Here is an 80,818-nt window from a genome sequence, read left to right on the forward strand (position 1 = left end):
ATGGTGGAGGATGACGGGATCGAACCGCCGACCCCCTGCTTGTAAGGCAGGTGCTCTCCCAGCTGAGCTAATCCTCCGAAGTGGTGACCCGTACGGGATTCGAACCCGTGTTACCGCCGTGAAAGGGCGGTGTCTTAACCACTTGACCAACGGGCCAATATGTATGGCAGAGAAGAAGGGATTCGAACCCTCGCACCGCGTTAGCGATCTACTCCCTTAGCAGGGGAGCCCCTTGAGCCACTTGGGTACTTCTCTGTATGGCTCCGCAGGTAGGACTCGAACCTACGACCGATCGGTTAACAGCCGATAGCTCTACCACTGAGCTACTGCGGAATAATGAAGACAATTTGTATCTTATAAAATTTCTCTCTGTAAGTCAAGAAGTTTTTAACAACATCTTGTTCAAACGTGACATGTTTATAATATACTGGATTGCGTTTTTACTGTCAAGATGTTTTCGATATCGGTTTGAGTTTCCCTTTACATTTTCCACAGACATATCTTTTTGTATTTATTTGACGCCTTCTTACATATTGAAATGAACACTCCATACATTCATACGTATAAACCTTTCTTTCCTGCTCTTCATTACTCATTCGTTTACAAAAACGTGGCGCACCGACTTCTTTTAACAGTTCACGAAAATCCCTATCCCGGTGCTTATACCCTCTTCCTGTAATATGTAAGTGATAATGACACAGTTCATGTTTGATGATTCCGATTAACTCCTCCTTACCATACATTTCGTAATATCGATAATTCAGCTCAACATTGTGACTCTTCAACAGATAACGCCCACCAGTTGTACGCAGCCTACTATTGAACGTTGCTTTATGTAAAAACGGCATTCCGAAGTATTGTAGCGATACCTCTTCCACTAGCCGCTGAATTTCTTTCTCGTCCATTCTCATTCCTCCTAAACAAAAAAATATTTTTACACTTTTCTCCCTTCTTATACATATATTAAATAGTACATATACCCATCCTCATTCAAGACGCGTGGTTTCTAAAAACACAACATGAATAGAAATCCACTCACCAACCTCTCATCAATAGCACTTTAGATTTTTGAGAGTAGGATTAAACAAGGAGGGATTCCTATGCCTACGTGGCTAAAAAAACAGATGCAACGTGCATATTTCGAAAAAAACCGGTATCAAATTAAATTGCTAAATGAATGCTGGTTTTATTATAGCAAAATACATCAAAACTCATAATCCATTACACTTTTTATTCCATAAAAAAAGAGCAGTTTCATCTGCTCTCTTCTCTTACTATTCAATTGGCAACATAGATAGTGCAACGCGCCCCTTTTTTGTATCAATATCATCTACCCATACTTTTACAATTTGCCCTACTGATACAACATCTAACGGATGCTTTACAAACTGTTTGCTAAGCTTAGAAATATGAACTAAACCATCTTGCTTTACACCAACATCCACAAAAGCACCAAAATCAACTACGTTACGAACTGTTCCTTCTAGTTCCATACCACGTTTTAAATCTTCTAATTTCAAAATCCCTTTTTTCAGAAGCGGTTTAGGCAACTCATCCCTCATATCGCGCTCTGGACTAATGAGTGCATCTATAATATCAACTAATGTTGGCTCCCCAACTCCTGTTTCTTGAGACAACTTAGAAATCTCTACTTCTTCTAAGCTCTTTTGTAATTGAGGTTGCCCTACATCACTTATTGATAATCCTAGACTCTTCAATAACAATTCAACATTTTTATATTGTTCTGGATGAATACCTGTTCGATCTAACGGATTCGCCCCTTCTAATATGCGTAAGAAACCAATACATTGCTCATATGTTTTTGCACCTAGGCGTGGGATTTTTTTTAATTCTGTTCGTTTTGTAAATTTCCCTTCTTCTTCACGCTTTGCCACAATATTTTTTGCAACGGTTTTCGATAAACCTGAAACATATTGTAACAATGCAACTGAAGCCGTATTTACATTAACCCCAACTTGGTTAACAGCTGTCTCTACTACAAATGTTAATGACTCATTCAATCTCTTTTGAGATACATCATGTTGGTATTGTCCAACCCCAACTGATTTAGGATCAATTTTCACAAGTTCAGCAAGTGGATCTTGCAGTCGTCTCCCAATCGAAACTGCACTTCTTTCTTCAACTTGTAAATTTGGAAATTCCTCACGCGCTAAATCAGAAGCTGAATACACACTAGCACCTGCTTCATTCACAATAATATAAAAGACATCTCGTTTCACGCTTTGTAATACATCTACTATAAATTCTTCCGTTTCTCTAGATGCTGTCCCATTACCAATTGCAATCATTTCAACTTGATATTTATCTATAATAGAAAGAACTTTCGTTTTTGCATCATCATATTTGCGTACAGGTGGATGCGGATAAATAACATCAATATGTAGTACTTTCCCCGTATCATCTACTACAGACAATTTACAACCAGTTCTATATGCCGGATCTACCGCTAGCACGACTTTCCCTTTCATCGGGGGTTGTAATAATAAGTTACGTAAGTTCTCAGAGAAAATATGTATCGCTTGTTCTTCAGCTGTTTCTGTTAATTCTTTACGAATTTCTCTTTCGATTGAAGATTGAATTAATCGTTTATAACCATCTTCAATCGCTAATTGTACATAATGCGCACTTTTAGAATCGTTATTACGAATTACTTTCTTATATAAGAAAGTTACTATCTCATCTACTGGCGGGACAACAGAAACTCTCAATATATCTTCTTTCTCACCGCGATTCATCGCTAATACACGATGCGGCACTACTTTTTGCAAAGGTTCTTCATAGCTGTAATACATTTCATATATATTCTTTTCATCTTTTTCTTCATCTTTTACGGACGAAGACATAACACCTTTTCTAAACGTAACATTCCGAATCCAACTACGATAAGCAGCTTCATCTGAAATCATTTCTGCAATTATGTCTTGAGCACCTTGTAATGCTTCTTCTGCAGACTGCACTTCTTTCTCTGCATTAATAAATTCCACTGCCTTTTCATTTGGATCTTCCTTCTTATATAACAATAACCATTCAGCTAATGGTTCTAATCCTTTTTCTTTAGCAATTGTCGCTTTCGTTCTTCTTTTTTCTTTATATGGACGATATAAATCTTCTACTTCTTGCAACTTTGTAGCTTTAACAATTTGCTGTCTCAGCTCTTCTGTCAGTTTTCCCTTCTCATCAATAAGACGAGTAACTTCTTCCTTCCTATCTTCAAGTTGCATCATATATTGCCATCTCTCTAAAATCGCACGAATTTGCACCTCATCTAAAGAGCCTGTCCATTCTTTTCGGTAACGAGCAATAAATGGAACTGTGTTACCTTCTTCTGTTAATTGAATAACATGACGAACTTGCTTTTCGGTAAAGCCTAATTCTTTCACTAACATTTTCATTAACGCTTGTCGATTATCTACCATTTCCATATACAACCGTAACCTCCTCTATAATAAAAAAAAGTTGCCCTTCAAAGAGAGCAACTTAAACTGCCGATTTAAAAATCTATTAGTCCTAAACTAATTTGTAACGCTTCATCTACACGACTCATCATCACTTCATCCAAATGAGTGATTTTGTCCGTTAAGCGTTGCTTATCGATTGTTCGAATCTGCTCAAGTAAAATAACAGAATCTCTCTCAAAACCATACTTTTTCGCATCAATTTCCACATGAGTGGGTAATTTCGCTTTTTGAATCTGTGCAGTAATAGCCGCTACAATCACCGTTGGACTAAAACGATTTCCGATGTCATTTTGAATGACAAGAACCGGACGAACGCCTCCTTGCTCAGAACCAACAACTGGGGAAAGGTCTGCAAAATACACGTCGCCGCGTTTTACAATCAAAATATTACCCCCCGCTAACTAAGCGTTCTACTGTATGAGCTGCTTCATACTCTGCTAAGAAAGCTTCAGATGCAATACCAAGATTAATTTTTCCCATTTCAATATACCCACGTCGCATTGATTCATGTTGGTAGCGTTTCTTCGTCTTATGTTGACGCAATAACAGTTGTGTTGCCTGGCAAATTAGTTCATGGCGATTCTTATTCTCTTGTTTTCCAATTCCGTCCAATTCCGTTACCATTTGCTTTGGCAACCGAACCACGATTTCAGTAGTTACACTTGATTCGGACACAAAAATACACCTCCACCGTCAACTACACACCCAAATATATATATGACACCTATTGTAATAATACCATTGTATGGAGCCTGTTGCAAAGACTTCCTTATTCCTTGCTTATGTTTTCCAATTCACAAACAAAACATTCATCTTCTTCAATTTTTTATCTCATAAATAACCAAAAACAATAGAATTCCTCTTCAAAACTTACGCTCAACTTATATAAAAAATGATTATAAGTAAAGAGCTTCTCATCAAAAAGAGCTTATTCTCCAGCAATGACAAGAAGCAATCATACTACCTTCTATATATTATTCAAGTAATTAATTACCTCTACAACCTTACCGTTCCGTATAAATATTCTCGGCACACGGAAACTGATCGTTGCAATAATTTCATAATTAATAGTCCCTGAATATTCCGCAACCTCTGTAGCGCTAATATACTCATCTCCTTGCCTTCCAATAAGCGTAACTTTCGTACCAAGTGGCACTTCACAAGGAAGATGAATCATGAACTGATCCATTGTTACTCGCCCTACAATCGGTACCCTTTTACCATTTATAAGCACTTCAAATCCTTGCAATCTTCTAAGCCAACCATCTGCATAGCCAATCGCAACAGTCGCAATCCATTCTTCAGTTTTCGTTCGGTAAGTGACGTTATAACTAATCCCATCACCTTTAATCACCTGTTTAATATGGGCTACTTTCGTATGCAGTGATAGCGCCGGTTCTAATTCAAATGGTAAAAAAGGACGTATTTCTACAGAAGGAGATAATCCATACATTGCAATCCCTATTCGCACTGCATTAAATGTAATCCCTTGAAAACGTAACGTCGCAGCACTATTAGCTGTATGGACAAACTTAGGATCTACTCCGAACTCGTTCAACCAACTTAACTGCTCTAAGAACGTATTATATTGCTTATCAAAATACGAGGTCTCAACCTCATCTGCCGTTGCAAAATGCGTGTATACTCCTTCTAACTCTAAAAACGGTGCACCTTCTAAACTCTTTAAAAATCCCTTTAACTCTTTTCGTTCACGTATTCCAATTCTCCCCATACCACTATCAAAGTTAATATGGAATTTCATTATAGATGAACCGTCCCAAAGTTTAATTGCTTCGTCCACCCACTCTTGTTGAAAAACAGTTAGTGCTACATCATTTTCAGCAGCTACATTTACATCACGAGGCGGCGAGGGGCCTAGCACTAAAATCGGCACAGTAATACCAGCCCTCCGAAGCACTAACGCTTCATCTAAAAAAGCAACAGCTAACCTTGTTGCACCCGCTTCTAATGCCGTTTTAGCCACCGGTACATAATCGTGCCCATATGCGTTTGCTTTAACTACAGCAAAAATCTCTACATCACTTGGGATGAATTCTTTAATATGTGTAATGTTGTTATAGATGGCATCTAAATCCACTTCCACCCAAGTGTCACGGTAAAATGGTGCTTCTTCCATAAATACACTTCCTTATACACGATATGCGAAGCTTATTCTTTTATATGCTTCTTTTATGAAATCCACCTTCAAACTAAGAAAAGACGTGGTGCACATATATCACCACGCCTAAGAAGTTTACTTCACCTGCTTCGCTGTAACTGAACGAGCAACCATTAACAGCTCCTTCGGCTCTAAACCTTTAGACACGAGCATATATTCTACTCCGTTATGCGACCACGTTACAGAGTCTTTCGTCAATGCACCAATCGTAAACCCAAGATCAACTGGTTCTCCACTTACACCTACCGCTGATGAAGCCTCTGCAACTTTTGCCTTTTCTTGTATTAAAGTAAAGGATTTCTTATTTCCAGTGTATGTGAGTATCGCACGCTTGCCACTGTCTGTCTTCAACTCTTTTTCATCTTGTAGAGTCATACCTTGCGGTGTATCAAGTGGATACAAAATAGCAAACGGTTTGTCTTCTTTCGCTGTTGTCTGAACATCTACTTGCGCTCTAGACATATTTTGCTTCGTATCAAATGCACCTTTATCAAATTTTGCATCGAATTTCACTTTAGAGAAATCTACTTTTACAAGAACATTTTGATCATTATCCATTAATTTCACTGAAACTGGAGTCAAATCACTCTTATTCAATGTAATCTCTTGTCTCGGCAACATATTTTGATGTTGATAGTTTGTTTTTGTTTTAAAAATATAATACTTATCTGTTTTCTCGAAAGTAAGGTTTTTCTTATCCTGCAAAATATCTCTTACAAGTGATTCATATAAATAAGCCTGGCTACTATTTTGCGGCCAATCACTTTGAAAACGGAAACTCTTATTAAGTGCTGGCGTTAATACAAATACACCTTCTTCATTCCTTAAAATAATTTGGCTTTGATCTTTTTTTGCATTCTTTAAATTCACACGATAAAAAGACGGTTCCTTATGCCAAATCTCTACGTTATACTCCTGAGGCTCATTGCCTGTTTTAATAGATAATTTTGCTTCAGCTTGATAACTTTTCATCCCTTTTACTTTTGCTTCTAAATCTCTCACGACATCATCTTGCTTCTTTTCCATACAACCCGCCAACATAAAAACGGTCAACAAACCGACAAGAACTAAAAACAGACGCCTTTTCATCACTTCAGCCCCTTTGCCCCTATAAATGAATGGAAGATGTACCTTCCTTATCGCTACCTCAAATATATGAGACAAAGATATAAAATATGCAGACTAGCGTGACGAGCTTTCTAAAACAACTTGAGCAACAGCGAATTCCTTACTATGACTAATTGATAAGTGAACAATATGCTCTGTACTTGTAATCAGAATTGGCTTACCTCTTTCATCATTTTTCACTTCAATATCTAAAAAACTCACTTCTTTCCCGATACCAGTACCTACAGCTTTTGAATACGCCTCTTTCGCTGCAAATCTTCCAGCTACAAATTCTGTAAGACGACTTCCCTTCAACTCCATAGCAACATTACGTTCATTTTCCGTTAAAATACGTTCCATAAATTTAAGCTTTCCATCTAGCATTTTTTCAATACGATTTAATTCAATAATATCGATTCCAATCCCTATAATCATTTCGAAATCCCCTTCTTCTATTTAACTTTCTTCTTTCATATTGATAAGAATAACAGAGAATCTTTCTGATGCAAAAGGGGTGATAGTAACCGTATGCTAATAAAATCCACTCAGATTTCTTTACAACCGACTATTCTCACCTTACTTCTTATTCACTTAGTCATGATAATGCTAGGCGACTTTTTTCTCTTCCCACTCGCAGCCTCTAATGAATATATCGCTAAAGGAGAATGGTGGCGTGTCATAACTTCCCTTCTTGTACACGTAGACTTGCAACATTTTCTTTCTAATAGCATTTGTTTGTTTGCTCTTGGTTCATCTATCGAAAAGCAACTCGGACACTTTTCTTTTTTCATTCTATTTTTTCTTTCTGGAATTTCCGGAAATATTTCTTCTTACATTATTATGCCGCCTGAATATATTCACGCAGGTGCATCAGGTGGCATTTTCGGACTATTAGGCGCACAATTATTTTTATTGTACAATCGATATCGCTCTTCAAAACCAAAAGAAATTGCCATTTTCTCAATTATGATACTTCTATTACTGCTATTTACTTTCTTTAATCCTTCCGCCAATCCGATTAGTCATTTAACAGGTTTAATAACCGGCGGCATTTTAACTCCTTTTTTGACAAAAAAAAACGATGGTGCAAAGCTTATTTAATATAAAAGCTTGCACCATCGATAATTTCTACATCTACTTGTTCACTTAAATCCCTCATTAATTGAAATAAAGACTCATCCTTCATCTTCGCCTCAATCATACAATCAATTTGCGGAACACTTCCCTTTATCCTTCTTAAAAAAGATAAAAATTCGTCTACATTAATATAATCTGCATGGGCCCTTGGATCTTTTCCCTCTCTAGGGCTAGAGATATGCATTTTAACCGGCAACAAAGATGTTTCCCACGTATGAACAACACGTGCCCAATCTTCATACCAATCTTCTTGCTCATTATTCATCATATGGTGATGTAAATCAAACACGACGGGAATATCTAATTTTTCTCCTAAATATAATGTTTCCTCTAACGAAAAGGTTGTATCGTCATTTTCTAATATGATCATTTCTTGAATACCCCTTGGAACGTTAGACCAATTCTCTATAAAACGCTCTAATGCAAGTTCTTTATCTTTATACCCTCCTCCAACATGTAGTACACATCGTTGCTTATGTTCAATCCCCATGCCTTTTAATAATTTTTTGTGCATCCGCAATGTCCTTACAGATTGTTTAAAAATACTCTCCTCAGGTGAATTTAGTACAACAAAATGATCGGGATGGAAATCAATTCGCATATTCATATGAATTGCATATTCACCTAATTCTTTCAATTTTTCTTTTAAGGGACGAATATAGTTCCACTCTAGCAATTCCTCATGATTCGCTAAAGGAATGAGCTTGGAACTGAGCCGAAAGAAAGATATGTCATGTCCTTTATTATGCTTTAATAAACGTAAACAATTTTCCAAATTGGAATTAGCAATTCTTTCAAGTTTACGAATTGCAGCATCACGATCATCTATTTTCTGAAACTGTGCGTACGTCATCGTTTGAGATGGGGATGCATTCTTCAAATGTACACTCATCGCAACGTAACCAAGCCTTACAAGCATATAACAGCCCCTTTTCTATCCTAACTATTATGTAGTATGCACAATTACAGAAATAAAAAAAGAGAGTGCCGGCAAAGGGCATTCTCTTTTTTTATTAAGCTTGTGGACGGCTATGATGTTTTCTTTCGCCGCGTCCATTTGAAGATCCTGGACGACCTTGACCTTCACCTCTACGACCACGACTACCACCATCACGATTACGATCACGGTTTCCATCACGATTGCGATCACGGTTTCCGTCACGATTACGTCCATCACGGTTACGACCATCGCCACCGCCGCGTCCATCACGACTACGATTACGGTTACCATCACGGTATCCGCCTCCATTACCGCCGCGTTTTTTAGAACCGCCACCTCTTGAAACAACTGGTGGTTCTGATGTTAAAGCGATCGGAGTTGTATCCGGCTCTTTAGTCATCATTTTTAAAGCAGCAGCTACTACTGTTACAGAGTCATTCTCTTCTAACATTTCTTCTGCAATACGCTTGTAGTATGATAAGTTCTCATTTTGGATTGTGCTTTGAAGTTTTTCAGCGATTAAACGTTGTTGACCTTCTAATGCCTCATCAAGTGTCGGTGCTTCCATACGATCAACTTTACGTTTTGTTGTACGCTCGATATTTTTTAATTGTCCTGATTCACGTGGCGTTACAAATAACATTGCAATACCTTTTTTACCTGCACGGCCAGTACGACCGATACGGTGAACGTATGATTCTGGATCTTGTGGGATATCGAAGTTGTATACGTGTGTTACGCCTGAAATATCAAGACCACGTGCAGCAACGTCTGTTGCAACAAGAACTTCAATAGCACCTTCTTTAAATTTACGTAATACAGACATACGTTTCGCCTGTGTTAAGTCACCATGAATACCTTCTGCTGCATAACCACGTAAGTTTAATGCTTCTGATAATTCATCAACACGACGCTTTGTACGACCGAATACGATCGCAAGCTCTGGAGATTGAATATCTAGTAAGCGTGTTAACACGTCAAACTTTTTCTTTTCTTGCACTTCTAAATAGAACTGCTGAATGTTTGGCATTGTTACTTCTTTTGCTTTTACTTTAATGTGTTGAGGCTCAGTCATGAAACGCTCAGCAATACGACGGATTGGATCTGGCATTGTCGCTGAGAATAATAATGTTTGATGTGTTTCTGGCACATCTGTTAAAATCGCTTCAATATCTTCAATGAAGCCCATGTTTAACATTTCATCCGCTTCATCAAGAACAACAGTCTCTACGTTTTGTAAGCGAAGTGTTTTACGGTTAATATGATCTAAAATACGACCCGGCGTACCAACAATAATGTGTGGGTGTTTTTTTAGAGCACGAATTTGGCGGTTAATATCTTGACCACCATAAATTGGTAAAATACGAACACGTTTATGTTTACCAATTTTGTATAGCTCTTCTCCAACTTGAATTGCTAATTCACGCGTTGGCGCGATAACAATACCTTGAACTGCTTCTTTATTTGTATCCACTTTATCTAATAGTGGTAATCCGAATGCTGCTGTTTTCCCTGTACCTGTTTGCGCTTGCCCAATAATATCCTTACCTTGCAATGCATGTGGAATTGTTTCAGCTTGAATCGGCGTCGCCTCTTCAAAGCCCATACTTTCAACCGATTGCAGTAAAGACTCACTTAATCCTAATTCTCGAAATGTTGTCAATGTTACTTCTCCTTTTCTATCCTATACTTATCATTTAAAAAAAGGCGTTTTCCGAATTTGCGGAAAAGCCCTTTTCCTGAATGCTCACGTATATAACCGGGCGTATATTCTTCACGAAAATACTTCTAAACGTTATTACACTTTATCAATTATAAGTTTTGTATGTGTAAAAAGCAAACCCAACTGTTACCTTATTTTATATTCAGGGCCTTTTTCTTTACTTTTATTTTTTTATCATTTACTGTAAGCGCTTATTATAAGTTTCTTCTATTTTCGTGACTATCATCCCTATTTATATACACCAATTATTTCAACATCGTAATTACTTCTTCTAATTTCATACCGCGAGATGCTTTTATTAATACAACATCTTTCGCATCGACTACTGCTTGTAACTCTTTTACTAACTCTTCTTTATCATCATACGCCTTTACACGTTCATTAGGGAAATTAATTTTCGCTCCTTCAGCAATTTGAGCCCCTAATCTACCGTATGTGAATACATGTGAGATTTTTGCTGGATCAATTAATTTACCTACCTCATAATGGAACTGCACTTCTTGATTTCCAAGTTCTAACATATCACCGAGCACAACGATTTTTTTAGCAAATCCATCTAAACCGTTCATTAAATGGAATGCTGCCTCCATAGCCGTCGGACTTGCATTATAAGCATCGTTAATAATTGTTAATCCACTATCCGTTTTTACAATCTCCATACGCATGCCCGTCATTTGAAGTGTTACTAAACCTTGTTTCATTTCTTCCCACGTCACACCAAAATGCGTCGCAATTGCCATTGAAGCAAGTGTATTATACACATTATGTTTCCCTAACACCGGTAGGTAGAATGAAATATTTTCATCTCTATTCATTTTAAAATGTGTCCCAGTTGCCTGTAATGTTACAGTCGTTGGATAGTAATCGTTTGCTCTTGCGTCACCAAACGTAATTGTTTCCGCTGCTAAATTCATTTCAGGAACACGATTCGTTAATAAAGGCTCATCTCCATTATATACGAACACGCCACCTTCTTGTAACCCTGTAACAATTTCTAATTTCGCTTCAGCAATTGCCTCACGAGATCCTAAATCCATTAAATGTGCCTCACCAATATTCGTAATGATAGCTGCATTAGGACGAGCTAACTTAGATAAAAATTCAATCTCTCCTCGGCTTGACATGCCCATTTCTAATACAGCTACTTCTGTATTTTCTTCTAAGTTTAAAATAGTAAGAGGTAACCCAATATGGTTATTGAAATTCCCTTCTGTTTTTTGAACTTTGAACTTAGTCGCAAGAATACTTGTCACAATATCTTTCGTGGATGTTTTACCGTTACTACCTGTCACACCAACAACTTTAACATCCAATTGATCGCGATAGTTTTTCGCTAACATTTGCAGTGCAGATAGCGTATCTTCTACAAAAATAACCGGAAGATTCTCGGGTGGATTTGCTACATCTTTCATCCATAATGTAGCTACAGCTCCATTTTCAACTGCTTTATCTACAAAAGCATGTCCATCGAAACGCTCCCCTTGAATCGGAACATATAAGTTTCCTTTTTCAATTTTTCTCGTATCAATAGACACACCTTGAATAATAGTTCCCTCATATTGCTCTGCTAATCCAGTACCATTTACCATCTGTTCTACTTGCTTTAACATTCGCTTTATCATATAGAAACGCTCCTTACATAGAGGAAGCACTATTCCTGCGAATAGTGCCTCCTCCTTTTTTGTTAGATTGTATATTTAATTTTTTGTTTTTCTTCGTGACGTTCAATCGCTAAACGAATTAGCTCTTCGATTAACTCTGGATACGGTAATCCAGTATGTTGCCATAATAGAGGGAACATACTAAACGGTGTAAATCCTGGCATTGTGTTTACTTCGTTAATATACACTTCTCCGTCTTTCGTTAAGAAGAAATCAGCTCGCGTTAAGCCTGCACCATCTAATGATTGGAACGCAATAATCGCATCACGCTTAATTACATCAGATTCTTCTTCTGTCATTTCAGCTGGAATAATTAACGCCGTATCACCATCGATATATTTCGACTTATAATCATAGAAGTCCTTTTTCGGAACGATTTCACCTACAACTGAACATTTCGGTTCATCATTACCTAGTACACCAACTTCTACTTCACGACCTACAATGTTTTCTTCTACAATAATTTTGCGGTCAAATTGGAATGCCTCTACAAATGCATCCTCAAGTTCTTCACGATTTTTACACTTATTAATACCAACACTTGAACCAAGGTTTGCTGGTTTTACAAAGCAAGGATATCCTAGCTTCTCTTCTACTTTAGAATAAGCTTCCTCACGATTTTTTTCCCATGCACTACGAATGAAAGACGCATATTTTGCTTGTTTTAAACCAGCCTCTGCAAAGATGTTTTTCATAACAACTTTATCCATACCAGCAGATGATGCTAGAACACCATTTCCTACATAAGGAATATTCATCAATTCTAATAATCCTTGAACCGTTCCATCTTCACCGTTTGGTCCATGTAGTAATGGGAAAATAACGTCAATAGCGTTTTCCTCAGAAGCTGCAGATGGAATAATTTCTGTACTTAATGATAACGGAGAAATCGCATTTTCTGCACCGTTCATTTTTAAAGCTTCAACATCTGTTACTTCGCCTTCAATACGCTCACCGCGTACCCATTGACCTTGTTCTGTAATATAAATTGGATGAATCTCGAATTTATCTTGATTTAACGCTTTAATAGCAGCAAGAGCCGTCTGTAACGAAACTTGATGCTCAGCTGATTTTCCACCATATAATAAACCTAATTTAATTTTTGTCACTGAAATCACCCTAACCAATTGTTTTCATTTTTCTATTTTAGCACTTTTTATAAAAATAGGTAGTTCCTATTTGAAATAAAATGTAACTTCCATAAATAATTAAATGACATCACTTATTGGTTTTTTAATTCATTTTCTTTATGACTACACAAAATAAAATGGCAATCTAATCTAGTTATGTACCTAAAATATGTAGAAATCCCCTTTTTTGTGTATGTCACCTATTCACTAAGAAGATTGTTTGGTCAGTGTGTCTTTTTGCCTTTGCTCAACGAGGCGATCTAAAGAAACATATACAATACCAGCAACTACACATCCTACAGCTAAAATTGTAAATAGAAAGTGGCCAAGTAATCTATCTAATAAAAAACCTCCCAAAAGTGGACCAAATGCACTTCCTGTAATCCACTGCAAACTTGCAGCTCCCATATAAGTCCCTCTCAAATGCTCAGGAGCCAAATTGGCTACAAATGTCATCTGTACAGGCGACATAATCATCTCACCTAACGTATATATAGCATAAACGAACAGTAGTGTTATTAAAATAATCGTAGCATTTGTATCAAATTCTCCAAACCACTTCGGTAACCACCCTATAAAAAACAATCCAATCCCGAACAAACATGCACCATATAACATTGTCTTCCCGACTGGTTTATCCGTAGCCCATTTTGAAATTTGAAATTGGAATAAAACAACTAACAGTCCGTTTAACGCCATTAAATATGGATATGGGTTATTAGCTCCAAAAATACGTTTCATTTCGTTATCAAAATGCAGTGGCAACATGCCTTCGGTTTGAGAAAATCCCATCGAAATAATAATACCCGCTAATAAGTAAATCATTAATGCCTTATCTCGCATTACAATTTTCCAAACTGACCCAGATTCCTTTTCTTTATGTTCTTCCTTATCTGTCACCTTTGGCATCGTCTCTTGAATTAGAAGTAATACAAGTAACGCATAAAATAGCATTGTAGACGACGCAATAATAAACACAAGATTTTTTGACAACACCACTATTGATGCCCCCATTATCGGACCAATTGCAGCACCTATATTGTGTCCCATCCGCAATAAACCATATGCCTCTGTTCTTTTTTCTGGCGCCGTTACATCTGCGACCATAGCTGATGCAGCTGGATGAAATAAAGAATTACTCAATCCTAAAAAAATAGATAAAATTGCATATGGAATAAATCCTTCTATAAATAGAAAACCGAGCATTAACAATGCATTACTTGCCATAGAAAATATCATAATTGGCTTTCTTCCATATATATCAGCAATTCTCCCTCCTATAAGTGATCCAAAGCTTGCAGCAATTGGAGAAAGCGCCATAATAACCCCAACCTCCAACAACGAATCTACCTTATCTTTTAAATATAATGCAAAAAAAGGCATTAACATCATCATTGCAATTCCATTTAACGTCTCTCCAATAAATCGAATCCATACGTTACGATCCATCTCCCTTAACTCACGCCACGTATTTTTCATCATTTCACCCCTTTAGTTAGCCAACAATTATCTTATAATAAGTTCAGAAAAATGTAAATTTTCAAATAAAAAAATCCATTCTAACAGAATTAGAATGGATTTTTCCGCTTATAAATTCGCTACATCATCTTCTTTTTTGCTACTATTTAAAGCGCTATGCTTTCGACTATATAAGAAGTAAACTGCCATACCAATAACCATCCATATCCCAAAACTAATCCAAGCCGTTCCGGATAATTGAAGCATTAAGTATAAACAAAAAATTACTGTTAACGCTGGTAAAAATGGTACAAGCGGTGCCTTAAATGCCCTTGGTAAGTCCGGATGAGTTCTTCTCATTACAATTACCGCAACAGCTACGAGTGCGAACGCTGACAATGTCCCCATATTTACAAGGTGCGCTAATACATTTAAATCTATTAATCCCGAAATCAGTGCAGCAATAATACCAGTCGTCCAAGTATTTAAAAACGGCGTTTTAAATTTCGGGTGAACTTTAGCAAGACGCTTCGGCAATAAACCATCTCGGCTCATCGCATAAGAAACGCGAACTTGCCCATACATCATAACTAGCATTACTGTTGTAATTCCTGTGATTGCTCCTACTGAAATTACCCCTGCTAAACCATCTTGTCCAATAAATTGAAGTGCAAAAGCAACTGGATCTGATATATTTAGCTGTCCGTATGGAACAATTCCTGTCAAAATAAGCGAAACAACGATATAAAGAACTGTACAAATTAATAACGATGCAATAATACCAATTGGCAAATCACGTTGCGGACGTTTCACTTCTTCCGCAGCCGTTGAAACTGCATCAAATCCTATAAATGCGAAGAATACTGTAGCAGCCCCAGCCATTACACCATCTAACCCAAATGGCATGAAAGGCGTCCAGTTTTCAGGCTTCACATAATTAAAACCAGCAAAGATAAAAATAAGAACAACTGCTATTTTAATAAATACCATAATGTTATTTACTCGTGCGCTTTCACGAACACCTCTAGATAAAAGAACTGTCATCACTAAAATAATTAGAACTGCAGGTAGATCAATTATTCCACCCTTCCCTGTACCAGGAGCCGAGGAGAGAATAGTCGGAATGTGAATTCCAAATCCCTTTAATAAAGATTGAAAATATGCGGACCAACCGTTTGCTACAGCAGAGGTAGCAAGTAAATATTCAAGCATTAAGTCCCAGCCAATTAAAAATGCGAATACTTCCCCCATCGTCGCGTACGTATACGTATACACACTGCCCGATACAGGAACTGAAGAAGCAAATTCAGCATAACAAAATGCAGCAAAGGCACAAGCTAGCGCGGCAATCGCAAATGATAATATAATAGCTGGCCCAGAATGCTTCGCTGCCACAACACCCGTTAGAACAAAAATACCAGTTCCAACAATTGCTCCAATTCCAAGCATAGTTAAATCTAGCGCGCCCAATGTTCTTGCTAACGTCTTTTGCTTACTTTCTTGCATTAACTTTGCAATAGGCTTCTTTTGAAAAATTTGCTTCATCTTTCACTCCTCCAAGTTTTAAATTTTCTGAAAATTTTTAATTTGCTTTTTTATTTTACTCATAACACTTTTTCCAGTCAATACTTTTGTCGAAACAAGTAGAAATTCTTCTGAATATGCACGATTCTTATCATTCTTTCTATATATCTTTCGACAACTCTTTTTGGTATTATTATACATGTCGATTCCACAAAAGAGGCATGCTCCCTTATTGAGAGCATGCCTCTTTTTACTTATTTCACAGTATATGAACCCTCTTCAATCCAGCTATACATATATTTTTCATCTTCTGTTTCATGTGCTTGTTTTACAATACGAAGCGGACGGAATGTGTCTATCATAACAGCTAATTCAAGTGTTTCCTTCTTCCCTATACTTGCCTCTGTTTTTCCAGGATGTGGACCATGAGGAATCCCGCTCGGATGAAGTGTAATAGAACCTTCCTCCACACCTTTGCGACTCATAAAGTTACCTTCTACATAGTAAAGTACTTCATCACTATTAACATTACTATGATAATATGGTGCTGGAATCGACTCTGGATGATAATCGTATAAACGTGGTACGAAAGAGCAAATAACAAAATTATGCCCTTCAAATGTTTGATGTACTGGTGGTGGCTGATGAATGCGCCCTGTAATTGGTTCAAAATCTTCTACATTAAATACCCACGGATATAAATAGCCATCCCATCCAACAACATCTAACGGATGGTGTCCTAAAACATGCTTATGCATATAGCCTCTTGATTTTGTCATTACGACAAAATCGCCTTTTTCATCATATGTCTCTAATTTTTCCGGGCCACGAATATCTCTTTCACAAAACGGACTATGCTCTAACAATTGTCCATATTCATTACGGTAGCGACGCGGTGTTGTAATTTGGCTATTCGCCTCTACAACAAGAAACTTAGTCTCCCCTTCATCTGGAATAACACGATAAATCGTTCCAATTGGGATTGTTACATAGTCGCCTTTTCTATAATGAATCGTTCCAAACATCGTTTCAATTTTCCCTGTTCCATAATGAACAAATAACATTTCATCGCCATCACCATTACGGTAGAAATAATCCATTTTTTCTGTTGGACTCACTACTCCAATTAACAAATCTTCATTTCCAAGTATGAAATTCCGTCCACTTATTGCATCACCATTTTTTTTATTTTCTTTCGTTCGGAAGTGGCGATGAGAAAGAGCAACATCCTCTTCATACTGTAACTGACAAGAATGTGATAATGCAGAATGACCTACTTCTGTTGGCATATAATGATGGTACAAAATAGACTGCGTACCAGAAAAACCTTTTGTTCCCATTACCTGTTCACGATAAAGTGATCCATCTTTTTTACGAAATTGTACATGTCGTTTATGAGGTAGTTCTCCCATGTGACGATAAAACATGCCCATCACCCGCTTCCTTTTCTTTTTTGATCGTATTACGTAGTGTACCTAAACCAGTAATCGACAGCTCTACAACATCTCCATCTTGTAGCCACTCTTCTGTACCCAGTTCTAAAATACATCCTGTTCCTACTGTCCCAGAACCAATCACATCTCCTGGGTATAACGTAACGTCCTCTGAAGCACGTTCAATCATTTCAGCAAATGTATAGTAAATATCTTGGAAGTTTCCTTTTGATAATAGTTTCCCGTTTACATGAGCAGTCATTTCTAAATCATATCGATCACCATTACGATAAACATCTAATTCCTCTTTCGTAACGAGATGTGCTCCTAATGAAGTTGCAAAGTCTTTTCCTTTCGCTGGACCAAGACCTACTTTCATTTCTGTTGCTTGTAAGTCTCTCGCACTCCAGTCGTTCATAATACAATAACCAAAAATATATTCCTCTGCTTGCTCACGAGAAATATTTCGCCCTTCTTTTCCTATTACGCAAGCAATCTCCAACTCATAATCAAGCTTTTTAGACTTTTTCGGACCAATTACAAAATCACCGGAACCGATTACAGCACGATGATTAGTAAAATAAAAAACCGGAATATCATACCATTCAGGCACAACATCTAGCCCTCTTCGTCCGCGAGCTGTTTTTACATGTTGTTCAAATGCATAAAAATCTCGAATACTACTCGGATTAGGAAGAGCAGCTGTCAATTGTACTTCTTCTAAAGCATATATACCCTTATTTGAACTCTTAATATTCCGCACTACTTCTACATACTCATCCGCTTTCTCTAAAAAAGCCAACATAGAGGAAGGGATTTTCCCTTCACTAGCAAGATTCATATCGATTACTTTGCCACCTTCAAGCCATCCAGCCCGTATTTCTTTTGAAGGAAGACGAAATGTAACAAATTTCACCCTGATTCCTCCTTATAAAAATGAAATTTCCACCAGCAAAGGGACTTTTGCTGGTGGATACAAATCTTATAAGTTTCCGCGACGCTCTTGTTCTCTTTCAATTGATTCGAATAACGCTTTAAAGTTTCCTTCACCAAATCCACGAGAACCTTTACGTTGAATAATTTCAATAAATAGAGTCGGACGATCTACAATTGGTTTCGTAAAGATTTGTAGTAAGTAACCTTCATCATCACGATCTACTAAAATCTTCAATTCTTTTAACTTATCAATTTCTTCATCAATTTTTCCAACTCGCGCAGTTAACTCATCGTAATAAGTATCAGGTGTATCTAAAAACTCCACCCCATTTGCACGAAGCGCTTCAACTGTTTTAACAATATCACTTGTTAATAAAGCAAGATGTTGTACACCAGCTCCATTATAGAATTCTAGATACTCTTGAATTTGTGACTTTCTCTTTCCATCTGCCGGTTCGTTAATAGGAAACTTAATACGACTTCCATTCGTCATAACTTTCGACATTAACGCCGAGTACTCTGTACTAATATCGTCATCATCAAAATGAATCATTTGTTTAAAGCCCATGACATTCTCGTAATAACTAACCCACTCTTCCATTTTTTCAACATTACCAACTACATGGTCTACAGCAATTAAACCAGACTCTTCAAATGGAATATTAAACTCTACCTTTTGGAACCCTGGCATAAATGCCCCTTTATAATTTTTACGCTCTACAAGCGTATGAATTGTATCACCATACGTACCAATAACTGCTTTTTTCAATGTACCGTCCTCATCTGTTAATTCCTCTGGTGGAGCAATTGCGACGGCACCACGTTTCACTGCTTCTGAGTATGCTTTATCAACATCATCAACAAGTAGTGCCACATCCTTCACGCCATCACCATGAGTCTTTACAAACTCTGCAATACGATTTTCACTACTTAAAGCTCCAGACACAACGAAACGCATATTTTTTTGCACAAGAACATAAGATACCTTTTCACGGTTTCCAGTTTCTAATCCAGAGTAAGCCACAATTTTGAATCCGAACGCTCTCGCAAGATAATAACTCGATTGCTTTGCATTCCCTACGTAAAATTCCAAATGATCTACATCACGTACTGGAAAAAAGTCCTCCATTTGTGCAGCTAGCGTATCCATAGATTTTTGTTTCATAATATCTTCATCCCCCTGTAAATAGATTAAATGGCCCCTACTTAAAACCAATCGAAAACGCTTCCAACATAAATAAATAGAAATTAGTTAGCAAGCTAACAAATTCTGACCTTTAAAATTTTCTATCTTTTCTGTCAAATCCCTCTTTTTTTTTACATATAAAATTCGACTTTTTTCTCTTTGAAATAAAGCGGGATTTTATTCAGTGGATTTTTGATTATTTGTTGAACCAATCGAGCTTTTACATGCAGTTGACCTAACTCCTTTGTTTCAACCGTAGCATATAAATGCTGGATAATGAGGTGACTTTAATACTTGAGGGTATATAAGAAGAAAACAAAAAAGACTCCAACATATTAACTACTTATTAATACGTTAGAGTCTTTATTTTTTTTGAATGATTGTATTTATATATATCATACTAATACACTTGCAAGGAATAGAATAAATGATGTTAATATTACCGCTCCACCTAAGGATCCTAATAAATCTGTTTTTGTTACTTGAAACACTTGTTCACTGTTCATATCCCTCATTCTCCTTCCTTTTTTGTTTGATTTAAAACTTCTATTATACTAATACACTTGATAGAAATACGATTAATGCTGTTAATACTAATGCTCCACTTGCTGATCCTACGAAGTCACCTTTTGTTACTTGTAATACTTGCTCTTTCATATCTTTCATTCTCCCTTCTTTTTCTTTTGTTACAAAACTTCTATTATACTAATACGCTTGATAGAAATACGATTAACGCTGTTAATACTACTGCCCCACTTGCTGATCCTACGAAGTCACCTTTTGTTACTTGTAATACTTGCTCTTTCATATCATTTATCCTCCCTTCTTTTCTTTTGTTACAAAACCTCTATTATACTAATACGCTTGATAGAAATACGATTAATGCTGTTAATACTACCGCTCCACTTGCTGATCCTACGAAGTCACCTTTTGTTACTTGTAATACTTGCTCTTTCATATCTTTCATTCTCCCTTCTCTTTTTTATTACAAAACTTCTATTATACTAATACGCTTGATAGAAATACGATTAATGCTGTTAATACTAATGCTCCACTTGCTGATCCTACGAAGTCACCTTTTGTTACTTGTAATACTTGCTCTTTCATATCATTTATCCTCCCTTTTCATAAGTTATCTATATGTAATTTCTAAGAAATGTTTATTTCATAGTTTTTATGTTAACGTTACATTGAATTTAATAACGTAACGTTTGTAACATTAATGTAACATAACTATTACTACGTTGCAATATAATTACGTAAATTTTATTACATTTTTTTTACGTTTTTTTATAATAACCCTCAAAAACCCTTATTTAATGCATTTTCTACTAAGTTCACGTTTGTAACATTCATGTAATATTACAGTCATAAAGTGAAATATAGTCATATTCCTCTCTATTTTTGTTACAAATCGTTTATTTAGTGATGCTGAACCTATCTAATCTTTACTTACTTTTAATATGAGATAAATTACCGTCTTTCCAAGATAAGTTTATATGTTTCCTCTATATAACTATGTATAATAAAAACAAAGAGGTGGTCATTTTGAAATTAATCGCATTAGATATGGATGGTACACTACTATCATCTAATCTTGAAATCTCCAAAGAGAACTTACAAGCAATCCAAACTGCACAAGAAGCTGGCCATATTGTAATGATTTGTTCTGGCCGCGCGAAAGAGGATGCTTTAAAGCTATTGGAAGAATATCAATTATCGCTTCCAGTCGGAGCAAGCAATGGGGCTATTGTTTATGTGGATGGAAAAGTAATTAACTCGCGTTGTATACAAAACGACAAAGTGTACAAGCTTGCAAAATTACTAGAATCTGAAGGTTTCCCATATAAGCTATATACGAATAAAGGAGTTTATTCTCCATATACATGGCAAGATCAAGTGATGCAAGCGTTCGAAGAAAATAAGCATGCACTAGATGTTACATTAGAAGAACTTGAACGAATTACAGAAAAGCAAAAGAAATCGAACCTAATTACTGATTTCCAAAAAATAGAAGACGTTGTAAGTAACCAAGAACTAGAAATATCTAAATTCTTCATTTTAACATTTAATGCAGCGCATCGCGCACAGCTATTAAGCATGTTACAAGAAGACGCCAATATTATGGTTACAGCATCGGCTCCTACTAACTTAGAAATTATGGATAAGGATGGACATAAAGGAAACGGGCTACAGCAGATGGCAGCTCATTTTAATATCCCTATTGAAGATACAGTTGCTATTGGTGATAATTTTAATGATGTACCGATGTTAGAAGTAGCAGGCTTATCTGTTGCAATGGGCAACGCTGAAGAAGATGTAAAAAAACTATGTGATGTTGTAACATTAACAAACAATGAACATGGTGTTGCTCACGCAATCGAGCAATTTGTATTGAAACAAACTTCATCTAGTAAATAAAAAAAAGACTCTTTCAATTTGAAAGAGTCTTTTTTTATACATGATGACAAGCAACAAAATGCTCTGCACCAACATTACGGAATTCCGGTACTGTTTTTTTACAAACATCCGTTGCAAACGGGCAACGTGTATGAAAACGACAACCCGAAGGTGGATTTGCTGGACTTGGAATATCCCCTTCTAGTATAATTCGCTCTCGCTTCACTGTTGGATCTGGTATTGGAACAGCTGATAACAATGCTTTTGTATAAGGATGTAGCGGATTGGTAAATAACTCATCACGCGGCGCCGTCTCCACAATCGTACCTAAATACATAATTCCGATTTTCGTACATAAATGTTCTACTACACTTAAATCATGTGAAATGAATAAATAAGATAATCCCTTTTTCTCCTGTAACTCACTAAATAAATTAATAATTTGTGCTTGGATAGATACGTCTAGTGCCGCCACCGGTTCATCAGCTACAATGAATTCTGGATTTAATACCATAGCCCTTGCGATTACGATACGCTGACGTTGTCCACCAGAAAACTCATGGGGATACCGGTCAATATGATAAGGAGCTAATCCGCACAACTCCAATACTTCAATTACCTTTTCACGAACATTTTCTTTCGTCGCTAATCCGTGGGCCAGCATCGGCTCTCCAAGCGCTTCTCCAATTCTCATTCTCGGATTTAATGAGCTAAATGGATCTTGGAAAACGAGCTGCATATTAGGGCGATGTTTTCTCAATTCATCCTTGGATAAAGAGTGAACATCTTTCCCTTTAAACTTCACTTCCCCCTCCGTTTTTTGAACGAGACGTAAAATTGTTTTTCCTATCGTTGTTTTTCCGCTCCCTGATTCGCCAACGAGGCCAAACACCTCGCCTTTATTAATAGTAAAACTTACTCCATCAACTGCTTTTACATGCCCAATCGTTCTACTAAATATGCCACCCTTAATTGGAAAATAAGTCTTTAGGTTTTTTACCTCTAATAATGGTTCACTCATTGTTCCGCACGCTCCTCATATAACCAGCAAGCTACTTTATGATTTTCATCATTTACATTTAGATTTGGGGCTTCTTTTTTACATATTTCCATACAATGCTCACAACGCCCGCTAAAGTAGCAAAACTCACCTAAACCAACTAAATTCGGAACTTGCCCTGGAATAGAATATAGTTTATCTATTCGTTTTCCCATTACTGGTTTTGATTTCAATAATCCTTTTGTATAAGGATGTTTTGGATTTTGGAATATCTCTAGTACTGGGGCTTCTTCAATAACTTTCCCGCCATACATAACAACAACATAATCAGCCATTTCTGCTACGACACCTAAATCATGTGTAATTAATAAGATCGACGTTTTAAATTCTTCTTTCACTTGTCTTAGTAGATCCAATATTTGAGCTTGAATGGTAACATCAAGGGCTGTTGTTGGTTCATCTGCAATTAATAACTTAGGATTACAACTAAGCGCAACAGCAATCATAATACGTTGTAACATCCCGCCGCTAAGTTCATGCGGATAAGAATGGACAATTTCATCAGCGCGGGCTATGCCAACTTTACGAATTAACTCAATCGCTTTCTTATAGGCTTCATTTTTACTAAGTAATTCATGCTCCCTTAGCGTTTCCACAATTTGCTCCCCTACAGTGAAGACGGGATTTAGCGATGTCATCGGTTCTTGGAAAATCATCGCAATATCATTGCCTCGTAAACTACGAAGTTCTTTCTCTTTCATTCCTAAAAGACTTTTTCCTTCATATAAAATGTCTCCACCTACTACACTGCCGGATTCAGCAATAAGCCCCATAATAGATAAAGCCGTTACACTCTTCCCGCAACCTGATTCTCCTACTACACAAACTGTTTCACCTTCTCGAACTGTAAAACTAACATGATTTACAGCCTTTACTGTTCCTTCTTCTGTCTGAAAATGTGTTTGTAAGTCTTTCAGCTCTACTACCGCTTTACTCATATCTTCTCACCTACCGTCTCATCTTTGGATCTAACGCATCACGAAGTGCATCACCAAGTAAATTAATTGATACAACTGTTATAAAGATTGCGAAACCAGGCGGAATCCATAACCACGGCCGCTTTTGGAAATCAATTAACGAGTTAGCTGCGCTAATCATATTCCCCCATGATGGTGTAGGTGGGACGACTCCGAGACCTAAGTAACTTAGTGCGGACTCACTTAAAATAGATCCAGCCACACCCAAAGTTGCTACAACAATAAGTAACGGAAAGACGTTAGGAATTAGATGATGAATGATTTTCCGAGAATCTTTTAATCCTAATACATCTGCCGCTTGCATAAAGGCTTGCTCCCGCAATGTTAAAATTTGTCCCCTCACAAGACGAGCAAGTCCTGGCCATCCTACTAAACTTAAAATAATCATTACAACATATAAACGGTACTCCGATGGTAATTTCCATTCTGATAAAATTGCTCCCATTATAATAAGTAGCGGTAATCCTGGAATGGACATTAACACATCTGCAACACGCATAATTAAATGATCTACAACTCCTCGATAAAAACCAGCAATTGCTCCTAATAGAGCACCTAGTATAACGGATAGTAGCATCGACGCTAAACCAATTGTTAATGAAATACGCCCTGCTTGCATAAGTCTAGTTAAAATATCCCGTCCCAACTGGTCTGTTCCGAGCCAATGTGACAGGCTGGGTGGTTTATTAATTTGTGTTACTTGTACTTTCCCATCAGCATACGGTGAAAGGATTGGACCGATAAAACTAAATAAAAACATAAATATTAAAACGTATAAGCCACACAGTGCCATCTTATTTTTCTTGATTTTTTTATACGCTTGGCGCCATGGTGATGATTCATTTCTCTTTTTCCGTTCTTTCTTTTTCTCTATTATGGGTGTAATAGTCTCCATATCTTTCCCCCCTTACTTCAATCGAATTCTTGGATCAACAAACGCATATACAATATCAGCTAAGAAATTAGCCATAATTGTTAAACAAGAAAGAAACATTGTAAAGGCCATTAATACCGTATAATCACGGAAGTTTAATGCTTCTAATTGAATACTCCCAATCCCTGGCCAATTAAAAATCTGTTCAATAATGATAGCTCCTGAAAATAAACCCGGTAATTCAAAAGCGAGTAATGTAATTGCTGGCAAAATTGCATTTTTCAATGCATGTTTATAAATAACGGTTCTTTCTTTTAAACCTTTTGCACGAGCAGTACGAATATAATCTTGCCTAATAACATCCAACATGCCGGTTCTAAAATAGCGTGTTAACGATCCTACACCAAGAAGCGTTAAAATAAATACAGGTAGAATCATATGACGTAATACTTCTAATATGTATGCTACCCCTGTTGAGTTACTCCCAATATCAATCATGCCACCAATAGGTAATAACTTTAAATCAACTGCTAATAATTTAATTAAAAATAGTCCGATAAAGAATGATGGAAATGACATTGCTGCAAAGACACCGATTGTTACCAATCTATCAAACCAAGAATGCTGCTTTGTTGCAGAAATAACCCCAATAATAAGAGCAATAATCCAAGTGAAAAATAAAGCTGCAACAGCAACAATAAATGTATTCCAAATGAATTTATTAAGTAATGAAGTTACCGGTTCTTGGTACTGTAAAGAAAATCCAAAATCACCATGCAAAGCATTTACTAACCAATGAAAATATCTTTCAATAATTGGTTTGTTTAAGCCGTATAATTCCCTTAATTCTTGGGCTCTTTCTGGTGTTAACTTTGGATTTGAATCAATATAATCTCCCGGCAAAAGTGCAAATAAGAAAAAAATAATAATAGATGTACCAAACAATGTAGGGATCATTTGAAGGAACCTACGAATGATATATGTTTTCACCTTTTGTCTCCCCAATCCTATTTACTTAAAAATAGAAGAACATTTTTTCAAAACAGCTACCATTCCATTGCTGTGTGAAAAAACGTCTTCTATTATTTAGGTCAACCCTTATTGTTCAATAGATAACACTGGTAAATTGGAACTAATGCCATCGTACTTTTCTGGATCAATTCCTTTTATACGTGCATTATGAGCATAAAGTAGTTTACGATAGTTTAATAAAATAACTGGTGGATCATCACTTAACTCTTTATACAGCTCTTTATAAATCGCTTTACGTTTTTCAATATCTGTCGTTCCTATACCTTTTACAATCAAATCATCTACTTTCGGATTATTATAACCCGTATCACTTTTTGGATTAGTTGATAAGTACTCACTTACAACTTCACTTGGATCACTAATTCCTGGTGTTGAAACTGCTGCTAAATCGTAGTCACCTTTTCCTACTTTTGAAAGCATCGTATTAAAGTCCATCAACTCTGGATTTAATTCAACACCAATTTCTTTGTAACTTTCTTTTGCAATCGGAATAAAGATATCATTTGTTTTACCTGTATTTGATGCGTAATATGTTAATTTTAATTTTTGACCATCTTTTTCACGAACCCCGTCAGAACCTACTTTCCAACCAGCCTCATCCAATAATTTTTTAGCCTTTTCTACGTCGTGTGGATATTTATTAATACCTTCTTCTGTATATGCCCATGAAACTGGCGCAATTGGTACGTTAGCAACAGAGCCATATCCTTGTAAAGCTGTATCCACATACTTCTTACGGTCTAATCCATAAGTAAGTGCTTGACGTACCTTCTTATCTTTCAAATACGCCTTCTTATTATTTACATAGATATAAGCAATATCACTTGATGATTCAAGATTAATATTTGCAAACTCTAATCCTTTTAATTGGTCTATATTCTCAGGATTTGCTCTAAATCCACTATAGTCCAGTTCACCTGTTTGGAATAATTGGAATCCAGTATCACCTGATGTGATTTTGTAAATAAAGTTTTTGATTTTTGGTTTACCTGCATAATAATTTTCGTTAGCAACAAAGCGGACTTCTTGACCTGGAACATATTTTTCAAATTTATATGGACCCGCTGCAATTGGTTGCCCATATAATGCTTTTAAATAGTCTAAACTTGTATTTTGTTTATAATCTTTTCCATAATAAGCTTTTGATAGCACTGGGCCACCTAAATTTGTTAGCGCCTGTGAATTAACTTTTTCAGTTGTAATTTTAATTGTCTGTGGATCAACAACTTGAATTCCTTCAATAGAAGTTGCTTTTCCTTCTTTATATTCTTTCCCGCCTTTAACAGCATACTGAGCAATATCCAATCCACCTTCATACGCTTTATCATGAAGTAGTGTTAATGTAAATGCTACGTCATCCGCTGTTAAAGGCGAACCATCACTAAACTTTAAATTTTTACGTAAATGGAATGTATATGTTAACTGATCAGCAGAAATATCCCATTTTTCTGCAAGGTCCGGAATAGGTTTACTTTGTTTGTCTGTTGTTACTAATGACGCAAAAATAACAGACGTTACATTTCCATCCCAACCATTCTCTTGGAAATACGGAAGGAAAACTCCCCCCGGCTTAGAAATAGCCGTAATAAAAGTATCCTTTCGCTGATTTGCTTTCTCTGGACTTTTCTTTTTATCTGTAGCTGGAATTGTTTCAATCTTAGAATCCTTTAAATCCTGCTTTTTAACCGGCTCTGTAGAAGCTGCATCCTCCTGTCCCCCACAAGCAGACAATACAAGCGAACTACTCATTAATACCGAAAATAAACCAGCCCATTTTTTTGTCTTTTTCTTCATTGTCCCCACCCTAACTTTTTATGATTATACCCTCTGAACGAATTACCTTATGTATGCCTCCCACAGCAACATTTATAGCTAATCGGAAAAGTCGGTTTTAATCGTAAAAAAATAGATGTTTTTGAGGGGTAACAATTATATTCCGACCTTTCCGGTAGACTTTATGGTTATTAGCTTATATCGTTCATTATATTTTGTCAATTCTTTCTAAATAAATATTTTGACAATTTTTTAAAAATTGTTGTGCTACCTTTATACTTTAAGAAAACTCAGCTACATTTCGTATTAAAAACTTAAAAATCTACTTCTATTCCTTCAGCATGAAACATAGAATACTAATAACACATTACCAAAAAGGGGGCGAAAATATGGACAACCTATTCCAATACGTCCTGCACTACATATTATTAACCATTATGATAGTCGGGGCGCTATTACTATTCCCGTTCTTCCCAAAGTTCGTCCTCTTTTTAGCTTTTTTTATTATGCTCGGGATCGCTATTATAATTTCAACGAGAGAAGATGCCACAAAAAAAGAGAGCAGAGTTCAGCGCGTAAAGCTGTAACTTTGCTCTCTTTTTTCAATCGTAACGTATTCTAGTTAAAGCAATTACGAAAAATATTCCCGCGAATAAGGTGAGTATACCAACATATCCCCCTATATCTGCTAACGTGCCTCCTCTCACAATTAATTCCGTAAAGCCACGCATCGCCCAAGTTTGTGGAACAAAGTTTGCTACTGTTTGCATCCATGCCGGTTCAATTTCGACCGGCCAATAAAGACCACTGATCATACATGTTGAAATCACAACGATATTACCTAGTGCTGACTGCTGTTCTGTTGTTTTTACGATGCTTGCTAATAATAAGGCTAAACCAATGACAGCTAATAATAATACCGAAACGAGTGCAATAACCCCTAATAGATTTCCCCACTGCACATCAAATAAGGAATGCGTTAATATTATTAAAACGCCAAATTGAATCCACCCTATTAAAAAGAAGGAAAGGATATATCCTGCCAGTAGTTGAACCTTTGAAACTGGCGCTCCTAATAAGCGGGACCAAACACCGATTTGTCTAGCTTTCAAAATGGTTCCAGTCGCACTTAACATGACAATCATAACGAATAGAATTGAAAAACCGGCCGCCCGTCCTGTAACGTTATTTAACTTTTGTTCATCATGTAAAATTGATTCTTTTTGAATCGAAACAGGTTCTACTTTTGTATAAATTTCTTTATACATCGTTTCCCACGAAGTGTTACTTTTCTTCTCAAAATCTCGTGCTGCACTAACTTCTATCTCCATTTTTTTTAACGCACTTGTCAATACTTGCTCTACAGAAGTTCCACCAGTAAAATCAGCACTGGCTTGAAACCGGATATTTTCTATCTTTCTATCTAGCATACCCTTTTGAAAATCTTTCGGAATGATAACTATACCAGATGATTTTTTGTTTTCAATCTTCCGTTTCCCTTCCCCATACGTTGCCTTCTCTATAGAAATTAAGTCACTTTTCTTTATTTCCTCATAATATTTGTTGGATAACACAGAACCATCTTCATCTACTAAGCTAATATTTACTTTCTCATTCCCACTTCCACCTAAAAGTCCGCCGAAAATGAGTGTGAAAATAATAGGCATTCCAAACATGAGTATATAACTCTGTGGCTTTATTAAAATTTGCTTTAACTCTAGCCAACAAAGTGCCCAAACCTTCTTCATCATTTCCCCCTCCTATCTCGTACGTAAACGTAATGTTCCAATCATAACGGAAACAATTCCTGCACTACATAAACTATAAATAACAGGGAGTAGCACATCCCAAGATGTTCCCGACATAATATTTAAGAAGCTTGTAAGTGCCCATTTATTCGGAGCAACATTCGCAATGGTTTGAAGTGTATCAGGAAATACGTAAATCGGTAACATTGATCCCCCTAATATAGCTAGTATTTGAATACCGATTCCTCCCATTACATCTGCTGTTTTTTCCTCGCGAATAAAAGCGGCAATTAACATAGATAAACCAGCAACACAAATTGCATAAGAAATTCCCAACACTACTATTTGAGACACGTCTTCGCCCCATTCCACATGAAACATAAAGCGTGTAGCAACTATAAATATTCCAAATTGTATACAGGCAAATAGTAATGTACCTAAAAACTTCCCAAATAAAATTGAAAATGAACTCGTCGGTGTACTGAACAAACGCGCCAACGTTTCGGTTCGTTGCTCTGTTACAACTGACTTTGCACCTACTGTTATGTTATATAGTAAAAACATGACTAACATCGCTGCTGCATAATATTGCATCGCCGCAACTGTTTTTTTACCTATTGTTCCTCGTTCGATGTTATCCGTACTTGCGGTTGCTATCTCCTGTAGACTTCCACTTACCTCTTTTGCAACTTGTGCTACATCACCCTGCTGAGATTTTGCTAATTCTGTTACAACACTTTTCGTAGATACTGCGACTGTTTGAACACGTTCTGAAAAGGATTGAATCATTGATTCAGCAATTTTCGTTTGTATATCTTTTGATGGGTCTATAAGCACCTTTGGCTCTTTTAATTTCCCATCTTGCACTTGTTCGCTCCATTTATCTGGAATGACGATTCCCACATCGATTTTCTTTTCATGTAACATATCTTCAAGCTCTTCCTGAGAGTTAACTATCTTTACCTTCACATCATCTTTTATTTCTTTAGATTGCAATACGTCTTTTTGAAAAACATCTGCGAACTCATCCGTGCCCACTTGATAATAGCCAATTACTGTTTTCGGTAGTCCACCACTATCAAATACATTACTTAGCGCTGAACCTAAAATCGCCGTTAATAAAAGCGGCATAAGTAACATCATTATAAATCCGCGCCGATCAATTAAACGTATTTTTAAATCTTTCCATGCAATAATGAAACTTTTCATCTCACACTAACCTCCTTAATCACGAAGTGAACGTCCTGTTAATTGTAAAAAGAGTGCCTCTAAATTCGGCTCTTGCACTTCAAGCTTTAAAATTTGAGCATTGTTCTCAACAACTAATGACACAACTGTGCCAATGGCCTCACCACCATTTAATCCAATATCAATTGTGTTATTATCTTCGTCAAAAATAATCCGTTCAACAACAGATAGTGCTTTCAACTTTTGTAGCAGTTCCTTACTATAGCGATTTAATTGCAATTTCACCATAAATCCATCTGTCAGGCGATTACATAACTCTCTTTTCGTTCCTAATGCAATTACCTTTCCGTGATCAACAATTGCAATTCTTTCACATAAATACTCTACTTCTTCCATGTAATGACTCGTATAAATAACTGTCATACCTTTTTCATTTAATTTCTTAACAGTCTCTAAAATATGATTTCTCGATTGTGGATCAATCCCGACTGTCGGCTCATCCATAATTAATAACTCTGGTTCGTGCATAAGTGCTGCACCAATATTAATACGCCTCTTCATCCCACCTGAAAATGTTTCAATTTTATCTTTTCCACGATCCTGTAAACCGACGTAAGCTAATACTTCCTCTGCTCGCTCTTTTGCAACTTTCCCATTTAAACCGTACATCTTTCCCCAAAAAACCAAATTTTCCTTTGCTGAAAGTGTCGGATACAGCGCAATGTCTTGCGGAACAATACCAATTTTCTTTTTCGCTTCTAATGGATACTCTTTTACAGATTTTCCACCAACTTTTATATCACCACTATCGTATGGAATTAACCCGCAAATCATTGATATCGTCGTTGATTTTCCCGCTCCATTTGGACCAAGCAATCCAAATGTTTCACCTTTCTTCACTTCAAAAGAAACATTCTTTACGATTTCCTTCTTCCCAAATGATTTCGTAATATGATCTATGACTAACATACTGATTCAGCCCCTTTGTATTCATCTACACTTTCATTGTAGAAAAATTTCTTTTCTTCTCCATCACCCTTAAGATAGAAATGCAAAATAAAAAAGCAGCAAATTCTGCTGCTTTTCCACACTTATATATGCCAAAAGTCATGTGTACATTGTGACGCCATACCTTACTGCGTATATCGCTGCTTGCGTTCGATCTCTCAGTTCTAACTTACTAATTAAATTAGAAACATGATTCTTAACAGTTCCCTCTGTAATAAATAACTTTTCAGCAATCTCTTTATTATTTAAACCAAGCCCAATTTCTCTTAAAACATCTAATTCTCGCTCAGTTAATTGTTCTAGCTGTTTTGGCGGGGGGCACTCTACTGCTACTTTTGTCTTTTTTAATTCCTTTACGATTTGTGCTGTTATATCTTGAGGAAGCACAGCCCCTCCACCGTGTACCGTTAAAATAGCTTGAACGATTGCATCCGTCTCCATGTCCTTTAATAAATATCCGCTCGCTCCTTGCTCCAATGCTTCAAAAATAAGCTCACTATCACTAAAAGTTGTCAACATAAGTACCTTTATATGAGGGAACTGTTCTCTAACTAAACGTGTTCCTTCAACACCATTCATACGAGGCATCCGAATATCCATCAAAATAATTTCAGGATGTAGCTCTTTCACCTTTTGTATCACTTCGTCTCCATCAGTAGCTGTTCCCACTACTTCAAGTTCCGGACGTAAATTTAATAACATCGCTAAACCATCACGAATGAGTGATTGATCATCAACAATCATAATGCGAATCATACTGTTCCCCCTATTGTCCACGTTTTCTCCTGAAGTGGAAATTCAATCTGTAACTGGAAGCCCTTTTCTATCTCACTCTCAAATTGAATAGTTCCACCATGTTCCTCTACACGTTCTTTCATATTAAGTAAACCAAAACCTGGACTTACCTCATTGACCCCCAAACCATTATCCAGAATACATAGTCTAACTTGTTTCATTGAACAAGTTAGACTCACTTCACATAAACTCGCTTTCCCATGACGTTTTGCATTTGTTAAAGACTCTTGCATAATCCGGAGCAATGTAGGTTGTAGTGACAACGGAATCACAACCGGATCTCCTTGTAATTGAAAAGATACTTGTACTTTTGTCGCTTTAGAATATTCATGCAACATCTCACGCATATTTTCTATTATATTCCCTAATTTACTTTCTTCTTTTAAAGCATGCACAGAAGCTCTCACCTCTTGAAGTGATTTTCTGGCTAGCCCATGACATGTATGTAAAACCTCTTCTGTAGCGTCCGATTTTTGTTTCCACAAAGCCTCTGCCAATTGTAACTGAACAAGTAAGGCCGTCATATTATGACCAACTGTATCATGAATTTCTCGGGCAATATCATTCCGCTCCCGAACAGCAGTCAATTCTTCTACCTCTTTAGCATATAGACGTAATTGTTCATGCGCTTCTTTTAAAGCTGTATGAGATAATGCTAATTCCCCATATTGCTCATCTACCATTTGCCGAGCTGCTGTAAGTTTTTTTATTAGGTTTCCAGCTAAAGCACTGAAAACGATGAACATAAAGTTAATTGCATTACTCTCTAATTCCAGACTTCCTGTATGTTGATATGTATGCATTATATTTATAAACCAACAAAGAAAGAAAAAAGCGATAAAAAAATAAGTCACCCTTTTACCCCAATCATGGATAAATAATCCTACCGCATCAATTCCAAATATAATTAAATATAAACATGTCTCGGGAAATAAAAAACCTAATAACGCTGTGACAATACCATTTGCTAACAGGGTATAAAAAACGAGTTTTCTACTCTCTTTTACTTTTACAAGCAAAATATGATTCACAATATAAATAAAAAGTGCAATACCGACAAAAATTTGTAAGTTTGCTGTTTCACGTGAAACATGATTTGCGTAAACGAAACAAATTATGACGATTGTGGCAATCCGCGCATATCCTAACATAAAATTCTCCTCACATTTTAATAACCTAAAACTTATCTCACTATCGTATTAACAAGAAAATTATACCAATTATTTCTCTTTTCTTATATAAAAAAAGAACAAGCCCTCCCTCAAAATACGAGAAAACAACTTGCTCTTTCATTCTATTTTTATTACTCCACAATATTCTCTAATTCATTATATAAATCTGCTCGTAACAACTCTTTCTTCGTTTTTTCCTCATATAATTTTTTAAGTCTTTCAACATCAGCTACATGTTCCATTTCACATTCTATTGCATATATATCTTCTTCTACATGCATTAACTCGTTTTCAATCTCTTCAAGATTCCTAGCTTCTTTCTCTTTTACAGGAACCGTTTCAACGCTCTTTCTCTCTTGGCGTTTCTGCTTTATTACTTGCTTCTCAAGCTTTTCTTCCCATTTTTGACGAGCCCATGCATAGTTTCCTGCAAACTCAAATAATTTACATTCATCAATCCAGTACGTCTTTTCAAATAACTTATTTAAAAAATAACGATCATGCGAAACAGCTAGGATTGTTCCATTATATTGCTCAAGGGCTTCCTCTAAAACTTCTCTTGATTCAATATCAAGATGGTTTGTCGGCTCATCTAAAATTAGAAAATTGATGTCTTGATACATAAGTTGCGCAAGTCTTAACCTCATTTTTTCTCCACCGCTCAGTTGCGTTACTTTCTTAAATACTGCTGGACCATAAAATAAAAACTTAGCCAATATATGTCTTGCTTCTCCTTCGGTTACAGCTACATACTCTCTAAACGCTTCCAATACATTACTCTTCACATTTCCATACGTATGCTGTGATAAATAACCAATTTTGACACTACTACCAATTCGAATTTCACCAGCGTCTGGATTTATTTCTTCTAATAGTAGCTTTAATAATGTAGTCTTTCCTGTACCATTACGACCAACGATAGCCGCTCGCTCTTGAAAACGAACATGTAAATTCGCTTGTTCAAATAAAGGTCGGTCAGCAAAACCTTTACTCACTTCTTTCATTACAACAACATCTTTCCCGCTTCTCTCTTGCCCTTCAAACTGAAGCCCCATCTGTTTTCGTTCTAAAATCGGCCTCTTTAACTTCTCTATACGTTCTAACGCACGTTCCATATTTCTCGCTCTTTTATGCAATCCTTCATTCGGAGGATTCGCTTGATTTGCCCATTCACGTAGACGCTTAATTGCTTCTTTCATTTTCTTTATTTTCTTTTGCTGCTCCTGATAAGCTTGAAACTCTTGAAGTAATCTTTCTTCCTTCTCCTCAACGAACTGAGAATAATTCGTATGGTACACGTGAATCTCTCCATCTTCCAAATCAAAAATTTTTGTTACAACTTCATCAAGGAAATAGCGATCATGTGAAATAACCATAACTGTTCCAGTGTATTCTTTTAAAAATTGCTCTAACCATTCAACTGCAAATAAATCTAAATGATTTGTTGGTTCATCTAATAGAAGTAAATCTGGTTTCTGCAATAGCATATATGCAAGACTTACTTTCGTCTGTTCTCCTCCACTTAATTCCGTAAATACTCTTGAAAATAAGTCTGTCACTTGTAAGCCATTTGCTACCTTCATTATATTTGCCTCGATTTCATAACCACCGAAAAACGCAAATTTTTCTTGAATGACTCCGTACCTCTCCATTAACTTTTCCAAAGCAGATTGTTCCTGTTCCACCGCCATATTTTTTTCTAAATCATGCATTTCTTTTTCTACTTCCTTTTCTACTTTAAAAGCGGAACTCAATACATCATATACAGTCATGGCCTCATCAAACTTCGGAATTTGTGCGACATGACCAATACGTGTACCTTTCTTCATATGAATGGCTCCTGCATCCAAACTCTCCATTCCCGTTAGAAGCCCAAAGATTGTTGTCTTCCCACTACCGTTACGACCAACTAACCCAACACGTTCACCATTCTTTATCTCAAGCGATATATTTTCAAATATGATGTTTCCACCAAAAGATTTCGTTACATTATTTACACTACAAATAGTCATTTTCCGTACTCCTTTCAATATAAAAAACCATGAGAAAGAAACATTCCCCATGGTTTTCGGCATAGAAAAAGGAAGCCAAATAGCTCCCTTTTCACACGTTTATTAAAAATGGGTGAAGAGATTTCTATCGTTCAATAGCCACTATGCAATTGTTAAAAAAGGGCATACGTATCCCGTTAACAACCACATCATGAAAAATCGCACGACAAAAATAGATAAAATCTAAAAATTTGGCACGCGCAGCTAAAGAACGTTTCATCTCATTCACCTCTTTCGTACGGAATTTAATACTTACTTCTTTATTATACTTCCCTATTTCATGTTTGAATAGTCATTTTTCTGAAAATAATGAAGATAGACTAAACATTTCAATCAGTGACATCAAATCTTACAAAACTGTTATGTTCACGTAATGGAAAGCGATAGTACGAAAAGATACCTCCCTATACAATAAAGATGTAAACAAGAGAGACAAACAAAAGGAGGAAACAAACATGATGAAAGAAATCGTAAAAGCAATCTTTGAGGTATTAGTGAACGGACAAGCAGTTGTAAAAGAACTAAATGAACTATAAAAAGGAGTGAAGAAATATGATGAACATGGTGAAAATGATTTTACACGCTTTAGTCGATGCAAAAGCAGTTAGCCAAGAATTAAACCAACAATAAAAAGGGGTATATGAATATGAAGAAAGCCATTATTATAATTGCAAGCACAGCAATTACCTTATACACAATAAAAAATAGAAAAAAGAAAAATACTGAAAATGTTCTATATTATCCATACACACTATTAGAGAAAAAATAAAAGACAAGGTACCCTATCGTAATGAGGATATCTTGTCTTTTATTTTTTCCCTATTCCTTTAGAGGATTTCCCTCTCCTTTTCCCGAATGTATTAAGCGGGATTTTTACACATATTTTAAAGGGGCATATATACAAATGGATACACAACAACTATATTTTTTAAACGATATCGGTAAACAAAAACCAGAAAGCATTCGGAATAGAAGCGCTGCATGTCCATTTTGCGATAGAGAACATTTAACGGATATTTTAGCAACTGATGGTTCTATTATTTGGTTAAAAAATAAATTCCCTACATTACAAGATACATTTCAAACGGTGCTAATCGAAACGGATAATTGCGAAGATCATATCGCAACATATACAGAAGAACATATGAGAAAATTAATGCAATTTTCTATTCAACATTGGTTACACTTACAGAACAACGAAGAGTTTGCATCTGTGATTTTATACAAAAATCATGGTCCATTTTCAGGCGGAAGTTTGTATCATGCACACATGCAAATTATCGGAATGAAACATGTAGATTATCTTGAAAATATTGAAGAAGAAAATTTCCAAGGGGTAATTGTTCAAAAAAATGAACACATTGAGCTTAATATTTCAGAGCGTCCCATTATTGGCTTCACTGAATTCAATATAACCATTGAAAATATTTCATATATAGATGAAATGGCAAATTACATTCAGCAAACTGTACGTTACATACTGACAGATTTCCATAAAGGATGCAGTAGTTATAACTTATTCTTCTATTACTCAAATGGAAAAATCATTTGTAAAGTTGTTCCTAGGTTTGTCGTTTCACCGCTGTATGTAGGATATAAAATACCTCAAGTTTCTACAAAACTAGAAGAGGTGAAAATACAACTCACACAGTATTTTACGAAAGAAAAGGATGAAATTATTCATAAAAAAACAGAGTAGGTATCAAAACCTACTCTTTAATTACACCTTTATTTCGGTAGTACACATCTTCTAATCCGATGTTATACTTCATGTTATTATCCGTCCACTCTGGCCCTAAATTCCCTGGCCATCCAGATGTATTCGCTATATATTTCAGTAATGCAAAATCAGTCAAACCTTTTTGCACCCCACGCTTATATCCTTTCATTAAATGCGGCATTGCAATTTGCGCATTTGTACGTGGATCTTTCAGCTCATCATCAGTTAAATGTTCTGGTGCAAGCCCGCCGCCGCGGTGTAGTTGAAACAATCCGAATGAAGTTCCATTATCTCCAACACTCCTTGGATTTAATCGACTTTCATGCTCAGCAATTGCAAGAGGTATCCATTCTGGAAGATTTACTTTCTTCGCTTCCTCTATAATGATTTGTTTCACCTGTTTTGCTTCTTCTGAATCAACATAGCTTGTTCCATTCACTAGCTTATCCATTCCTTCAGACTTTCCTTGGAAATATAAATACACTCCAAGAACAACTAAAAATCCTACAAAGAATTTCTTCACTACCTCTACCTCTTTCTCCGCTGAAATTTGTCCCCTTTCAGCCTTCCCTTTACAATTACCTACATTCTATTACTCTTTTATCATAGCAAATAACTATATATATTTTCATCATGCTTTAGACCGATTTTGTGAAAAAACAGCTGGTAAATACGTGCAAAAATGTAACTTTCATAGACTGCAACTTATTTCTTGTATATAATTGTAAACTGAACTCTACATATAGAATAGGAGCACACAAAATGAAAAGATGCCTAACACTCTTGTTCAGCATTTTACTACTTATCCCTACCTACACCTCTGCACAAACACCATCAAAACCAAAGGTACTTGTTTTGTATAGTACACAAGACGATAAAGTTTCAAATAATATCCAAATCCTTGATACTCAATTAGGACATTTTACAAATGATATAACCGTAAAAAACTTAAAAGAAGTAACTTCAATTAATAACGTATCCTCCTATACACATATTGTTTATATCGGTGAAAAAAAAGAAGCGTTTTCTGATGAAACGAAACAATTTCTAGAAAACTTCTCCGGCCCTGTATTAGTGTTAGGACAAAATGTTGAACAATTATCTAACCGTTTTTCTTTCATTACATTGAAGAGCGACGATATACGCGTTAACAAAATTGAATATCCAGACAAGAAGCTAAAAAATAGCTTAGAAGAGGAACGATTAATTCAATCATTTGATACAAATGGAACTGTGCTTGCTAACGCTTTAAGCTCAAATAACACTAATCCACTAATCGTTCAGCATGAAACATCTTATTATGTTGCAACACCTAATATCTTTGACTGGATGTCTCATTACGTCGGTGAAATGTTATTTTCTTATTTCGACCAAAAACTAACGACAAATAAAGTTGAAGCTTATTTACGTCTTGAGGATGTTCACCCAGCAGCGGATATAAATCAATTGAAAGAAATTGCCCAGTTACTAAAAGAGAAAAAGATTCCTTATATGATTACTGTTATCCCGGTATATAAAGATCCAGATACAGGAAAGGTAATACACTTAGAAGATAAACCAGAACTAGTTAATCTTTTACGCTCTATGCAAGATGATGGTGCGGCAATTATTATGCATGGTTATACTCACCAATTTTATGACAGTGAAACAGGTGAGGGCTTTGAATTTTGGGATGTAAAAACAGATCAACCAATTCGCCAACCGAAGCATGAAAAACCGAAGACAAAAGATGACTTTCCAAATGTAGAGGCATATAACCAATATGTAAAAAAAGGGGAAGAGTTTGAAGAAAAATATACGACGGATCATATCGAAAAAGGCATTAAGGAACTTGTAGATGCCCAACTATACCCTGTTGCCTTTGAAGCACCTCATTACACGATGTCTCAAAAAGGATATGAAATATTATCAAGGTACTTTTCAACTTATGTAGGACAACTACAGTTAAATGATACAACTTGGAAGTCCATGCACTCACCATATTATACAAGTACTCCGTCATTTTTACATGGAATGAAACTATTGCCTGAGACAGTCGGATTTATTGAAGAAGATAAGCCACAGTCTATTGCTAAAATGAAAGAACGTGCTGTATCTGTTTCTAAATTATCCGATGGAGTTATCGGTGCATTCTATCATCCTTACTTAGGTGTAAAACCATTAAAAGAAGTGTTAAAGAATCTAGAAAGCATTCCAAACATAGAATGGATTGATTTACAAAAGGAAACGAACGAAGTAAAAATGAAAGATATTCATATTACTACGAATAAAGACGGCATTCACGTAAAAAAACCAACAAGTACAAATGACGTAATCGATTACATAAAACAATATGGATTTTTCCTTGTACTTGGGTTCATTATCATTGTCTTTCTATTATTATTAAGACGTGCGAAAAAATTAGAATCCTAATACAAAACCACCAAGCAGAATGCTTGGTGGTTTTTTTATCCTATATCAAAACGTGGCATATTATTAACAACCCATTGATCATTTTCATAAATAAATTCAACTTCTACTTTTTCCGTTACATTACTAAAACTATAATTCCCCTATCCTTTTAAATAAAATCGACTTGTATTTTCATATATTGTTTCTGCGACCTTTTCAATGGATATATTTTTTATAGAACTAATTTCCTTTAATACCTCTCGGATCATTCTTGGGTGCGTCATAACACCCTCTTGAAATTCCCATGGTCCATCTGTTTCTACCATCATATATTCAAGCGGATAATACGAAACGATTTTTCTAATCTTCTCCTTATGTAACACATCCGGTGTAATCGAAATATAATAACCATTCCTCACCATCCGTTTCATTGTGTCTTCGCTTCCTTTAAACCAATGGAAGTGTGCACGTGAAACTTTATATTCCTCTAGCAAATCACATACAATGTCAGCATCTTCATAAACTGCGTGTAATACAATCGGGAAATTATACTTACTAGCTAATTCTATAAATTTTTTCAATACAGATACGTATGGATCTAGAGCAATATTTTCATATTCTTTCCTTAAATAATATGGCAAACCTACTTCACCAATCGCAACAATTTCTTCTGCGTGTTGTTCAATAAGTTGATAAATCTGATCACACTCTTCTTTATGAATCTCTTGCTCTGGATGAAACCCTATTGCTGGATGTATAAAGGGATACTTCTTCGCTAAAGATAAAGTTTCCTTACATGATTGATAATTCATAGATACTGCAATAAGTCCCTTTATCTCGCTACCAGTTTCCACCTCGTTCAGTAATCTGCTCTTCTCTTCATCCTTATATTGATCAACATGTATATGGCTATCAATCCATTTCATCTTTATGCCCCCATAAAAAAAACAAGAAAGGACTTCCCTTCTTGTTTTATCATCTATATTATTTAACAATTAAGTTTGTTATGATATCAAATAATCCAATACATACTACGGCAACAGTAAAGTAGCTACAGAAATCTTTAATTGGTAACTTCACTACTTCTTCTTTACTCATCCCATTCTTCTCCCTTCTTACTAGATCCCTAATTATTTTTCTATTTGTATCTATTATGCAAAAAATATGACAAATTTACTATCGAATTAACTTACGTAAACCTTACAATGTTGTAAGGTTTAAAAAAGATCCTCATCTTTATGTAGATGAGGATTATTAAAAGTTAGTTGGTTTTTCATTTTTCATTCTTCATTACAAACAGAAAGTAATACATTGAGACTTTCTAGTTACACTATATGAAATTTACTATCTTTTAACTATCGAATTACATTACAGAAGGCTTACATGTTTGTAAGTTATATGTAATGTAATTCGATAGTTCCCCTAACTTATATTTCGTACAATAAAGCTAGAAAGTAAGCTAAATAAGAAGAACACTCGCATAACCAAATTACATTGCTAGTAGCTACTCTTCTTATACCTTTCACTCATGCTACTACAATGTACCCCCTTCCCCTTTATATAATAAAAAAGCCTTAGTCCATATGGACTAAGGCTTTTTTACGCACCTATAATACCCCTACCTAGTATTCTCTTTTTCGACAAAAAATAGCTAGGGGTATATTTCGCTATCTCATCGTTAAAAGTTTACTCTTCGCATTTATAGGAATATTTGCAGCCTCAATTTCTTCAATCGATTCACCGTAACGCCCTTTTGCAAACACCTTTAACGCTTCATCTCTCTTTAGCATATGCTTAACAGTTTTCTTTATTTTTTGTTCTTTTCCACGTTCGTCAAATGCAATAAATTCATATTCATACCACTCATCACCAATATGCTGACCAATTGTATTCACAACCGTATAGTATTCTTTCGTCTTATAGAGTGGATTATATTTATCGATAACTGGTCCAAGTTTCGTAGGCAGTAACATTACTACTATCACTATCATCGCTATTATAGTAGTGATCATTTTTTTCTTCATAATAAACATTCCTCCTCTGCAGGATATATATACATCCATTTTAAAAAGAAGGAATAAAATCTACTATTGAATCTCCTTACATTACACTTACATTTTTGTAAGAATAAAAAAGGTGAACGAATTTACTCGTTCACCTTTTAGCTCGCTTTAAAGCCACCACCCAGTACATCACGTACATCGTGAATAACAACGAAGGCATCTTCGTCTACTCGGCTAATAACTTGTTTTAACTTAACAAGCTCTTGTTTATTAATAACAACATATAATACTTCTTTATTCCTACCAGTATATCCACCGCGTCCTTCTAATACAGTAACACCGCGCGTCATATTTTTCGTAATAGCCTCTCGAATTAAGTCTGGTTGATTTGAAATAATTGTAACAGCCGTTTTTGTATCCATTCCTTCTACAATGAAATCAATCACCTTCGCTCCGATGAATACAGCTACAAGCGTATACATTGCTTTTTCTTGCCCTATTATAAATACAGAACCAGCAATTACAACGATATCAATAATCAGTACGCCTTTCCCGACGCTCCAACCTAAATATTGATTTGCTAATCGAGCTAAGATTGCTGACCCTCCCGATGTACCTCCGGCTTTGAACATACAGCCTAATCCAATACCTACAAATAAACCAGCAAATAAAGCTGCTAATAATGTATCGCTATTTACATGATACTCAATATGTTCTGTAACATATAAAAACAAAGACGTTTCTACAATCCCTAAAATTGTATAGACCATCGTTTTCTTATCAAAAAATTTATAACCAACGGCTAGTAAAATTGCATTTATAGCAAAGTTCACAATCCCTGGTGACCAATCAAATAAATAGTACGTAACAACCGTTAAACCAATAATTCCACCCTCCGATAAACGGTTTGGAATTGCAAAGTAATTAATACCAATTGCGAATAATAATGAACCAATTGTAATTAGTGTTATTTCCTTTATACGTTGATTAACCATAGTTCATACCCTCCCCCCATTTGACATTGTATCACTATCTCCTAGAGGTTTAGAAGTTGTTTTTATTCAGCATTTTCCCTCTTAAAGATCGAGATATTATGTTTAAACAGAGGGGTGATTAATTATTCACATTCGCTCTAACTGTACGGACAAAGTGCTCCACATTCCCTTTCTGAATATACTTAGCGCGAATGGTTTTATGATTACAAGTAAATTCAAAATATGGATGGAAATCTATGCTATCTATATGCAAATATGAATACTCTTGAAATGTTGCAGGATAGTATAGAAATTTCCCGTAAAACAGGAGACGTCTAGTAGTAGCAGCAAAAATCCCACGTTGATACGATAGCGTAAAATCATCCTTCTCAAATATCCCTACTACAAAAGCCACAATTTTTTCATCATTCTCTATATACTTTTTCATACTCAATAAAAGTTCATTCATGCATATCCCTCCAAATACTATTTTTGAAAAGAATCCATGGATTATTACAGACCGGTTTAACTCCTTTATAAAGTATGAAACGCGTTTCCTGTCAAAGATATTTCAAAAAAATAATCCGTTATGCGATTTACACATAACGGATTAAAACTAAACAGTAGAGCGTTCCACAAGTTCGTATGGAATTTCCACCTTTTCTTGTTTAGAACTTTCATCACTTATTTGCCTGTAAAACATTTCAAAGGCCTTTTTACCTATTTCCTTTAAATTTTGATCAATGGTTGTAAGTTGTAACACTTGCGAAATAGGTTGATTATCAAAGCCAATAATCGCTAAATCTTTAGGAACTTGAATACCTAATTTTTCAGCTTCTGTCATCACCCCAATCGCAACTTCATCTCCTGCTACTATTAACGCTTCAGGAAGATGCTGCATCCCCTTTAATTTATGAGCCACTCTCACACCATCTTCTAATGTAAAACATTCTGTGAAAATCCATTCTTCATTCACTTCTTCATCTATAGATTGTAATTGCTGTTTATAAACATCAAAACGCTTTTGACTACTAGGTCCTAATTTTCTTCCCGTGCAATAACCAATTTTTTTATAACTTTTCTCAATTAAATAATCCATTCCTAATTGAAAAGCTGCCGAATGATTCGTATATACACTTGAGATATTTGAAATATCATTATCTTCACAAGCAATAATTGTCCCATAGGACGCATACGGTTCTATCGTATCCCAATCATTCGCACGAGAACAAATAATAAGACCATCCAATTGTTTTGTTTTCAACATATGTAAACTTTTCATTTCTTCTTTTTTATTATAATTCGTTTGGCAAAGTAGCACTCTGTAATTATGAGCTAACGCCACCTCCATCATCCCACCCACCATCGCATCAAAACATGGATGGTTAATATACGGTAAAATCACACCAACAATATTCGTCTTCCCTTTTGATAAATGAACAGCATTTGCATTTTGTGAGTAATTCAACTTCTCAACTATCTCTATAACCGCTTTCCTTTTTTCTTCACTTACATACGGATGATCATTTAGCACTCTCGAAACAGTCGTAACGGAAACTCCCGCCATCTTTGCAATATCTTTAATATTAGCCATACACTCACCTCTACTTTTAAATTAATGAATCTCATGCACATATGTCAAATCTACTCATCATTACACCTTCATTCGTTTTTCTTACAAAAGTGTAATTCTCCTGTAAGCTAATTCGATAGTTACTTCTTTCTATATTTCATACAATTAAGTCAGAAACAGGGCAACAACTATTCGAAAAGGAGCGGATTCATATGATGAACCAAATGAAATCAAACAATTTTTTACATACAATGGGCATGGTATTTTCCGCTCTAATCGATGCTAAAGCTGTTGCTTCTACATTAAACAAGTAAGGAGAATTCATTATGAACAATATCACTTTTAACAAATTAGATTTTTTAGGACTAGCTAGCGGATCAGTTCTTCTTACTGCTTTTATTTACGCCGCTACGCTTGCATAAATTTCGTGTCCCCTTTCCCCTTTATTATAAATAGTAATAGAAAAGACGACCGTCTATGCTCGGTCGTCTTTTCTTACTTTGAATTTGATTGCAAAGCTACCTTTAGCTCCTCAAACTTCTCATTTAATTGATCCGTCATCATTTTCATAGCGGTTTTTCGATCTATTTGTTCTCCTGCATCAATTTGAATTGGGTCTCCAAAAATCAATTGCGCCTTTTTTCCTTTTATTAATTCTTTTACACTTGATGGACCAACATAAGCTGCCGGTACTAACGGAACATTAGAACGCATTGCAATTGTCACAGCACCCGCTTTTAATGAAACATCTTCTGCCGATCTCGTTCCACTCGGAAAAATCCCTACTACCTTGCCTTCTTTTAATAAACGTGATGGAATTTTAAGTGTACTCGGTCCTGGATTCGCACGATCGACAGGGAATGCATTTACATTTTTAAAGAACCAATTTTTGAATTTCCCTTCAAATAATTCTTTTTTTGCCATGTAATGAATTTGGGTCGGATACATCCCTGTTGCTAGCATTAACACGTCCATAAAACTTGTATGCGTACACGCAACAACATACGGGCCACCTTCTGGTAGCTTTTCTCTTCCTTGCACTTCTACTTTCCCAGCTGTTTTAAATATATATTTCAACAAAAATGTAATTGGTTTATACATTTGTTTCGTTCCTTTCTGAACATCCGAAGTATAATCATATTCTTACAATAATTATAACACTAAGTTTTAGGAGTTGGTAATAAAAATAAGTATTAATTGTTAAATTTCCATTCTTACAAAAGTGTAATTTTCTTGTAAGCTAATTCGATAGTTACTTCTTTCTATATTTCATACAATTAAGTCAGAAACAAGGCAACAACTATTCGAAAAGGAGTGGATTCATATGATGAACCAAATGAAATCAAACAATTTTTTACATACAATGGGCATGATATTTTCCGCTCTTATCGATGCAAAAGCTGTTGCTTCTACATTAAATAAGTAAGGAGAATTCATTATGCAAAACATCACGTTTAATAAATTAGATTTTCTAGAATTAGCTAGCGGCTCCCTTCTTCTTACTGCTTTTATTTACGCTGCTACGCTTGTATAACTTTGTGTCCCCTTTCCCCTTTATATAGAAAAAGACGACCATCTATGCCCGGTCGTCTTTTTAAATTTTTCTTTCTTTCAACTCTTTTAAAAGCTGTATCAGCTCAGCTTGTTGTTTTATCTTTTTACGACCATTTCGATTAATTGCTGCAAGCTCGCAGGCAACTCCGACGCCGAAGAAAAACAATAAACTTTCTAACATACGAAATCCTCCAATTGCCTATTAAACAGCTTGACGTAATTGTTCTTTTTGTAAAACTCTCTGATTTATATTTTCTTCTTTCCTCTGACAAATGTTATTGCGAATAAGTGCTGCAATAACAAGTAAAGTCCCTATAATATCAAACATTGTTATTTGATATCCTTGCATCATCATAATAACTAAAGTCGTAATTGGTACGAAATTAATGAATAAAATACCATTAATGGATGATAAAATTTTCACACCGTAGTTCCAAGCCAGTAGCGCTACGATACCTGGCAATGTCATCATAAATAACAAATCATATTTTACAATAGAAATCGTTCCCATACTCGGAACTGAAACATATCCAAGTGCTGTAATAATTACCGTTATAATTCCTGTAACAGTCGTACCAAATACACACGTCAACGTAGAATAACGTAATGTTGACCAATCACTACACGTTTGACCACCCATCGTATAAATAACCCATCCTATAACGCCAATAAATATAAATGCTAGTGAGAACATGTTATCTTTCAACGTTACAAAGAAACTCATGTCACCTTTTGTAATAACAAACACAGCTCCTACAAAAGCGATAATCATGCTCGTTATCATATACTTTTTCGGTTTTATATTCTTATATCCCCATAAAATACAAATAGAAATCATCGGCATAAGTGCTTCCATAATAGAAGCTACCATTACACCTGGCTTACCCATTAACATTTGACCTAAAAATATGAGGACATTATATACAGTAAACGCCATCGTTCCGAAAAAGACGAGTAACTTTCCTCTTCCCTCTAAACGAAATGCCTGTTTTCCTTCTTTTATTAACAATAATACAATCAATACTATCGCCACCGCTCCATAGCGAATAAGCGAAAAATAAAATGGATCTATGTATTCTAGTGCATGATCAGCAACCGGAAACATCGCCCCCCATGACATACTCGCAATTAAACACGCCAAGGCTCCTATTATCATTTGACCTCTTCTCACTGCAATCCCCCGCTTCTTTCTATTTGCACAAAGAGAATTGTAAAAGAAAAAATATATCACGTAAAACGATTCAAAATGATGTTAACTATCATTTATAATGATAGTTAACATCAAGGGAGATGACAAAATGGAATTACGAGACTTACAAATCTTTAAAAACGTTGCCGACCAGGGTAGTGTAAGCGGCGCAGCAAAGGAATTAAATTACGTACAATCAAATGTAACTGCACGTATTAAACAACTAGAAAACGAACTTAAAACATCGCTCTTTTATCGACATAAACGAGGGATGACTTTAACAGCTGAAGGAAGAAAAATGCTCGTTTATGTTAATAAAATTTTGCAAGATGTCGACGAACTAAAACAAGTATTTTTAGATAGTGAAACACCCTCTGGTATATTAAAAATCGGTACAGTCGAAACAGTAAGTACATTACCTACCATTTTATCGTCTTACTATAAAAGCTATCCGAATGTCGATTTATCATTACAAGCGGGTCTAACAGAAGAATTGATTAGAGAAGTTCTCGATCATCAATTAGATGGTGCTTTTATATCAGGGCCAATTAAGCATCCACTTATTGAACAGTACGATGTCAGTACAGAAGCACTTGTACTCGTTACACATAACAAAGCTTTTCATATAGAAGAGTTCACTACAACCCCTCTTCTTGTTTTTAATCAAGGATGTGGGTATCGTTCTAAACTTGAGCGTTGGCTAAAAGATGAAGGATTACTTCCAAAAAGAATTATGGAATTTAATATATTAGAAACTATATTAAATAGTGTTGCACTTGGCCTTGGAATTACACTCGTACCGCAGTCTGCCGTCCAGCATCTTTCCACGGCAGGTAAAGTACATTGCCATACAATTCCCGAAAAGTACGGTAGTATTTCAACAGTTTTCATACGCCGTAAAGATAGCTATATGACCAATTCAATGCGGAGTTTTTTAAAAACAATTGAAGAGCATCATCATATCAATATGCTTTAAAAGACATTCTTACACGAATGTCTTTTTTTCTTACAAAAGTGTAAGTCTCTCGTAAGCTAATTCGATAGTTGCAAGTGGCCATATTCCCTATAATTAAGACATAAGCAGGGCAACAACAATTCGAAAAGGAGCGGATACGCATGATGAACAATATGAAATCAAATAAATTTTTAAACACAATGGGCATGGTGCTATCCGCACTTGTCGATGCAAAAGCTGTTGCAACTACATTAAACAAATAAGGAGAGATTATAATGATCAATATTACTTTCAACAAATCAGACTTTATCGGACTTGCAAGTGGAGCGACTCTTCTTACAGCTTTCATTTACACACTTGCTCAAGGTCTTGTTTAACACTTTCACTTTGTTTCCCCAAACCCCTTTATATAAAAAAGCTGCTTGTCTTATAGACAAGCAGCTTTTAGTTTGTCCCGCTTTAATGGGCAGTAAGACCCCCACCTCAAAATTCAGCGAAAGCAAAGAAGTTAGGTGGGGGATCAACTGCCCATAAAAGTCCGATTGGTTCAACTAATAATCAGTGGGGGATGAAGACCCCCCACTGATTAAAGTTTCACTTTATTTCATATATAATTTGACCTGTTTTCGTTATATCATATCCGCCAATCGCTTTTAATTCATTATGAAATCCTTCCGATTGCAGCGTTTCTTTTATAACCTTAATAAGTTCCTCATTTTCTTTATTCTTCAAAATTACTAAATCATACTGTTCTTTCATGATTGGAATAAAATCTACATTTACAATTTGCGAAAACTTTTCTGACCCTACTCCAACATCAGCTTTCCTGTTCGCGACTTGCGTAGCAACACCAAGATGATTCGATTCTTCCCATTCATATCCACTAATATCATCTTTATTTAATTTTTGGATTCGTAATTGCTCATCCACTAACACTCTAATACCAGAACCCTTTTCTCGATTTACAAACTTTATAGAGGACCCGGCTATGTCAGCCCATGTCTTTATTTTCTTCGGATTTCCTTTTTGGACATAAAACCCTACATTTCTGGACAATAAATTAATCATAATACATGGCTGTCCTACTAAAATGCGTTTTACGTAAGGAACATTATATGTACCTGTTTCACCGTCAAACAAATGCAAACTAACGATACTTCCTTCTCCTTGATACATTTTCACTAAACTTGTTAAGCTACCTTGATACGCTCTTAAAACATTAGAACTTGGCAAACTGCTTTCTATACGTTTAGCTAACATATCTAGCGTTAGTTCTTGACCACTAATAATACACGTGTTCAAGATACTACTACCATCATTTTTTACAGGAGTAACTTGTACCTTTCCTGTTTTCATTTGTTTTATATATTGATCTAAATCTGCTGCATCAATGCGCATCTGTCTACCAACTCTATAAGAAGGAAGTTCTCCTTTTTTAATTAAGTCGTATACAGTTAATTTCGATACTTTTAATCGCTTTGCTACTTCTTCCGTTGTGTAGGAATGATGATCCATAGACGATTCCTCACTTTCTCCTTTCATTGTAACAAAGAAAAGAATATTTCTCCTATTTTTTAAAAATAGATATATGTTCAAATTATATTCAATTATAACTAGTTATATTTAGTTATAATTAGTTATAATTGAATATGTCAAAATGAAAGGGGACTTTTTTATGAACAAATTTACATTACGATCCATTGGGGTACTTATACTTTCGTTTCTCCTTATATTTAGTGCTGCTTGTACAAGCGGAGAAAAGAATACAAAGTCAGCTGCTAAAGAAGATAAAACAGTCGAACTCACTATCTCAGCTGCTGCAAGCTTACAAGATGCATTAAAAGAAATTGAAAAACAATATAAAGAAAAAGAACCTAATATTAAACTTTCTTTTAACTTCGGTGCTTCTGGTGCACTTCAACAACAAATTGAACAAGGTGCACCTGCTGATTTATTCTTCTCTGCAGCAGAGGATAAATTCCAAACCCTTGTAAAAAAAGGATTTATTAATGAAAAAGAAGGAAAAAATCTTCTTGGAAATGAACTAGTTCTAGTCATCCCTAAAGATGGTTCTCTTACAAAATTCCAAGATTTAAAAGATGAGAAAATCAAAAAAATCGCACTTGGTACACCTGAATCTGTACCTGCTGGAAAATACGCAAAGGCTTCTCTAACACATGAAAACCTTTGGAATGATGTTCAAAATAAAGTCGTATTTACAAAAGATGTTCGCCAGGTGTTAACATATGTAGAAACAGGGAATGTCGATGCTGGTATCGTCTACAAAACGGATGCTCTCATTTCAGACAAAGTAAAGATTGGTGAGACAGCAGCTGCTTCTTCTCACGAGCCAATCCACTATCCTTTAGGTGTTATAAAGGAATCTAAGCATAAGAAAGAGGCGACTTCATTTTATGAGTATTTGCAGTCAAAAGATGCACAATCTATCTTTAAGAAATATGGATTTACAGTCCTGTCGTAATTGTTATGAACTTTGATGCTATTATATCGCCTGTCTTTTTATCTTTACGAGTAGCTGCATGCGCCACCATTCTCGTTACTATTTTAGGAACGATTATTGGACGGGCGCTAGCTCGCTCCTCATGGCGATATAAAGTACTATTAGAAACCATATTTTTATTACCAATGGTACTTCCCCCAACTGTTATCGGCTTCTTTCTCATTATCATTTTTGGAAACAACAGCCCGATCGGAAAGTGGGTTGAATCATTATTTCAGCAGTCTATTATGTTCACATCTACTGCTGCGATCATCGCTTCTACAGTTGTTGCATTTCCGCTTATGTACCAATCAGCAAAAACAGGATTTTCTATCGCAAATGTACAAATTGAAGAAAGTGCTCGTGACCTTGGCGCAAGTGAATATCAAGTTTTTCTGCACGTTACACTTCCGCTTGCGTTTCCCGCCTTACTAAGCGGGATGATTTTGAGCTTTGTCCGTGCGCTCGGTGAATTTGGTGCTACACTCATGTTTGCTGGGAACATTCCTGGTAAAACACAGACAATCCCAACTGCAATTTACATGGCCATTGATGCAAGTAATATGCAACTCGCCTGGACACTGGTAGTTATCACTATCAGTATGTCGCTCGTATTTCTGCTATGTATTCAGCTTATTAATAAAAGAATTACTAACTCTTAAAGCAGCTTTTGTCGAAAGCTGCTTTTTTATTTCTCAGGAAATAAAATATACCGTATGAAATAACTGAATTTTACCTTTTATTAAAATATACATTCTATTTGAATTTACTTTCTAAAATAGGCAATTTCCTGTTATTATATGGAGGTGTTTGAAAAAATGAAGAAATGAAAACGCATTTATATCGTGAATTCTTCATTCTGTTTTAGCGATCGGTAATCTTCTACTCTATTAGTGGGGCATTACCGATCGTTAGAACGATATGTAATTATATTGGTATAGCAAAACGAAGGGAGTCTTGTAATGGACATTTTATTAGCGCTTCTTCCTGCAATTGCATGGGGAAACATCTTATTAGTAAGCGTAAAAATGGGCGGTGGTGCATATAGCCAAACGGTAGGTATGACAATCGGTGCTCTATTCTTCGCAACAATTATGTATGTATTTACTCAACCAGCTTTAACAATGACAATCTTGATGGTTGGTTTTATTTCAGGTTTATTCTGGGCTTTAGGACAAGTAAACCAATTAAAAACAGTAGAAAAGTTAGGTGTTTCTACTACTGTAACGATTTCTACTGGTATGCAACTTGTTGCAACTTCTATCTTTGGGGTTATCGCTTTCCGTGAGTGGACTACTACTACAACGATCATTCTGGGAACGATTGCAATCCTATTAATCGTAGTTGGTGTTGTATTCACATCATTAGATGATAAAGAAAATGCTCAGCCACCTGGACAATTGAAAAAAGGACTTCTTACTTTAATTGTTTCTACTTTCGGCTATCTTGTATATGTAATTATTATTCGTTGGTATAATATCGATGGTTGGTCTGCTATTTTACCACAAGCAGTTGGTATGTTTGTTGGTGCGGTTGTATTGACATCTAAACATAAGCCATTTAACAAATATGCAATCCGTAATGCTTTATCTGGTTTGCTATGGGGAACAGGAAACTTATTCTTACTTCTTTCATTACCACGTGTTGGAGTAGCAACAAGCTTCCCATTATCTCAAACTGGAATCGTTATCTCAACATTCGGTGCGATTGTATTCTTAGGCGAAAAGAAAACAAAACGCCAATTGATCTTTATTGCACTAGGTAGTGTTTTAATTATCGGTGGCGCTGTATTACTTGGTCTAACAAAAGCATAAACTAATATTCTATTAATAACCCCCTGAAGCATATACGCTTCAGGGGGTTTTCGATTCCAACTGTTTTCTAAATATAATTATTTACATGTTCTTGTCCCTTATAATTGTTCTTCCACTCTAGCAAACCAGCTACACATATAAAGAGATTAATAACAGCTAATATTAGCATGACGTATAAACCAGTAGAAATATAAATTACAATGCTAACTACGTTATACAAAATCCATAAATGCCAGTTTTCTAATATTTTTCGACTTAACATAAATTGAGCCACTAGTCCCAATACAGCATTTAAAGCGTCTAAATATGGACTTGTTGACTCTAAATAACGGACTTGATAATAACCCCAACCAATCCAAGCAACTAAAATAAAAATGATATAAAAAGTCCACCCTTTCAAATCTAAACGAACTGTCGCTTTCACCTCTCCCGCCCCACTTCGTGCAATCCAATAATACCAACCATATACATTAAAGATAAATTGAAAAGCGGCTAATACTGCCATTGCATATAAACCTTGTGTAATAAAAATATATAGAAATACCGCAACAGTCATCATGCCAAATAAAAAGTTGGATACTTTTTCTCTCGCTAATAACCAAACATTAATGATCCCCATAATCGATGCAAAAATTTCAATATAACTCGATTGAATATACAATCCAACCAATACACAAATAATGCTAGAAACAAGTAAAAAAAGTGGACTCCTAACCATATTTATCTCTCCCCCAGATGTGTAATAAATTCCCTATCATCAGTATAAGGAACAGCTCTCATATTTACCATTAATTTCCTTACTCCCAAAAAAACATTATCTATTCCACCTACGATAAGTCTTTTCTTTTTACAAAATTCTCTTAAAAATGATATCGTTTTTATAACATATCTCTACTAGAAAGGAATAAAGGATATGGCAACTAAACATCGAATTTTATTTATTGGCGCCGGTCGTATGGCAGAAGCTATATTTTCCGGATTACTCAAAACAAGCAAAGAATACATCGAAGAAATTATCGTCTCTAACCGAAGTAACGTAGAAAAGCTCAAACAGTTACAACATCGATATAATGTGTCTACTGCAACCGATTGGAAGCAGCATATTACATCTGTTGATACGGTTGTTTTAGCAATGCCACCTTCTGCTCATGAAGAGTTATTAACTGAGCTATCTCCGTTAATATCAAATCAACTTGTCGTAACAGTAGCAGCTGGCATTGGACCATCTTATTTAGAAGCTAGGCTCCCAAAAGGCACGCCTGTTGCTTGGATTATGCCTAATACAGCTGCTGAAATCGGAAAGTCTATCTCCTTATATACAATGGGACAATCAGTAAATAAGTTGCATCAAGAAACCCTGCAACTGCTTTTAAGAGGCATTGGTACTTCACAGCTTTGCACCGAAGAAGAAGTTCATCAGCTTACTGCAGTTACTGGAAGTGCGCCAGCCTTCCTTTATTACTTTGCTGAAAGCTTAATTGAAGCAACAAAAAGTTATGGAGTCGATGAAGAAACCGCAAAACATCTTGTCATTCAAATGATTTCTGGCTCTGCTTCTATGCTTGAACAAACGCAAAATCCAGCTAACCTCCGAGAACAAGTAACAACACCAGGTGGTTCCACAGCTGAAGGTCTCAAAACTTTATATGAATATAATTTTTCAGAGGCAATTCAAAAAGCAGTAGAAGCAACAAATAAAAAAGCTAGGGGGAAATAATATGAATTTAACAAATTTAAAAGACTATACAACATTACATAATGGTGTGAAAATGCCTTGGTTCGGTTTAGGTGTTTTTAAAGTAGAAGATGGTTCAGAAGTAATTGATTCTGTAAAAGCAGCAATTAAAAATGGCTACCGTAGCATCGATACTGCAGCAATCTATCAAAATGAAGATGGCGTTGGACAAGCGATTCGTGAATCCGGTGTTTCACGTGAAAAATTATTTATTACATCAAAAGTATGGAATAGCGATCAAGGCTATGAATCAACACTTCAAGCATATGAAACTACATTAGAAAAATTAGGTCTAGAATATTTAGATTTATATTTAGTACATTGGCCTGTAAAAGGGAAATATACTGAATCATGGAAAGCGCTAGAAAAACTTTATAAAGATGGCCGTGTTCGTGCTATCGGTGTGAGTAATTTCCACATTCACCACTTACAAGACGTACTTGAAATTGCTGAAATTAAGCCAATGGTCAATCAAGTGGAATATCACCCACGCTTAGCACAAGAAGAATTACATACTTTCTGTAAAGAACATAACATCCAACTTGAAGCTTGGTCACCATTAATGCAGGGCCAACTACTGGATAACCCAACATTACAAGAAATTGCGACAAAATATAATAAATCGACCGCACAAGTTATTTTACGCTGGGATTTACAAAACGAAGTTGTAACGATTCCTAAATCAATTAAAGAACATCGCATTATTGAAAATGCAAATATCTTTGATTTTGAATTAAATGCTGATGATATGAAAGCCATCCAAGCTTTAAATGAAGATCGTCGCGTTGGTCCAGATCCAGATAACTTTAACTTCTAGTAGAAAAACCACTGCCATATGCAGTGGTTTTTTTACTTTTAAAAAACTGAAAATTTAAACTATATTTTATTCGATTGACACTTTATTATCTAAGGTGTAAGATTTTGAATTATCAAAGAAACAAAAAAATTAATAAAATTTATTCGTTTACTCATTGTATCAAGAGAGGTGGAGGGACTGGCCCTTTGAAACCTCGGCAGCAGGTTCATTTTGAATACTGTGCCACTTCCTGCAAGCTTTATGCTTGAAAGATAGAATGAGGGACTTCGTTTATATACGGGTGCATAACTTGTACGTAAAAATCCCTCTTTCTCAATACGAAAAGAGGGATTTTTTATTTTTCATTTCCCTCATCATCATCCAAACTTAATTATTTAGGAGGAAAATCAAATGAAAAAGAAGTTTGTACCCGGTATTGCATCAGTTGTAGGAGTAGGTATTTTATTAACTGGTTGCGGTAGTTATAAAAACGAAGCAAGCGGAGCAAATGCAAAAGACGAGGCACCTAGTAAACAGGTTTTAAATTTATCTTCACCTACTGAAATACGAACAATGGATACGGCTCGTGCTACAGATACTGATTCTGGTCAAGTAATGAGAAACGTATTTGAAGGTTTGTATAATCTTGGTGAAGGTAACAAACCTGTTCCTGGTGTTGCAAAATCTCATGAAGTAAGTGGCGATAAAACGAAATACACATTCCATTTACGAGATTCAAAATGGTCAAACGGTACTCCTGTTACAGCGAAAGATTTTGTCTTCGCTTGGCAAAGAGCCGTAGATCCAGCAACAGCCTCTGAATATGCATTTCTATTCTTTGATATTAAAAACGCAACAAAAATTAACAACAAAGAACTTCCAGCCGACCAACTTGGTGTAAAAGCAGTTGATAACCATACGTTTGAGGTAGAATTAGAGCGTCCGGTTCCATACTTTATTAGCTTAACAGCGTTCCCAACATTTCTACCAATTAACGAAGAATTTTTTAAAACACAAGGTGATAAGTACGCTTTAGAAGACAATACAATCTTGTATAACGGCGCTTTTACACTAAGCGATTGGAAGCACGAACAAAGCTTTAAATTTAAGAAGAACCCTACCTATTGGGATAAAGATAATGTCAAACTGGAAGAAATCAATTTTAACGTCGTAAAAGAAAAATCAACAGAAGTAAATTTATTCGAGTCAAAACAATTAGACCGTATAAAACTAACATCTGACTTCGTTGATAAATATAAAAAAGATGCTAACTTTAAAGAACGTCCAAACGTAGGCGTACAATTTTTACGTATGAATCAACAAAACAAAGTACTTCAAAACGTTTCTGCACGCCAAGCAATCGATCAAACAATTGATAGAAAATCCTTTGTAAATACATTATTAAATGACGGCTCTACACCAACCTTTGGTCTCGTACCAAAAAACTTTGCAAAAGGACCTGACGGAAAAGACTTCCGTACTGCAAACGGCGATTTAACAAAAGTTAATACAAAATCTGCACAAGAGTTATGGAAAAAAGCAAAACAAGAGCTTGGTTCTGAAAAGATAACATTAGAATTATTAACGAGTGATGCTGATCTCGATAAGAAAACTGGTGAGTTCTTAAAAGGACAATTAGAAAAGAATTTAGAAGGCTTAACAGTAAATATAAAACCGCAACCACGTAAACAACAAGTTTCGCTTTTATTAAAAGGTGACTACGAAATTGGAATTGATGGTTGGAGCCCTGACTTTGCTGATCCAATCACATTCCTTGAGCTATTTACAACGAATAATCCTTACAACTTAGATCATTACTCTAATAAAGAGTTCGATCAAACTATTGAAAAAGTTAAAACGACTTTAGCCGGCGATGAAAAAGCTCGCTTTGAAGCATTACTAGAATCAGAGAAAATATTATTTAAAGACTCTGTCATCGCTCCTCTTTATCAAAAAGGAGAATCTTATTTAGAACGTTCTTACGTAAAAGGAATTGTGCAAGTAGACTTTGCTGGTCAGTTAAACTTCAAATGGGCAAAAATTGAAAAATAAAGTAAAACTTTAATAATTGGGGTCTCTTCATCCCTACTAATTATTAACCCGCACCAATCAGGGTTTTATCGGTAACCCGCAAATAGCGGAATAAAGGGCCCCTTTATTTGAAATTTCTCCCCCATACCAATTGTTTTTTTAGCAAAACATATTAAAAGCAGGTTCCTCACTACGAGGAAATCTGATTTTTTAATATATTATTCTAAGAAATTAACAATCTATTTTTATTATTGACATATAGTTCTTTCCAGTGTTAATATTCTAAATAATCAAAGAAACAAAATATTTCACCATCGAAATATAACATCTACTACGTTGAAACATATAACGATAGATTATAGTTCAACATGTATATACATATAGAACACCTGATTACCTACATACACATATCTATAATAGGTTTTCTCTTCTTCTATAGCTACACTTCAAAACGTGGACATTACGACGTTACGAACAACACATTTAGGGAGGAACGAACAATGAAGAAAAAAGTTGTACCTGTTGTTGCATCTGTTTTAGGGGCAAGTCTATTACTAACTGCTTGTGGGGGAAATAAAGATCATGCAAGCGGAGCGAAAGCAAATGATAAAGCACCTGATAAACAGGCAATTAACTTATCATTCGCTTCAGAAATTCCAACAATGGATGTTGCAAAAGCAACGGATGGGGAATCTATGAGCGTAATGCGAAATGTTTTTGAAGGTTTATATGCAATGGGAGAAGATAACAAACCGATTCCTGGTGTTGCTGAGTCGGTTGACGTTAGTCCCGATAAAACAAAATATACATTCCACCTGCGTGATTCAAAATGGTCAAACGGCACTCCTGTTACAGCAAAGGACTTTGTCTTCGCTTGGCAACGTGCCGTAAATCCTGATACAGCAGCTGAATATGCGTTCTTATTCTTCGATATACAGAATGCGAAACAAATAAGCCAGAAACAATTGCCAATTGATCAACTAGGGGTCAAAGCTCTTGATGATAAAACGTTAGAAGTACAACTAGATCGTCCTGTTCCCTACTTCTTAAGCTTAACGACATTCTCAACATTCTTACCAATTAACGAAGAGTACTTAAAATCTCAAGGAGATAAATATGGTTTAGAAACAAATCATTTAATTTACAACGGTGCTTTCACATTAGATAACTGGAAACACGAGCAAAGCTTCCAATTGAAGAAAAACCCTAACTATTGGGATGCTAAAACTGTAAAATTAGAAGAAATCAACTTCAATGTCGTTAAAGATAAGTCTACAGAAGTTAACTTATATGATTCAGGACAAATTGATCGCGTTGCTTTAACTGCGGAGTTTGTTGATAAATATAAGGGCGATCCAAACTTCAAAGACCGCGCTGAAGTTGGCATTCAATTCTTACGACTAAATCAAAAAAATGAAACATTAAAAAATCAACATGCACGCCTTGCTATTAACGGAGCAATGAATAAAAAAGCATATGTAGAAACAATTTTAAATAACGGTGCTGTCCCAGCTGAAGGAATGATTCCTGCGAAATTCGCAAAGAGTCCAGAAGGTAACGACTTCCGTAAAGAAAACGGAAACCTAGTCAAAGATGATGTGAAAACAGCGAAAGAAAACTGGAAAAAAGCGAAACAAGAACTTGGTACTGACAAAGTAACAATCGAACTATTAACAAGTGATAATGCTTTAGCTAAAAAGACTGGTGAATATTTAAAAGGTGAACTAGAAAAGAATCTAGATGGATTAACAGTGACATTAAAACCACAACCACGTAAACAACAGTTAAAACTACTATTAAGTGGTGACTATGAAATCGGTATTGATGGCTGGGGCCCTGACTTCGCTGATCCAATTACATTCTTAGATTTATTTACAACAGATAGTGCTTATAACTTCGATAAATACTCTAACAAAGAGTACGATGAGCTCATTCATAAAGTGAAAACAGATTTAGCTGGCGATGAAAAAGCTCGCTTTGAAGCAATGAAACAAGCTGAAAAAATCTTATTACAAGACGGCGCTGTCGCTCCTTTATACCAACAAGGTCGCTCTTACTTACAACGCTCTTTCATTAAAGGACTTGTAACAACTGACTTCGGCGGTGAATTTAACTACAAGTGGACAGAAGTTGCAAAATAATAAGTACCAGTAAAAAAAGGTATCCAATTGAAGGATACCTTTTTACTTTATACTCCTTTAACTACAGAGCTTCTTCTTTCCTTTACTATTCCTTTTATAGATACAGTAATCACTGCTACCAATTGTGTAACTAATATAATGACTAATAATGAAATAATATTTTTCTCTAAACTAACTCCCCCGAATATTATTGTATAATAGCCATTCGCTGCATATGTTGCAGGAAATAATTCGCCGATTGTTTGATATGTTTTAGAAAGCATCTCGTGTGGTACGATTACACCCGAACTCACAAGTTGTAGCAATAGTGAAATGATATTAAAAATCATACCTGCATTTTAGTACCTCCTCACAACTTCAATTTACCATATACATACAAATCATTTTTGATTTAAATAGCGGATTAATCCTTGAAGCTACAAGCCAAAAATTTATTTTCAACACATACATAATTACATGATTTTGGGAAAAACTTGTATAGAACAAATTTACATAAGGAGGAATTTATAATGAGAATTTTACTATCAGTTTTATTAGCTCTTATGCTAGTACCTGCGTTAACAGGATGTAAAGCTCCTGCAAAAGAAGACACGACTTCTAATAAAAAGACTACAGAAGAGGCAAAGAATGAAGCCCCTGCTGATTTAAAACTAAATTTCAATGAGTTCGATTTAAAGGCAGACTACCAAGATACCAAGAAAGACTACGAAGCAGACTATAAAAATGTAGCAGCCGATAAAAAAATGGAAGCAAAAATTGAAGATCATAAAGCAGATGTAAAATTAACAGGAGACGAGGCTATCACAAAATTAAGCCCACTTCTACAAGAATTAAAATTTGATAAAGATACTCCTGACCAAGAAGTAATCGATCAAGTAGTGAATGTTTTCAAACTTGATAAAGACTACCAAAAATTCGCGTTAGAAGTTGTCTTCTCTGATGGAACGAAAAAAGAATATAAAAGAGAAATAAAATAAAGAAGTAGGCGGTTGCCTACTTCTTTATTTTTTAATTTTTGCGTATCTTAGTTCTGGACTAGAACCGATAATGAATTGGACACCAGATACTGATGGTTTTTGTAAATATGAAGCACTTGGGAAAATAATTGGGATTAATGGTGAATCTGTAAACATAATATCTTCCGCTTTATGCAATAAGTCAAAACGCTTATCTTCATTTTGCTCAACTTCTGCTTCTTTTACTAAGGCGTCAAATTCTTTATTATGCCATTTTGCATAGTTATTCGGACCATCACCTGCATATAAATCTAGTTTAGTAATCGGATCTAATAAAGAGCCGCCCCATCCCATATAAGCTAATTGGAAATCACTTTGCTTGTATGTATCGATGTAACTCTTCCACTCTTTATTTTCTAATTTAATATCTACTCCAAGATTTTTCTTAAACATTTCTTGCATTGCTTCTGCTACCTTTTTATGTTGTGTATCTGTAGTGAATTTTAATGTTACTTCAGGTAATGTAGACCATCCTTGTTCTTTCATACCTTCTTCTAGTAATTTTTTCGCTTCTGCTGGATCAAATTTAACGTAATCACCTTTTTCTTTACGGAAATCACGACCACTTTGTGTTTTTGCTCCTTCTGGAACGAATGCATACGCTTCTTGCGCATTATTTTTATACAATTTTTCAACGATAAACTTACGATCAACCGCTAATGAGAATGCTTTACGTACCTTTGCATTTGTAAACGGCTCTTTTTCTACGTTAAACGAATAAATATAAGATGAGAATCCTGCAACACGCTTATATTCTTTATTTCCTTTTTCTTTTTCAATCATCTCTTGTGGTAAACTGCTTAGTAAATCTAATTCTTTTGATTTAAATAATTGATACGCTGTTTTAGAGTCGGGAATAATACGAAACTCAATTTCTTTTAGAGTTACCTTTTTATCATAGAACTCTTTATTTTTTTGCACTGTAATAGCCTGGTTATGCTTCCACTCTTTTAACGTGAATGGTCCATTCGTAATTAACTCTTTTGGATCTGTTTTTAATTTATTATTATCATCAATCGACTTTTTAGATAATGGAATAAATAATGAGCTTGCTAATTTTTGCTTAATAGAAGCAACCGGATGCTCAAGGGTTACCTTTAATGTTTGAGGATCAACAACTTGAATACCAACTTGTCCCTCTTCACCTTTTCCAGTATTATATGCCTCTGCCCCTTTAATAAAATACATTTCTGTCGCATTCATAGAACCCGTTTTTGGATTTAATAGTCGCTTCCATGCGAACTCAAAATCATTTGCTGTAATAGGAGAACCATCTGACCATTTAATATCTTTCTTTAAATGGATTGTATATTCAGTTCCATCAGCATTTACTTCTTCTTTCTCTGCTAATTCATTTTGGTATTTCCCATCACTATCTTGCGTATATAAACTTGAAAACAACTGCCCAATTATATAACCTGACGTGCTATCTGTCGCAATAGCGGAATCAAGTGTATATGGATCGCTACCAATATTCGTTACTAATCGATCTCCTTCTCCCTTACCAGCACTTGCCTTTTGCGTCTCTTTCTTACCGCAAGCGACCGAAGTAATCGCTAAAACAGTCATAATGACAAACAGTAAAAACTTCTTCATCCTACATTCTCCTTTAACCTGAAATTTTTGGTGTTGATGCTAATAACGTTTTTGTATAAGAATGTTGTGGATTACGGAATACTTCGTCCGTATTTCCAAATTCAACAAGTTCTCCTTTATATAAGACAGCCACCTTTTCACATAAATAGTGAACCATCGGTAAATCATGCGCGATAAATAAATATGTATAACCTTGCTCCTTTTGAATCTTCTGCAGCAAATGAACAATTTGAATTTGCAATGAAACGTCTAATGCTGAAATTGGTTCATCAAGGATTAATACTTCTGGCTTACATAATAGCGCTCTTGCAATAGCGATACGTTGGCGTTGTCCTCCGCTAAATTCATGCGGATATCGATTAATATATCTTCTATCTAATCCAACACGCTCTAGCGCATCACCCGCTACTTTATCTTTCAATCTTTTATCGCCTAAGCCGAATGAAATATATCCTTCAGCTACACTATCGCGTACTTTCCAGCGCGGATTTAATGCAGCTGTAGAATCTTGAAAAATGAACTGTACTTTCTGTAAAAAATCTCGCTTATAAGCTGACTTCATCGTGTGAACAACTTGACCGTTATAATCAATTTCACCAGACGTTGGTTTCTCAATCCCAGCTATAAGCTTACCAAGTGTTGTTTTTCCCGAACCACTTTCGCCAATAATGCCAAGTGTTGTTCCTTTCGGGATAGAAAGTGATATATTTTTTAACGCTACGATTTCTTTATTTTTACTTCCATACGCTTTCGTTACTTGCTTTACAGTAATTACATCTTTCGTCATGAGGCATTCACCTTCTCTTTTGATTTCGCTTGGTTATGCTCTAGAACATGCTGCCAGCAATGTGAACTATGCTCCTTAGAATATGTGGTTCTCTCTGGGAAGCGATGAATACATTCTTTTATCGCTACTGGACAACGATTTACAAACGGACAACCAAAGCTATTTAATGTTTCAATGGAAGGTGTCGTTCCTTCTATTGCACGTAATACTTTTTCAGAATCATCCATATTCGGAATTGCTTGTAATAAGCTTTTTGTATATGGATGTTTAGGAGAACCTATTACCTCCTGTATCGTTCCTTTTTCAACGACACGTCCCCCGTACATAACAACTACTCGATCAGCTACTTCACGTACAAGTGCTAAATCATGTGTAATTAATAAAATACTCGTATTTTGCTTTTCTTTTCTTTCTTTTAATAGCCCCATAATTTGTTTCTGAATCGTTACATCTAACGCTGTTGTCGGCTCATCTGCAATTACAAGCTTTGGATGACAAGCAAATGCAATTGCTAAACATATACGCTGCCTCATCCCCCCGCTTAATTGATGTGGGTACTGTTCAAAGCGTTTCTCTGCTTCATGTATCCCTAAATCATTTAATAAGTTAATTGCAATTTCTTTTGCCTCTTTTTTCGATTTCTTTTCGTGTTGCAAAATCACTTCTGTAATTTGTTTGCCTACCTTCATCGTTGGGTTTAAAGATGAAAGTGGGTCTTGAAAGATAAAAGAAATATCTTTCCCTCGAATTTGATTCCATTCTGATTCTTGCAAATTCGTTAATTCCTTTGATTGGAAAGATACATTTCCATCATCGATATGAATTGATTCTTGATTTAGTCCGATAATGGATTGTGCCGTAACACTTTTTCCTGAACCACTTTCTCCTACAAGTGCAACGATTTCACCTTCGTTAATAGAAAAGGAAACATGTTTCACAATTGCTTGCTTACTATTCTCTTTTTCAACGGCTAACGTTACGTTTTCTAAAGATAAGATTTGTGCCATGTTTTTTCTCCTTTCGATTCCGTTTGACGATTTTTGGATCAATTGCATCTTGCAAACCATCACCAATTGCATTAAATGCGAACATAATGAGTGCAATCATGATTGCTGGGAAGAATAGTTGCCACCATTCCCCGCTTAATAACGTCCCGAGTGCATCGTTCGTCATCGTCCCCCAGCTTGCCGCTGGTGATTGTACCCCGAGTCCTATAAAGCTTAAAAATGATTCTGAAAAAATAGCTGCTGGAATTGTAAATGATAAATTCACGATAATAATCCCTGTTAAATTCGGAATTAAATGCCCATATATAATTTTCATATGCGATGTACCTAATCGCTCTGCTGCAATCACAAATTCTCGTTGTTTTAAAGACAATACTTGTGCTCGAATAAGACGAGCCATTCCAATCCATCCCGTTAATGCAAGAGCGATAATAATGGTAAAAAGACCTGGTTTCATAACAATTAATAGTAAAATAACAATTAGTAAATATGGGATGCCGTATAATACTTCAATTCCTCTTATAATCCACTCATCAATTAACGTTCCAAGGCGATTACGCCCTCTCACATATCCACTAAATCCGCCAATCAGTACGCCAAGCCCTATATCGAGAGCAGCTGCTACTAATCCAACTGTTAGTGAAATCTTCCCACCAGCCCAAGTACGTGCCCAAATATCTCTCCCTAGATCATCCGTTCCAAACCAATGCTCACTACTAGGCGGTAAGTTTGTTGACTCTTTTACTTGTTCACTCGCAGTAAAAGGTGTTAAACTTTCGCCAATAAGTGAGAAAACAATAATTAGTAATAACGTCACTGCTCCTAAAACTGCGATTGGATTCGATACAAACTTACGAAACACTTCTTTCTTTCGGCTAATCGTTTGCTGATCTTTATTTATCGTTAATTCTTTTTTCTCTTCATTCGTTAATAACTGTTTATTAATTTCATAAGCTCCCATTTAAATATCCCCCCTCTTTATGTAATAGAACGAATACGTGGATCAACAATACGGTGAATAATATCCGTAATGAAAATACAAGCAATTAATAATGCACTATAGAAAATCGTTGTTCCCATGATCACCGGATAATCTCGGTTAAAAATACTATCTACAAAATATTTTCCTAGACCAGGAATTGAAAAAATTTTTTCAATAACGAAAGTCCCTGTTAAAAGTCCAGCCATTAATGGTCCAACAAATGTAAGTACTGGAACAATCGCATTTCGAAGAGCATGTCTTATAATAATCTTCTTAATTGGTATACCTTTTGCTCTCGCTAGCTTAATATAATCACTCTGCAAAACTTCGATCATATTAGAACGAACAAATCTTGTAATCACTGCGATTGGACCTAACGCCAATGCGAAAGATGGTAATACGGTATGTTCGAATGTTCCCCAAGAGGCTACTGGTAAGAGTTCAAATTGTATAGCAAATACTTGTATAAATAGCGGTGCTAAAATAAAACTTGGAATAGAAATACCGAGAATTGCCAGCAAACTCACACTATAATCAATTACTTTCCCATGATATAGAGCAGCAAATGTTCCTGCAGCAATTCCGACTAACAATGAAATAACAAGAGCTTGTAGACCAATAATTGCTGATGGACCAAAGCCAGTTGCTATAATTTCTGATACACCTTGCCCTGTCGATTGAACAGATTCACCAAAATCAAAATGAACTACGCCGTCTAAATAAGCAACATATTGATTCCATAACGGTTCATCAAGGTGATACTTCGCTCTCATGTTTTGTATCACTTCTTCTGGAAAGATTTTCGCATCTGATGAAAATGGATCTCCCGGAATAATATGCATAATTAGAAATGTCACTGTCGTAATAACCCAAAGGGTGAACACCATAACCGATAACTTTTTAATAACATACATCTCCATAACCCCCTAAACACATGAATTTACTTTGTTTTATTGACGTATTTTTCCCATTACTCCCTTTTCTCTTCTTAGAAAACAAAAAGCCTTGATCTTAAAAAATAAGATCAAGGCTTAATAAACAAAGGCCCATCACTTATCTTTCAAGACTTGCTTGCTGGAATTAGCACGGTGTTCATCTTGCAGAACCCGCTGCTGAGGTGTCATAGGGCCAGTCCCTCTACCTCTCTGGATAAGTAAATTGCTATATTATTATTTGGTTCAAATTGTATATTTTGAATTATAATTCTGAAAAAATGAAAAGTCAATCAAATTGGATATATTTAGAAAAATCAGTTTTCAATGTCGTTAGTTATCAAAACTACAGTCTTTCGCTTATACTAAAAAGACATTATGTTAAAGAAGGTATAAGATGGATCCCTTACTTCTTGCTACTATCGGATTGCCATTAACAATCGTAATACTTGTCATCATCGGCTTCTATAAACTATTTATTAAAAAGAAACGCATCACCTCTTTCTACACCCCCTTCGATAATATTACCGGTCAAACAATTTCCGAATTTCACGAAGAACAGAAAGTATTAGTATCCAAGGATGAAGACGGCGATGGTAAGAAGAAAAAATAACCTTGCACAGGCAAGGTTATTTTTTCGTTTCTGCTTGAAAACGTTTATAGTATGTCGATGCTGTTGCAAAATTAATTTCTATATCACGAATCAATGATGAATCTTCTTCTTTAGCTAACTTCTGTAATTTTTTCATCGCTTGTTCCGATTCATTTAAGAAACCAACATATACCTCATGTTCTTGCTCTTTCGACTTCGGAACATGAATTTCTTTACGTATATTATCAATATCTTCTAACATGCTCGTTGTTACCTTTTGCACATCTTCTTTATATGTAGCCTTCGTTATTTCCTTACCGCCCTTTTCCTTTGCCACTTCAAATAGCTGCAGTGCGTTATTAATTTCTTTATTCATTTTCACATCGTATTTTTCATGTACTGCACGGTATTCTTTCATCTCTTCTGTTTGCTCAGTGGATTGCTCTACTTTTTCTTTTGGTTCTTTCGTATCTTTATTTCCATTACACCCTGCTAGAAGGATCATACCTCCCATTACGGCAATACCCAAAACCTTCTTCATCTCTTCTTCTCCTTTTATCTACAGCTACTACTCATTATAGTTTCTTTTATCTCCACTTGTTATTATACCGAGAACACCCTACTTTTTACACTTAAGACGATACCTTAATATACATACCAACATTTTTGTCACAGTATCGTCACTTTATGCAATTAAGTTTTGCAACGCTACTACATCACCTTACAAAAATGTAAGCACACATAAAGAACAAACCATGCTAGACTTACATATGCATAAAGCAAGCATATGTAAGTTTTTAAGGAGAATCATCTATGTACAACACAATGCGTTTTATGGAAGAAGATATTCGTGTCCTTATTCGCGAAAAATCACTTCATATCGAAAATACAGAGAGCCTTCGCCGTGTATTAAAAAAGAAGCATGCTCCATTTAAGTTAGCCCAATATTTAAAACAACAACATACAAATCAATTTCATACTGTGCTAAATATATCGGATAAATCATTAACAATTGAAATCATCGGTCATGTCTACATTGGAAACTTTGCAGATATCTTAAAAGAAATCCCACGTATACCGAAGATTACTCCTGTTATAGTTAAAAAAGCGCATAAAATTACCGATCATACCGATATTATCGACTGTGGGGAAAAAGAAGTCGATAGTAATCGCTGGGTGTGGGACAAACTTGCTGTTTTATATGATACGATCATGAATAATATGTATGAGGTATTTCAAAGAAATGAAAAAAAGAACTGATTCAAATATTTCCTTTGAATCAGTTCTTTTTTGTTAAGCCTCTAGATTTTGTTTTCGCTGCAGTTCAAACTGCTTCTCACTTCTTCTAGCCATAAATAGATAACATAATACGGCACCAATTTCACAAAGCGCAATAACAACACCCATCGGTAATGCTGTATTACTTCCACCAATACCTACTAGCGGCGCAACAAGTGCTCCTGAAATAAACTGTAATAAACCTAATAAAGCTGACGCTGTTCCTGCAGCTTGTTTTTGATTTCTCATCGCTAACGAGAATCCAGTTGTCGATACAACACCGACACTTGATACAACAAGGAATAACGAGCATAAAACACCAATTAAACCTATTCCTAGTAAGATTGTCAGTAGTAAAGATAGACCACCAACAGCTGCAATAATGATGCCAGAGACAAATAATGTCTTCTCACTAACTTTACCAGCTAAGCGACCAGTAACCTGACTGGCAATAATAATACCAATACCGTTAATTGCAAAGAACAAACTAAATTGCTGTGGTGATGCACCGTATATATTTTGCAATACAAATGGTGATCCCGAAATGTACGCAAACATTGCCGCTGTTACTAATCCTTGTGACAATGCATATCCCATAAATAAACGATCCTTTAACAGTTTTCCATATGTCGCCAACGTTCCTGACAAACCACCTGTCTCTCTTTCTTCAGGAGGTAATGTTTCGCGTAATACGAAAGTAGCTGAAACTAACATAAATACACTAATTGCTCCAAGAACGATAAAGACACCGCGCCACGTTGTAAACTGTAATAATTGCCCTCCAATAATTGGAGCTAAAATAGGTGCTGCTCCGTTTACTAACATAAGCAGTGAGAAAAACTTCGTCATTTCAGAACCTGAGTACATATCACGTACCATTGCACGTGATATAACAATCCCTGCTGATCCTGAAGCTCCTTGTAAGAAGCGTAATAACACTAAAGTCCAAATAGATGGCGCAATAGCACAAAGTAAAGAAGAAGCAACATAAATAATAAGAGCAATAATAAGAGGTTTGCGTCTTCCATAAATGTCACTAATTGAACCGACAAATAATTGTCCTACTGATAACCCAAGTAAACAAGCTGTCAATGTAAGCTGCGCGAGGGATGCGCCTGTTTGTAAATCATCCGTTAACTTTGGTAACGAAGGCAAATACATATCAATAGATAATGGTCCAATCGCCGTAAGTGTCCCTAATACAAGAATCATCCATAACCTGTTCATCTTTACAGGTTTATATATTTCGTGATTAACTTCATTCACTTTTTCCATTCACCCTTTCCTATACACATTGAATCGTAACAATTATAGTTACATCATAAACATACGTCAAGTACAGCGCATTTTCCTCTTTCATAACGCAAAAAAAAGCGATAGAGATTCTATCGCTTTACTTTTTCACATTACTATTCGTAAATTTAGATACCGAGGCCATCGTCTCTCCCGTATCTAAATATGTAATTTGAATTGGATCTCCCACTTCTGTAAACATAGCATATGGGAATTTCTTCACAGGTATCATAAATACCTTTTGTTCATTCTCTAAAAGCACGTACACGATTGTATTTTCACCTGATTTTTCTTTATATACACGTTGTACAATACCTTCTTTTTGCGCTTCTTTTCCTGTTGAGGTTGGTCTAAAGGTATCACCATTCCCGCTCATTACGTTTTTATAATTCTCGAGCGCTTCTTTCTGCGAAGAACCTGTCGCAAATATTTTTGCATTAGCAGCATATACAACTGTATGTGCACGTACTAGGCCTCCGTCATCAACAACCGGAATAATCCAAGCTGGTTTACCATATACGTTATAAATGACAGGCATTGTCCCATGCCATTTCTCTCTCTTAAAGGAGTTATCTACTACTTCTGTAGCTGCTGAACCATCCATAATTCCCTTTACTTCTTTGCCGTTATAGTAATACAACTTACCTGTACGCGCATCAATAAGCGAGTAACCTAACGCAGAATCTACTCCTTCTTTCGGAGAGGTGAAATCAGTAAAGTAATATAGCGTTCCATCCTTACCAAAGATTGGTGTAACTCCTTCTTTCGTTCCCCACTCAGTCGGAATCTTCATATCAGTTTGCGAGAATTTCGTATTCCAAAATCCGTGAATATATTTACCAAAGTACGTATTTAACGTAGATGCAGTCTCATGATTTAATACACCATCAACAAATTTAGGTGCCTTTCCTTTATCATACCTTTTCACTTCACCTGTTTGTGCATCTACTACGACAACACCATCTACCTCAAATCCAGATCTTCCTGAAATAAATTCACCATACGTCATTGTATAATATGGTTTCCCTTTATCATCAACCTCAAATTTAGGTTTCCCTTTAAAGATTAAATTTGGTTCTGCTTGCCTTACCACACGCTCTAAATTATTACCGAAAAACATGCTTGGCACATATTTCATTTTATAACCGAGGTGCAGTTTCGCTTCCGCATCAGGATTCGTACCTGACATCGTTACATACCCTGGAATTGTCTCAGCTTTACGCGCTTTAAAAAATCCTGAAACTTCAATCGGCGCTACATATAAAGCCTCACCGTTTACCATTTGTGGCGTTAATTCTCCTAGCTCAAAATAAGCTACTTTCGGAATATCACCAAATACTTTTTTCATCTTATTCTCCGCTGTCTTTGGCGGCACTGTAAACGGCTGGTCATTTTCAGTAAACGGCTCTGAAATATCTTTCTCTACCTTAACAACAGAATCATATTTCTTTTGCGAGATTACTATATCGTGCAAATAACCAAAGTAGCCGTAACTTGCGAGTAAAATAAACATTAGAAGTCCTTTTAACGTACCTTCTAATTTTCCTATTTGATCTTGTGAAAATAAAACAAGCCCAATTAAAATTGCTGCTGCAACAGAATAATGAGTAAGAATCGAATCTACTCGATCATCAATTAGCCAAAAGTATTCATAGATTGCAATACCTATCCAAAATAAAACAGGAATAACTAAAACAGATGATTTCTTACCCTTTACAACCTTCTTACCTCCCTTCTTATCCACTGCTCGAAGCTTACTGCTACTTCTTGTCCATGGAATCAAAAACAAAGTGAGAATAGCTAAAACTAAAAATTTCATCAAAGGCACTGTCCCCTTTTCTTTTGTATTCCCTTTTAGTATAACAAATAAAGGGTATTCAGGTGAAAATAGGAATCGTTATATTTTTTTACTACTTAATACAATCCCACTCACTACATATAAAATAGATGCAATATAAAAAATTGTACCAATCGTAAAGAAATCTACTAAATATCCTGTGACAATAACCGCTACTGCTCCGCCAATGGATGTCCACACATGGTATTTCCCAATCTCATAGCCAGCCTTTTCCTGCGCAACCTTTCGTGCTAAAGACGTCTTCTCAGTATTACGCTGCACAGCACCTAAAACTCCCATTACAATTTGAAGAATATACACATGCCATACTTCCGTGGCAATCGGAAAGCAAAGCATTAATATTGCCATAGACCACGCGTATACTATTAATAATTTTCTATCACCTACTTGATCAGATACCTTTCCCACTAGTGGATATACAAGTGCTGATGTTAAAGCAAATAAGCCATACGCCCAGCCAAATTGCGAGAAGCTATTTCCAACGTTCCTAAGTAATAATATATAAAAAGGAAATACCATACTTCCTGCCATCATGATGATACTTTGTGAGGCTACAAATCTTCTATATGTCATTTCGTATACTCCCTATAAAATAAATTCACAAATCTCTCTTCTGAATCTATTTCCTTCTTTTTCTTGAGAAATTCTTCAATACGAGGATATGCCCTCTTTAACTGCTCTTTCGTCGGATAAGAATAGTACGGCAAATAGTAACTACCGTTATGCTTTAAAGTAACATCAATCATCTTCCGAATGACATCCTCTGTTTTCTTTATCTCACTATCTGAGCGTCCCTGGTTAATTAAAAGAACCAGCGCAAACATATCATCTTTCGCATAGGACAAAACTGCATTTTCATTCTTTTCCACGTAACGAATCGTAATATTGAGCAAATTAAACTCTTCTTCATTTAATACGTTACGTAAATCATCTATATACTCCGTGAAAGAATCTATAGGTACAAAGTATTCTTGTAACACTTCGGTCCTATTTGGATTTTCATATTCCATAAAGGCACTATCTGATCTCATAACATTATTACGTGTCTCATACTTTCCATCTGTACGTTCAAAGTAACTTCTTTGTATATCCCAAAATGTATTCTTTCCCCAATCACTATAACGCGATAACCCAAGTAAAAATTTCGGTGCAGCTATAATATTTTCTTCTTTTAATTCACTGTACTCTTCTCTCATATTTTGATTTTGTGCCAAAGTATAATCTGTCACATACATCTCTTTTAAAAATGAATTTGGAGCAACAGAAATACGTGCTAAGTGCATACGAACATTCTCATCCCTTTTCACTTTCTCTTTGAAATAAGATGCATATTCTTTATAATCTATCATTCTCGTGTGCATTTCATATAATTCATCATCTGTTAACTTTAGCGTCACATCTAAAATAATTCCGAATAAACCGTAACCACCAATGACATATGGGAATAACTCCTTATTCTCTTCCCTACTTACATTACGTACCGTACCATCTGCCATTAATAGTCGAAATGATTCAACCGTATCAATCAATGATTCGTGACGAATATCACGCCCATGTACATTTACACTTAATGAACCACCGACAGTAAAAATATTTTGAGACTGCATGACCTGGACCGCAAGACCATATGGATTTATTTTCTTCTGAATATCATTCCACGTGACACCGCTTTGAACTGTAATCCGCTTCTTCTCTGGATCAAATTCTAATATTTTATTATATCCTTTCATATCGAGCATCGTACCGTTCGGATAATATGTCTGTCCTCCTTGGCTATGTTGCATACCTGCAATGGAAATTTTCTCTCCCGAAACTTTTGCATCTCGCACTAATTTTATTAACGAGTGCTCTTCCGTAGCACTTTCAACACGTTTTATTTTTGTTGGAAGCAACTTACCTACATCGCTCATAATAGGATGATCAAGTTGTTTTTTATACGTATGTACAGACGTTGCAAGCAAAACCGTATATGCTACAATGATCACTGCTATCTTTCTTTTTTTCAAATGACACTCTCCTTATTAGCAACAAAAAGAGATACCTGTTCTTTCAGGTACCTCTCTTAACAGTCATTACTTTGCTGCTGGCAATTGTATTGGTTCAAATTTATCATACGATGTAAACTTTGCATCCGTAATAATGTGTGCTTTATCCTCACCATTACTGCTCATAACCATATCTATCTTTGCTGATTCATATTTAAAATCTTTTGTAATAATATATTCCCCATCTATTTCTTCTATCTTTGCATTTTGGCCTTGTAGCATTTGTTTCTGCTTTTCATCCATACTAGCTAGCATACTCTCTGTCTCTTGTCCTTTTAATGCAAATTTCAGCTTATACTTATCTCCGCTTTTCTCCATCTTCACCTTGTTTAAAATTTCCGATGGAACTTCTAAATTATCTACCATTCCTTGAGTCGCATTCATTCCGTTAGCATTTAATTGTTCCTCTGGTACAGACATAACTTCACCCGTACTAGGATTTTTTACCTGACCAGCAATTTTTCCACCTACATCATAAACAACAACCTCTGTACCAGAAACATTCATTTCAGAACGAGAATTCTTTTTCTTCGGCTCTAGTTGCATTTTGGCCTTCATTACATTCATCTCTGTTCCTTCAGCCTTTATTCCCACATCATATGTCATCGTTACATTTTCTTCGTTTTTAAAAGCTTCATTCGCTTTATTGAAAACATCCTTCGCTGTTAATTCTTTTTCTTTCTGCACAGCTTCTTTTTTCGGTTCATCAGTCTTTTTTGTTTTCTCATTACTACACCCTACTCCTAGACCGACTGCAAGTACTAAGCTTGAAATTAAAATAAGTTTTTTCATAACGTCCACTCCTTCCCCAAAATAATATCATCTCTTTTCCTATGAAATCTATATAATTCGTAATATTTCTCTTTAAATTTATTCCCCATATAACAACATGTTTGAGGAAAAGTTTAAATATGATGTAAATAATAACAACTCATTTCAGGAGGTCATTTATGAAAGCGATTATTTGCACAAAGTATGGACCACCTAATGTTCTCCAGCTTCAAAATATAGAAAAGCCTAAACCTAAAAAAAATGAAGTATTAGTTAAAATTCACGCAACAAGTGTATCGACTGGAGATTGTAGAATACGTGGCTTTAATAGCCCCCTCTTATTTTGGATTCCTATGCGTATCATATTAGGTTTCAGAAAACCGAGAAAACCTATACTTGGCGTAGAGTTATCCGGTGAAATCGAAGACATTGGAACAGATGTAACACAATTTAAAAAAGGAGATCCAGTTTTTGCATTAACAGAACTAAACCTTGGTGGTTATGCCGAATACACATGCGTGCATGAAAGTGGATTAATAGCATTAAAACCTACCAATGTGACATATGAAGAAGCTGCCGTTATTCCTTTTGGCGGAACTTCAGCATTGCACTTCCTTAGAAAAGGACAGATAAAAAAAGGACAACGAGTACTTATATACGGCGCCTCTGGGTCAGTAGGGACAGCTGCCGTACAACTTGCTAAATACTTCGGGGCGACTGTCACAGCCATTTGTAGTAGTTCGAATTTCGATTTAGTAACAGGTTTAGGGGCAGACAACGTAATTGATTATATGAAAGAAGATTTTACTAAGCAGGGCGAGCACTACGATATTATATTTGATGCAGTTGGAAAATATAAAAAGTCTCTTTGTACAGATGCATTAATGCCTAATGGAAAATATGTATCTGTGAACGGAATGATGGCAAAGGTCAGTAAAGAAGATATGAACCTACTAAAACAACTAGCTGAAACAGAAAAGCTAAAACCTGTTATTGATAGAACTTACCGATTAGAAGAAGTTGCAGAAGCCCATACGTATGTAGAAATGGGCCATAAAAAAGGAAATGTTTCGATTACCTTAAAATAGAATATATTCTGAAAATAATATTGACAATTCCTTTTGTAAGATTTACTATTAGTACCATATTTAAAAACTACATATACATACTCTTATCAAGAGTGGCGGAGGGACTGGCCCGATGATGCCCGGCAACCGAGCTTATAACGTATAAGCTAAGGTGCTAATTCCTGCAAAACGAGTTTTCGTTTTGGAAGATAAGAGAGGAATCTATTTCGTCTATTCGGCACCTCTCTTATTTTTGGGAGGTGCTTTTTATTTTGGAACGTATAAGAAGGGGGATTTATAGATGAAAAAGGTATTATTAAGCATTGTAAGCGGAGCAGTATTATTATTAGGCGCATGTAGCGTGAGTTCAGATAAAGAGGTAAAAGCATTAGACGAGAAAAAGATTACTGTCGGTGTAACAGGTGGACCACATGAACAAATTTTTGAAAAGGTAAAAGAAGTTGCAGCAAAAGATGGTCTCGAAATTGATATAAAAGTATTTAATGATTATGTAGCGCCAAACGTATCTTTAGATGAAAAAAGCCTTGATGTAAATAGCTACCAAACGAAATCGTATTTAGATGTCTTTAAAGCTGAACGCAATATGAAATTAGCTGAAGTATTTTCAACAGTAACATTCCCTATGGGCGTATATTCTAAAGACATAAAAGATGTAAAAGACTTAAAAGAGGGCGATGCAATTGCTGTACCAAATGACCCAACGAATGAACTTCGAGCTTTAAAATTATTTGAAAAAGCAGGGGTTTTAAAAGTTGATCCAAAGGCTACAGAAAAAGCGACTGCAAAAGATGTAATTGAAAATCCGAAAAATTTAAAGATTGTTGAATTAGAGGCATCTCAATTACCAACACAGCTAAGTGAAGTGAAAGCTGCTGCGATTAACACAAACTTTGCATTAGGTGCAAAACTAAATCCAGCGAAAGATTCCATTTTCCGCGAAGGAAAAGATTCACCATACGTGAACTGGGTCGTTGTTCGTACTGAAAATAAAGATGATGCCGTTGTAAACAAATTAAAGAAAGCTTATCAATCTAAAGAAGTAAAAGAGTTTATCGAGAAAAAATTTGATGGTTCAGTTTTACCATCTTGGTAGGAGCTGACGATAATGATTGAATTAAAAAACATATCCAAAGTATTTACAACAAAAAAAGGGAATGTTGAGGCTCTTAAGTCTACTTCCCTTAAAGTAGAAAAAGGCGAGGTATTTGGAATCATTGGGTATAGTGGCGCTGGTAAAAGTACATTGATTCGATGTGTAAATTTATTAGAAAAACCAACGACAGGAACTATCATTGTAAACGAACAAGACTTAACAACTTTATCGACAAAAGAACTAGCAAAGGCGCGACAAAAGATCGGAATGATTTTTCAAGGTTTTAATTTACTTAAAACTGTTACCGTCTATGAAAATATTGCATTACCTTTACGCCTTGCTGGCATTCCAAAAGCGGAAATTGAAAAAAGGGTAGAAAAGTATTTACGCGTTGTCGATCTTTTCAATCGAAAAGATGCTTATCCAAGTGAACTTTCTGGCGGTCAAAAACAGCGCGTTGCCATTGCACGTGCACTATCACATGAACCTGAAGTTTTATTAAGTGATGAAGCAACAAGCGCATTAGACCCAGAAACAACCGATTCCATCCTTGATTTGTTATTAAAGATTAACGAAGAAATTGGAATTACGATTTTACTCATTACACACGAAATGAATGTCATCCAGCGTATATGCGACCACGTTGCCGTTATGGAACATGGATCTGTAGTCGAAAGCGGGACTGTGAAAGATATTTTCACAAACCCACAACATGTAACAACGAAGAAATTTGTAAATAGCGCATTTGCAGCGAAAATTCCAGAAGAGGTACAGAAAGAACTACAAAGTACTGGAGAAATTGTAACACTTTCATTTATTGGCACTACTTCAGGAGAACCTGCCTTAGCTGTCGCTACGAAACGTTTCCAAGTATATCCGAATATTTTGTCCGGTAATATTACGCAGTTAAAACATGAGGCATACGGGAAACTTGTCGTTCATATGCAAGGGGAACAAAATGAAATCCACCGTGCTTTATCATTTTTACAAGAGCAAGGAATCATCGTAGAAGGAGGTAGAACAGATTATGGGAAACAAGTCCTTTTTGGATGAATGGGGTAAAGTCATATGGGAAGCAACAATCCAAACATTTCAAATGACATCTATTTCATTACTCATCTCGATCCTTATTGCACTGCCACTTGGTGTCACACTTGTTTTAACGAGACCTGGTGGACAGCATGAAAATAAAATTATCTATCCTATTCTTAATACAGTTATTAATGTCATTCGCTCTCTTCCATTTATCATTCTATTATTCTTTATTTTACCTTTCACAAAATTTCTGATGGGAACATCCATTGGTGTGCAAGGTGTTATCGTACCGCTTGTCGTCTTCACAGCCCCTTATATCGCACGTTTAATGGAGACAGCTTTACTAGAAGTAGATCGCGGTGTCATTGAAGCCTACCAAGCGATGGGCGTTTCTACTATAAAAATCATTTGGCACGTTATGGTGAAAGAAGCTCGTCCCTCCCTTGTACTCGGATTAACAATTGCAACGATTGGCTTAATCGGCGCAACAGCAATGGCTGGTCTTGTAGGTGCTGGCGGGCTAGGGGATTTAGCATATCGCTTCGGACATTTACGCTACGAACCTGAAGTCATGTATGCAACCGTCTTTATTTTAATTATCATCGTTCAAGGATTACAGTCTTTAGGGAATGGTGTTGCACGAAGACTGAAGAAAGATTAAAAAAGAAGGTATCTCACCAAGGTGAGATACCTTCTTTTTATCTTTTAAATCCACCTTCTGAATGAATAACTTGCCCAGTAATCCACTCAGCTTCTTCACTTACTAAAAATTTAATAAGTCTAGCTGCATCCTTTGGCTCACCAATTCTGCCAAAAGGAAACATCGGCTTTAACCCTTGTTTTATCTCTTCAGTCATCCATCCTGTATCGGTTGGTCCTGGATTAATTGCATTCACTGTTATTCCTAAATGAGCTACCTCCGCTGACAACGTGCTAGTAAGAGCATCAATAGCTCCCTTCGTTGTTGCATACGCCAGTTCTCCAGCCATAGGCCCTTGAAATTGCCCCGAAGTCATATTCACAATTCTACCACCAGATTTTTCATCAAATCCTCGGGCAAATTGACTGCTTAACAATGTAGTTGCACGAATATTTACCATGTAATGCCTATCTAATTCTTCAGCAGTCAAAGTAGAGAAATCATTATTCGTAGAATATGCTGCATTATTAATTAATATATGAGGGTACCCTAATTGTTCAGTAACTTTATTTATAAGCTCTTTCGGTGCATCATTCTGAGTTAAATCTAACTCCATACTTGATACTTTAACACCGTTTTTTAGTAACTCTTCTTTTAATTGTATTTGTTCATTTTTATCAACGCCCCAAGGCATCTCTTTATCGTAAGCTGTCCAATACGTAAAAAATATATCGTATCCTGATTCAGTTAATTCTTTACAAATTGCTGCGCCTATACCATCTAGACGACTTACGCCTGTAACAACTGCTACTTTATTTTTTAATTGGTTCATCATATACTCCTCCAAGTTTAAAGGACGCATATTTTATATAAGAGATATAAACTTTCCCACAAAAAAGACAGATACATAAAATAGGCACCTATCCTTATAAAAGGAATGTACAAGCCAAATATGCATTCCTTGAATGATTTACAGATAACTAAATAAACCCTCGCTTATGAGAGAAAAATTCATCTATCTAATTTCGAATCATTACAAGTTCATCCACATATTGAGTCTTTGTCCCCTCTCCATATATCTCCAAATTTCATTCTACCATTAAAGATTTAATATTTCAAAAAATAAAATAACCACTCTTGTTTATAAAGTATCATGTACTATAAACCATAGTTAATAACTAATTTAAATTTAAGTGTATACATTTACCATTACCTATTCGTTGTATAAGTGTAGGGAGGAAAATGATGGGAAAAGAAAATATATTGACCTCCTATCTTATCAATTTAGGAGAGGAAGTGTTCAAACTACTATTAGCGAAAGGGGCTATAAAAGAAGATGCAGAAGACATCATCCAAAATACTTTCTATAAAGTATATACGTTGCTAGATGACCTAACCGAAAGTAACATACGGCCATGGTTTTTTAGGGTCGCATTAAATGAATACATTGACTTGAAGAGAAAAAAAGAGCAGCAAAACATCTATTTAACTGAAGAGATTTATTCAAAACTACAGTATACAGACCGAAAATTGGATGCTGTTTTAAATAAAGATGAGATTTTCTATTTATTAAAAGATATAAAACTAGAATATAAAGAAGCCTTCTTTTTAAAATATTATTATGATTTTTCATATGAAGAAATCGCCCTAATACTAGATATTCAAGTTAACAGCGTCAAACAAAAGTTACATCGTGCACGTAAAGCAATTCACTCAGAAATAGGAGGAAAACCTTAATGGATACTTCTTTAAAAGATGCATTAAAAAAAGCTAAAAGAAAACAGTTACTTAAAATCATCATTACTTCTGTTATCGTTGTAATCATGCTTATCCCTATCATTTATAAAGTTGGCAATTACTTTGCAGCGAAAAGTTCGACAAAGCTTCACGAACGACTATTTTTACATAACTCAATTGCAGAACCTAATGTCCATATTGATTCTCAAGTTACGAGTAATTCTTCTATGTTCGGTGGCAATATTATATCAAACCGTTCCAAAAACATTAACGGTTATGTAGTCCCATGGAACACATTAACAAGTTCTTATGGTTGGTTCCTGACTCATATTGACTTCAATGAGTTAACACCTGGCTTTTATTGGTCAGATACAAATTTCTATGAGTATGATAAACAAACAAAGAATAAATTTGCGACATTTTATAATCCGGCTATTAAAGATTATCACGATGGTGTGCAAAATGAATTAGGGGCAGTTTCACAAATGAACAACTATGTTGCCGAAGTTGCCATCTCTTTCAATCAACCTTATACATTAAAAGAAATTCAAACAAAAATACCAGATAACTTAAATATCGTATGGCTATATATGACCTCACCCATTGGAGATGAAAGTGAAGGACCTGCCGGTATGCCCGTTTACGGATTCAATCCAGACAAGTCTCCTGAAGAAGCGTACAAAGAGTTCGTTGATTCACTTAACCAATACGATGACGATGGACATGACGAAGATATCCAGAAATTTTTAAAAGCAAACAAAAACAAACCATTCGATCAAGTGAAAATTTTAGGTGTTATGCTAACAGGAAAAACGGAAAACTTTAAGGCGTTAGAAAATCAAGACTTTATTCGTGGTGCTTCTGTAGGAGTGACTGCGCAAATTGTTCCTTATATAAAACCGGAGAAATAATAGTAATGCCCAGATATGCTAAAAAAACTAAATGAATCTGTTTACTATGGGAGCTCTCTACTAAAATAGATAGCTCCCATACCACATTTATTCTTCACCTTCCAAAAATAAATTTCAAAATGCTTTATGTACAATTTTACAAATAAAAAATTATAAACTTGTTCACATTATATCCATTGTGAATTTATTCACAATGGATATATAATAAACATGTAAATACAATATTGGAGGGATTTCAATGGTTATCAATTTTTTAAGAACTGATAAACGTGCTACTTTCATATTATTACTTTTACGGCTTTACATAGGATATACATGGTTCGCTGCTGGGATAGGCAAAGTCTTCGGACAATCTTTTGACGCAAGTGGCTTTCTAAAGGGTGCTATTGCTCAAGCATCAGGTGACCACCCTGCCGTACAAAGTTGGTGGGCAGACTTTCTTCAACATTTTGTTCTTCCAAACGCAGACCTATTTAGCTTTTTAGTTCAATGGGGAGAAATTTTAGTAGGTCTAGGTTTAATTTTAGGCGGATTAACAAAAACAGCTGCATTTTTCGGAATCATAATGAATCTTTCATTTTTATTAAGCGGAACTGTTAGTGTAAACCCAAACTTACTTATTTTGACTATGTTCATTTTAGTTGCAGGGCAGAACGCTGGACGTATTGGATTAGATGGCTATGTTTCCCCTAAACTTTTCCGTAAAAACAACCACGGAACATATAAATTAAGTAAAACTGCGTAGTAACAGTTTACTCTTAAAATATAAATAAGAAAAAGAGCCTGAGTATGATATTATCCCCTTTAGGT

At 35.6% G+C, this 80,818-nt stretch carries 85 protein-coding genes, 4 tRNA genes and 3 riboswitches; of the genes, 28 read left to right on the top strand and 61 right to left on the bottom strand.

What is annotated here, in order from left to right:
• Position 1 precedes the first annotated feature (1 nt).
• The 5 genes from COK05_RS09355 to COK05_RS09375 form a co-directional block, all read right to left on the bottom strand.
• Positions 2-77, bottom strand: a tRNA-Val gene (locus COK05_RS09355).
• A 4-nt stretch (positions 78-81) separates the two neighbouring features.
• Positions 82-156 (bottom strand) — tRNA-Glu (locus tag COK05_RS09360).
• Positions 157-164: 8 nt separating this feature from the next.
• Positions 165-255: transfer RNA gene (locus COK05_RS09365), tRNA-Ser, on the bottom strand.
• A gap of 3 nt (positions 256-258) precedes the next feature.
• A tRNA-Asn gene (locus tag COK05_RS09370) sits at positions 259-333 on the bottom strand.
• A gap of 113 nt (positions 334-446) precedes the next feature.
• The gene (locus COK05_RS09375; RefSeq protein WP_098612358.1) at positions 447-905 is read right to left on the bottom strand and encodes a SprT family protein; all 459 of its coding nucleotides are present in this window, start codon (positions 903-905) and stop codon (positions 447-449) included.
• A 195-nt stretch (positions 906-1,100) separates the two neighbouring features.
• On the opposite strand from COK05_RS09375, the gene cmpA reads away from it, so the two are divergent.
• Positions 1,101-1,217, top strand: a complete 117-nt coding sequence (cmpA, locus tag COK05_RS09380; RefSeq protein WP_001143640.1) for a cortex morphogenetic protein CmpA — start codon at positions 1,101-1,103, stop codon at positions 1,215-1,217.
• A 57-nt stretch (positions 1,218-1,274) separates the two neighbouring features.
• Here the strand turns inward: cmpA and COK05_RS09385 are convergent, their stop codons facing one another.
• From COK05_RS09385 to acpS, 6 genes are all read right to left on the bottom strand, one after another.
• Entirely contained in the window at positions 1,275-3,443 is a 2,169-nt protein-coding gene (locus COK05_RS09385) for a Tex family protein (protein WP_141538975.1), read from the bottom strand.
• Between the two features lie 68 nt (positions 3,444-3,511).
• Positions 3,512-3,862, bottom strand: a complete 351-nt coding sequence (gene ndoA / locus COK05_RS09390) for a type II toxin-antitoxin system endoribonuclease NdoA (protein ID WP_000635965.1) — start codon at positions 3,860-3,862, stop codon at positions 3,512-3,514.
• Between the two features lie 4 nt (positions 3,863-3,866).
• Positions 3,867-4,154 (bottom strand): antitoxin EndoAI, encoded by a 288-nt coding sequence (locus tag COK05_RS09395; RefSeq protein ID WP_000004570.1) that lies wholly within the window; start codon positions 4,152-4,154, stop codon positions 3,867-3,869.
• A 292-nt stretch (positions 4,155-4,446) separates the two neighbouring features.
• The gene (alr, locus tag COK05_RS09400) at positions 4,447-5,616 is read right to left on the bottom strand and encodes an alanine racemase (protein WP_098612360.1); all 1,170 of its coding nucleotides are present in this window, start codon (positions 5,614-5,616) and stop codon (positions 4,447-4,449) included.
• A gap of 117 nt (positions 5,617-5,733) precedes the next feature.
• Positions 5,734-6,684 carry a LolA family protein gene (locus COK05_RS09405; RefSeq protein ID WP_141538986.1) on the bottom strand — a complete coding sequence of 317 codons (951 nt, stop codon included), beginning with the start codon at positions 6,682-6,684 and terminating at the stop codon, positions 5,734-5,736.
• A gap of 156 nt (positions 6,685-6,840) precedes the next feature.
• Positions 6,841-7,200, bottom strand: coding sequence for a holo-ACP synthase (acpS, locus tag COK05_RS09410; protein ID WP_000583415.1), 360 nt, complete (start codon positions 7,198-7,200; stop codon positions 6,841-6,843).
• A 93-nt stretch (positions 7,201-7,293) separates the two neighbouring features.
• On the opposite strand from acpS, the gene COK05_RS09415 reads away from it, so the two are divergent.
• Positions 7,294-7,866 carry a rhomboid family intramembrane serine protease gene (locus COK05_RS09415; RefSeq protein ID WP_098612362.1) on the top strand — a complete coding sequence of 191 codons (573 nt, stop codon included), beginning with the start codon at positions 7,294-7,296 and terminating at the stop codon, positions 7,864-7,866.
• Here the strand turns inward: COK05_RS09415 and uvsE are convergent.
• The 14 genes from uvsE to COK05_RS09485 all read right to left on the bottom strand — a co-directional run bounded on the left by uvsE (position 7,859) and on the right by COK05_RS09485 (position 21,000).
• Positions 7,859-8,821, bottom strand: coding sequence for a UV DNA damage repair endonuclease UvsE (uvsE, locus tag COK05_RS09420; RefSeq protein WP_098612363.1), 963 nt, complete (start codon positions 8,819-8,821; stop codon positions 7,859-7,861). The two genes, COK05_RS09415 and uvsE, sit on opposite strands and share 8 nt — an antisense overlap.
• Before the next feature lie 94 nt (positions 8,822-8,915).
• A complete protein-coding gene (locus COK05_RS09425; protein WP_000206602.1) occupies positions 8,916-10,505 on the bottom strand; it encodes a DEAD/DEAH box helicase in 1,590 nt (529 codons plus the stop codon).
• 305 nt (positions 10,506-10,810) lie between these two features.
• A complete protein-coding gene (gene murF, locus COK05_RS09430; RefSeq protein WP_098612364.1) occupies positions 10,811-12,187 on the bottom strand; it encodes a UDP-N-acetylmuramoyl-tripeptide--D-alanyl-D-alanine ligase in 1,377 nt (458 codons plus the stop codon).
• Between the two features lie 62 nt (positions 12,188-12,249).
• Positions 12,250-13,335 (bottom strand): D-alanine--D-alanine ligase, encoded by a 1,086-nt coding sequence (locus tag COK05_RS09435; RefSeq protein ID WP_098612365.1) that lies wholly within the window; start codon positions 13,333-13,335, stop codon positions 12,250-12,252.
• Positions 13,336-13,563: 228 nt separating this feature from the next.
• The gene (locus tag COK05_RS09440) at positions 13,564-14,835 is read right to left on the bottom strand and encodes an MDR family MFS transporter (RefSeq protein ID WP_098612366.1); all 1,272 of its coding nucleotides are present in this window, start codon (positions 14,833-14,835) and stop codon (positions 13,564-13,566) included.
• Between the two features lie 108 nt (positions 14,836-14,943).
• Positions 14,944-16,359 carry an amino acid permease gene (locus tag COK05_RS09445; RefSeq protein ID WP_098612367.1) on the bottom strand — a complete coding sequence of 472 codons (1,416 nt, stop codon included), beginning with the start codon at positions 16,357-16,359 and terminating at the stop codon, positions 14,944-14,946.
• Between the two features lie 233 nt (positions 16,360-16,592).
• Positions 16,593-17,765 (bottom strand): homogentisate 1,2-dioxygenase, encoded by a 1,173-nt coding sequence (locus COK05_RS09450; protein ID WP_098612425.1) that lies wholly within the window; start codon positions 17,763-17,765, stop codon positions 16,593-16,595.
• On the bottom strand, positions 17,731-18,687 hold the full coding sequence (locus COK05_RS09455; protein ID WP_098612368.1) for a fumarylacetoacetate hydrolase family protein: 957 nt from the start codon (positions 18,685-18,687) through the stop codon (positions 17,731-17,733). The genes COK05_RS09450 and COK05_RS09455 overlap by 35 nt, the downstream gene beginning before the upstream one ends.
• A gap of 66 nt (positions 18,688-18,753) precedes the next feature.
• On the bottom strand, positions 18,754-19,872 hold the full coding sequence (hppD, locus tag COK05_RS09460; RefSeq protein WP_000810920.1) for a 4-hydroxyphenylpyruvate dioxygenase: 1,119 nt from the start codon (positions 19,870-19,872) through the stop codon (positions 18,754-18,756).
• A 416-nt stretch (positions 19,873-20,288) separates the two neighbouring features.
• Positions 20,289-20,399 (bottom strand): DUF3948 family protein, encoded by a 111-nt coding sequence (locus COK05_RS09465; RefSeq protein WP_001083691.1) that lies wholly within the window; start codon positions 20,397-20,399, stop codon positions 20,289-20,291.
• A 43-nt stretch (positions 20,400-20,442) separates the two neighbouring features.
• A complete protein-coding gene (locus COK05_RS09470) occupies positions 20,443-20,559 on the bottom strand; it encodes a DUF3948 family protein (RefSeq protein WP_098612369.1) in 117 nt (38 codons plus the stop codon).
• A gap of 34 nt (positions 20,560-20,593) precedes the next feature.
• Positions 20,594-20,701 (bottom strand): DUF3948 family protein, encoded by a 108-nt coding sequence (locus COK05_RS09475; protein ID WP_000664237.1) that lies wholly within the window; start codon positions 20,699-20,701, stop codon positions 20,594-20,596.
• Positions 20,702-20,743: 42 nt separating this feature from the next.
• A complete protein-coding gene (locus COK05_RS09480) occupies positions 20,744-20,860 on the bottom strand; it encodes a DUF3948 family protein (protein WP_000654250.1) in 117 nt (38 codons plus the stop codon).
• 32 nt (positions 20,861-20,892) lie between these two features.
• On the bottom strand, positions 20,893-21,000 hold the full coding sequence (locus COK05_RS09485) for a DUF3948 family protein (RefSeq protein WP_086424132.1): 108 nt from the start codon (positions 20,998-21,000) through the stop codon (positions 20,893-20,895).
• A 441-nt stretch (positions 21,001-21,441) separates the two neighbouring features.
• On the opposite strand from COK05_RS09485, the gene COK05_RS09490 reads away from it, so the two are divergent.
• Positions 21,442-22,314 (top strand): Cof-type HAD-IIB family hydrolase, encoded by an 873-nt coding sequence (locus tag COK05_RS09490; RefSeq protein WP_098612370.1) that lies wholly within the window; start codon positions 21,442-21,444, stop codon positions 22,312-22,314.
• A 34-nt stretch (positions 22,315-22,348) separates the two neighbouring features.
• On the opposite strand, the gene COK05_RS09495 is transcribed toward COK05_RS09490, so the two are convergent.
• From COK05_RS09495 to COK05_RS09515, 5 genes are all read right to left on the bottom strand, one after another.
• Positions 22,349-23,314 (bottom strand): ABC transporter ATP-binding protein, encoded by a 966-nt coding sequence (locus tag COK05_RS09495; protein WP_098612371.1) that lies wholly within the window; start codon positions 23,312-23,314, stop codon positions 22,349-22,351.
• Positions 23,311-24,291 (bottom strand): ABC transporter ATP-binding protein, encoded by a 981-nt coding sequence (locus COK05_RS09500; protein ID WP_098612372.1) that lies wholly within the window; start codon positions 24,289-24,291, stop codon positions 23,311-23,313. Before COK05_RS09500 ends, COK05_RS09495 begins: the two co-directional genes overlap by 4 nt.
• 10 nt (positions 24,292-24,301) lie before the next feature.
• The gene (opp4C, locus tag COK05_RS09505; protein ID WP_098612373.1) at positions 24,302-25,225 is read right to left on the bottom strand and encodes an oligopeptide ABC transporter permease; all 924 of its coding nucleotides are present in this window, start codon (positions 25,223-25,225) and stop codon (positions 24,302-24,304) included.
• A gap of 12 nt (positions 25,226-25,237) precedes the next feature.
• Positions 25,238-26,194, bottom strand: a complete 957-nt coding sequence (locus COK05_RS09510; RefSeq protein ID WP_016716290.1) for an ABC transporter permease — start codon at positions 26,192-26,194, stop codon at positions 25,238-25,240.
• A gap of 108 nt (positions 26,195-26,302) precedes the next feature.
• Positions 26,303-28,030, bottom strand: coding sequence for an ABC transporter substrate-binding protein (locus COK05_RS09515; RefSeq protein ID WP_098612374.1), 1,728 nt, complete (start codon positions 28,028-28,030; stop codon positions 26,303-26,305).
• Positions 28,031-28,398: 368 nt separating this feature from the next.
• On the opposite strand from COK05_RS09515, the gene COK05_RS09520 reads away from it, so the two are divergent.
• Entirely contained in the window at positions 28,399-28,596 is a 198-nt protein-coding gene (locus tag COK05_RS09520; RefSeq protein WP_141538977.1) for a hypothetical protein, read from the top strand.
• Positions 28,597-28,611: 15 nt separating this feature from the next.
• On the opposite strand, the gene COK05_RS09525 is transcribed toward COK05_RS09520, so the two are convergent.
• From COK05_RS09525 to COK05_RS31695, 7 genes are all read right to left on the bottom strand, one after another.
• Positions 28,612-29,757, bottom strand: a complete 1,146-nt coding sequence (locus COK05_RS09525) for an ABC transporter permease (protein ID WP_098612376.1) — start codon at positions 29,755-29,757, stop codon at positions 28,612-28,614.
• 12 nt (positions 29,758-29,769) lie between these two features.
• Entirely contained in the window at positions 29,770-30,966 is a 1,197-nt protein-coding gene (locus COK05_RS09530; RefSeq protein ID WP_098612377.1) for an ABC transporter permease, read from the bottom strand.
• 15 nt (positions 30,967-30,981) lie between these two features.
• The gene (locus COK05_RS09535) at positions 30,982-31,914 is read right to left on the bottom strand and encodes an ABC transporter ATP-binding protein (RefSeq protein ID WP_098612378.1); all 933 of its coding nucleotides are present in this window, start codon (positions 31,912-31,914) and stop codon (positions 30,982-30,984) included.
• Between the two features lie 138 nt (positions 31,915-32,052).
• On the bottom strand, positions 32,053-32,709 hold the full coding sequence (locus COK05_RS09540; protein ID WP_097846301.1) for a response regulator: 657 nt from the start codon (positions 32,707-32,709) through the stop codon (positions 32,053-32,055).
• Positions 32,706-33,899, bottom strand: a complete 1,194-nt coding sequence (locus tag COK05_RS09545) for a sensor histidine kinase (RefSeq protein WP_098612379.1) — start codon at positions 33,897-33,899, stop codon at positions 32,706-32,708. The genes COK05_RS09540 and COK05_RS09545 overlap by 4 nt, the downstream gene beginning before the upstream one ends.
• A 152-nt stretch (positions 33,900-34,051) precedes the next feature.
• Complete coding sequence (abc-f, locus tag COK05_RS09550; RefSeq protein ID WP_141538988.1) at positions 34,052-35,983, bottom strand: ribosomal protection-like ABC-F family protein; 1,932 nt, start codon at positions 35,981-35,983, stop codon at positions 34,052-34,054.
• Between the two features lie 73 nt (positions 35,984-36,056).
• Positions 36,057-36,191 (bottom strand): RAxF-45 family protein, encoded by a 135-nt coding sequence (locus tag COK05_RS31695; protein WP_098268924.1) that lies wholly within the window; start codon positions 36,189-36,191, stop codon positions 36,057-36,059.
• A gap of 420 nt (positions 36,192-36,611) precedes the next feature.
• On the opposite strand from COK05_RS31695, the gene COK05_RS09560 reads away from it, so the two are divergent.
• Positions 36,612-36,740 (top strand): hypothetical protein, encoded by a 129-nt coding sequence (locus COK05_RS09560; protein WP_002083998.1) that lies wholly within the window; start codon positions 36,612-36,614, stop codon positions 36,738-36,740.
• Between the two features lie 135 nt (positions 36,741-36,875).
• Positions 36,876-37,670, top strand: coding sequence for a DUF4931 domain-containing protein (locus COK05_RS09565; RefSeq protein WP_098612381.1), 795 nt, complete (start codon positions 36,876-36,878; stop codon positions 37,668-37,670).
• Positions 37,671-37,680: 10 nt separating this feature from the next.
• Here the strand turns inward: COK05_RS09565 and COK05_RS09570 are convergent, their stop codons facing one another.
• Positions 37,681-38,214, bottom strand: coding sequence for a transglycosylase SLT domain-containing protein (locus COK05_RS09570; RefSeq protein ID WP_000713253.1), 534 nt, complete (start codon positions 38,212-38,214; stop codon positions 37,681-37,683).
• A gap of 239 nt (positions 38,215-38,453) precedes the next feature.
• Here COK05_RS09570 and COK05_RS09575 point away from each other — a divergent pair, with 239 nt between their 5' ends.
• Positions 38,454-40,103, top strand: coding sequence for a DUF2334 domain-containing protein (locus tag COK05_RS09575; protein WP_098612382.1), 1,650 nt, complete (start codon positions 38,454-38,456; stop codon positions 40,101-40,103).
• 140 nt (positions 40,104-40,243) lie between these two features.
• Here COK05_RS09575 and COK05_RS09580 read toward each other — a convergent pair whose 3' ends face one another.
• The 5 genes from COK05_RS09580 to COK05_RS09605 all read right to left on the bottom strand — a co-directional run bounded on the left by COK05_RS09580 (position 40,244) and on the right by COK05_RS09605 (position 44,653).
• The gene (locus COK05_RS09580; protein WP_098612383.1) at positions 40,244-41,008 is read right to left on the bottom strand and encodes a TatD family hydrolase; all 765 of its coding nucleotides are present in this window, start codon (positions 41,006-41,008) and stop codon (positions 40,244-40,246) included.
• Positions 41,009-41,749: 741 nt separating this feature from the next.
• Positions 41,750-42,106 carry a YxeA family protein gene (locus tag COK05_RS09590; protein ID WP_098612384.1) on the bottom strand — a complete coding sequence of 119 codons (357 nt, stop codon included), beginning with the start codon at positions 42,104-42,106 and terminating at the stop codon, positions 41,750-41,752.
• A 137-nt stretch (positions 42,107-42,243) separates the two neighbouring features.
• On the bottom strand, positions 42,244-43,080 hold the full coding sequence (locus tag COK05_RS09595) for a YitT family protein (protein WP_098612385.1): 837 nt from the start codon (positions 43,078-43,080) through the stop codon (positions 42,244-42,246).
• A gap of 118 nt (positions 43,081-43,198) precedes the next feature.
• Positions 43,199-43,528 carry a PH domain-containing protein gene (locus COK05_RS09600; RefSeq protein WP_098612386.1) on the bottom strand — a complete coding sequence of 110 codons (330 nt, stop codon included), beginning with the start codon at positions 43,526-43,528 and terminating at the stop codon, positions 43,199-43,201.
• A 147-nt stretch (positions 43,529-43,675) separates the two neighbouring features.
• Positions 43,676-44,653 carry a LacI family DNA-binding transcriptional regulator gene (locus tag COK05_RS09605; RefSeq protein WP_098612387.1) on the bottom strand — a complete coding sequence of 326 codons (978 nt, stop codon included), beginning with the start codon at positions 44,651-44,653 and terminating at the stop codon, positions 43,676-43,678.
• Between the two features lie 305 nt (positions 44,654-44,958).
• Here COK05_RS09605 and COK05_RS09610 point away from each other — a divergent pair, with 305 nt between their 5' ends.
• A complete protein-coding gene (locus COK05_RS09610; RefSeq protein WP_098612388.1) occupies positions 44,959-45,054 on the top strand; it encodes a DUF3948 family protein in 96 nt (31 codons plus the stop codon).
• Positions 45,055-45,127: 73 nt separating this feature from the next.
• On the opposite strand, the gene COK05_RS09615 is transcribed toward COK05_RS09610, so the two are convergent.
• Positions 45,128-45,733 (bottom strand): lysophospholipid acyltransferase family protein, encoded by a 606-nt coding sequence (locus COK05_RS09615; protein ID WP_098612389.1) that lies wholly within the window; start codon positions 45,731-45,733, stop codon positions 45,128-45,130.
• A 337-nt stretch (positions 45,734-46,070) separates the two neighbouring features.
• Here COK05_RS09615 and COK05_RS30895 point away from each other — a divergent pair, with 337 nt between their 5' ends.
• Positions 46,071-46,166 carry a DUF3948 family protein gene (locus COK05_RS30895; RefSeq protein WP_141538978.1) on the top strand — a complete coding sequence of 32 codons (96 nt, stop codon included), beginning with the start codon at positions 46,071-46,073 and terminating at the stop codon, positions 46,164-46,166.
• Positions 46,167-46,226: 60 nt separating this feature from the next.
• On the opposite strand, the gene COK05_RS09625 is transcribed toward COK05_RS30895, so the two are convergent.
• A complete protein-coding gene (locus COK05_RS09625) occupies positions 46,227-46,367 on the bottom strand; it encodes a YrzO family protein (protein WP_098612391.1) in 141 nt (46 codons plus the stop codon).
• A 21-nt stretch (positions 46,368-46,388) separates the two neighbouring features.
• Entirely contained in the window at positions 46,389-47,357 is a 969-nt protein-coding gene (locus COK05_RS09630) for a DMT family transporter (protein WP_141538980.1), read from the bottom strand.
• Between the two features lie 127 nt (positions 47,358-47,484).
• On the opposite strand from COK05_RS09630, the gene COK05_RS09635 reads away from it, so the two are divergent.
• Both COK05_RS09635 and COK05_RS09645 read left to right on the top strand, forming a co-directional pair.
• Positions 47,485-48,351, top strand: coding sequence for a LysR family transcriptional regulator (locus COK05_RS09635; RefSeq protein ID WP_098612393.1), 867 nt, complete (start codon positions 47,485-47,487; stop codon positions 48,349-48,351).
• A gap of 254 nt (positions 48,352-48,605) precedes the next feature.
• Positions 48,606-48,707, top strand: a complete 102-nt coding sequence (locus COK05_RS09645) for a DUF3948 family protein (RefSeq protein ID WP_098612394.1) — start codon at positions 48,606-48,608, stop codon at positions 48,705-48,707.
• A gap of 217 nt (positions 48,708-48,924) precedes the next feature.
• Here the strand turns inward: COK05_RS09645 and COK05_RS09650 are convergent, their stop codons facing one another.
• Positions 48,925-49,845, bottom strand: a complete 921-nt coding sequence (locus COK05_RS09650) for a substrate-binding domain-containing protein (RefSeq protein WP_141538989.1) — start codon at positions 49,843-49,845, stop codon at positions 48,925-48,927.
• A 160-nt stretch (positions 49,846-50,005) separates the two neighbouring features.
• On the opposite strand from COK05_RS09650, the gene modA reads away from it, so the two are divergent.
• From modA to COK05_RS09665, 3 genes are all read left to right on the top strand, one after another.
• On the top strand, positions 50,006-50,812 hold the full coding sequence (modA, locus tag COK05_RS09655; RefSeq protein WP_098612396.1) for a molybdate ABC transporter substrate-binding protein: 807 nt from the start codon (positions 50,006-50,008) through the stop codon (positions 50,810-50,812).
• 5 nt (positions 50,813-50,817) lie between these two features.
• Positions 50,818-51,492, top strand: a complete 675-nt coding sequence (gene modB, locus COK05_RS09660) for a molybdate ABC transporter permease subunit (protein ID WP_098612397.1) — start codon at positions 50,818-50,820, stop codon at positions 51,490-51,492.
• 300 nt (positions 51,493-51,792) lie between these two features.
• Positions 51,793-52,644 (top strand): GRP family sugar transporter, encoded by an 852-nt coding sequence (locus tag COK05_RS09665; RefSeq protein WP_098612398.1) that lies wholly within the window; start codon positions 51,793-51,795, stop codon positions 52,642-52,644.
• Positions 52,645-52,711: 67 nt separating this feature from the next.
• On the opposite strand, the gene pnuC is transcribed toward COK05_RS09665, so the two are convergent.
• Complete coding sequence (pnuC, locus tag COK05_RS09670) at positions 52,712-53,362, bottom strand: nicotinamide riboside transporter PnuC (protein ID WP_098612399.1); 651 nt, start codon at positions 53,360-53,362, stop codon at positions 52,712-52,714.
• A gap of 195 nt (positions 53,363-53,557) precedes the next feature.
• Between pnuC and proC the strand changes: the two genes are divergently transcribed.
• From proC to COK05_RS09695, 4 genes are all read left to right on the top strand, one after another.
• Complete coding sequence (gene proC, locus COK05_RS09680) at positions 53,558-54,361, top strand: pyrroline-5-carboxylate reductase (protein WP_098612401.1); 804 nt, start codon at positions 53,558-53,560, stop codon at positions 54,359-54,361.
• Between the two features lies 1 nt (position 54,362).
• A complete protein-coding gene (locus COK05_RS09685) occupies positions 54,363-55,196 on the top strand; it encodes an aldo/keto reductase (RefSeq protein WP_098612402.1) in 834 nt (277 codons plus the stop codon).
• 153 nt (positions 55,197-55,349) lie between these two features.
• Positions 55,350-55,454: riboswitch (SAM riboswitch) on the top strand.
• 132 nt (positions 55,455-55,586) lie between these two features.
• Positions 55,587-57,227, top strand: a complete 1,641-nt coding sequence (locus COK05_RS09690; RefSeq protein WP_098612403.1) for a peptide ABC transporter substrate-binding protein — start codon at positions 55,587-55,589, stop codon at positions 57,225-57,227.
• A gap of 479 nt (positions 57,228-57,706) precedes the next feature.
• A complete protein-coding gene (locus tag COK05_RS09695; protein WP_097819855.1) occupies positions 57,707-59,347 on the top strand; it encodes a peptide ABC transporter substrate-binding protein in 1,641 nt (546 codons plus the stop codon).
• A gap of 47 nt (positions 59,348-59,394) precedes the next feature.
• On the opposite strand, the gene COK05_RS09700 is transcribed toward COK05_RS09695, so the two are convergent.
• Entirely contained in the window at positions 59,395-59,676 is a 282-nt protein-coding gene (locus tag COK05_RS09700; protein WP_098612404.1) for a hypothetical protein, read from the bottom strand.
• A gap of 180 nt (positions 59,677-59,856) precedes the next feature.
• Here COK05_RS09700 and COK05_RS09705 point away from each other — a divergent pair, with 180 nt between their 5' ends.
• Positions 59,857-60,324: a YusW family protein gene (locus tag COK05_RS09705; RefSeq protein WP_098612405.1), complete on the top strand. Its 468-nt coding sequence runs from the start codon at positions 59,857-59,859 to the stop codon at positions 60,322-60,324.
• Between the two features lie 24 nt (positions 60,325-60,348).
• Here COK05_RS09705 and COK05_RS09710 read toward each other — a convergent pair whose 3' ends face one another.
• Genes COK05_RS09710 through COK05_RS09730 form a run of 5 tightly spaced genes read right to left on the bottom strand, consistent with a single transcriptional unit; the run spans position 60,349 to position 65,649 of the window.
• The gene (locus COK05_RS09710) at positions 60,349-61,959 is read right to left on the bottom strand and encodes a peptide ABC transporter substrate-binding protein (protein WP_098612406.1); all 1,611 of its coding nucleotides are present in this window, start codon (positions 61,957-61,959) and stop codon (positions 60,349-60,351) included.
• A 13-nt stretch (positions 61,960-61,972) separates the two neighbouring features.
• A complete protein-coding gene (locus COK05_RS09715) occupies positions 61,973-62,746 on the bottom strand; it encodes an ABC transporter ATP-binding protein (RefSeq protein WP_098612407.1) in 774 nt (257 codons plus the stop codon).
• Positions 62,743-63,753 (bottom strand): ABC transporter ATP-binding protein, encoded by a 1,011-nt coding sequence (locus tag COK05_RS09720; protein ID WP_098612408.1) that lies wholly within the window; start codon positions 63,751-63,753, stop codon positions 62,743-62,745. Before COK05_RS09720 ends, COK05_RS09715 begins: the two co-directional genes overlap by 4 nt.
• Entirely contained in the window at positions 63,710-64,714 is a 1,005-nt protein-coding gene (locus tag COK05_RS09725) for an ABC transporter permease (protein WP_098612409.1), read from the bottom strand. The genes COK05_RS09720 and COK05_RS09725 overlap by 44 nt, the downstream gene beginning before the upstream one ends.
• A 17-nt stretch (positions 64,715-64,731) precedes the next feature.
• Positions 64,732-65,649 carry an ABC transporter permease gene (locus COK05_RS09730; RefSeq protein WP_098612410.1) on the bottom strand — a complete coding sequence of 306 codons (918 nt, stop codon included), beginning with the start codon at positions 65,647-65,649 and terminating at the stop codon, positions 64,732-64,734.
• A gap of 136 nt (positions 65,650-65,785) precedes the next feature.
• A riboswitch (SAM riboswitch) is annotated at positions 65,786-65,891 on the bottom strand.
• A gap of 173 nt (positions 65,892-66,064) precedes the next feature.
• Here COK05_RS09730 and COK05_RS09735 point away from each other — a divergent pair.
• Complete coding sequence (locus tag COK05_RS09735; protein WP_098612411.1) at positions 66,065-66,280, top strand: DUF3951 domain-containing protein; 216 nt, start codon at positions 66,065-66,067, stop codon at positions 66,278-66,280.
• 16 nt (positions 66,281-66,296) lie between these two features.
• On the opposite strand, the gene COK05_RS09740 is transcribed toward COK05_RS09735, so the two are convergent.
• The gene (locus COK05_RS09740) at positions 66,297-66,800 is read right to left on the bottom strand and encodes a hypothetical protein (protein WP_098612412.1); all 504 of its coding nucleotides are present in this window, start codon (positions 66,798-66,800) and stop codon (positions 66,297-66,299) included.
• A 272-nt stretch (positions 66,801-67,072) separates the two neighbouring features.
• On the opposite strand from COK05_RS09740, the gene COK05_RS09745 reads away from it, so the two are divergent.
• Positions 67,073-67,519, top strand: coding sequence for a hypothetical protein (locus COK05_RS09745; RefSeq protein WP_098612413.1), 447 nt, complete (start codon positions 67,073-67,075; stop codon positions 67,517-67,519).
• Between the two features lie 33 nt (positions 67,520-67,552).
• Here COK05_RS09745 and COK05_RS09750 read toward each other — a convergent pair whose 3' ends face one another.
• The 5 genes from COK05_RS09750 to COK05_RS09770 form a co-directional block, all read right to left on the bottom strand.
• Complete coding sequence (locus COK05_RS09750) at positions 67,553-68,812, bottom strand: multidrug effflux MFS transporter (protein ID WP_141538981.1); 1,260 nt, start codon at positions 68,810-68,812, stop codon at positions 67,553-67,555.
• A gap of 118 nt (positions 68,813-68,930) precedes the next feature.
• Entirely contained in the window at positions 68,931-70,649 is a 1,719-nt protein-coding gene (locus COK05_RS09755; protein ID WP_098612414.1) for a DUF3981 domain-containing protein, read from the bottom strand.
• A 78-nt stretch (positions 70,650-70,727) separates the two neighbouring features.
• Positions 70,728-71,261, bottom strand: a complete 534-nt coding sequence (locus tag COK05_RS09760; protein WP_098612415.1) for an MFS transporter — start codon at positions 71,259-71,261, stop codon at positions 70,728-70,730.
• A complete protein-coding gene (locus tag COK05_RS09765) occupies positions 71,258-72,694 on the bottom strand; it encodes an FAD-binding oxidoreductase (protein WP_141538983.1) in 1,437 nt (478 codons plus the stop codon). The genes COK05_RS09760 and COK05_RS09765 overlap by 4 nt, the downstream gene beginning before the upstream one ends.
• Positions 72,695-72,760: 66 nt before the next feature.
• Complete coding sequence (locus tag COK05_RS09770) at positions 72,761-73,525, bottom strand: DUF6612 family protein (protein WP_098612416.1); 765 nt, start codon at positions 73,523-73,525, stop codon at positions 72,761-72,763.
• A 158-nt stretch (positions 73,526-73,683) separates the two neighbouring features.
• Here COK05_RS09770 and COK05_RS09775 point away from each other — a divergent pair, with 158 nt between their 5' ends.
• The 4 genes from COK05_RS09775 (at position 73,684) to COK05_RS09790 (ending at position 77,381) form a co-directional block, all read left to right on the top strand.
• Positions 73,684-74,592: an NAD(P)-dependent alcohol dehydrogenase gene (locus tag COK05_RS09775; RefSeq protein ID WP_098612417.1), complete on the top strand. Its 909-nt coding sequence runs from the start codon at positions 73,684-73,686 to the stop codon at positions 74,590-74,592.
• An 80-nt stretch (positions 74,593-74,672) separates the two neighbouring features.
• A riboswitch (SAM riboswitch) is annotated at positions 74,673-74,787 on the top strand.
• Positions 74,788-74,872: 85 nt separating this feature from the next.
• A complete protein-coding gene (locus COK05_RS09780; protein WP_098612418.1) occupies positions 74,873-75,685 on the top strand; it encodes a MetQ/NlpA family ABC transporter substrate-binding protein in 813 nt (270 codons plus the stop codon).
• A 12-nt stretch (positions 75,686-75,697) separates the two neighbouring features.
• Positions 75,698-76,738 (top strand): methionine ABC transporter ATP-binding protein, encoded by a 1,041-nt coding sequence (locus tag COK05_RS09785; protein WP_098612419.1) that lies wholly within the window; start codon positions 75,698-75,700, stop codon positions 76,736-76,738.
• The gene (locus COK05_RS09790; RefSeq protein ID WP_098612420.1) at positions 76,713-77,381 is read left to right on the top strand and encodes a methionine ABC transporter permease; all 669 of its coding nucleotides are present in this window, start codon (positions 76,713-76,715) and stop codon (positions 77,379-77,381) included. Before COK05_RS09785 ends, COK05_RS09790 begins: the two co-directional genes overlap by 26 nt.
• Before the next feature lie 37 nt (positions 77,382-77,418).
• Here COK05_RS09790 and COK05_RS09795 read toward each other — a convergent pair whose 3' ends face one another.
• Complete coding sequence (locus COK05_RS09795; protein WP_141538984.1) at positions 77,419-78,195, bottom strand: SDR family oxidoreductase; 777 nt, start codon at positions 78,193-78,195, stop codon at positions 77,419-77,421.
• A 410-nt stretch (positions 78,196-78,605) separates the two neighbouring features.
• On the opposite strand from COK05_RS09795, the gene COK05_RS09800 reads away from it, so the two are divergent.
• From COK05_RS09800 to COK05_RS09810, 3 genes are all read left to right on the top strand, one after another.
• Positions 78,606-79,097, top strand: a complete 492-nt coding sequence (locus COK05_RS09800) for an RNA polymerase sigma factor (protein WP_098612422.1) — start codon at positions 78,606-78,608, stop codon at positions 79,095-79,097.
• Complete coding sequence (locus COK05_RS09805; RefSeq protein ID WP_098612423.1) at positions 79,097-80,008, top strand: sigma factor regulator N-terminal domain-containing protein; 912 nt, start codon at positions 79,097-79,099, stop codon at positions 80,006-80,008. Before COK05_RS09800 ends, COK05_RS09805 begins: the two co-directional genes overlap by 1 nt.
• Before the next feature lie 238 nt (positions 80,009-80,246).
• Positions 80,247-80,753, top strand: coding sequence for a DoxX family membrane protein (locus COK05_RS09810; protein ID WP_098612424.1), 507 nt, complete (start codon positions 80,247-80,249; stop codon positions 80,751-80,753).
• The last annotated feature ends 65 nt before the right edge of the window (positions 80,754-80,818 follow it).

The sequence above is a fragment of the Bacillus cereus genome (assembly GCF_002567495.1).
Lineage (GTDB): Bacteria > Bacillota > Bacilli > Bacillales > Bacillaceae_G > Bacillus_A > Bacillus_A cereus_AQ.

Coding starts and splice junctions, on each gene's coding strand:
- COK05_RS09375 (WP_098612358.1), bottom strand. CDS start 905: ATGGACGAGAAAGAAATTCAGCGGCTAGTGGAAGAGGTATCGCTACAA.
- cmpA (WP_001143640.1), top strand. CDS start 1,101: ATGCCTACGTGGCTAAAAAAACAGATGCAACGTGCATATTTCGAAAAA.
- COK05_RS09385 (WP_141538975.1), bottom strand. CDS start 3,443: ATGGAAATGGTAGATAATCGACAAGCGTTAATGAAAATGTTAGTGAAA.
- alr (WP_098612360.1), bottom strand. CDS start 5,616: ATGGAAGAAGCACCATTTTACCGTGACACTTGGGTGGAAGTGGATTTA.
- COK05_RS09405 (WP_141538986.1), bottom strand. CDS start 6,684: ATGGAAAAGAAGCAAGATGATGTCGTGAGAGATTTAGAAGCAAAAGTA.
- acpS (WP_000583415.1), bottom strand. CDS start 7,200: ATGATTATAGGGATTGGAATCGATATTATTGAATTAAATCGTATTGAA.
- COK05_RS09415 (WP_098612362.1), top strand. CDS start 7,294: ATGCTAATAAAATCCACTCAGATTTCTTTACAACCGACTATTCTCACC.
- uvsE (WP_098612363.1), bottom strand. CDS start 8,821: ATGCTTGTAAGGCTTGGTTACGTTGCGATGAGTGTACATTTGAAGAAT.
- murF (WP_098612364.1), bottom strand. CDS start 12,187: ATGATAAAGCGAATGTTAAAGCAAGTAGAACAGATGGTAAATGGTACT.
- COK05_RS09440 (WP_098612366.1), bottom strand. CDS start 14,835: ATGAAAAATACGTGGCGTGAGTTAAGGGAGATGGATCGTAACGTATGG.
- COK05_RS09445 (WP_098612367.1), bottom strand. CDS start 16,359: ATGAAGCAAATTTTTCAAAAGAAGCCTATTGCAAAGTTAATGCAAGAA.
- COK05_RS09450 (WP_098612425.1), bottom strand. CDS start 17,765: ATGTTTTATCGTCACATGGGAGAACTACCTCATAAACGACATGTACAA.
- hppD (WP_000810920.1), bottom strand. CDS start 19,872: ATGAAACAAAAATCTATGGATACGCTAGCTGCACAAATGGAGGACTTT.
- COK05_RS09465 (WP_001083691.1), bottom strand. CDS start 20,399: ATGAACAGTGAACAAGTGTTTCAAGTAACAAAAACAGATTTATTAGGA.
- COK05_RS09470 (WP_098612369.1), bottom strand. CDS start 20,559: ATGAAAGATATGAAAGAGCAAGTATTACAAGTAACAAAAGGTGACTTC.
- COK05_RS09475 (WP_000664237.1), bottom strand. CDS start 20,701: ATGAAAGAGCAAGTATTACAAGTAACAAAAGGTGACTTCGTAGGATCA.
- COK05_RS09480 (WP_000654250.1), bottom strand. CDS start 20,860: ATGAAAGATATGAAAGAGCAAGTATTACAAGTAACAAAAGGTGACTTC.
- COK05_RS09485 (WP_086424132.1), bottom strand. CDS start 21,000: ATGAAAGAGCAAGTATTACAAGTAACAAAAGGTGACTTCGTAGGATCA.
- COK05_RS09495 (WP_098612371.1), bottom strand. CDS start 23,314: ATGAGTGAACCATTATTAGAGGTAAAAAACCTAAAGACTTATTTTCCA.
- COK05_RS09500 (WP_098612372.1), bottom strand. CDS start 24,291: ATGAGTAAAGCGGTAGTAGAGCTGAAAGACTTACAAACACATTTTCAG.
- opp4C (WP_098612373.1), bottom strand. CDS start 25,225: ATGGAGACTATTACACCCATAATAGAGAAAAAGAAAGAACGGAAAAAG.
- COK05_RS09515 (WP_098612374.1), bottom strand. CDS start 28,030: ATGAAGAAAAAGACAAAAAAATGGGCTGGTTTATTTTCGGTATTAATG.
- COK05_RS09520 (WP_141538977.1), top strand. CDS start 28,399: ATGGACAACCTATTCCAATACGTCCTGCACTACATATTATTAACCATT.
- COK05_RS09525 (WP_098612376.1), bottom strand. CDS start 29,757: ATGAAGAAGGTTTGGGCACTTTGTTGGCTAGAGTTAAAGCAAATTTTA.
- COK05_RS09530 (WP_098612377.1), bottom strand. CDS start 30,966: ATGAAAAGTTTCATTATTGCATGGAAAGATTTAAAAATACGTTTAATT.
- COK05_RS09535 (WP_098612378.1), bottom strand. CDS start 31,914: ATGTTAGTCATAGATCATATTACGAAATCATTTGGGAAGAAGGAAATC.
- COK05_RS09540 (WP_097846301.1), bottom strand. CDS start 32,709: ATGATTCGCATTATGATTGTTGATGATCAATCACTCATTCGTGATGGT.
- COK05_RS09545 (WP_098612379.1), bottom strand. CDS start 33,899: ATGTTAGGATATGCGCGGATTGCCACAATCGTCATAATTTGTTTCGTT.
- abc-f (WP_141538988.1), bottom strand. CDS start 35,983: ATGGGGAATGTTTCTTTCTCATGGTTTTTTATATTGAAAGGAGTACGG.
- COK05_RS31695 (WP_098268924.1), bottom strand. CDS start 36,191: ATGAAACGTTCTTTAGCTGCGCGTGCCAAATTTTTAGATTTTATCTAT.
- COK05_RS09560 (WP_002083998.1), top strand. CDS start 36,612: ATGAATATGAAGAAAGCCATTATTATAATTGCAAGCACAGCAATTACC.
- COK05_RS09565 (WP_098612381.1), top strand. CDS start 36,876: ATGGATACACAACAACTATATTTTTTAAACGATATCGGTAAACAAAAA.
- COK05_RS09575 (WP_098612382.1), top strand. CDS start 38,454: ATGAAAAGATGCCTAACACTCTTGTTCAGCATTTTACTACTTATCCCT.
- COK05_RS09580 (WP_098612383.1), bottom strand. CDS start 41,008: ATGAAATGGATTGATAGCCATATACATGTTGATCAATATAAGGATGAA.
- COK05_RS09590 (WP_098612384.1), bottom strand. CDS start 42,106: ATGAAGAAAAAAATGATCACTACTATAATAGCGATGATAGTGATAGTA.
- COK05_RS09595 (WP_098612385.1), bottom strand. CDS start 43,080: ATGGTTAATCAACGTATAAAGGAAATAACACTAATTACAATTGGTTCA.
- COK05_RS09600 (WP_098612386.1), bottom strand. CDS start 43,528: ATGAATGAACTTTTATTGAGTATGAAAAAGTATATAGAGAATGATGAA.
- COK05_RS09605 (WP_098612387.1), bottom strand. CDS start 44,653: ATGGCTAATATTAAAGATATTGCAAAGATGGCGGGAGTTTCCGTTACG.
- COK05_RS09610 (WP_098612388.1), top strand. CDS start 44,959: ATGAACAATATCACTTTTAACAAATTAGATTTTTTAGGACTAGCTAGC.
- COK05_RS09615 (WP_098612389.1), bottom strand. CDS start 45,733: ATGTATAAACCAATTACATTTTTGTTGAAATATATATTTAAAACAGCT.
- COK05_RS30895 (WP_141538978.1), top strand. CDS start 46,071: ATGCAAAACATCACGTTTAATAAATTAGATTTTCTAGAATTAGCTAGC.
- COK05_RS09625 (WP_098612391.1), bottom strand. CDS start 46,367: ATGTTAGAAAGTTTATTGTTTTTCTTCGGCGTCGGAGTTGCCTGCGAG.
- COK05_RS09635 (WP_098612393.1), top strand. CDS start 47,485: ATGGAATTACGAGACTTACAAATCTTTAAAAACGTTGCCGACCAGGGT.
- COK05_RS09645 (WP_098612394.1), top strand. CDS start 48,606: ATGATCAATATTACTTTCAACAAATCAGACTTTATCGGACTTGCAAGT.
- COK05_RS09650 (WP_141538989.1), bottom strand. CDS start 49,845: ATGGATCATCATTCCTACACAACGGAAGAAGTAGCAAAGCGATTAAAA.
- modA (WP_098612396.1), top strand. CDS start 50,006: ATGAACAAATTTACATTACGATCCATTGGGGTACTTATACTTTCGTTT.
- modB (WP_098612397.1), top strand. CDS start 50,818: ATGAACTTTGATGCTATTATATCGCCTGTCTTTTTATCTTTACGAGTA.
- COK05_RS09665 (WP_098612398.1), top strand. CDS start 51,793: ATGGACATTTTATTAGCGCTTCTTCCTGCAATTGCATGGGGAAACATC.
- pnuC (WP_098612399.1), bottom strand. CDS start 53,362: ATGGTTAGGAGTCCACTTTTTTTACTTGTTTCTAGCATTATTTGTGTA.
- proC (WP_098612401.1), top strand. CDS start 53,558: ATGGCAACTAAACATCGAATTTTATTTATTGGCGCCGGTCGTATGGCA.
- COK05_RS09685 (WP_098612402.1), top strand. CDS start 54,363: ATGAATTTAACAAATTTAAAAGACTATACAACATTACATAATGGTGTG.
- COK05_RS09690 (WP_098612403.1), top strand. CDS start 55,587: ATGAAAAAGAAGTTTGTACCCGGTATTGCATCAGTTGTAGGAGTAGGT.
- COK05_RS09695 (WP_097819855.1), top strand. CDS start 57,707: ATGAAGAAAAAAGTTGTACCTGTTGTTGCATCTGTTTTAGGGGCAAGT.
- COK05_RS09700 (WP_098612404.1), bottom strand. CDS start 59,676: ATGATTTTTAATATCATTTCACTATTGCTACAACTTGTGAGTTCGGGT.
- COK05_RS09705 (WP_098612405.1), top strand. CDS start 59,857: ATGAGAATTTTACTATCAGTTTTATTAGCTCTTATGCTAGTACCTGCG.
- COK05_RS09710 (WP_098612406.1), bottom strand. CDS start 61,959: ATGAAGAAGTTTTTACTGTTTGTCATTATGACTGTTTTAGCGATTACT.
- COK05_RS09715 (WP_098612407.1), bottom strand. CDS start 62,746: ATGACGAAAGATGTAATTACTGTAAAGCAAGTAACGAAAGCGTATGGA.
- COK05_RS09720 (WP_098612408.1), bottom strand. CDS start 63,753: ATGGCACAAATCTTATCTTTAGAAAACGTAACGTTAGCCGTTGAAAAA.
- COK05_RS09725 (WP_098612409.1), bottom strand. CDS start 64,714: ATGGGAGCTTATGAAATTAATAAACAGTTATTAACGAATGAAGAGAAA.
- COK05_RS09730 (WP_098612410.1), bottom strand. CDS start 65,649: ATGTATGTTATTAAAAAGTTATCGGTTATGGTGTTCACCCTTTGGGTT.
- COK05_RS09735 (WP_098612411.1), top strand. CDS start 66,065: ATGGATCCCTTACTTCTTGCTACTATCGGATTGCCATTAACAATCGTA.
- COK05_RS09740 (WP_098612412.1), bottom strand. CDS start 66,800: ATGAAGAAGGTTTTGGGTATTGCCGTAATGGGAGGTATGATCCTTCTA.
- COK05_RS09745 (WP_098612413.1), top strand. CDS start 67,073: ATGTACAACACAATGCGTTTTATGGAAGAAGATATTCGTGTCCTTATT.
- COK05_RS09750 (WP_141538981.1), bottom strand. CDS start 68,812: ATGGAAAAAGTGAATGAAGTTAATCACGAAATATATAAACCTGTAAAG.
- COK05_RS09755 (WP_098612414.1), bottom strand. CDS start 70,649: ATGAAATTTTTAGTTTTAGCTATTCTCACTTTGTTTTTGATTCCATGG.
- COK05_RS09760 (WP_098612415.1), bottom strand. CDS start 71,261: ATGACATATAGAAGATTTGTAGCCTCACAAAGTATCATCATGATGGCA.
- COK05_RS09770 (WP_098612416.1), bottom strand. CDS start 73,525: ATGAAAAAACTTATTTTAATTTCAAGCTTAGTACTTGCAGTCGGTCTA.
- COK05_RS09775 (WP_098612417.1), top strand. CDS start 73,684: ATGAAAGCGATTATTTGCACAAAGTATGGACCACCTAATGTTCTCCAG.
- COK05_RS09780 (WP_098612418.1), top strand. CDS start 74,873: ATGAAAAAGGTATTATTAAGCATTGTAAGCGGAGCAGTATTATTATTA.
- COK05_RS09785 (WP_098612419.1), top strand. CDS start 75,698: ATGATTGAATTAAAAAACATATCCAAAGTATTTACAACAAAAAAAGGG.
- COK05_RS09790 (WP_098612420.1), top strand. CDS start 76,713: ATGGGAAACAAGTCCTTTTTGGATGAATGGGGTAAAGTCATATGGGAA.
- COK05_RS09795 (WP_141538984.1), bottom strand. CDS start 78,195: ATGATGAACCAATTAAAAAATAAAGTAGCAGTTGTTACAGGCGTAAGT.
- COK05_RS09800 (WP_098612422.1), top strand. CDS start 78,606: ATGGGAAAAGAAAATATATTGACCTCCTATCTTATCAATTTAGGAGAG.
- COK05_RS09805 (WP_098612423.1), top strand. CDS start 79,097: ATGGATACTTCTTTAAAAGATGCATTAAAAAAAGCTAAAAGAAAACAG.
- COK05_RS09810 (WP_098612424.1), top strand. CDS start 80,247: ATGGTTATCAATTTTTTAAGAACTGATAAACGTGCTACTTTCATATTA.